The sequence below is a fragment of the Aquabacterium commune genome, from assembly GCF_004362855.1.
GTDB classification, from domain to species: Bacteria; Pseudomonadota; Gammaproteobacteria; order Burkholderiales; family Burkholderiaceae_C; genus Aquabacterium; species Aquabacterium commune.
On the sequence record NZ_SNXW01000001.1, the window covers coordinates 465,064 to 576,949 of the forward strand.

The window sequence follows — 111,886 nt, forward strand, 5'->3', positions numbered from 1 at the left end:
TCGGTGACATCGTCGGCGACGACGAAGACCGCGTGGCCCGCGCCACCAGCGAGGTCATCCGCCTGGCCAATGGCCGCAACGGCGAAGGCTTCGTGGCCGTCAGCTCGGACGCCCGCAAGAAATTCTGGGCCGACCGCAAGCGCACCGCCGCCATCGCCAAGCACACCAACGCCTTCAAGGTGAACGAAGACGTGGTGATCCCGCTGCCACGCATGGGCGAGTACACGCTGGGCATCGAGCGCATCAACATCGAGCTGAGCCTGCGCAACAAGCTGGCCCTGCTGGACGCCTTCGACGCCTTCTTCGCGTCCGAGCCGGCCCACATCGCCAACTTCATCGGCAAGACCGACGACCCGTCCGAGCTGCCCAGCCCCGAGCAGCTCACCGAGAAAATCGACGCCGCCAAGGCCTTGCTGGCCGAGGTGCGCGCGCGCTGGCGCTTCCTGCACGACCGCATCGACACACCGCTGAGCGAGGTCGATGCCGAACTGGTCGCACTGGGCTACCTGCAGCACCGCGACGGCACCTATGTACCCGACGAGATCACCAAGGGCCGCGACACCGTCTTCAACCTGCTGCAGACGTGGAGCATCCGCGCCGGCTGGAAGAAGGAAATCCGCGAGCCGCTGGCCAAGGTCTTCAATGGTGCGGCCATGGCGCCCGTGGTGGACGAGCTCAAGCGCATCCACAAGCAGGTGCTGCGTGGCCGCGTCTGGGTGGCCCTGCACATGCACGCCGGCGACGGCAATGTGCACACCAACATCCCCGTCAACTCCGACAACTACGAGATGCTGCAGACGGCGCACGAGGCCGTGGCGCGCATCATGAAGCTGGCGCGTGGCCTGGACGGCGTCATCTCGGGCGAGCACGGCATCGGCATCACCAAGCTGGAGTTCATGACCGACGACGAGATGGCCAAGTTCACGGCCTACAAGTCCAAGGTGGACCCCCAAGGCCGCTTCAACAAAGGCAAGCTGCTGCGCGGTGACGCCCTGAAGAACCTCGGCGACGACGTCCACGCCGCCGACCTGACCGAGGCCTACACGCCCTCGTTCGGGCTGATGGGCCACGAGTCACTGATCATGCAGCAGTCGGACATCGGCGACATCGCCACGTCCATGAAGGACTGCCTGCGCTGCGGCAAGTGCAAGCCGGTGTGCGCCACCCACGTGCCGCGCGCCAACCTGCTCTACAGCCCGCGCAACAAAATTTTGGCCACCTCGTTGCTGGTCGAGGCCTTCCTGTACGAAGAGCAGACGCGCCGCGGTGTGTCCATCAAGCACTGGGAAGAGTTCGAAGACGTGGCCGACCACTGCACGGTTTGCCACAAGTGCCTGACGCCCTGCCCCGTGAAAATCGACTTCGGCGACGTGTCGATGAACATGCGCAACTTGCTCAACAAGATGGGCAAGAAGAGCTTCCGCCCGGCGGGTGCGGCGGGCATGGCCATGCTCAACACCAACAACCCGCAGACCATCAAGCTGATCCGCTCGGCGCTGGTGGACGTGGCCATGCCGCTGCAACGCATGGCCAACGACGTGATGAAGGTGGTGGCGCGCAAGCAGACCGACGCTCCGCCCGCTTCGGTCGGCAAGGCGCCGTTGAAGCAGGAAATCGTCCACTTCATCAACAAGAAGATGCCGGGTGGCCTGCCGAAGAAAACGGCGCGCGCGCTGCTGGACATCGAAGACCGCGACTACGTCCCCATCATCCGCAACCCCAAGCAGTCGGCCGACACCGAAGCCGTCTTCTACTTCCCCGGTTGCGGCTCGGAGCGCCTGTTCAGCCAGGTCGGCCTGGCCACGCAAGCCATGCTGTGGCATGCCGGCGTGCAGACCGTGCTGCCGCCGGGCTACCTGTGCTGCGGCTACCCGCAACGCGGCGCCGGCCAGTTCGACAAGGCCGAGAAGATGATCACCGACAACCGGGTGCTGTTCCACCGCGTGGCCAACACGCTGAACTACCTGGACATCAAAACGGTGGTCGTGTCCTGCGGCACCTGCTACGACCAGCTGCAGGGCTACCAGTTCGACAAGATCTTCCCCGGCTGCCGCATCATCGACATCCACGAGTACCTGCTGGAAAAGGGCATCACCCTGCAGGGCAAGGGCGCCTTCCTGTACCACGACCCCTGCCACACGCCCATGAAGCTGCAGGACCCGATGAAGACCGTCAAGGCCCTGCTGGGCGACGGCGTCGTCAAGTCCGACCGTTGCTGCGGCGAGGCCGGCACCCTGGCCGTGAACCGCCCGGACATCTCCACGCAGATCCGCTTCCGCAAGGAAGAAGAGATCCGCAAGGGCGAGGCCGAGCTGCGCGGGCAAGGCCTGATCGGCCTGAAGGACAACGTCAAGGTGCTGACCTCTTGCCCGGCCTGCCTGCAGGGCCTGAGCCGCTATGGCGAAGACACCGCCAACGGCTTGCTGGAAGCCGACTACATCGTCATCGAGATGGCCCGCCAGATCCTGGGCGAGAACTGGATGCCGGAGTACGTGGCCCGCGCCAACAACGGCGGCATCGAGCGGGTGCTGGTGTGACGCACGGGCCTCGCGGTTCGTGTGAGCTGTGCGAACGCGACGGCGGCCTGCTGGTCTGGCGCAGTGACAAGCTGCGCGTGATCCGCGCGGTGGGCGATGCGCAAAGCACCGACCACCCCGGCTTCTACCGCGTGATCTGGAACGCCCATGTCGCCGAGTGGACCGACCTGGCCCCGGCCGACCGCAGCCACCTGATGCAGGCCGTGGCCAAGGTCGAAACGGTGCTGCGCGAAGCGTTGCAGCCCACCAAGGTCAACTTGGCCAGCCTGGGCAATGTGGTGCCGCACCTGCACTGGCACGTGATCGCGCGTTTCGACTGGGATGCCCGCTGGCCCGCGCCGGTGTGGGCGCCTGCCTTGCGCCACGTGCCCGATGCGGCCTCGCGCCTGGCCGTGCCCCTGGACGTCCTCGACGCCCAGGTGGCAAGCGCCCTGCAAGCGGGCTGAGGCTCAAGCGCCGTCTGTGGTGCCTGGGCTTGTCGCCATGGCCTGTGCCTTGCGCGCCAGCTGCTGCTCCATGCGCACATAGTGGCTCACCATGTGGGCCAGGCCATCGACCAGCTCGTCGTAGGTGATGGGCGGGTTGGGGTCCGACATGTGCCGGATCACCGTGAACATCCCTGCGTTGACGAAGATGTAGCTCATGGCCGCAAAGCGCTGCATGCGCGCGTGCTGCGGGTTGTGCAGCAGGTACTGCACGATGATGTCGCCCAGCAGGCGTGAGACTTCGGCCAGGTCCAGGCGCAGGTCGGCGTTGAACACCTCGCGCGCGTACTTCAGGTAGCGCTGCTCGTCGCGCAGCAGGAGCTCCTGCACCCCATAGAGGATGGTCGGGATGGCCTCGGTCAGGGGCATGCGCACGATGCGCGGCGTCAAGGGTTGCAGCACGCCCACCAGGTCGCGCACGAAGCGCGCCAGCATGGCTTCGTAGATGGCTTCCTTGTTCTTGAAGTACTCGTACAGCGAGCCCACGCTGACACCCGCGATGTCGGCAATGTGCGTGGTGGTCGTGCCCGCCAGGCCATGTCGGCCCAGGCTGATGTAGCCGGCGTCCAGGATGGCTTCGACGGTGGACTTGGCGCGCTGCTGTCGGGGAATGCGGGGCATGGGCAGGAGGCTGCGGAGATCCGAATTGAATCCGAATGAATATTCGGAACACACTGTCGTCAATTATCGCGCACGTCAACCTGACCCGCCGTACTTTGGAGACGCCAGCATGACCGACACCCTCGCCCGCCGGAACCTGACCGGAGCCCAAGTGGGCATCCCGCCCCGCCACATCGACTTCCGCTTCTCGCAAGCGCAGCAGCGCTATTTCTTCTTCGACCAGAACCCCCTGGCCAGCCTGGTGTTCGTGGTGTTCTCCGGCATCTTCCCGCCGGGCGAGCGCTTCTTCATGGAGTCGGTGCGCAACTTCCGCGACCGCATCACCGACCCGGTGCTCAAGGCGCAGGTGTCCGGCTTCATGGGCCAGGAAGCCTTGCATGGCCGCGAGCACGACCGCCTCAACGACTTCTTCCGCGAACGCGGCTTCGACGTGGACCTGCCTGCGCGTTACGTGCGTTTCGGATTGCGCCAGCTGGCGCGCTTCTCACCCCGGCTGCAGCTGGCCTGCACGACGCAGATGGAGCACTTCACCGCCCACCTGGCCGAGCAGTGGCTGACCGACAAGGCCCTGGCCGCATCGTCCGACCCCGAGATGCTCAAGCTCTGGTACTGGCACGCGCTGGAGGAGCTGGAGCACAAATCGGTGGCCTACGACGTGTTCGACCTCATCGGCGGTACGCAGCGCGAACGCAAGCAGGCCGGCTGGCTGGTCGGCTTCTTCATCGGCCTGCCGGTGGTGGCCAGCTGGGTGCACCTGCTCGTCAAGGAAGGTCAGCTGTTCCGGTTCAAAGAGAACCGCCGGGGCCTGAAAGCACTGTTCGGACGCGGGGCCCTCATCAGCGAGGTGCTGCGCCACATGCCCACCTTCTGGCGCCGCAAGTTCCACCCCAGCCAGCAAGAAACGCAGGCGCTGGAGGCTTCGTGGCGCGAGCGCCTGTTCGGTCAAAACGGCGATCTGGTCGATGTCCATCGCAACCCCAAGGCCGCGGCCTGAGCTGGCCAGACGCTTGACGCAGCGCCCAAGCCTCAGGCCCGCAGGCGGAAACGCCCCACCACGGTGGCCAAGGTTTCGGCCTGGTCCTTGAGGCTTTCGGCGGCCGCGGCGGACTGCTCCACCAGGGCGGCGTTTTGCTGCGTCATCTGGTCCAGGCGGGTGACGGCCTGGCTGACATGGCCGATGCCTTCGGACTCCTGATCGGCCGCCTGCGTGATCTCGCGGATGATCTGGGTGACGTGCTCCACCCCGGTCACGATGCCCTGCATGGAAGCCCCGGCCTCCTGCACCAGGCGCGAGCCTGCTTCGACGCGCTCGGTCGAGGTGCCGATCAGGGTCTTGATCTCCCGGGCGGCGTCCGCACTGCGTTTCGCCAGCGAGCGCACCTCGCCCGCCACCACCGCGAAGCCGCGGCCCTGCTCGCCGGCACGGGCCGCTTCCACGGCAGCGTTCAGCGCCAGGATGTTGGTCTGGAAGGCGATGCCGTCGATGACGCTGATGATCTCGTTGATCTTGCGCGAGGCGGTGTCGATCTCGGTCATGTTGCTGACCACCTGCTGCATCACCTCGCCGCCATGGCGGGCGGCCGCGGTGGCGTCGGTGGCCAGGCTGTTGGCCGAGCGCGCGGACTCGGCGGTCTGGCGCACGGTGCCGGTGAGCTGGTCCATGGAGGACGCGGTTTCCTGCAAGCTGGACGCCGTGGTCTCGGTGCGCTGGCTGAGGTCCTGGTTGCCGGCGGCGATTTCGCTGGAGGCCGTCTCGATGGACTGCGCGGCACGCTGCACGGTCTGGATCGACGACGACAGCTCGTGCGTCATGCGCGCCAGTGCGCCCAGCAGCTGCCCGATCTCGTCGTCACGCTGGCTGTGCAGGTCCACATCGAAGCGGCCATCGGCCACGTGGTTGGCCGCGTCCAGCGCCAGGTGCACATCCTGCAGGATGCGTTTTTGCATGGCCCAGGCAAAAGCGAAGGCACCCAGGCAGGCCAGCAGACCAATGGTGCCGATCACCACTTCCTGCAGCACCAGCCCATCGCGCAAGTCGGCCAGATCGGCCTCGGAGTCGGCCTCCACCTGCTTGAGCAAGGCGGTCAACGAAGCCATCATGGCCTTGTGGTCTGCATCGGCAGACTGCAGCGCAGCGATGCCCGTGTTGGGGTCGATGGCGGAGAGATCCACCGCGGTGTCTGCGCTCTTGAGGAAGCTGCCCAGGCTCTTGTCAAAGGCCTTGGCGACATCGGTGTTGGCATCGCTGCCCGACAGCACCTCGCTGACCGACGCGCGGCTGGCCTTGCCCAGCTCGCTCAGCTTGCCGCGGAAGGCGGTGATGTCCGCGTCGCTCATCGATCCGATCACCGTGATCGTGCGGTACAGCCCGGCGTGGGCTTCAGACAGCCGTTGCCGCGCGGTCGAGATGGTGTCCTGATGGGCCGCGCCCTGTGCGTGCGTGGCCGAAACGCGGGTCTCGTAACGGTTCATGGCCATCAGCACGGCCACCAGGCTGGCCAACAGCACCAGGCTGACCGCGGTGGGCGCGGCCATCAGTGTCGTGCGCAAATTCATGTTCTTGTCTCCTTGGACCCACGGGCCCTGAAGGCCCGTCGTCGTCACCTGCGGGTCATTTGTAGATGCCGCCGCACACCACCGTGTCATCGAGCTTTTCGCAGTACATGCTCTTGGGCTCGATCTTCTTGTTCTCGGGGTTGGTGAATTTGTAGTCCTGCCAGAAACTGGCTTGCGACTTGGCCATCTCGACGCGCTCCTTGACGAAGGGCTTGCCGTCGATGTCCTTGAGGTCGATGAGGTTCTTGCCCACCATCTTGGCGTTGGCACCATGGGCGTGCACGGTGCCGTCCAGGCCATAGACGACGATGTAGAGGTCGCTCTTGTGCCAAGCAGCGCTGGCCTTGTCGCTGAACTCGGCGTAGGCCTTGTCCTTGCCAGACGACTTCACGTAGGCCACGCCTTTCTTCACCATGGTGATGGCGTCGTCCTTGGTGGCGCCGCCTTCGGCAGCCCAGGCTGGGGCGAGGGTGGTGAGGCTGGCCGTCAGGGCCAGGGCGGCGATGCGGGAGATGTGCTTCATGTGGGTGTCCTCGTGCAGAAAGATGCCGTGCAAGAGTGACTCCGCTCACGGCCGCGGTCCGGCTGTCAGAGCAGCCAGTTGGCAGGTGTCAGTCGATCAAGCCCATGTCCTGGCTCATCAACATGCTCTCGATGTCGAGCAGGATGACCATGCGCTCGCCCACCTGGGCGAGGCCACGGATGTAGGTGGCGTCGATGGCCGAGCTCATTTCGGGGGCGGGGCGAACGGCCTCGACCGGGATCTCCATCACGTCGCTGACCGAGTCCACCACCGTGCCGATGGTGCGCTGGCCGATGTGCAACACGATGGTCACCGTGAAGGCGTTGTACTCCGAGGAGGTGCAACCGAAGCGCAGGCGCAGGTCCACGATGGGGACGATGGTGCCGCGCAGGTTGACCACGCCTTTGAGGAAGTGCGGCGCGTTGGCGATGCGGGTCGGGTTCTCGTAACCGCGGATCTCCTGCACCTTCAGGATGTCGATGCCGTATTCCTCGTCACCGAGCCGGAAGGTCAGGTACTCACGTGCCAATTCAGATTGCACGTCCAGTTTTTCCATCATGCCCATTTGGCTGCTCCTCTTGTTGCGTGGCGTGCTCAGTGGCGATGTCAGTGGCGCGAACGGCGCACCAGGCTGCCCACGTCCAGGATCAGTGCCACACGGCCGTCACCCATGATGGTGGCGCCCGACACGTCGTTGACCTTGCGGTAGTTGGTCTCCAGGTTCTTGACCACCACCTGTTGCTGACCCAGCAGTTCGTCCACCAGCAGGGCCACGCGGCCGCTCTCTGCTTCGACGACCACCATGATCCCGCTGTTGTGCTCCCAGTCGAAGCGGGGCACGTTGAAAACGCGCTCCAGTTCGATGACGGGCATGTATTCGTCGCGGACCTCGACCACGCGGCCCGAGCCGCCCACGGTCTTGATCATCTCGGTGCTGACCTGGAAGCTCTCGACCACCGAGGACAGCGGCAGGATGTAAACCTCTTCGCCCACACCCACGCTCATGCCGTCCATGATGGCCAGGGTCAGTGGCAGACGCACCGCCACGCGCATGCCATAGCCTTCGGCGGAGTCGATCTCGACCGTGCCGCCCAGCGAGGTGATGTTCTTCTTGACCACGTCCATGCCGACACCGCGGCCAGACACGTCGGTGACCTCGTCGGCCGTGGAGAAGCCCGGCGCGAAGATCAGGCTCCAGACCTCGGGGTCGGTCATGGAGTCCGGCGCGTCGATGCCCTTTTCGCGGGCCTTCTTGAGCAGCTTCTCGCGCGACAGGCCCTTGCCGTCGTCGCGCACCTCGATCACGATGGAGCCGCCCTGGTGAGACGCCGCCAGGGTGATGGTGCCAATCTCGGGCTTGCCAGCCGCCAGGCGGTCGGCCGGCATCTCGATGCCGTGGTCGCAGGAGTTGCGCACCAGGTGGGTCAGCGGGTCGGTGATCTTCTCGACCAGGCCCTTGTCCAATTCGGTGGCTTCGCCCTGGGTGACCAGCTCGACTTTCTTGCCCAGCTTGTTGGCCAGGTCGCGCAGCATGCGCGGGAAGCGGCTGAACACCGTGGACATCGGAATCATCCGGATCGACATCACCGCTTCTTGCAGGTCGCGGGTGTTGCGGTCCAGGTCGGTCAGGCCGGTGACCAGTTGCTGGTAAACGACCGGGTCCAGGCCGCGGCTGTTTTGCGCCAGCATGGCCTGGGTGATGACCAGTTCGCCCACCAGGTTGATGAGCTGGTCCACCTTTTCCACCGACACGCGGATGGTTGAGGCCTCCAGCGCGGCGGCAGGCTTGTCGGCTTTGGGTGCAGCGGGCTTGACCGCAGCGGCCACGGGCTTGAGGACAGCGGGTTCGGCGGCAGCGGCGGCCGGGGCCTTGTCGGGTGCACCGGGGGCGTTGTCGAAGAAGCCGTAGCCCTTCTCTTGCGGCTCGGCGGCCGCCGTGGCGGAGGCCTCAGCGGCGTCAGGCGCGTCGAAGAAGCCGTAGCCGGGGTCGGCAGGCGCGCTCGCGGCTGCAGGCGCATCGGCCAGGTTGACGAAGGCCACTTGCTCACGCGCCACGTGGAAGGTGAACAGGTCCAGCAGCTCGGACTCGGCGGCGGCGGTGCTCACCTGGAAGCGGCGGATGCCAGCCAGGGCGGCATCGTCCGGCAAGGGCGAGATGGTGCCCAGGTCGGTGATTTCCTTGAACAGGTCAACGAGGTTGTCTGCCTGGGCCGGGTCGCTCAGGGGGCCGACACGCAGCTCGACGGTGCGCTGACCCGAGGTCGCAGCAGCGGCGGACGTGGCGGACGTTGCGGCAGTCCCAGCCGGGGCCGCAGCGGAGGCAGCGACAGGCGCCGCCTTGGCCGGGGCCGCCACAGGCGCAACCTGGGCCACAGGGGCCTCGCCGGACGACATGGCGCGGATGTTGAACAGCAGCTCGGTGGTGTCCACCACGGCGCCACCGGAGCCCTGGTGGCGGCCCAGCATGGACTTGAGCGCATCGCCCGACTGCAGCAGCACGTCCACCATCGGCGCGGTGGGCGCCAGTTCGTGGCGGCGCAGCTTGTCGAGCAGCGTCTCCATCTGGTGGGTCAACTCGGCCACATCGGAGAAGCCAAAGGTCGCAGCGCCCCCCTTGATGGAGTGGGCGCAGCGGAAGATGGCGTTGAGTTCTTCGTCGTCGGCGGCCTCGATGTCCAGCTCCAGCAGGAGCTGTTCCATGTTTTCCAGGTTCTCGCCCGCCTCTTCGAAGAAGACTTGGTAGAACTGGCTGAGGTCAATCCCTGCCGAAGACGTGCTGTTGTCGGTGCTCGTGTCTGCCATGTCTGGCTCCCGATGTTCGTGGCGATGCTTGCGGGCACGTGCGCCGGCCCGTCAGCGGATCCCTGTGTTCAGCGGATCACCTTCTGGATGACTTCGATCAGCTTGTTCGGGTCGAAGGGCTTGACCAGCCAGCCAGTGGCGCCGGCGGCACGGCCGGCCTGCTTCATCTGATCGCTGGACTCGGTGGTGAGGATCAGGATCGGCGTGGCCTTGAACTGTGCGGTTTCACGCAGTTTCTTGGTCAGGCTGATGCCGTCCATGCGGGGCATGTTCTGGTCGGTGAGCACCAGATCGAAGCTGCGGCCGCCGGCCTTTTCCCAGGCATCCTGTCCGTCCACGGCCTCGATCACGTTGTAGCCAGCGCTTTTGAGTGTGAAAGAAACCATCTGACGCATGGATGCGGAATCGTCAACGGCAAGAATCGAGTGCATGGCGCTCTCCGGTACTTGATGAACTTTGCGTGTGGACAGGCAGGGTCAAATCAACTTGACTGACTTTGCAACTTTTTCGTATTTCGGCAGACGGGATGGAATCTTTAGCCACGGTTCAGAACAATTCCACTGAACCAGCGTCCATCTCGTCCTGCGTGACGGGGTTGGGCTTGAGCGGCCCTTCCTCGACCACGGCGGCGCCGTCCGGATCGTCGTCGCCAAGGGCGTCGCGGGCGATCTGGTCGGCGCAGTTGCGCAGGCGTTTGTTGGTGTGGGCGATCAACTGCGTGGCCATGTCCTGGAACTGCAGGGCCGTGACCGCCTTGAACAGCGTTTGACGCACTTCGGTCAAGTGCGGCGTGATTTCGTGGCCCTGGTCGATCACGGTGCCGAGCTGGCCGGCAGAATCGTGAAATCCTTCCATGAGGGCCAGGCAGGCGTCGTCCAGCAGGCGCTGCAAGCGCTCGAGGTCGTTGCTGGCCGTCATCAGGTGGTCCTGAAGGCCGGCGGCCAGCAGCAAAGACATCTCGGGGGGCTGGGACGCGACGTTGTCGTCGTGGCTCATCGTGGCTCCACTCAACCAAGGTTAATGTCGGGGGTCGTCAGAACGACCGGGTACATCGGGTTGTCGGCAGGTTTGCAGTGATCCTGAGGGCTTTGCATCAACGGATCACGCGCTTTGGCCGGTTGGTAGAATTTTTCACATTCCCCGTCCAGCGGTGTCCACAATGACGTGGCGAAACTGGGCGTAAATCGAAGGATCGAAGCTTGCCTGTGCCGGAGTTCTCATCCCCCCCACCCCTGGTGAGCCCCAACGGGCTGCAACCGGGCCAGCAACCCGTGCGCCTGCGGGTGCTGCACCTGGAGGACAACGAGGGTGACCACGCCCTGGTCGCGGCACACCTGATGCGCGGCGGCATCCAGGCCGACATCCACCGCGTGGAAACCGAGTCCACCCTGATCGAGGCCCTCGCGGACGACTGGGACCTCATCCTCTCCGACTACAACCTGCCGGGCTACTCGGGCCTGGCCGCGCTCGACAAGGTGCGCTCGCTGGGCAAGCTGGTGCCCTTCATCCTGGTGTCCGGCGAAATCGGCGAAGACATCGCCGTGCAGGCCATGCGCAACGGCGCCAACGACTACCTGCTCAAAAGCAACCTGACCCGCCTGGCGCCTGCGGCCCTGCTGGCCATCGAGGCCAACCGCACGCGCATCGCCAAGCAGCGCGCCGACCACGCCCTGACCCGCTCGCGCCAGCAGCTGCGCGAGCTCGCCCAGCACTTGCAGACCAGCATCGAGCAGGAGCGCGCGGCGATCGCCCGCGAGATCCACGACGACGTCGGGGGCGCGCTCACGGCCGTGAAGTTCGACCTGGCCTGGATGGCGCGGCATGCGCCCTCGCCCGAGATCGCCGAGCGGGTGGCGCAGGCGCTGGAGTCGGTCAACCACGCCCACGAGGCCAGCCAGCGCGTCATGCACAACCTGCGCCCGGCCATCCTGGAGCAGGGCCTGGTGGCCGCACTCCAATGGATGACCGACCGCTTCGGCAAGCGCACCGGCCTGGAAGCCACCTTCCGCACCAGCCATGAATCCATGCAACTGGCGCCCGGCGTGCCCCTGGTGGCCTACCGTTTCGCCCAGGAGGCGCTGACGAATGTCTCCAAACACGCACAGGCCACCAAGGTGAGCGTGGATGTGTCTCAGGCGGGCGGCGTTCTGTCCATCGAAGTGACAGACAATGGCAAAGGCCTGAGCGGGGAAGACTTGGCCAAGGCCCGGTCCTTCGGCATCCGTGGCTTGCACGAGCGCGCGGAGACGGTGGGTGGCTGGGTGGACATCAGCAGCAAGCCCGGCGGCACCACGCTGATCCTGTCGGTTCCTCTGTCCGGCCCCGAGAACGGCTTCATCGACCGCCTGCTGCCCGGGCTGGACGGTGACGTCGCCAGCATCGACCACGACGACCCTGACGACCCGACCGCCTGGGGCAAACTATGATCAAAGTCATCCTCTGCGACGACCACGCCCTCATCCGCCGGGGCATCCGCGACACGCTGGCCGATGCGGCCGACATCGACGTGGTGGGCGAAGCCGCAGACTATGGCGAGTTGCGCGCCCTGTTCCGTGACCAGACCTGCGACGTGCTGGTGCTGGACATCAACCTGCCTGGGCGCAGCGGCCTGGACGTGCTGCATGTGCTCAAGGAAGAAGGCAACCCGGTGAAGGTGCTGGTGGTCTCGATGTACCCCGAAGACCAGTACGCCATGCGCGCGCTCAAGGCCGGGGCCTCGGGCTACCTCAACAAGGGCAGCGATGCTGCGCAGATCGTCGCGGCGGTGCGCACCGTCTCGCAGGGCCGCAAGTACGTCACGCCCGAGATGGCGCAGATGCTGGTGGACAACCTGACCACCCCCGCCCAGGAAGACGCGCACCAGAAGCTCTCGGACCGCGAGTTGCAGACGCTGGTGATGATCGCCTCGGGCAAGCGCCTCTCAGACATCGCCGAACAATTGCTGCTCAGCCCCAAGACCGTGAGCGTTTACCGCGCCCGGGTGTTGGAAAAGCTGGGTCTGACCAACAACTCCGAGCTCACGGTGTACGCCATCCGCAACGGGCTGGTGTGACGTTGTGAAGTCCGCGCCCCAGTCGGCCCTGGGCGCCCTGGCCTGGATGACCGCATCCAGCCAGGTCGGCTTCCTGACTGGCTTTGCCAACAGCGTGTTCATCACACGCGGCCTGGGGCCGCACGACTATGGCCTGTACGCCTACCTGATCTGGATGGTGGGCATGGCCATCAACCTGAGCACCGGCGCCCTCAACATCACCACCATCCGCTTCGTGGCCGAAGCCGTCGGGGCCAAGGACGAGGCCCAGGCCCGCGCGGTGTTTGGTTTCCTGCGCAAGCTGCTGTGGCTGGGCCTGCTGGCCATGGCCGCCGTGCTGGGCGTGACTTGGTGGTTTGCCGGCGTGCACCCTGCAGCGCTCAATGACCGGTTGGCGCTGTACCTGAGCTTCACGGTGGCATGCGCCGCGCTCAAGGCCACCTACATGTTCGAGGCCTCGGTTGGCAAAGGGCACGCGCTGTTTCAGGCCGAGGCCCTGCCACCGGCCCTCATTGGCCTGGCCACCCTGCCGCTGAATGCCCTGCTCTGTCTGAGTGGCCAGGCACTGGACGCCTACCTGCTGTTGTTCGCCGGCGCCTCGCTGGCTCACCCGCTGCTGGCGCACCACATGCTGAAGCGGCAAGGTCTGCTGCACGACGACACCCCGCTCGCCCACGAGACCCGCACCCGGGTGTGGCGTGCGCTGGGCTGGCACACGAGCTTCACGCTGGTGGGACTGCTGTCCACCAAATCCATGGACACCTACCTGCTTGGTCTGCATGCGCTGCCAGCTTTCGTGGGCTACTACAACATCGCGTCATCGCTCGCACGCGCCGGGCTGGACCTGCTGTCCAGCGGCTTTTCATCGGTGCTGCTGCCCAGCATTGCCCGCGCTGGGGCCGAAGGCGGACGCGACAAGGTGCAAGCCATCTTCGAGGGGGCTGTGCGCCTGTACCAATGCATGGGCATCCTGGTGGCTGCGGGCGCCTGGCTGCTGGCCAAGCCTCTGGTGATGCTGCTGTACGGCACCGCCTACCTGGAGGCCGTGCCAGCACTGCGTGTCATGGCCTTGGTGGGCGGCATCCTGCTGCCCAATGCTGCGTACTCGGCGGTGTTCATTGCCAGCGACCACCACCGCGCCCGGCTGATGTTCATCGCACTGTCGTCGGCCATCTCCGTCATCACCTCGCTGACCTTCATCCCCTGGCTGGGATGGGAGGGTGCGCTGATGTCGGTGTTCGCCGGCAACGTGGTCACCTACATCCTCGTGGCCGTGCTGGCCCACACCGTGCTGAAAATCCGCTTCCCTCTGGGACATGTGCTGCGGCACTGGCTGTGCGGAGGCCTGGCCTTCTTGGCCGTGCTGTGGGCCTTGCCCGCAGACCCAGGCGCCGCGCTGGCGCTGCTGGGCTGCGGCGTGTTCGGGATGTTGTACCTGATGCTGTCCCTCCGCCTGGGGGCATGGCATGACAGCGACCTCGCCCTGGTGCGAGACAACAGCAGGCACCTGGACCGCCTGCTGTCCATCCTGACTTTGCGCAGACACCGGACATGACGCACCCCCTGCTCCAGGCAGCGCTGCGCGAGCTCGACGCAGTGCACCGCCCCGATGCCGCCATACCGCCATGCGTGCACATGACCGCGCGCAGCAAGCACCTCGATGAGGCTTTGGCCGACAACCTCGCACGCATCCGGCAACACAACCCGGGCTGGTCGCTGACGCTCTATGACGACCAGGACATCGAGGCCTTCCTGCAGGCCCACTACGGCCCTGCCGTGCTGGCGATCTACCAGCAACTCAACCCGCGCTACGGTGCAGCCCGTGCCGACCTGTTCCGCTACCTGTGCATCTACCGGCTTGGGGGCGTTTACCTTGACATCAAAAGCGGCACCACGATGCCGCTGGCGCAATGGCTCCGACCCGAGGACCGCTTCATCCTGTCCCAGTGGGACAACGGGCCGACCGGCCGCTACTCGGACTGGGGCCTGCACCGACCCATCCGCCACATCCCCGGTGGCGAGTACCAGCAGTGGTTCTTGGTGGCCTCGGCCGGACACCCTTACCTGCGGGCGGTGTGCGGGCGGGTGCTGCGCAACATCGTGAGCCACCGCGCGGTGCCGGCGAAGTACGGCCGGATGGGCGTGCTGGAAGTGACCGGCCCGATCGCCTTCAGCCTGGCCATCCACCCCATCCTTCGGCGCCATCCGCACCGCTTCGTGGACGTCGAACGCGAGGGCGGCCTCTGCTACAGCTGCCACCCTGGACAAGGTGACCACATCGCGCGCGACCCGGGGCATTACTCGCGGCTGCAGGAACCCGTGGTGCGTCTGGGCGCCGGCGCGCACCGCTTGTTCACGCTGGCGCGTGACTTCGACCAGCAGGTTCAGCGCTGGCGGCGGCGGCTGAGGCGCTGAAACAGCATCCACGGGGTCGAGAGCAACAGCTTGGCGCCCTCGCGGGCTTGCCGCAGGCCCAGGCCGTGGTGCAGACCGTGGCGCAGGCCGATGGCCCAGAAGCGCCAGGCATCGGCAACACGGTGCTGGCTGCGCGCGAAGTAGCCGAGGTCCAGACAGGCGCGGACCAGCGCCCGGCGAATCTGCACCCGGTCGCTGGCGCCTAGGCGAGGCCAATTCAGGTACTCGGCAAACAGCATGAGCCCTGTCCGTTCGATGCGTTCGTGGTTCTGGGTCAGATCGGCCGTCAGGCTCTGCGCGTGGCGGTGGTACACGCCGCTGGCTTGTGCACGCACAGCCCAGGTCGCACCCCCGAGGTGCACCGAGCGCAAGGCCCAGTCCACATCCTCGCTGCAGCGCAGCCGCTCATCGAACATCGTGCGCTCGAACACCGCACGGCGCACCACCGTGGCTTGCATGTGCACGAAGCAGCCGCTCATCAGGGCGCCGACAAAGCCACCCTCCACGCGGCGGGTGAGCGGGTCCAGCGCGGTCGTTCGCAAGCGGGCCAAGGCCTCGTGACGCAGGGCGAACCAGCTGCCATGGTGCTGTTGTGTGTGCAGGTCAACGATGTCGAAGTCCTGCAGCACCACGTCCACCTCAGGGTGAGCATCGAGCACGGACAGGGCCCGAGACAGGTGCTCAGGCAGCCAGACGTCGTCGGCATCGAGGAAGGCGACGACATCGCCATCGACCGCGCGGACGCCCGCATTGCGCGCCGCTGCCACGCCCTGGTTGTGCGGCAGCCGGAGCAGTCGCACACGCCCCGCCAGGATGTGCTGCGCCAGCGCCGCATGGATGTCATCGGGCGAGGCATCGTCCACAACGATCACTTCGGCAGGCGGGGGCTGCTGGGCCAGGACACTGTCCACCGCCCGGCCCACGAAAGCCGCTGCCCGGTAGGCCGGGATGACCACCGACACCCGCTGGCAGGCAAGCTCCGGCGGGAACGGGCTCACTCTTCCAGCAGCGAGCGCAGCATCCAGGCGGCCTTTTCGTGCACGTCCAGGCGCTGGGTGAGCAGGTCGGCCGAAGGCTCGTCAGAGGCTTCATCGACCAGGGGGAACAGGGCGCGCGCGGTGCGGGCCACGGCCTCGTGCCCAGTCACCAGGATGCGGATCATCTCCCTGGCCTTCGGGGGCTGCGCGGGTGCATCGGGCAGCGTGCTGGCCTGGGTGAAATCGGCAAACGAGCCGATGGCGGGGTAGCCCAGGGCGCGCACGCGCTCGGCGATCGGGTCCACCGCGTTCCACAGTTCGGTGTACTGCGCCATGAACATGGTGTGCAGGGTGTTGAACATCGGCCCCGTCACGTTCCAGTGGAAATTGTGCGTGGTCAGGTAGAGCGTGAAGGTGTCGGCCAGCAAGCCGTTGAGGCCCTTGGCGATGGCAGCACGGTCGCTCGCGGCGATGCCGATGTCGATGGCGGCGCCCTTGTTGGCAGGCTTGGCAGCTGATTTGCTGGCGGGCTTGGTGACGGGCTTGGTGACAGCCTTGGCGGCGGATTTGTCTGCAGCTTTGTCAGCGGGTTTCTTGTCGTTCTTGGCCATGGGGCGGATCTCCTGACGAGGTGGGCAATGTGGGGCTGGACGCCATGGGGAAGACTTTAGCGCGAGCCGGCGCTGGCGGACACCGGCCCACAGGCCATTCACTCGATGGGCGTCAGCTTGGCCACGCTCAGCATCAGCCACTTGGTGCCGTGGCGGCCAAAGTTGACCTGCACGCGGGCGTCCGGGCCGTTGCCCTCCAGCGTCAGCACCACGCCCTCACCGAACTTGTTGTGGAAGACGCTCTGGCCCACGCGGAAACCACCGGCCGTCTTGGACTCGGCCATGGCCTTGGGGATGGGCGCGGTGAGGTCCTTGAAGTTGTCCTCGCCACGCTTGCCGCCGCCCCAGGCCGGTGCCTGGCGGAAGGGCTGGGCGCCGGCGCCCACCATCGAGCCCATGCCCTTGCCGCTGGCCCAGGCGTCGCGGTAGGGCTTCTCGAAGCCGGAGCCGAAGCCCTGGTTGCGCGGCGTCAGCCACTTCAGCGCGTCTTCGGGCAGCTCGTCGAGGAAGCGGCTCTTGACGTTGTAGCGCGTCTGGCCGTGCAGCATGCGCGTCTGGCTGAAGCTGATGTAGAGGCGCTGGCGGGCCCGCGTGATGGCCACGTACATCAGGCGGCGCTCTTCTTCGAGGCCGTCGGTGTCGCTCATCGAGTTCTCGTGCGGGAACAGGCCCTCTTCCAGACCCGTGAGGAAGACGTGGTGGAACTCCAGGCCCTTGGCGGCATGGATGGTCATGAGCTGCACGGCATCCTGCCCAGCCTGGGCCTGGTTGTCGCCGGCCTCCAGCGAGGCGTGCGTCAGGAAGGCCAGCAGCGGCGAGATGATCTCGCCCGTCTCGGCGTCGGGCAGCAGCTCGACCGCGGCCACGGCGGCCGGCAGGCCCGCGGCGATGGTGCCGGCAGGTTCATCGACGGGCAGCGCGATGGCGTCCTTGCCAAAACCTTCCTGCGTGACGAAGGCCTCGGCGGCGTTGACCAGTTCGGCCAGGTTCTCCACGCGCTCCTGGCCGTCTTTCTCGGCGCGGTAGTGCTCGGCCAGGCCCGAGGCCTCGACCACGTGCTCGATGATGTCGCGCAGCGTCAGCCCACGGATGGCCTCGCGCAGGGTGTCGATCAGGGCCATGAAGGCCTGCAGATTGGCGCCGGCCTTGCCCGCCACGGCGGTCACGCTCTGCGCCAGACTGCGGCCACTGGCACGGGCGGCATCCTGCAATTGCTCGATGCTGCGCGCGCCAATGCCGCGGGCGGGGAAGTTCACCACGCGCAGGAAGCTGGTGTCGTCGCTGGGGTTCTCGATCAGGCGCAGGTAGGCCAGCGCGTGCTTGACTTCGGCGCGCTCGAAGAAGCGCAGGCCGCCATAGACCTTGTAGGGCACGCCTGCGTTGAACAGCGCCGATTCGATCACCCGCGACTGCGCGTTGCTGCGGTAGAGCACGGCCACTTCGTACAGCGGATGCCCCTCGCGCTTGACCTGGCGGATCTCGTCGAGCATCCACTGCGCTTCGGCGAAATCGCTGGCGGCCTCGTGCACGCGGATGGGCTCGCCCAGGCCGGCGTCGGTGCGCAGGTTCTTGCCCAGGCGCTTGCTGTTCTGCGCGATCAGGGTGTTGGCGGCATCGAGGATGTGGCCGTGGCTGCGGTAGTTCTGCTCCAGCTTGATGACGTGGGGCACGCGGAACTCGCGCTCGAAATCGGCCATGTTGCCGACCTGCGCGCCGCGGAAAGCGTAAATGCTCTGGTCGTCGTCGCCCACGGCGAACACGCTGGTGCCGGTGACGCCGGGGCTGCCGGCGAAGGCCTTGAGCCAGAGGTACTGCAGGCGGTTGGTGTCCTGGAACTCATCGACCAGGATGTGCTTGAAGCGGCGCTGGTAGTGCTCGCGGACCTCGGGGTGGTCGCGCATGATCTCGTAGGTGCGCAGCATCAGCTCAGCGAAGTCCACCACGCCTTCGCGCTGGCACTGGTCCTCGTAGGCTTGGTAAACGGCCAGCTGCATGCGGCCGAGCTCATCGCGCGGCTGGAGGTCTTTGGGGCGCTGGCCAGCGTCCTTGGCGTTGGCGATGAAGTAGCTGGTGGCCTTCGGGATGCACTTTTCCTCGTCGAACTTCAGCGCCTTGATGACGCGCTTGACGGCGGAGAGCTGGTCCGAGGTGTCCAGAATCTGGAACGCAGCAGGCAGGCCAGCCACCTTGGCATGCGCGCGCAAAAAGCGGTTGCACAGGCCATGGAAGGTGCCAATCCACATGGCGCGGGTGTTCACCGGCAACATGGCCGACAGGCGCGCCTGCATCTCCTTGGCGGCCTTGTTGGTGAAGGTCACGGCCATGATGCCCGCCGGCGAGACCTGCCCCGTCTGCATCAGCCAGGCGATGCGGGTGGTCAGCACGCGCGTCTTGCCTGAGCCCGCGCCCGCCAGGATCAACGCCGGCCCCGGGGGTGCGGTGACGGCGGCAAGCTGCTCCGGGTTGAGTCCGGCCAGCAGAGGCGACGAGAAAGCGGCGGACGGCACCGGTGGCACAGCGGAGGACGACACAGGTGGCGCGGAAGGGTCTGAGAAGGGCATGGCTGGATTGTAGGGACCGGCAGCCCGTTCACGGGGGACGCGCCGTGCGCCCTTCATTCGCCGCGGGGCTTGCTGCATGATGTCTCCCAAACGAACAGGAGGACCGCCATGAGCACCCGCGCCGCCATGCTGCACACCGTCACGAAACGGCTGATCCTGATGACCGCCACAGCCCTGACGGGCGTTGTCGCGGTGTTTGGCCTGACGCTGTTCTGGCACCAGCGCTTCATGATTTCCTGGGTGTGCTTCGGCTGCGGCCTGCTGGGTGGCTTCGTCAGCATCCAGCAGCGGCTCAAGACGCTGGGCGACGAGGAGTTGGCCTTGCTGTCGCGGTCGTGGTTCCAGATCCTGCTGGTGCCGATTTACGGCGGCATCTTTTCGCTGGTGCTGTACGTGGGGCTGCTCAGCGAAATCGTCAAAGGGCCGCTGTTCCCGCACTTCGCCATCCCGCCCTTCACCGAGCCGCTGCCCATGCGCGACGACGTCATCCGCTTCCTGAGCCAGACCTACCCGACCTCGGGCCAGGACGTGGCCAAGCTGCTGTTCTGGTCTTTCGTGGCCGGCTTCTCGGAGCGCTTCGTGCCACAACTCCTGGCGCGCAGCGAGCAAGGCGACAAGGCCGCTCAAAAAGACCCCGCCGACAAGCCCTGACGAGGCGGCCATGGCCACTGGCTTGCGCCACAATGGCACATGCTGTTTCAATACGCGCGCCGCCTCATCGGTCGGGACCGCACGCCGGACGCCAACCGGCACCTGGGCATCGCGCTGGCGTTCGTGGCCGGCGCCACCAATGCAGGAGCCTTCCTGGCGGTGCGGCAGTACACCTCGCACATGACGGGGCTGGTGTCCTCGATGGCCGATGACATCGTGCTGGGCAACACGCCCCTGGTGCTGAGCGCGCTCGGCGGGCTGGTGTCCTTCATCCTGGGCGCGGCCACCACGGCGGTGCTGGTCAACCTGGCGCGCCGCCACAGCCTGCACAGCCAGTACGCCCTGCCCTTGCTGCTCGAAGCGCTGTGGATGCTGATGTTCGGCCTGATGGGCTCGCAACTGGCCGAGATTGGCGAGGACTTCGTGCCCGCCACGGTGGTGGTGCTGTGCTTCATGATGGGCCTGCAGAATGCCGTCATCACCAAGATCTCGAATTCCGAAATCCGCACCACCCATGTCACCGGCATGGTCACGGACATCGGCATCGAGCTGGGCAAGCTGTTTTACTGGAACCGCATGCCCGAATCGGTGAGCCCGCCGGTGCGGGTGAACCTGCGCCGCCTGGGCACGCTCAGTGCGCTGGTCGGCGCCTTCTTCCTCGGCGGCCTGATCGGTGCGCTGGGCTTCAAGCACCTGGGCTACGCCATGACCCTGCCCCTGGCCTTGCTGCTCGCGTCGCTGGCCCTGGTGCCTGCGGCCGACGACGTTCGCGCGCTGCTGGGCAAATCCACACAAGGCCATCGCACATGACACCCATTCACACCTGTCGGTCCCTGAGTCTGGCACTGCTGCTGGGCGCGACCCTGATCGCCCTGCCCGCACAAGCGCGGCTGCGCGATCGCCCCGCGGGCCATGAGGCCACAGCCAGCACCATCCCTGACACCGCTCCCACCGTTGCGCGCATCACCGCGCCCGGCGACCACGAATTCACCCTGCAGCACGGCGGCCTGACGCGCCACTACCGCGTGCACGTGCCGCCCAGCCACAAGCCAGCGCAAGCCACGGCCGTGGTGCTGGCCTTCCACGGCGGCGGCGGCAACATGGACGTCCAGGCCAACGACCGCTACTACGGCCAGATCAGCAAGGCCGACCAGTTGGGCCACGTCGTGGCCTTCCCCAACGGTTACAGCCGGCTGCCCGGCGGCAAGCTGGCCACCTGGAACGCGGGCGCCTGCTGCGGCGCGGCGCGCGACAAGGGCATCGACGACGTCGGTTTCGTGCGGACCTTGCTCGCCCAACTCAAGCAACAGCTCAACGTGGACCCGGCCCGGGTGTTTGCCACCGGCATCTCCAACGGCGGGATGATGCCGTATCGGCTGGCCTGCGAGATGGCCGACAGCTTCACCGCCATCGCCGCCGTGGCTGGCACCGACAACACCCTGAACTGCACGCCCTCGCGGCCGGTGTCGGTGCTGCACATCCATGCGCGCGACGACGATCGCGTGCTCTTCAACGGCGGCGCGGGCAGCCAGGCCACACAGATGACGGACTTCGTCTCCGTGCCCCGCAACATGGCCAAGTGGGCATCGCTCAACGGCTGCCAGCCCGAGCCGAAGCGCGTGCTGGAGGTGCCTGGGGCCTACTGCGAGGCCTACAGCGGCTGCCGTGGCGGCGCGCAGGTCAAACTCTGCGTGACCGAGACCGGCGGCCACAGCTGGCCCGGCGGGCGCAAGCCGCTGGGCGGCGCGCAGGGCTCCAACGCCATCTCGGCCACCGAGCTCATCGGCGACTTCTTCATGAAGCGTTGAGGCCCCGGCAGCGCACCCGCAACGGAACACTCAGGCCAGTCGGAAGGTCTCGCGGTAATCGGGCACACGGGCTTTCCAGCCCAGTTGCTCGGTGATGCGCAGGCGCAGGGTGTCGGCGGCCTGGGGCTCGCCATGGTTGACGAAGACCTGCTGCGGCGCCTGGCCCAGCGCCTTCAACCAGGCCAGCAGCCCGGCCTGATCGGCGTGGGCCGAGAGCCCCTCGATCTGGCACACCTCGGCACGGATGCTCACGTACTCGCCGAACAGCTTGACCGACTTCGCGCCCTCGGCCAGCGACGCACCGCGCGTGCCGCCGGCCTGGAAGCCACTGAGCACGACCGAGTTGCGCGTGTGCGGCCCGTAGTTGGCCAGGTGGTGCAGCACCCGCCCGCCCGTGACCATGCCGCTGCCCGCGATGATGACCATCGGGTAGCGCTGGCGCATCAGCGCCTTGGACTCTTCGACGTCGCGCACGAAGCGCGTCATGTGCTGGATGCCCTCGCACTCCTCGTCGGTGAGGCGGTGCAGGTCGTTGTGGCGGTGGTAAAGCCCCGTGGCCGCGATGCCCATGGGGCTGTCGAGCACGATGGGCAGGTCGGGGATGGCGCGCGCCTGCTTGAGGCGGTAGAGCGCGTACAGCAGCCCTTGCGTGCGCCCCACGGCAAAGGCCGGGATGATGACCACGCCGCCGCGCGCGGCCGTGCGCCGGACGATGTCGCCCAGTTGCTCGGTGGGGTCCAGCTCGATGTGCTGGCGGTCGCCGTAGGTGGACTCGATCACCACCCAGTCGGCCACTTGCCCGGTGGCGGGCGGCAACATGACCTGGTCGTCTTCCCGCCCCAGATCGCCCGAGAACAGCACCGAGCGCCCCTCGTGCGCGATGCGCACGCTGCTGGCGCCCAGGATGTGCCCGGCCGGGGTGAACTGCACCTCCACGCCATCGCCCAGCTGCAGCAGGCCGTCATGGCCCACGGCGCGCATGTGCGCCAGGCTGTGCTTGGCGTCCTGCACGGTGTAGAGCGGCTCGGCCGGCGCGTGCTTGGTGGCGCCATGGCGGTTGCGGTAACGCGCCTCTTCTTCCTGCAGGTGGGCCGTGTCCTGCAGGAGGATGCTGCACAGCTCGGCCGAGGCGGCGGTCGTCCAGATGCGACCCTGGAAACCCTGTCGCATCAGCAAAGGCAGGGCCCCGCTGTGGTCGATGTGGGCATGGGTCAGCAACACCGCGTCCAGCGTCGCCGGGTCGAAGGGCAAAGGCGCCCAGTTGCGCTCGCGCAGCGTCTTGAAGCCCTGGAAGAGGCCGCAGTCCACCAGCAGGCGTTTGCCGCCCACCTCCACGAGGGTCTTGGAGCCGGTCACGGTGGCGGTGGCGCCGTAGAAGGTCACGTCCATGGGATAGCGTTTCCTCAGGGTTGAGATGGGGGCAGGCGCCGGAGTCGCTGCCAGGTCTGCCACAACCACACGCCCCTGCTGGCCAGCGACAGCAGGGCCGAGGGCCGCCGCATCAGCCAGGCCGCTCCCAGCGTCGCCGCGCCAGCCACCAGGGCGGGGTGGGCGCGCAGCCAGTGGGCACCTTGGCGGGCCCGGTCGGCCACGCGCTGCACCGGCGCCACGGTCTGTTGCCAGTCTGTGGCGAGTTGGTGGCGCAGCAAGGCGCTGTGCGCACGCAAAAGGCGCTTCTTGAGGACCAGGTCGGGGTAGCGTGTGCTCATGGCGCACCTTTGTGCAAGGCCTGGCGGTCGGCATCCAGCTCGGCCAGGGTGTCGCGCAGCATGCCTTGCGACTCGCACAGGCGCATCCGCACTTGCCAGAACGCCAGCCCACAGGCGACGCCAAACGCCAGCACCAGCCCGCCCAGCACCGCCAGGCGGTGGGTGTCCCAGAACAGCACGCTGACGAAAGCGGCCAGGAAGACCAGGCTGACGCTGGCCATCAACACCCCGAAAGCGCCCCAGGCCATCACGGACAGCAGCCGGCGCTTTTCCTCCTCCACCTCGGTGGCGAGCAGGTCGAGCCGCGTGTGCGCGATGCCCAGCAGCGTGCCGCCCAACTGGCGCAGGGAGGCGCCGAGCCCCCCAGCACCAGCGCCCACACCAGCCTCAGGCCCAGGCACAGGCGCACCCGCCATCAACGGCGCCCGATGATCGCGCCCACCAGCAGGCCCACGCCCGCGGCGATGCCGATCGACTTCCACGGGTTGTCGTGCACGTACTCGTCCGTGGCTTTGGCCGCGACCTTCGCCTTGTCCACCACGGCCGCTTGCGCCTCGATCAGGCCGGTCTTGGCCTGGGACAGCGTCGCCGTCACGCGGCTGCGCAGGCGCGTGACCTCCTCGCCCGTGTCATCGGCCGTGGCGACCAGCAGGGCTTCGGCATCGGCCAGCACCCGCTTGAGGTCGCTCATCAACTGGTCTTTCTGGTTTGCGCTCAGATCGCTCATGGTGTTCTCCGTTCAAGTCAAGGCAACAAGGGAAAGGCAGGAAGCCGCTCAGTGCACCACCAACAGCGGCACCTGGCTGTGCGCCAGCACGCTCTTGGTCAGGCTGCCGTGGATCAGCGCGTCCAGGCCGTGACGGCCGTGCGTGGCCATGACGATGAGGTCGCAGTTCTGCTTGCGCGCCAGGTCCACGATGGCCTGCTGGACGTCGTCGGTGATGACGAACTGGCCATCGAAATGCACGCCCGCTGCCTGTGCCTGGGCCGCGAAGGCCTGCAGCAACTCGCGGGCATGGGCCTCGCAGCGCTTGTCGTGGTCCTGGAAGGTGGCCACGTCGTAGGCCACGGCGGCCTGCTCCACCACCAGCACCGGCAGCGGGGGCTCGGCCGTGAAGCCGGTGATGGATGCGCCCAGCATCTTGGCCAGGCCAATGGCGTGCGTCATGGCCTTGTGGGAGAGCTCGCTGCCATCCACAGGCACCAGCAAATGTTCGTACATGGTTTCCCCTCCGTCCGAAATTCCTGGGCGGCCCGCCTCAGGCCACCCCTCGGGTTCATCCTAGGCCCATCCACACCACACGCCAAGCCCCTGCGCCATGGCACTGTTGGCGTATCCGGCACACCCTTGATCTGGCTCAGGTTTTGCCCATCCTGCGTCGGTGGCCCGCGTCCCGCCGCCACGGACCTAAAATCACGGTTTGCCCACGCGCGACTTCCTTGCGCTCCACCTTTGCGCTTTGCCATGCACGCCCCGGGCGCATGACGCCGCGGCCGCAGCTTCCACGCACACCATGACCGAACTCGCCAAATCTTTCGAACCCGGCCCCATCGAAGCCAAGCACGGCCCCCTGTGGGAGCAGCGCGGCCTCTACAAGCCCACGCTGGACGCGTCCAAGCCTTCGTTTTGCATCCAGCTGCCGCCGCCCAACGTCACGGGCACGCTGCACATGGGCCACGCCTTCAACCAGACCATCATGGACTCGTTGACGCGCTACCACCGCATGAAGGGCCACAACACGCTGTGGATCCCCGGCACCGACCACGCTGGCATCGCCACGCAGATCGTGGTGGAGCGCCAGCTGCAGGAAAAGGGCGTTGAAGGCGAAAAGAGCCGCCACGACCTGGGCCGCAAGAACTTCGTCGCCCGCGTCTGGGAGTGGAAGGAGCAATCGGGCTCCACCATCACCCAGCAGATGCGCCGCATGGGCGATTCGGTCTCGTGGGACCACGAATACTTCACCATGGACGACAAGCTCTCCAAGGTGGTGGTCGAGACCTTCGTGCGTCTGCACGAGGAAGGCCTGATCTACCGCGGCAAGCGCCTGGTGAGCTGGGACCCGATCCTCAAGTCCGCCGTGTCTGACCTCGAAGTCGAGAGCGAGGAAGAAGACGGCTTCATGTGGCACATCCGCTATGCCGTCGATGGCAGCAATGACAGCCTCGTCGTGGCCACCACCCGCCCTGAAACCCTGCTGGGCGACACGGCCGTGATGGTTCACCCCGAAGACGAGCGCTACACCGCCCTCATCGGCAAGCAGGTGCGCCTGCCCATCACCGGCCGCCTGGTGCCCGTGATCGCCGACGAGCACGTGGACAAGGACTTCGGCACCGGCGTCGTCAAGGTCACCCCGGCCCACGACACGAACGACTACCAGGTCGGCCTGCGCCACCACCTGCCCATGCTGACCATCTTCGACCTCGAGGCCAAAGTCAGCGCCCACGAAGCCACCGACATCCCCGCTGAATACGTGGGCCTGGACCGCTTCGTGGCCCGCAAGAAGATCGTCGCCCAGCTCGAAGCCGACGGCCAACTCGTCGAGGTCAAGAAGCACAAGCTGATGGTGCCGCGCTGCGCCCGCACCGGCCAGGTGATCGAGCCCATGCTGACGGACCAGTGGTTCGTGGCCATGACGAAGCCCGGCGCGTCCAAAGATGGCAAGCCAGGCGTCAGCATCGCCGACCAGGCCATCGAGGCCGTGGCCTCGGGCGACGTCAAGTTCGTGCCCGAGAACTGGGTCAACACCTACAACCAGTGGATGAACAACATCCAGGACTGGTGCATCAGCCGCCAGCTGTGGTGGGGCCACCAGATCCCGGCCTGGTACGGCAGCAACGGCGAAATCTACGTGGCCCGCTCGGAAGAAGAAGCCCGCGCCAAGGCCACGGCCGCCGGCTACACCGGCGAGCTGACCCGCGACGAAGACGTGCTCGACACCTGGTACTCGTCCGCGCTGGTGCCCTTCTCGACCCTCGGCTGGCCCGAGCAGACCAAGGAGATGGACCTGTTCCTGCCTTCGTCGGTGCTGGTCACCGGCTACGACATCATCTTCTTCTGGGTCGCCCGGATGATCATGATGACCAAGCACTTCACCGGCAAGGTGCCCTTCAAACACGTTTACATCCACGGCCTGGTGCGCGACGCCCAGGGCCAGAAGATGTCCAAGTCGGAAGGCAATGTGCTGGACCCCGTGGACCTGATCGACGGCATCGAGCTCGGTCCCTTGCTGGACAAGCGCACCACCGGCCTGCGCAAGCCCGAGACCGCGCCGAAGGTTCGCAAGAACACCGAAAAAGAGTTCCCCGAAGGCATCCCCGGCTACGGCGCCGATGCGCTGCGCTTCACCTTCGCCGCACTGGCCAGCCTGGGCCGCGCCATCAACTTCGACGCCAAACGCTGCGAGGGCTACCGCAACTTCTGCAACAAGCTCTGGAACGCCACCAAGTTCGTGCTGATGAACACCGAGGGCCAGGACTGCGGCCTGGACAAGCACGCACCCGGCGCCTGCGTCACGGGCGAGTACCTGAACTTCAGCCCCGCCGACAAATGGATCGTCTCGGAACTCCAGCGCGTGGAGGCCGCCGTCGAGCAAGGCTTCACCGACCTGCGCCTGGACAACGTCGCCAACGCCATCTACCAGTTCGTCTGGGACGAGTACTGCGACTGGTACATCGAGATCGCCAAGGCCCAGCTCAACGCCGCCAAGGCCGAGGGCAACGAAGCCAAGGCCCGCGCCACCCGCCGCACCCTGATCCGCGTGCTGGAAACCGTGCTGCGCCTGCTGCACCCCATCACGCCCTTCATCACCGAAGAGCTCTGGCAGGTCGTGGCACCGGTGGCCGGCCGCAAGGCAGCTGACAGCGACGACACCCTCGTGCTGGCGCCCTACCCGCTGCCCGACCTGGGCCGCGTCTGTGCCGAGTCAGACGCCTGGGTGGCCAAGCTCAAGGCCGTGGTCGGCACCGCCCGCAACCTGCGCAGCGAGATGAGCCTATCGCCTGCCGAGCGCGTTCCCCTGCTCACCACGGGCGATGCGGATTTCATCCGCCAGGCCGCGCCCATCCTCCAGGCCCTGGGCAAGCTCAGCGAGGTCCAGCTGCTGGACGAAGCCGCCTTCGCCGCCGCCACCAGCATGGCCCCGGTGGCCGTGCACGGCGAAGCGCGCCTGGCCCTGCACGTCGAGATCGACATCGAGGCCGAGAAGGTCCGCCTGGGCAAGGAAATCACCCGCCTGCAAGGCGAGATCGCCAAGGCCCAGGCCAAACTGGGCAACGAGAGCTTCGTGGCCCGCGCACCGGCCGCCGTGGTGGAGCAGGAGAAGGCCCGCGTGGCCGACTTCTCCGCCACGCTGGAACGCCTGCAAGGCCAGCTGCAACGCCTGGCCTGAGTTCACAAGGACCCCGATGTCGTTTGCCCCGAACACCCCCATCACCAAGGCCATCTTCCCGGTGGCCGGCCTGGGCACCCGCTTCCTGCCGGCCACCAAGGCGCAGCCCAAGGAAATGCTGCCCGTGGTGGACAAGCCCCTCATCCAGTACGCCGTGGAAGAGGCCTACGCCGCCGGCATCCGCGAGATGATCTTCGTGACGGGGCGCCACAAGCGCCCCATCGAAGACCACTTCGACATGGCCTTCGAGCTCGAACACGAACTTGAGCTGGCCGGCAAGCACGAGTTGCTGCAGCTGGTGCAGTCCATCAAGCCCGACGACATGGAGTGCGTCTTCGTGCGCCAGCCCAAGAGCCTGGGCCTGGGCCACGCCGTGCTGTGCGGCGAACGCCTGGTGCGCGGTGAGCCCTTCGCCGTGCTGCTGGCCGACGACCTGATGGTCGGCGAGCCGGCCGTGCTGGCGCAGATGGTCGAGCAGTTCAACACGCTGCAAGCCTCCATCCTGGCGGTGCAGGAAGTGCCTGCCGAACACACCAAGCGCTATGGCATCGTGGCCGGTGTGGCCGCGGGTGAACGGCTGGTCGAGGTGCAGCAAATCGTGGAAAAGCCAGCGCCCGAGAAAGCGCCCTCGCGACTGGGCGTGGCCGGCCGCTACATCCTCACCCCCACCGTGTTCGACCAGATCCGCCAGCAGCCGCGCGGCGTGGGCAATGAAATCCAGCTGACCGACGGCATCGCCGGGCTGCTGCGCTCAGAGAAGGTCTTCGCCTACCAGTACGCGGGCAAGCGCTACGACTGTGGCAGCAAGGAAGGCTTCCTGGAGGCCAACGTCGAGCTGGCCCTGCGCCACCCGCAAATCGGTGCGGGCTTCCGCGCTTACCTCAAGGCGCTGGATCTGGGCTGACGGCGGCGTCGTGCCCCAAGGCCGGCAGCAGCCCGGCCATGTCCATCTGCATCATGATCATGTTGACCAGGGTGGACACCGAAGGCCGCCCCGTGTCCACACGGTGGTGCGCCACTTCGTCATAAAGCGGGTGGCGCTGGTCGTACAGCTCACGCAGCTTGGCCAGCGGGTCGGCAACCTGCAGCAAGGGGCGCTGGGTGTCATGGCGCAAACGCCGGTAGAGCTCTTCGGGCGTGGACCGCAGGTAAATCACCGTGGTGCGCTCGTGCAGGCAAGCCCGGTTGGCCGGCCTCAGGACCGAGCCGCCCCCCGTGGCCAGCACCAGGGGCGCCCCACCCTCCCGGGTGAGTTCGTCGATCACCTGTTCTTCCAGGTCACGGAACGCCGCCTCACCGTGCTGCTCGAAATAGGCACGGATCGGCATGCCGATCCGTTCTTCCAGCACGATGTCAGCGTCGAGGAAACGCGCACCCAGGCGCCGGGCCAACTGCCGCCCGACGGTGGACTTGCCGCCACCCGGCAGGCCCACCAAAGCAACCACCGATTTCAAAAGCCACTTTCTGTCAGCGCAAGGCTGCCTTCTCCGACACCACCTTGGGCGTCAGGAAAATCAACAATTCAGAGCGTTTGGTGGAACGGCTGTTGTTCTTGAACAGGTTGCCCAGCACCGGGATGTCACCCAGCACCGGCACACGCTGTTCGGCATTGTTTTCGCTCTGCTGGAAGATGCCGCCGATCACCACCGTGCCGCCATTTTCCACCAGAACCTGGGTCTGAACGTGCTTGGTGTCGATCGCGAAGCCCGCGGTGGTCACCTGACCCACGCTGTCCTTGTTCACATCGACGTCCAGGATGATGCTGCCCTCGGGCGTGATCTGGGGCGTGACTTCCAGCTTCAGGTTGGCCTTGCGGAAGGTGATGGCCGTGGCGCCGCTGGACGTGGCCGTCTGGTAAGGCAGTTCCGTGCCTTGCTCGATCAGCGCCTTGACCTGGTCGGCCGTGATGACGCGCGGGCTGGACACGATCTTGCCGCGACCGTCGGCTTCCAGGGCGGAAATTTCCAGGTTCAGCGCATGGTTCACGCTGGAGGTGAACAGCGACACACCCATCGTGGCCGCGTTGAAGCCGTTGATGCCCTGGCTGGGCAGGTTCACAAAGTAGCTGTTGGCCACCGACGACACACCGCCCAAGCCCTGGTCGGGCGAAGCCACCGTGCCGGAGTAGTTGCCATTGATGCCCAGGTTCAGGTTGCCCGAAGACGCCACCGCCGTCTTGTTGCTGGTGCCCAGACGCACACCCAGGTTGCGGCTGAAGTTGTCGTCGGCCTCGACGATGCGGGCCTCGATCAGCACCTGGCGCACCGGGATGTCGATCTTGGCGATCATCGCCTGGATCTCTTCCAGCTTGGACGGGATGTCGTTGACGAAGAGCTGGTTGGTCCGCGTCTCGAAGATCACGCTGCCGCGCGGCGACAGGATGCGGGTGCTGTTGCCCGAACCACCACTGCCACCTGTGCGGCTGCCCGTCAGGCCCTTGGCGATTTCCTCGGCCTTGGTGTAGTTGAGCTGGAAGGACTGGTTGCGCAGCGGCTCCAGTGCGGCCACCTGGGCCTTGGCTTCGAGGTCGATCTTTTCCTTGGCGTTGATCTCGTCCTTGGGTGCGATCCACAGCACATTGCCGGACTTGCGCACGCCCAGGCCCTTGGCCTGCAGGATGATGTCCAGGGCCTGGTCCCAAGGCACGTCTTTCAGGCGCAAGGTCACGCTGCCGTTGACCGTGTCGGACGTCACCACGTTGAAGTTGGTGAAGTCGGCGATCACCTGCAGCAGGGCGCGCACTTCGATGTTCTGGAAGTTCAGCGAGAGCTTCTCACCCGAGTAGCCCGGGCCTTGCGTCAGTTTGTTGGGGTCCACCTTGCGCGAGCGCACTTCCAGCACGAACTGGTTGTCGCTCTGGTAGGCCGAGTGCTCCCAGTCGCCGCGCGGGTTCACCACCAGCTTGACGCGGTCGCCCGTCTGGGTGGCCGTGACAGCCTGCACCGGGGTGCCGAAGTCGGCCACGTCGAAGCGCTTGCGCAGGCGCTCGGGCAAGGAGGCACGCACGAACTCGACCACCAGGGACTGGCCCTGCTGGCGGATGTCCACGCCGACCTGGTTGTTGGGCAGCTCGACCACGACGCGGCCGGCGCCATCCTGGCCACGGCGGAAGTCGATGTCCTTGAGCGCCAGCGGTGCGACGTTCTTGTTCTCGGCAAAGTGCAGGGCGTCATCGGCCTTGTCGGCCTGGGGCTTGGCCAGCACCGCAGCGGGTGCGGCGGCCGGTGCCGACGCCACGGAGGGCTCCAGGTAGACCATCAGCGTCTTGCCTTGCAGCTCAGCGCGGTAGGTCGTGGCCTGGCGCAGGTTCAGCACGACACGCGAGCGGTCACCGGCATTGGCGACGCTCACGGTGCGCAGGTTGCCGTTGTTGATGTCCACCACATTGCGCGCCAGGCTGCTGGACACGCCAGGCAGGTCGAGGGCGATGCGCGGCGGGCTCTGCACCACGAAGCCAGCCGGCAAGGCGGCCAGGGGTTCGGACAGCTCGATGCGCACCACTTCGGCGCCAGCCTGCTGGGTGCTGGTGATGGCCTGGATCGCAGCGGCGGCCCAGCTCAGGGGCGATGCCAGCGCCAGGCCAAGCCCGACCATCGCAAGACGCCACGGTTTCATAGACAGGTTCTCCAGCTTCATCATCATTTGCCACCCTCTTGCAGTTGCAGGGTGGTGGGCCGCTCGATCCACTCGCCAGCGGCGTCCTGCACGATCTCGCGCAGCGAGACTTCGGTTTCGGTGATCTTCAAGATCTTCCCGTAGTTCTGGCCGATGTAGTCACCGGCCTTGACCTGGTAGAGCAAGCCATCCACCTTGAGCAAGGCGAAGGGCAAGCCCTTTTTCTGAACGCTGCCGACCATGGACATGCTGTCCAGCGGAAAGGCCTCCAGCGGCTCCTTGCGGCGGTTGAGCTCAGCCGCCACAGCAGAATTCGGCTGCCGTGACTCCTGCTTGAGGGCCCCTGCCAGCTTTTGTGCACTGAAAGGCTCCACGCCATCCATGCCGGCATAGGCTTGCGGGTTGAACTTCTGCGGCGGCGACAGCGGCTGCACATTGGGGCGCACCTGCTGGCGCTCCTGGTCCATCCAGGTCTGCAACTCGTTGTGGTCGCTGTCGCAGGCACTCAGGCCTGCCGACAAGGCCACGGCCAGCACCGACCAGGCGAACGAACGGGGAAGATTCGGGCGCGTCATGGCTTGGGGCCCTTCTGCTTGGCCTTCTCGGCGCGGATGGCGTCCAGCTCGGTCTGGTCCAGGTAGCGGTAGGTGCGAGCCGTGGCGTCCATGAACAGGTTGCCCTGGGCGTCCTTGGCGGCCACATTGCCGACAACCATGTTGTGCAGGGTCACGATGCGCGAGAGGTTGGCGATGTCGGCCGTGAAGGCGCCGATGTCATGGAAGCGACCGGTGACGCGGATGGCGATCGGCAGCTCGGCGTAGTAGTCCTTGACCACGACCTGCCCCGGGCGGAAAAGCTCGAAGTCCAGGCCACGGCCCAGGCCGGCCTGGTTGATGTCGGAGAGCAGCGCGTCCATGTCGGCCTTGCCGGGCAGCTGCTTTTCGAGCTGCTTGACGTATTCCTCGACCTGGATGCGCTGTTTGCGCAACTCGGCCAGGTTGACGGCCTGAGCGACCTTGGCCTGGTACTCGCTCTTGAGCTGAGGCTCCTTGTCACGCTCGGCCTGGAGTTCGTCGCTCTGGCCGGACAGCAAGGCCACCCAGCCCAGGATCACGACGACGACGATGGCCAGCAGGAAGCTCGCCAGCTTGGGCAGCAAGGGCCACTGGCCCGGCTCGTTGGGGTTGAGGCCGCTGAACTGACCCTGGGCCTGTTCGAACAGCGTGTTCAGATCGATGTTGAGGTTTTTGGCCATGGTGTGCTCCTCAGGACTGCGGGGCAGCCACAGGGGCGAGCGCGGGACGGCCAGGTGCCTTGCGGCCCTTGGCACCCGCGGGTGCGGCGGCGCCGCCAGCGGCTTCGTCCACGTCTTGCGGCTGCTTGAGCGTCAGGCGCATGGAGAACTCGAACAGGCGCTTGGGGTTGCGCGCATCCTTCTGCGCCACGGCAGACACCTTGATCTCCTGCAGCTCAGGGCGTTCCAGCCAGGTCGAACGGTTGCCGGTGTTGCGCAGGAACTCGGAGACGCGCTCGTTGGTCTGGGCCATGCCCGTGACCATCACCGTGCGGCCGTCCTGGCGGATCGAGCTCAGGTAGATGCCTTCGGGCGTCTGGGCCACCAACTCGTTGAGCAAATAGACCGGCATGTTGCGGTTGGTCTGCAGGTCTTCCACGGCACGCTGGCGCGCCTTGAGGGACTCGATCTCGGCCTTCAGCGCAGACACGTCCTTGATTTCCTCGTCCAGCTTGCGGTTGGCAGCGGCCAGGTAATCGTTGCGCGCCTGCTGGTTGGAGATCATCTGCTGCTGCACGGCATAGCCGCCAGAAACCAGCAGACCGCCCACGCCCACGGCCAGGCCCAATCCAGCGAAGAAAGCCTGCTTGCGCAGGCGGCGTTTTTCCTCGCGGTGAGGCAGGAGGTTGATCAGGATCATGCGAGGAACCTCCGCATGGCCAGACCACACGCCGTCAGGTAGGACGGCGCCTCGCGCCGCAACTTGCTTTCACGCACCGAGGCTCCCAGCTTCATGCCATCGAAGGGGTTGACGACCATGGAGGCAAAGCCGGTCAACTCGGTGACGCGGTCTTTGAGTCCAGGCAAGGTGGCCGTGCCGCCCGCCAGCATCACGTAGTGCACCTTGTGGTGCGGCGTGCTGGTGAAGAAATACTGCAGGGCCCGACCGATTTCCTGCGACAGGCTGTCCACGAAAGGGCTCAGGATGGTGTTCTGGAAGTCTTCGGGCAAGTCACCGGCCAGCTTCTTGGTTTCGGCTTCCTCGAAGGAAAAACCGTACTGACGCGAGATCAGCTGGGTGAGCTGGGCACCCCCGAATGCCTGGTCGCGGTCGTAGAGCAATTCGCTGTCGCGCAGCACCTTCAGGCTGGTGTTTTCCGCGCCGATTTCGAACAACGCAACCAGCGCGTCCTTGCCCTCGCCGGGCAGTGCGGCCACCAGGCGTTGCATGGCCAGGCGCGAAGCGTGCGATTCGATGTCGAGGATGGCGGGCTTCAAGCCCGCGGCTTCGGCCAGACCTTGGCGGTCCTGGACGCGGTCCTTGCGCGATGCGGCAATCAGCACCTCCACGTCACCGGCAGACGTGGTGCTGGGGCCGATGACGCAAAAATCGAGGCTGACCTCGTCCAGCGAAAACGGGATGTACTGGTTGGCTTCGGCCTCGACCTGCAGCTCCATTTCCTCTTCACGCAAGCCGGCCGGCAGCATGATTTTCTTGGTGATCACGGCCGACTGGGGCATGGCCATGGCCACGTGCTTGGTGCGGGTGCCACTCTTGGTCACGACTTTGCGCACGGCTTCGGCGACCTCGTCGAATTTCTCGATCTGCCCGTCGGCAATCCAGCCCTTCTCGAACGGCTCGGACGCAAACCGCTCCAGGACATATTCACCCGTGTTTGTCTGGCTCAACTCCACCAGCTTCACGCTGGACGAGCTGATGTCCAGCCCGATCATCTGCGCGTGCTTGCGGCCCAAGAGCGTGTCTAGAAAGCTCACACCGTCCCCCGTGCGCCGAAGTTAGCGCAGGAAAGTTAATAAACCACTTGAATCCTATCAGCAAAGGTTTTGATCGCGAATGCAGATAAAGCAGGAGAAATCCCCCACACGTTGCGGTATGCACACGCCTTACAGACCGTTTCAAAATCAACCATTTGCAAGCATTTCCCCCGCCTCACCCAGGCCGGGCGTCGGGGGCGTGCCAGGGTTTCTATAATCCCTCCACGTCTGCGAGCACCATCCATGAGCGATTCCGCCCCTTCCGGTTCTTCTTCACCCTCTGCCAGCCGCACCAGCGGCGGCGCCCGGCCCTGGTGGCGGCAATGGTTCATCCGCGCGCCCCTGATCCTGGCGGGGCTGGGCCTGGCGGGCCTGCTCAGCGGCGTCTTGCTGGTGGGCGTGGGGCTGGCGGTTGCCTACCCCAACCTGCCCGATGTCAAGGGACTGACCGACTACCGACCCAAAATGCCCATGCGGGTGTACTCGGCCGACCAGGTCCTGATCGGTGAGTTCGGCGAGGAAAAGCGCAATTTCCTGCCCATCCAGGACATCCCCCCGGTGATGCGCAACGCCGTGCTCGCCATCGAGGACGCCCGCTTCTACCGCCATGGCGGCGTGGACTTCCTGGGGGTGTTGCGCGCCGGCCTGGCCAACTTCGGTGAAGCAGGCAGCCAGGGCGCGTCCACCATCACCATGCAGGTGGCGCGCAATTTCTACTTGCCCACCGAGAAGACGCTGACGCGCAAGATCTACGAGATCCTGCTGGCGCTGAAAATCGAGAGCCTGTTGAGCAAGGACCAGATCCTGGAGCTCTACATGAACCAGATCTACCTCGGCCAACGCGCCTATGGCTTTGCAGCCGCCTGCGACACCTACTTCGGCAAGCCCATCAAGGACATCTCGGTGGCCGAGGCCGCCATGCTGGCCGGTCTGCCCAAGGCGCCCTCGGCCTACAACCCGGTGCGCAACCCGCCGCGCGCGCGCCTGCGCCAGCAGTACATCATCGACCGCATGTTCGAGAACGGCTTCATCACCGCCGAACAGCGCAGCACCGCCAAAGCCGAGGAGCTGCGCTACCGCACCAAGGCCCCCATCCCCGTGCACGCCGAGTACGCCGCCGAAGCCGCCCGCCTGCTGATGCAGGACCAGTACGGTGCGGAGGCCTACAGCCGCGGCCTGAACGTGCACACCTCGATCAACATGGCCGAGCAGGAAGCCGGCTACAAGGCCCTGCGCAAGGGCCTGCTGGACTTCGAGCGCCGCCAGGCCTGGCGCGGCCCCGAGGGCTACATCGACCTGCCGGCCGACCCCAAGCTGGTGGACGTGCGCATCGCCGAAGCGCTGGAAGAGCACCCGGACAGCGACGACATGCGCGCCGCCGTGGTCATGGGCGCAGCGCCCAAGCGCATCCAGGCCGTGCTGCAATCGGGCGAGCAGCTCGACATCGGCGCCGATGGCCTGCGCGCCGTGGGCAACGCCCTGAGCGACAAGGCCAACCCCAAGCAGCAGATCCGCCGCGGCGCCATCGTGCGCGTCGTCAAAGACGGCAAAGGCAACTGGAGCGTGGTGCAGATCCCCGAGGTGCAAGGCGCCTTCGTGTCGCTGGATCCGCGCACGGGCCTGATCCGCGCCATGGTCGGCGGCTTCGACTTCAACCGCAACAAGTTCAACCACGTGACGCAGGCCTGGCGCCAGCCGGGCTCGAGCTTCAAACCCTTCATCTACTCGTCGGCACTGGAAAAAGGCTTCACGCCCGCCACCACCGTGAACGACGCGCCGCTGTTCTTCGATGCCGGCACCACCGGCGGTCAGGCCTGGGAGCCCAAGAACTACGACGGCAAGTTCGAAGGCCCGATGACGCTGCGACGTGGCCTGGCCAAGTCCAAGAACATGGTTTCCATCCGCGTGTTGAAGTCGGTGGGCGCCAAATACGCCCAGGACTGGATCACACGCTTTGGCTTCGAGGCCGACAAGCACCCCGCCTACCTGACGATGGCGCTTGGCGCAGGCTCGGTCACACCGCTGCAGATGGCCAATGGCTACGGCGTGTTCGCCAACGGTGGCTACCGCGTCAACCCGACGCTGGTCACGAAGGTGAGCGACAACCGCGGCCATGTGCTGGCCCAGTACCGCCCGGCCACGCTGGACGAAAGCATGCGCGTCATCGACGCCCGCAACGCCTTCGTCATGAGCAGCCTGTTGCAGGAAGTCACCCGCTCAGGCACGGCCGCACGCGCCCAGGCCACGCTCAAGCGCCCCGACCTGTACGGCAAGACCGGCACCACCAACGATTCGATGGACGCCTGGTTCGCCGGCTACACCGCCCACAACGTGGCCGTGGTGTGGATCGGTCACGACCAGCCGCGCAAGCTGGGCGACCAGGAAACGGGCGGCGGCCTGGCCTTGCCGGTGTGGATCGACTTCATGGGCACCGCGCTCAAAGGCGTGTCCGTGGAAGAGCCCTCTGTGCCCGAGGGGCTGGTCAACATCGGTGGCGAATGGTTCTACGAGGAATACACCGCCAGCACCGGCGTCAAGGAGCTCAGCCCGGACGCCGAGGACCGCAGCACCCCGGCCCCCACCTCGCCCGAGGAGAAAAAGGGCATCCTCGACCTGTTCGGCAACAGCGCCAACAAGAGCGAGTGAGGCGGCGCGGCAGGACGCCGCGCTGTCGCTCAAAACTGCAGCGTCACGCGGGACTGCTCCGAGGCGCACTCGGACAGCAGCGCGAAGAACTCCTGCCCGGAGCGGGAGTCTCGCCAGGCGCCCGTGGCGTCCAGCTTGAAGTGGAAACCACCGCGGCGGGCCGCCAGCCACAGCTCCTGCAGCGGCGGCTGTGCGTTGACGATGAGCTGGCTGCGGTCCGGCAGGCTCAGTGTGAGCATGTTGCCGGTGCGCGCGCCATCAATGTCGATGACGTCGTCCTCCAGCCAACGGTCCACCGTGCGTTCGATGCGCGACAGCGCGGCCTGCACCGCCTCGTGGTACTGGACATCGCTCAAAGTTGCCACGGAGGGGGAGACAGCGCCAGTTTCGGCGGGCGTGGCGGGGATCGGCATGGCGGCTTCCTTAGAATGTGGGCATGATTCGCAATCCTCAAATTCTAGGCAGTCGCGCGCCTGTGCGGCGCGGCACCGTGTGGGTGACCCTGTGCCTCACGTTGTCCGTCGCGCCCTTGCTGGGTGCTTGCGGCCTCAAAGGCCCGCTGTACCTGCCGGGGCCGCCGACCACCGCCACGTCGGCTGACACGTCCGCACCAGCGCCTGCCACTGCGCCCTCCACCCCGAACACACCCGCACGATGACCCTCCCCGGCTCCCCCTTCCTGGCCTGGCAAGGCCCCGACCTGTGCCTTGACGGCGTCAACCTGCGCGAGCTGGTGCGCCAACACGGCAGCCCGCTGTACGCGTACTCGCGCCAGGCCATGCTGGCGGCGCTGGCGCCCTACCAACAGGCCTTGCAGGGCCGCGAACACCTGATCTGCTATGCGGTCAAGGCGAACTCCAACCTGGCCGTGCTGCAGACCTTCGCACAGGCCGGATGCGGCTTCGACATCGTCTCGTCGGGCGAACTGACACGCGTGCTGGCGGCCGGTGGCGACGCGGCCAAGGTGGTGTTCTCAGGCGTGGGCAAAACACGCGCCGAGATGGCCGAGGCGCTGAAGGTCGGCGTGAAGTGCTTCAACGTGGAAAGCACGGCCGAGCTGGAGGTGCTGTCGCAAGTGGCGCACGGCCTGGGCCTGACCGCCCGCGTGAGCCTGCGCGTCAACCCCGATGTCGATGCCGGTACGCACCCCTACATCTCCACAGGCCTGAAGGGCAACAAGTTCGGCGTGGCACATGACCACGCTCTGGCCACCTACGAGCGCGCGGCCAGCCTGCCTGGCATCGAGGTGGTGGGCATCGACTGCCACATCGGCTCGCAAATCACCGACGTGAGCCCCTACCTGGACGCGCTCGACCGTGTGCTCGACCTGGTGGACGCCATCGAAGCCAAGGGCATCCGCATCCACCACCTGGACCTGGGCGGCGGCCTGGGCATCACCTACACCGACGAAGTGCCCCCGAAGGCCGACGAGCTCATCGCCCAGCTGCTGGCGCGCATCGACGCCCGTGGCCACGGCCACCGTCAGGTGATGTTCGAACCCGGCCGCTCGCTGGTGGGCAATGCCGGCGTGCTGCTCACCGAGGTGCTGTTCCTGAAGGAAGGCGAGCAGAAGAACTTCTGCGTCGTCGATGCCGCCATGAACGACCTGATGCGTCCGGCGCTGTACGAGGCCTGGATGGGCATCGTCAACACGCAGCAGCGTGCGCCAGAGCAGGCGCAGGTGTGGGACGTGGTGGGCCCGGTGTGCGAATCGGGCGACTGGCTGGGCCGCGACCGCGCCCTGAGCGTCGAGCCCGGCGATGTGCTGGCCGTGCTGTCGGCCGGCGCCTACGGCATGACCATGGCCAGCAACTACAACACCCGTGGGCGTGCGGCGGAAATCATGGTCGATGGCGGCCAGACCTGGGTGATCCGGGAACGCGAAACGGTGGCGCAGTTGATCGCCAACGAGCGCTTGATCTGACCGGTTGAACCGAGGCTGGCCTGACGGGTCAGCAGACACGACGACGGGCCCACCTCCAGCAGGTGCGGCCCGTTTGTCATGGTGTGTGTGCCAGCACGATGCCGACATGAAAAAAGCCGCCCGAGGGCGGCTTTCAAGCTGATTCGAACTGTGGGCTCGGATCAGAAGTTGTGGCGAACGCCCAGACCGAACATGCTGACCTTGCCGTCCGGAGCGGGCGGCACGCTCAGACCCAGCGACGGCACTTCGCGGATACCGGTCAAGGCGAAAACCACGGCCGGGCCGGTGCCGCTGTCCTTGACTTGGGCATAGCGGGTGTACAGGGTGGTGCGCTTGGACAGCGAGTACTCGGCACCCAGGGTGATGCCCTGGTTCTTGCCGCGGCCTTCGTTGCGGAACTTGACTTCAGACCACTGGGCCAGGAAGCCCATGGCACCGATGTCGTAGCGGGTGCCCAGCACCAAGGAGCTCACAGCCAGGCTGCCGGTCTCAAGGCCCAGAACGTTGCGTGCGATGGCAGCGCCGCCAGCGGAGACGTTCGCCAGAGAAACGTCATACGTGCCGCGGCCGAAAGTACCGTTGAACGTCAGGCCCAGGTCCTTGAGGACGTACTTGGCACCCAGGTTCCACACCTTGTAGTCGCCCAACTGGAAGAGCGCAGTGGGAGTCGACGAAGCCGTCAGCAGGCCCACATTGACGTTCTTGAAGCTGGTGGCGCCGTAGCCCAGGCTGAGGGTCAGGTCTTGCAGGTTGTAAGCACCAAAGGCGCCATAGCTGCGGCCACGGCCCGAAGTCTTCTCGCTGGAGGAGCCGCTGTTGTTGCCACCCAGGATGGAGCCATTGGCATCGCCGCCGGCTGCCCCACGGTTGGCGTTGACGAAGTCAGCCACGCCAGCATTCGGCGAGAAGCCCAGCTGGCCACGGAAACCGTCCACTTGCGCAGAGTAGGTGATGGCATTGTCCCAGCGGATGTTCAAGGCGTTGGTCAGACCGCCTTCGACGAACTGGTCGGTGCCACCGAAGCGCTCGGTGGTGATCACTGCGCTGGAGAAGAAGATCGGAGCGTACTGACGGCCCAGGCGCAGTTCGCCAAACGGAGTGGTCAGGCCGACAAAGGCTTGGCGACCGAACAGCCGGCCGTCGCGCAGCAGGGCGCCGTTGTCGATGCCCATCTGGCCTTCCAGGACAAAGTTGCCCTTGTAGCCACCGCCCAGGTCTTCCACACCCTTGAAGCCCAACGACGATTGCGAGCTCATGTCAGGGCCGACACGGGTGATGCTTTGGCGACCGTTGATGGCGGCGTTGCCAGCCGAGCCGATCAAGGCGGTGTAGTCGGCGCTACCGGCGTCCTTCTTGATGCGGTCGAAGGAAACGTCGATGTTGCCGTAGATGGTGACGCTGGATTGAGCCAGAGCGGAGCCCGAGGCCAGGGCGGTCAGGGCCAGAGCGATGGCCGAGGACAGAACGCGCTTTTGCATGTGATTCTCCTGAAACCCCCCTTGAATCGGGGGCGTGAGAAATTGTTGCCGAGGCGTACGCGCCGCATCCTCAGGTTTGCCATAGGTTGTTGCGCCACGGCTACATAAAACACGACAGACTTTGGATGCAGCGCAAAGGAACGCGCAGGCCAGCCAGATGAGCAACGGGGCCGAAGCCCCGCATCGCCCGTGAACAGGCATGAAAAAAGGGGCCGAAGCCCCTTTTTGCGATCAGATCAGGCGAGAGCCAGATCAGAAGGCGTGACGGATACCGACGGCCAGACCGCGCGACGACTTGTCAGCAGTCTGGGTGGTCGCGTTGACCAAAGCCAGGTTAGCCTTGTCGCTGTTTTGCACTTGCGTGAACAAAGCGTAAGCAGCGGTGCGCTTGCTCAGGTCGTACTGGGCCTTCAGGGTGATGATGCCAGCGTTGTCGTTCTTGGCGTTCTTGCCAGTCACGCCGGTAAGCGCGTTGGCAGCGAAACCAGTGGTGGACACGGTGGTGCCGACGTTGCGAGCGTAGCCGTAGCCACCGCTCACGGTCAGGCCGGTGGCCACGGGCACAGCGGCGTTGATGCCGTACAGGCGACGGCCATCGAAGCGGCGGTTGCCGTCGTTGCTGTCGTCGTTGTAGTAGGCGGTCAGCTTGGCCACGCCCAGGTCGTAGGCACCGTAGATGAACAGGCCGACGTTCTCTTGCTCACCCGTGGTGGCAGCCTTGTTTGCGCTGTTCACTTGGATGTAGCTGGCACCAGCCGACAGGGGACCCTGCACGAAGTTGGCCGAGAAGCCAAAGCCACGGCCAATCACAGAGCCAGGAGTGACCGACTGAGTTTCTGCGTTGTTGGCAGTGTTGGAATCCATCGCAGTGCTGTACTGAGCCGACACGGTCAGACCAGGCACGAAGGTCGGGGCGATGTAGGTCAGGGCGTTGTCGATGCGACGGAAGGTGGAGCCACCCAGGGTCACGGCCACAACGGAAGCGTCGTAAGCATAAGCGCCGATCGCGTCAACGATCTGGGCACCGATCAGGGAGTCCTGACGACCGATGCGCAGTTCGCCGGCTTCAGCCGAAGCCAGACCAACCCATGCAGCGCGGTCGAAGAAACGACCACCGGAAGCAGAAGCGCCAGTGTCAGCAGACACAGCGGCTTCCAGTTGGAACTTGGCCTTCAGGCCACCACCCAGGTCTTCCACGCCCTTGAAACCCAGGCGCGAGGTGACCAGGTTGCCGGAGGAAACGCGGTTGAAGGTGGTGCCCTTGCCAGCGGTGTTGCCCTTGACGGACTCAACGGAAGCGTCGACCAGGCCGTACAGGGTCACCGACGATTGAGCGAAAGCGGCAGAGGAGGCGGCGATGGCGGCCAGGGCCAGCACAGTCTTTTTCATTGAAATCTCCAAAGTTGAACCAGAGGCTTCAGCAGATCGCGACCGAGGTGGTGCGGGTGAGGTGATCAGGGTTGTCACCTCTTTTCAGGCTGCTGAAACTGCACTGCATTGCACCAGATTTTTCAAAGGTGGGTGATGACAGGGTTGTCATAACGATAGTCCAAGCGGCTCAATGTTGCCTCACCGCAACAGATCAGGACGCCGGATAATGGCCGCATGAGCATCCAGACCGACGATTTCGGCCCTGCGGGCAAGCGCGCCACCCCGCGCCAGGCCCAGCGGGACACCCCACGCAGTCCGGGCGCAGCGCTGGACGGCGGCCTGCCGGCACGCATGGTGGAGGCAGGCGTGGTGTCGCCCCACGAGGATGCGCTGGAACGCGCCTTGCGACCCAAGGACCTCGACGAGTACGTCGGGCAGGTGAAGGCACGCGAGCAGCTGGAGATCTTCATCGGCGCGGCGCGCAAGCGGGGCGAGGCCCTGGACCACGTGCTGCTGTTCGGCCCGCCCGGCCTGGGCAAGACCACGCTGAGCCACATCATCGCCACCGAACTGGGGGTGAACCTGCGCCAAACCTCGGGGCCGGTGCTGGAAAAGCCCAAGGACCTGGCCGCCATCCTGACCAACCTGGAGCGGCACGATGTGCTGTTCATCGACGAGATCCACCGGCTGTCGCCCGTGGTGGAGGAGATCCTCTACCCCGCGCTGGAGGACTATCAGATCGACATCATGATCGGCGAAGGGCCGGCGGCGCGTTCCATCAAGCTCGACCTGCAGCCCTTCACGCTGGTGGGCGCGACCACGCGCGCCGGCATGCTGACCAACCCGCTGCGCGACCGCTTCGGCATCGTGGCGCGGCTGGAGTTCTACACGCCCGAGGAGTTGCAGCGCATCGTGACGCGCTCAGCGGGCCTGCTGGGGGCGCCCATCGACGCGGTGGGTGCGATGGAGGTGGCGCGGCGCTCGCGCGGCACGCCCCGCATTGCCAACCGCTTGCTGCGGCGGGTGCGCGACTATGCCGAGGTCAAGGGCGATGGCCGCATCGACAAGGCGATGGCCGACAAGGCGCTGGCCATGCTGGACGTGGACCCGATCGGCTTCGACGTGATGGACCGCAAACTGCTGGAGGCCATCATCCACCGCTTCGACGGCGGGCCGGTGGGGCTGGACAACGTGGCGGCGGCCATCGGCGAGGAGCGCGAGACCATCGAGGATGTGATCGAACCCTACCTGATCCAGCAGGGCTTCCTGCAGCGCACGCCGCGTGGGCGCATCGCCACGGCGGCAGCGTTCAGGCACCTGGGGCTGGCGGCGCCGCAAGACGGGGATGCGCCGGGGGACGCCTGATTGGCATCTGCCAGCGGGTGGGGTCAGCGCCGGCGCAAGAGGTGCACGTACTCGGGCTTGCCGTTGACTTCGCTGGCTTGCTGCTCCAGCAGGTCGTTGCCCGTCTGGCGGGCAAAGGCCTGGAAGTCGCGCACGGAGCCGGGGTCGGTGGCCAGCACTTTGAGCACTTCGCCGCTGTGCATGTCCGACAGGGCCTTCTTGGCCTTGAGGATGGGCAGCGGGCAGGTGAGGCCGCGGGCGTCGAGTTCCTTGTGGATGTCCATGGGTGCCATCATGCAGGAAAGACGCCGGTGGACAAATAGCGGTCGCCACGGTCGCAAACGATGAAGACGATGGTGGCGTTGCTCACGGTTTGCGCGAGTTGCAGCGCGACCCAGCAGGCGCCGGCGGCCGAGATGCCGCAGAACAAGCCTTCTTCGCGCGCCAGGCGGCGGGCCATGTCTTCGGCATCGGCCTGGCTGACGTGGATGATTTCGTCAACGCGGCTGGGCTCGTAGATCTTGGGCAGGTAGGCCTCGGGCCATTTGCGGATGCCGGGAATGCGCGAGCCTTCCTGCGGCTGGGCGCCCACGATGCGCACCTCGGCGCGCTGCTCTTTCAAGAACTTCGAGACGCCGGTGATGGTGCCGGTCGTGCCCATGGCGCTCACGAAATGCGTGACGCGGCCTTGCGTGTCGGCCCAGATTTCGGGGCCAGTGGTGTCGTAATGCACCGCCGGGTTGTCGGGGTTGGCGAACTGGTCGAGCACCACGCCCTTGCCTTCGCGGACCATCTGGTCGGCGAGGTCGCGGGCGTATTCCATGCCGCCGCTCTTGGGCGTGAGGATGAGTTCGGCGCCGAAAGCCTTCATGGTCTGGGCGCGCTCGATCGAGAGGTCCTCCGGCATGATCAGGACCATGCGGTAGCCGCGGATGGCGGCGGCCATGGCCAGCGCGATGCCGGTGTTGCCCGAGGTGGCTTCGATGAGGGTGTCGCCGGGCTTGATGTCACCACGCTCTTCGGCGCGGCGGATCATGTTGATGGCGGGGCGGTCTTTCACCGAGCCGGCCGGGTTGTTGCCTTCGAGCTTGGCGAGGATGACGTTGCCGCGGGCGTCGCAGGCGTCACGGTCGGCTCCCGGCACGCGTTGCAGGCGGACCAACGGGGTTTTGCCGATGGCGTCTTCAAGGGTGGGGTAGCTCATCGCGCACAGTGGTGCCCCGGGACGGACTCGAACCGTCACTCCTTGCGGAACCGGATTTTGAATCCGGCGCGTCTACCGATTTCGCCACCAGGGCACTGGTGAAAGGCGCGAGGATAGCACAAGGCGAGACAGCGAGAGACCGTGATGGATGTCCGCATCGCCTGGCAGGCCATGCGCCCTGCGTCAGCCCCGCGCAACGGGTGGGCGTCGGTCGGGCCTATCATGCAAGGTCATTCCACCTCCCCCGTTGAGCCCATGCCGCCGCTGCCCCCCGTCACCCAGGCACTCATCCTCGTCAACGTGGCCCTGTTTTTCCTGGACGAACTGCTGGGGCGCGCACTGACATTCAACATGGCGCTGTGGCCGCTGCAAAGCGGTGGTTTCATGCCCTGGCAGGTGCTGACCTACGCCTTCCTGCATGGCTCGCTGGGGCACCTGTTCTTCAACATGCTGGGCCTGTGGATGTTCGGCAGCGAGCTGGAACGCATCTGGGGCCAGCGCCGCTACATGGAATTCCTGGGCGCCAGCGTGCTGACGGCCGCGGCCACGCAGTTGCTGATTTCGGCGCTCGTGGGTTGGGGCAACCCGACGGTGGGCGCCTCGGGCGGGCTGTTCGGGCTGCTGCTGGCCTTCGGGATGATGTTCCCGGAGCGGACAATCATGCCGCTGTTCCCGCCCATCCCGATGAAGGCCAAGGTCTTCGTGGCGGTGTACGGCGGTCTGGAGCTGTTCATGGGCGTGACCGGCACCGCGTCGGGCGTGGCGCACTTTGCGCACCTGGGCGGCATGCTGGGTGGCTGGCTGATGCTGCGCTTCTGGCGTGGGCAGCCGCCGTTCAAGTCGCGCCGCGGTTCTGGCCGCGGTCGCTTCTGAGCCGGACCCAACCCGAAGACACGGCGATGCCTGCCGTGATCAAAAGCAGCGCGCAAGGGTGGTACCAGCGGGGCCATTGGCCCAGGAACAGCGCGGACCACAGCGCCGCGAACACCGGCGTCAGGTTGATGAAGAAAGCCGCCAGGTTGGGCCCGACCGCCTGCACACCCAAACCCCAGCAGCGGTAGGCCAGGATGGACGGGCCGATGGCGATGAAGAGCAGCCCGGCCCAGGTGCGCCACCCCTGAGGCCACCAGGACACCGCGGGTGCGCCCGGCAGGGTGTGTGCGCCGAGCCAGCTGGCTTCCACCGCGCTGCAACCCAGGGCCCACAGGCCGCCGAAGAGCACCTGGACCCAGAGGAACTCGGCCCAATCCCAGTCAGGTCGCGCATCGCCGCGCATGTGGGCAGGCGGTTGGGCCAGCCACCAGCTGTAGAGCGCCCAGGCCAGGCTGGCCAGCAGCATCAGCAGGTCGCCCGGCACAAGCTGCACCTGGCGCAGCACCGACCACTGGCCCTGCGCCAGCACCAGCAACACACCCAAAATGGACAGGGCCGCGCCCACCAATTGACGCGCCTGCAGCGTCTGCCCGAAACCCACGCGCCCCACCAGCATCATCCACACGGGGATGCTCGCGCCGATCAGCGTGACGTTGATCGGGGTGGAGGTCTGCAGGGCCAGGTATTGCAGCGCGTTGTAAGTGCCCACGCCCAGCATGCCGACGAGGGCGAGGTAAGGCCAGCGCAACAGGATGCGCCGGGGCGCCAGGCAGACGCGCCAGGCCAGCGGCGCGAGCAGCACGGCCACGAGGCCCCAGCGCAGGGCGTTCATGGCCACGGGCGGCATGGTGCCGACCAGCATGCGCCCCACGACGGCATTGCCGGCCCACATCATCGGTGGGATGACCAGCAGGGCCAGGGTGCGCAGGGAAAGGTTCACAGCGAGGAAGGCAAAAAAGCGGCCTGTCTGATGCGGATGAACGCATTAGAGCAGGTCGCTCAAACTTCCTTTTCGGCAGGGGCACCCGCAGGTGCCCTCATCGCAACGCTCAGACCATGCGGCGGCGCAGGCCAAGGCCGATCAGGCCCAGGGCGGCCAGCGACAGGGCCATGCCGGTGGGCTCGGGCACGGGCGCGGCGGTGGTGACGGTCAGGCCGATGACGGCAGAACCCAGGCTGACGCCGGCCTGGCCGAACAGGCCCAGGTAGGTCAGGGAAGGTTGCTGGCCGCTCAGGTTGACCGAGAACAGCCAGTTGTCGCCGGTGAATTCGTCGGTCAACGAGGCATAGGCGATGCCGGAGGCCGACACGTCGAAGGACGACACGCTGGTGGTGTTGACGCCCACGAGCGCGCCCAGACCCATGGCCATGTCCAGCATCTTGAGGTCGGCCACGTAGCTCAATTGGCCGCCGTTGGCGTTGACTTGCTGGTAGAGCGCATCGCCGCGGGCGTCGATGGCGTACAGGCTGGTGCCGGTACTGGCATCGCGGTCGTTGTTCGTGTAGGCCGAGGCCACCACGCTGGGCGACGTGCCATTGGGGTTGGCGACCACGACGTTGATGGGGGTGTCCACCCGCACCAGGCCGGCATTGGCGCCATTGACGTTGATGCGCAGGTTCTGGCCGGTGTTGCTGACCACGCGCAGGGAGGGCAGGCTCTGGCCCAGGTCGGGCACGGGGTTGAAGTCGAAGCCGAAGGACTGGCCGCTCAGGCCAGTGAAGGCCGTGTTCGAGGCGCCCAGGGTGGCGTCGGCGCGCAGGCTGCCGGCGAAAGTGGCGGCGCCGGTGGTGGCGCTCAAGGTGAACAGGCGGCCAGCGCTGCTGAGGGTGTAGAGGTCACCGGTAACGGGGCGCTGGTCCAGGCCCAGCAGGCGCTCGCCAACCGCCAGGTTCAGCCCTGTGATGTCGATGACGGTGCCAGCAGCGGTGTTGCCGCTGTCGAACTGGACCAACTGGTTCTTGTTGGTCAGGGCGAGCATGCCCTCGGCTTGGGCGCCGAAGGCAGCAACGGACAAGGCCGCGGCGATGAAAGAGGGTTTGAACATCTGTGAACTCCATGAGGGCTGGGGCAGGAACATCGGCTTGGTTGGCGTTGGCCAGACCATCACCGGCTTGCAGTTGAGCTTAGCCAGCGACCATGGCAGGCCTGGGTCACACATCCATAGCAATTAACCCGTTCGGGCTATTCACGAAGAAAAATCACCGAAGTATCTCTGCTGAATTGGCGTCAAATTGACGGCAATGCGCATCGTTATCTGTACAACTTTATGGCTATCAATGAAAAAACCTGCCAAACGTTGCAGAACGCATTGGCAGGTCGCTGGCAGCCCCGGCGCAGGGGCTGGAAGAGGATGTCGCGTCAGGCCTGGCGGCGACGCATGACCAGGCCCATCAGACCCAGGCCGGCCAGCATCAGGGCGACTGAGGTCGGCTCGGGCACGGCAGCGGTGAGGCCGACGATGGGCGCAATGGCGGTGTTGCCGTTGATGCCGAAGTCGCCGATGAAGGTGGTTTGGCCGTCCGCGGCCAGGCCCAGCGCGTACAGGCCGCTGTAGCCGTCGGCCGAGGTGAAGCCTGCGAAGGCAGCGCCAGAACGCGAGATGTCGAAGCCGAACACGTTCAGGCTGCTGGCGCCCAGGTCACGCACGCGGCTGTAAACACCACCACCGGGACCCCCGGTGAAGTACAGGCCATTGGAGGCCGTGTCGATGGCGTAGAGCTTGACGGCCGTGGTGGCCAGGTCGGCATCGTTGTCTGCGTAGGCGGCACCGGTCAGGGCGAGCTTGGCGGTCGAACCAGCGGCGGTCACCGCGGTTTGCGTGGTCACGGTGCCGTTGTTGGCGTTGACGGCGTAGTTGCTGCCACCGGTGGTGAGCACGCGCAGGGACACCGCGCCGTTCACGTCGGCCACCGGGTTGAAGTCAAAGCCAACGCTGCCCGTGATCGGGGTGCTCAAGGTCGCCACGAAGGACGCCTGTCCGTCGGTGCCCAGGGTGTACAGCTTGCCGGCGCTGCTGATGCTGTAGAGCAGGCCGTTGCTGGGGCGCAGGTCCAGGCCCAGCAGGCGCTCGCTGGCGCCCAGGCCCGTGATCGACACGGCCGAACCCATGGTGGGCGCCGCGCTGTCGAGGGTGATGAGCTGGTTGTCGGTGGTCAGCGCGTACAGGGTTTCGGCCTGCGCGCCCACGGATGCCAGGGCGAGGGCCGAGGCGATGAGGGAAAGCTTGATCATCTGGAACTCCTGGTGGGTCGGTCGTGGGTGCAATGCGCACCCCTTCAATGCCGGCACGCTTGTGTTCGCACCGCCTGCCCACCACTACGCCCGCCGAGGGCGTGGAGTTTCACTCGGTGATCACACCCCCCTCATTTGGGTGGCCACGGCGCGCGTTCATCGCGGCACCGCAGCACGGTAGGCGTGCCACGACGCGTGCCCCAGCAGCGGGCCAACCAGCAACAGGCCCAGGAAGCCGGGCACGAGGGCCAGCAACGTGAGCCCGGCGATCAGGGCCGCCCACCACAGCATCACCCCGGTCTGCGTGAGCACCAGGCGCATGCTCAAGAGGCCGGCGGAAACGGCATCGACCTGGCGGTCCAGCAGCAAGGGCATGCTGACCACGCTGATGGCGTAGATGAGGCCGGCGAACACGGCGCCGACCAGGGTGTAGATCAGGGCGAAGGTGATGTATTCCTCTGTGAGGAAGCTGGCCAGGGGTTGGTTGAAGTCGGGCACACCGTCCAGGCTGATGGCGAAGACGATCATGGCCGCGCGGCCCCAGAGCATCTCCAGGACCAGCAGCACGGCCGCGAAGATGGCCAGTTGCGCGCCGCTTTGCCGCCACGCCGTCAAGGCCGACCCAAAGCTCGGGCGGTGCCCTTCTTCCAGCTCGCGGCTGGCGTGGTACAGGCCCAAGCACAGGAAGGGGCCCATCAGCAGGAAGCCTGCGGACAGCGCCAGGGTGTATTCGGGCGCACGGCGGAAGGTGCCCACCAGGGCCCAGCCCATCAGCACGAAGCACACGCCGAAGAACAAGCCGATGTGGGGCGCGCGGCGGAAGTCTTGCCAGCCTGCGGCCAGCCAGCGCAAGGGGTCACCGAAGCCGAGCGTCGTCAGGGGGAAGTCCAGGGCGCTGGGCACGTGCGGGGCGTCAAAGCCCAGGGGCGCCAGGCCATCGGCGTTGGGCTCGGGCAGTGGCGTGGGCAGCGCCACATCTGGCGCCGCGCCGATGGCATCGTTCCAGGCGAGCTTGCGCCGCACGACAGGCTTGCGCCGCGTCACGCGGCGGCGGGACACCAGGTGGTGCTGAGACAAACGGCTGGCCACGCCCATGGATCCTCCTTCGCAGGGGTCGATGGACAGACCTTACGCCGCCGCCGCAGCCCGGGCATCCGGAGGAACACCCGGTCGGCATCGCAGGCGCAACGTCACGCCTTGACGCGGACGGGCCGCTGCGTCAGGCCGGCATCACGGCTTGGACGCCGTCACGGCCTCCAGCGCCTGCGCCAGCTGCTGCACGGTGCGGTCCACGTGGTGCCATTTTTCCAGGCCGAACAGGCCGATGCGGAAGGTGCGGAAATCGGCCGGCTCGTCACACTGCAGCGGCACGCCGGCGGCGGTCTGCAGGCCCTGGGCGAGGAACTTCTTGCTGTTCTGGACGTCGGGGTCGGTGGTGTAACTCACGACCACGCCGGGCGCCTGGAAGCCCTCGGCGGCGACGCTGGGATGGCCGTGGCGCACCACCAGTTCGCGCACCTGGCGGCCCAGGGCGATTTGCTCCTGGCGCACCCTCTCATAGCCGTAAGCCTCGGTTTCGGCCATGGCATCGCGCAGGCGCAGCAGGGCGTCGGTGGGCAGGGTGGAGTGGTAGGCGTGGCCGCCGCCTTCGTAGGTCTCCATGATCTGCAGCCACTTCTTGAGGTCCATGGCGAAGGTGGTGCTCTGCGTGGCGTCGATGGCCCGGCGAGCCCGCTCGCTGAGCATGACCATGGCGCAGCACGGCGAGCTGCTCCAGCCCTTTTGCGGCGCGGAAATCAGCACGTCCACGCCGGTGGCGGCCATGTCCACCCACATGGCGCCCGAGGCGATGCAGTCCAGCACGAACAGGCCACCCACGGCGTGCACGGCATCGGCCACGGCCTTCAGGTAGTCGTCAGGCAGGATCATGCCGGCCGCGGTTTCGACGTGCGGCGCGAACACCAGGGCGGGCTTCTCGCGGGCGATGGTGGCCACGACCTCGCCGATGGGCGCGGGGGCCCAGGCGGCTTGCGGGCCGTCGGCGATGCGGCGGGCCTTGAGCACGGTGTGGCTGGCGGGGATCGAGCCCATCTCGAAGATCTGCGTCCAGCGGTAGCTGAACCAGCCGTTGCGGATGACGAGCACGTGCTTGCCCTGGGCGAACTGGCGCGCCACGGACTCCATGCCGAAGGTGCCGCTGCCCGGCACCAGCACGGCCGAGGGGGCGCCATAGACACGTTTGAGCATGGCCGAGATGTCGGTCATCACGCCCTGGAAGCGCTTGGACATGTGGTTGAGCGCGCGGTCGGTATAGACCACCGAGAACTCGAGCAAACCGTCGGGATCGATGTCGGGAAGGAGGCCGGGCATGGGAGTGGCGTGTGCAGTCAAGTCGTTGAAATCAGCGTAGCACACGCCCCTGACGGTGGTGCGTCAGGCTATCCCTTGTGCGGCGGGGGCTGGCTTGCGGTGGAACAGGCGGTCCAGCGCCAGGTAAACCACCGGCGTCGTGTACAGCGTCAGCACCTGGCTGAGCAGCAGGCCGCCCACCACGGCATAGCCCAGCGGCTGGCGCAACTCGGCGCCGGTACCGTGGCCCAGCATCAAGGGGACAGCGGCCAGCAGCGCGGCCAGCGTCGTCATCATGATGGGTCGGAAGCGCACCACGCAGGCCTCCTGGATGGCCTCGCGCGGGCTGATGCCGCGTTCGCGCTGGGCCTGCAGGGCGAAGTCCACCAGCATGATCCCGTTCTTCTTGACGATGCCGATCAGCAGCACCACGCCGATGAGCGCCATGATGGAGAAGTCCTGCCCGCTGAGCCACAGCAACGCCACCGCGCCAATGCCCGCCGATGGCAAGGTGGACAGGATGGTCAGCGGGTGCACGAAGCTCTCGTAGAGCACGCCCAGGATGATGTAGACCGCCAGCAGCGCCGCCAGGATCAGGAAGGGCTGGGTGGCCAGCGAGTCCTGGAAGGCCTGGGCGGCGCCCTGGAACTTGCCGGCCACGCTGTCGGGCACCTGCAGCTCCTGGCGCACCTGTTCCAGCAGCTTGACGGCATCGCCCAGGGCCACACCGGGCGCCAGGTTGAAGGACAGGTTCACCGCCGGCGCCATGCCCAAGTGGTTGATGCTGACCGCGCCAGTCTCAGGCGGCTCCAGGCGGGCCACTTCGGCCAGCGGCACCATTTGGCCGGTCTTGGTCGAGCGCAGGTGCAGCCAGTTGAGGCTGTCGGTCTGGCCGCGCAGGGCGGGGTCGATCTCCAGGATGACCTGGTACTGGTTCTGCTCGGTCTGGGTTTCGCCGATCTGGCGCTGGCCGTAGGCGCTGTACAGCACCTGGTTGATGTCGTCCACGCTCAGGCCATGGCGGGCCGCGGCGGCGCGGTCGATGGTCAGGCGGGTGATGCCGGCGCCCAGTTGCAGGTCGTTGGAGACGTCGCGGAATTGCGGCAGGCGCGAGAGGCGCTCGGTCAGACGGTCGGCCCACAGGCCCAGGGTGGCGCTGTCGTCGCCCAGCAGCGCGTACTGGTACTGGGTGCGCGGCGAGCCGGTGCCCAGGTTGATGTCTTGCGCGGAACGCATGAACATCGTGATGCCCGGCACCTGGGCCATCTTGGGCCGCAGGCGGTCGATGAAACCTTGCGCGGAAACATCGCGGTCAGCGCGGTCTTTGAGCACGATGAAGAAGCGCCCGCTCGACAAATTGCCGCTGCCACCGCCGCCCGAGGCACCCACCACCTGGTTGTAGCCCAGCACGGCCGGGTCCTGGTCGAGGATCTTGGCCAGCGCGGTGTGCTTCTCGACCATGGTCTCGAAAGACGCGTCTTGCGCAGCCTGGGTGGTGCCGAACACGAAGGCCGTGTCCTGCAGCGGGAAGAAGCCTTTCGGGATGAGCACATAGCTCACCACCGCCATGGCCATGGTGGCGAAGAACACGAGCAGCATCAGCCACGAGTGGTTCAGCGCCCAAGCCAGGCTGCGGCCATAGCCGTCGATCAAACGCTGCACCCAGCCGCCTTCGTGGTGGGCCGGTGCACGCGACATCCAACGCGACGCCAGCATGGGCGCCAGCGTGAGCGAGGTCAGCACCGACACGCCGATGGCCGCGGTGACGGTGACCGCGAACTCGCTGAACAAGCGCCCCACCACGCCGCCCATGAAGAGCAGCGGGATGAAGGCCGCCACCAGCGACACGCTGATCGACACCACGGTGAAGCCCACCTCGCCCGCGCCTTTGAGCGCGGCCTCTCGCATGGGCTCGCCCAGCTCCAGGTGGCGGTGGATGTTCTCGACCACCACGATGGCGTCGTCCACCACGAAGCCCATGGCGATGATGAGCGCCACCAGCGTGAGGTTGTTGAGGCTGAAGCCCAGGCGCTCCATGGCCGCGATGGTGGCGATCATGGACACGCCCAGCACCGCCGTGACGATGACCGTGGCCGAGACCTGGCGCAGGAACGCGCCCATCACCACGACCACCAGCACGAAGGTCAGGATCAGGGTGACCTCGACCTCGTGCAGCGAGGCGCGGATGGTGCGGGTGCGGTCGTTGAGCACCTCGACGCTGACGCTGGCGGGCATGCGGCTGGTCAGCTCGGGCAGGGCCGCCTGCACACGATCGGCCGTCTCCACGATGTTGGCATCGGGCTGGCGGCGCACGATGATGCCCAGGCCTTGCTTGCCGTCTTGCCAGGCACGCACATAGTCGGTCTCGGCCCCGGCCAGGACCTGGGCCACATCGCCCACCCGCACGGGCACGCCGTTGCGGTCGATCAGGGTGAGGGCCTCGTAGTCGGCGGGGTTGAAGAGCTGGTCGTTGGTGGCCAAGGTGCTGCTGCGGCCCTCGCCGACCAGGGCCCCCTTGGGCTGGTTGACGCTGGCCTTTTGCACCGCGGCGCGGATGTCGGCCAGGCTCAGGCCGTGGGCGGCGAGCCGAGCAGGCGACGCCTGGATGCGGATGGCCGGCTTTTGCTGCCCCGAGATCGCCACCTCGGAGACCCCGTCGATCTGGCTCAGTCGCCGCGCCAGCACGGTTTCGGCCAGGTCGCTGAGCTCGGTCATGCCCAGCGACTCGGACTGCATCTTGAGGATGAGGACGGGGCCGTCGGCCGGATTGACCTTGCGCCAAGTGGGTGGCGAGGGCATGCCCAAGGGCAAACGCCCCGCCGTGGCGTTGAGGGCCGCCTGCACCTCCTGGGCCGCCTCGTTGATGTTCTTCTTCAGCGTGAACTGCAAGGTGATGGAGACGTTGCCCAGCGAGCTGGTGGACGACATCTCGGTGATGCCCGGCACACCGCTGAGGGCCACTTCCAGCGGCGTGGCCACGGCCGAGGCCATGGTCTCGGGGCTGGCGCCCGGCAGGCGGGCACTGACCTGGAGGGTCGGGAAGTCGGCCTGCGGCAAAGGCGCGACGGGCAGGCGCGGGAAGGCGAACAGCCCCAGCAGCACCAGCGCGAGGGTCAGCAAGACGGTGGCCACCGGGTGGGCGATGCACCAGGCCGAGAGCCCATTGACCCGGCTGACGGTGGGCGTGACGGGCGCGATGAGAGGCGTTGGGGGCGGGGGCGGGGGCGGCGCTGCGGTTTGGGAAGCAAGGCTCACGTTGGGTCTCCGTCGCTCACGGCTGGCTGGCCGAGCGGGCAACATCGCTTGCCGCAATCAGCACCCTGACCGCCGCTTTGGGCTTGAGGCGGGACTGGCCATCGACCACCACCTGGTCGCCCGGCTTCAGGCCATCGGCGCGGGCCGCCACCACCACCCAGGTGTCGGACTGCCAGCGCGGCTGCACGGGCACCATCTGCGCCTGGGCAGCGCCCTCGGCTTTCGCCACACGCCACACGAACGGCCCCTTGAGGCCGCGCTGGACGGCGGCGGCCGGCACGCTCAGGGCCCCGGCGATGGCGCCCGTGTCGAGCCGAACGGTCACGAACTGGCCCGGCCAGAGGCGGTCTCCCTGCTGCTGCGGCGGCGCCAACTCGGCCTTGAGCTTCAAAGAACCAGTGCCCGCGTCCACGGCGTTGTCGGCCGAACGCAAGCGCCCCTTGGCCAGGGTCGGACCGCCCTCGCGCTCCGCCACGCTCACCACGGCACCCTGGGGCTGGGCGATGGCCTGGCGCACGTCGCTCAACCGGGTTTGAGGCACGCTGAAGACCACCATCAAGGGCTCGGTCTGCGCCAGGGTGACGATGCCCTGCACGTCCAGTGGCCGCACGATGTTGCCCACATCGACCAGGCGCAAGCCCACACGCCCGCTGAAGGGCGCGGTGATCACGGTGTAGGACAGTTGCGTCTGGATCTGGCTCAAGCTTGCCTGCTGCGACTGCACCTGCGCGACCAGCTGCGCCACCTGGGCCTGCTGCTGGTCGCGCTGCTGCGTGGACACGGCCGACTGCGCGGCCAGATCCTGGTAGCGCTGGAGGTCCAGCTGCGCCAAGGCCAGCTGGGCTTGCAGGCGGCGCAACTCGGCTTCTGCCTGGGCCACCTGGGCACGCAGGCTGCGGTCATCGAGGCGGGCCAGCACCTGGCCCTGGCGCACTTGCTGGCCCTCTGTGAAGCTCACCTCGGTCAGCAGCCCGTCGATGCGGGACTTCACCACCGCCTGGCGCGCGGCTTGGACCTGCCCCACCGCGCTGAGCGACAAGGCCTGGTCCTGCACCTGCACCGTGGCCACCTTGACGGGCACTGGCGGTGGCGCCTTGCCGCCTGCCGCTTTTTGCGCCATTGACGTTGACCATGGCCACAGCAACGCCGCGCTCAGGCCAAGGCAAGCGACGGCGGCGATGGCACCAGCGGTGCGCCAGCGGTGAGGGGTCAGGGCGGGCATGGACGGTCGGACAAACAAGGTGCCCGATCGTAAATGCAGGGCGGTGACCGGCAGACCGATCCCTTGGGCGAAGAACGCGCAAAGGTATGCGGAATGTGAGTCAGCCCCGCCGCACGCGTCGCAGCTCGTCCAGGATGAGCAAGGCCGCACCGATGCTGATGCCGCAGTCGGCGATGTTGAAGGCCGGGAAGTGCCCGCCCGGGAACATCGGGGACAGGAAGGCCCAGTGGAAGTCGAGGAAGTCCACCACGTAGCCGTGCACCAGGCGGTCGATGACGTTGCCGATGGCACCCCCCAGGATCAGCGACAGCGCCCAGGCGAACAGGCGCTGGCCGCCGTGCTGGCGCAGCATCCACACGATGAAGCCCGTGGCCACCGCGCCCAGGCCCACGAAGAACCAGCGCTGCCAGCCCCCCGCGTGCGCCAGAAAGGAAAACGCCGCGCCCGTGTTGTGCACCCGCACGATGTTGAAGAAGGACGTGACCGCGTGGCTGTGCCCCAGCTCATAGGCGCCCACGATGAGCACCTTGGTGAACTGGTCGGCCAGGATGAGCAGGAAGGCGATGCCCAGCCAGGGCATCAGCGAGGCGTTGGACGATTTGCCGGCCATGGTCAGGCGTGCGCGCGGTGTTCACCGTCGCCGTGCAGGTTGCTGTCGCAGCGGCCACAGATCGTCGGGTGCTCGGGGTTAACGCCCACGTCGTCGCGGTAGTGCCAGCAGCGCTCGCACTTGGCCGCCTTCGAGGGGTTGACCTCGATCTGCGTGGCGTGGCCTTCGGCCAGTTCGACGCCCGAAACGATGAGCACGAACTTCAGGTCATCGCCCAGGCTGCGCAGGTCGGCCAGCAGGCGCGCGCCCTGCTCGTCCTGCCTGCCGATGGTGATGAAGAGATTGGCCTGCAGCGAGGCACCGACGTCGCCACGGGTGCGCACGTCCTCGATGCGGCGGTTGGCCTCTTCGCGCAGCGCACGGATGCGCGCCCACTTGGCCAGCAGCTCGGCGTCGGCCACGCTGTCATGGCCTTCACCACGCTCACCAAAGTCCCAGTAGGTTTCGGTGAAGATGGTGCCGCTGGTGCTGCGGCCGCCATCGAACACCTGCCAGGCTTCTTCGGCCGTGAAGCTCAGGAAGGGCGCCATCCAGCGCAGCATGGCGTGCGTGATCTGCCACAGCGCGGTCTGGGCCGAGCGGCGGGCGTGGCTGCCGGCGGCGCTGGTGTAGAGGCGGTCCTTGAGGATGTCGAGGTAGAAGGCGCCGAGGTCTTCGGAGCAATACACCTGCAGCCTGGCCACGACGGGGTGGAACTCGTAGCGCTCGTAGTGCGAGAGGATGTCGGCCTGCAGCTGCGCGGCGCGGGCCAGGGCGTAGCGGTCGATTTCCAGCAGCTCGGACACCGGCACGGCATCAGACGCGGGGTTGAAGTCAGACGTGTTGGCCAGCAGGAAGCGCAGGGTGTTGCGGATGCGGCGGTAGCCGTCCACCACGCGGGCGAGGATCTTGTCGTCGATGCCCAGGTCACCCGAGTAGTCGGTCGAGGCGGCCCACAGGCGGATGATTTCCGCGCCCATCTTGTTGCTGATTTCCTGCGGCGCGACCGTGTTGCCCAGCGACTTGGACATCTTGCGGCCCTGGCCGTCCACGGTGAAACCGTGGGTCAGCAGACCCTTGTACGGCGCGCGGCCGTAAATGGCGCAAGCGGCCAGCAGCGAGCTGTGGAACCAGCCGCGGTGCTGGTCGTGGCCTTCGAGGTAGAGGTCGGCCTCGGGGCCTTGCAGGTGGCCGGCGTGGGCGTGGCTGCCGCGCTCGCCATTGAGCACGTGGAAGAAGGTGGTGCCGGAGTCGAACCACACATCGAGGATGTCGGTGGACTTGCTGTACTCGGCCGCTTGCTCGCCCAGCCACTCAGCCGGATCCAGCTTGGCCCAGGCCTCGACACCGCCCTGCTCCACCAGGGCAGCGGCGCGGTCCATGAAGGCCAGCGTGTCGGGGTGCAGCTCGCCCGTGACCTTGTGCAGGAAGAAGGGCAGCGGCACGCCCCAGTTGCGCTGGCGGCTGATGCACCAGTCCGGGCGGTTGGCGATCATGTCGCGCAGGCGGGCGCGGCCATTCTCGGGGTAGAAGGTGGTCTGGTCGATGGCGTCGAGCGCGGTCTGGCGCAGGGTCTTGGCGGGCTTCTCGACGGTGAAGACGCCCTTGTTGCCGCCCTCCTCTTCGTCCATGCGCACGAACCACTGGGCCGCGGCACGGAAGATGACCGGCGTCTTGTGGCGCCAGCAATGCGGGTAGCTGTGGACGATGTCAGTGGATGCCAGCAGGCGGCCGTGCTCGCGCAGCGTCTCCAAGACCACAGGGGCGGCCTTCCAGATGTGCTGGCCGCCGAACAGCGGCAGCTCGGCTTCATAGACGCCGTTGCCTTGCACAGGGTTGAGGATGTCGTCGAACTTCAGGCCGTTGGCGATGCAAGAGTTGAAGTCGTCCACGCCATAGGCCGGCGCTGCGTGCACGATGCCGGTGCCGTCTTCGGCGCTGACGTAGTCGGCCAGGTACACAGGCGCCACGCGGTCATAGCCTGCGTGAACCTGGGTCAGCGGGTGCTTGAACGTCAGGTGCTCCAGCTTGGCGCCGGTGGTGGTGGCCAGCACCTTGACCTCGTCGGCCGCGAAGCCGTAGCGGGTCGTGGCCTTCTCGACCAGGCTTTCGGCCAGCACCAGCAGGCCCTTGGGGGTGTCCACCAGGGCGTACGTCAGCTCAGGGTGGACGTTGAGCGCCTGGTTGGCGGGGATGGTCCAGGCCGTCGTCGTCCAGATGACGGCGAAGGCGTCCTTGGCCAGCGAAGGCAGGCCGAAGGCGGCGGCGAGCTTGGCAGGCTCGGCGCTCAGGAAAGCCACGTCCAGCGTCTGGGACTTCTTGTCGGCGTACTCGATCTCGAACTCGGCCAGCGAGGAGCCGCAATCGAAGCACCAGTACACGGGCTTGAGGCCGCGGTACACATGGCCGCGCTCGATGATTTTCTTCAGCGCGCGGATCTCATTGGCCTCGTTGCCGAAGTCCATGGTGCGGTAGGGCCGCGCCCAATCGCCCAGCACGCCCAGGCGCTTGAAGTCGTTGCGCTGGCCGTCGATCTGCTCGGCAGCATAGACGCGGGCCTTGGCCTGCACGTCTTCGCGGCTGAGGTTGCGCCCGAAGGTCTTTTCGATCTGGTTCTCGATCGGCAGGCCATGGCAGTCCCAGCCGGGCACGTAACTGGCGTCGAAGCCGGCCAGCTGGCGGGCCTTGACGATCATGTCTTTGAGGATCTTGTTGGCCGCGTGCCCGATGTGGATGACGCCGTTGGCATAGGGCGGGCCGTCGTGCAGCACGAACTTCGGCGCACCCTGGCGGGCGGCGCGCAGCTTGCCGTAAATGCCCTTGGCCTCCCACTCGGCCACCCAGCCCGCTTCGCGCTTGGGCAGGTCGCCGCGCATCGGGAAGGGGGTGTCGGGCATGTTCAGCGTGGCGCGGTACTTGGATTCCGGCGCATCCGCCCCGCCCTTCGCGGGTTTGGCAGGCTTGGCAGATGGGGCAGATGGGGCAGAAGGGTCTTGGCTCATGGCGATCTCGGTCAAAGCAGACCCGTCGCGGGCGCTGCAAAGGGCAGGCGCGTCCGGCGCGGGTCTGAAAGCATGGGGGGCGGCACCTTCCGACGTGGCGCAGCGGGAGCGACGGGTGCGGGCTGTCCACCGGCCAGGGCCGGCGGGTCGTCAGCCCGCGTCAAATTCGGTCGCGCGAGGTCTGGCGATGCTGGGCCTGGAAAAAGGCCTTGGCGTCGGCGATGTCCTTGTGGATGGCCGCCTGCAAAGCGTCCAGCCCGTCGTAGCGGGCTTCGTCTCGGAGTTTGTGCAGCAGTTCCACCCGCACGATTTTACCGTAGCCCCCTTCGCTGCCGAGTTCGCTGGGCCAATCGAAACAATGGACCTCCAGCAGCACGCGCCCCGCATCTTCCACCGTGGGGCGCACGCCCAGGCTGGCCACGCCTTCCAGCGCCCGCCCGCCCAGGCCGTGGGTGCGGACCACGAAGATGCCACTGGTGGCCGGTTTGTCGTGGCCGAAACGCACGTTCAGCGTGCGGCAATCCAGGCTGCGGCCCAGCTTGGCGCCATGCACCACGTGGCCGCTGACGGTGTAGGGGCGCCCCAGCAGCGTGGCCACACGGGCCATGTCGCCGGCCGTGAGCGCCTCTCGCACCACCGAGGACGACACCCGCTCGCCGTGCACCTCGTAACTCATCATCCGGGCCACGTCGAAACCGCGGGCCTGGCCGACGGCGTCCAGCATGGCGTAGTCGCCCACGCGCTTGGCGCCGAAGCGGAAGTCGTCGCCGACCAGCACGTAGCGCGCGCGCAGGCCCTCTTCGATGACCTGCTGGATGAAAGCATCGGGGCTGAGCGAGGCCAAAGCCTGGTCAAAGGGCAGGATGACGACCTGGTCCACGCCACAGCGCTCCAGCTCGGAGAGCTTGTCGCGCAGGGTGGCGATGCGGCTGGGTGCCAGCTCGGGCTTGCCCGACAGCGCGGCGAAGTAGTCGCGCGGGTGCGGCTCGAAGGTCAGCACGGTGGCGGGCAGGCCGCGGTGCTGGGCCTCGTTGCGCAGCAAGGCGAGCATGGCCTGGTGCCCCCGGTGGACGCCATCGAAATTGCCGATCGTCAGGGCACAGGCCGGGGCCAGTGCCGCATGGTGGAACCCGCGGAAGACTTGCATGGGGTCAGATTATCAGGGCTGCACTCAAGGCAACACCACGGCGACATCTTCCACCCAGCACCATTGCCCCACGGGCAAGTCCTCGGGCAGGGCCAGGCGGCCGACGCTGCTGCGGTGCAGGCCCTCGACGCGGTTGCCCACGGCCGCGACCATGCGCTTGACCTGGTGGTACTTGCCTTGCAGCAGGGTCAGGCGCAGGTGCAGGGTTTCGGTGTCCACATCGGGCGGGGGGCCATCGACAGACGGCGGCCAGATGCGCTCGGCCGCGTGGGCGGCCACGGGCTCCGGGTCGTCGTCCAGCACCACGCCCTTGAGCAGCTTGTCGCACATGGCCTGCGTGACAGGGTGCTTGCAGGTCACTTCATAGACCTTGGGCACGTTCTTCTTCGGCGAGGTCAGCTTGTGCAGCAGCGGGCCGTCGTCGGTCAGCAGCAGCAGGCCAGTGGTGTCCTGGTCGAGCCGCCCCACGGGTTGCAGGCCGCGGCGGCGCAGCGGCACGGGCAGCAGGTTGTGCACGCCTGGCCAGGCGCCGGGTTTCAGCGAACACTCGTAGCCCGCCGGCTTGTGCAGCATCACCAGGGCCTTCACGTGGGTCACCCAGGGCAGGCCATCGACGTCGAGCACCAGGCGGTCTTCGGGGAAAACGGCGTCGGGGTCGTCCACCACCTCGCCATTCACTTTCACCAGCCCTTTGAGGACGAGGCCGTCGCAAACGCGGCGCTCGCCGAAGCCCTGGGCAAACAGGATCTGGGAGAGGAGTTCGTGGCCGGCAGGCAGGCGGGTGCGGGGAGGCATGGCAGGCAAAGACAGACGCTGGTCAAACCCCGATTGTGCTGCCATGATGCACATCACCTCGGCTTTCTGCGTTGACGGCATGCGCGTGCACCACCTGAATTGCGGCTCCATGTGCCCGCTGGGGCGTCGTTTGATCAATGGCGACGGCGGCTGGCTGGCCTCGGGCCACATGTGCTGCCACTGCCTGCTCATCGAGGGGCGCAACGGCCTGATCCTGGTGGACACGGGCCTGGGCACGGGTGACGTGGCCCACCCGGGTCGCCTGGGCACCCTGTTCAATGCGGTGACACGACCGCGCCTGCTGATGCAGGAAACCGCGCTGCACCAGATCCGCGAGCTGGGCCTGGACCCGCGCGACGTGCAGCACATCGTGCCCACCCACCTCGACCTCGACCACGCCGGCGGCCTGAGCGACTTCCCCCAGGCCCAGGTGCACGTATTCACCCGCGAGTTGCAAGCCGCCACAGCGCGCGCCAGCCTGCAGGAAAAAGGCCGCTACGTGCCGGCACAGTGGGCGCACGGGCCGAAGTGGGCTGAACACGGTGTGAGCGGTGAGCGCTGGCTGGGTTTCGACGCCATCCGCGCCCTGCCCGACACCGATGAGGAAGTGCTGCTCGTGCCGCTGACCGGCCACACCCAAGGGCACTGCGGCGTGGCCGTGCGCACAGCAGATGGCTGGTTGCTGCACTGCGGCGATGCCTACTTCTACCGAGGCGAGATGGACGCCGACCCGCACTGCACCTTCGGCCTGAAGGTGTTCCAGAACCTGGTGCAGATGGATGGCGTGCAGCGCCGCGCCAACCAGCAGCGCCTGCACGCGCTCAAGCAAGCGCATGGCGACGAGGTCACGCTGTTTTGCGCGCACGACCCCGTCGAGCTGGCCCAGCTGCAGCGCAAAAGTCACGGCCAGCACGGCCGCGTGAACGGTGCCCAAGGCGTCCGTGGCAACGGCACCCAGCGCGCCGCCTGACGCCGCACCGTCCTCAGCACACCCCTCAGTACCGCCGCGTCAGCGTCATCACGTCGTTGTCGCGCTTCATCTGAAAGCGCGTCAGGAAGCTGTTGCCCAGCAGCACGTGCGGCATGCCCTGCGGCACCACGACCGCGTCCACTTCATTCACCTCCACGTCCTGGATGCGCACCGAGCGCAGCTTGACGCGGTACATCCAGACCGTGCCATTGGCCGTGCTACCGGCCAGACGCGGGGCTTTTTCGAAGTCGATGCCCATGTGGCGGGCCTCGTCGGCCCCCATGGCCACGCTGGTGGCGCCGGTGTCCACCATGAACTGCGTGCTGCGCCCGTTGATGCTGCCCAGCGTCAGGAAGTGGCCGCCCGAGCTGGCCGTCAGCACGATCTGGCTGCCGCCGCCCCCACCTCCACCGCCGCCGCCCACGCTGACCGGCGCGCCGCCCAGCGTCACGGTCTGGCGCTTGCCGCCGACCTCCACCGTGGCCTGCTCGGCCCCGACGCTCAGCACCTTCACGCCCTGGTGGGTGTCGCCTGCGGCCAGGGCCTTGGGCGCGCCACCGTTGACCACCAGCAAGGCCTTGCTGCCCATGCTGCCGGTCATGGCCACGCTTTGCGACCAGGCTGGTGCGCTCACCAAGGCCAGCACCCACACCAGAGGCAGGCCCAGCAGCCTGGCGGAGCACGCCCTTCTCACCTCATTCACCTTCACAGCCATCCCCTTGTTGTGTTCGTGGGCTGCAGGGTGCAGCGTTCTTGCCGGCCATGAGTGGCCATGAACGGCCAGCCCTGGCTCAATCGCGGTAGTTGCCGAAGTCCAGTGGCACGTCGTCGATCTCTTTGCGGATCAGGGCCTGGGCCGCCTGCAGGTCGTCGCGCTTGGTGCCCTGGATGCGCACTTCCTCGCCCTGGATGCTGGCATTCACCTTGATCTTGCTGTCCTTGATGAGCTTGGTGATGCGCTTGGCCAGCTCGGCCTCGATGCCGGCTTTGACCTTCAGCACCTGCTTGACCTTGTCGCCACCGATTTTCTCGACCTTGCCGACGTCCATGAAGCGGATGTCCACCTTCTGCTTGGTCAGCTTGTTGTAGAGCACGTCGCGGACCTGGTCGATCTGGAAATCGCTGTCGCCCAGGACGATGATTTCCTTTTCCTTCTTCTTGAATTCGACGGCGGCGCTGGTGCCCTTGAAGTCGAAGCGGGTGCCGATCTCCTTGGACGTGGTGTCCACGGCGTTGCCGACGGCGTCCAGGTTGGGGTCGAGCTTGGTGTCAAAACTGGGCATGTGTGTTCTCCGAGAAGGTCTGCTGCGTCCGTTGTCTGCGAAAATTCTCGCATGCACAGCGCCCTGGCCGTCGAACACGGCGTCAATCTCAAGCCTTACAACACCTTCGCCCTGCCCTGCATGGCGCACACGCTGGTGCGCATCCACAGCGAGGCGGACGTGCGGCGCGTGGTCGATGACCCCGAACTGGGCCGTGCGCCGAAGTTCATCCTGGGCGGCGGCAGCAACCTGATCCTCACACAGGACATCAAGCCCGTCGTGCTCAAGGTCGAGGTGCCGGGCCTGCGATTGCTGGCAACGCGCGACGACGCCTGGATCGTCGAAGCCGGCGCCGGCGAGCGCTGGCACGACCTGGTGAGCTGGTGCATGGACGAGGGCCTGCCCGGCCTGGAGAACATGGCGCTGATCCCCGGCACGGTGGGCGCGGCGCCCGTGCAGAACATCGGCGCCTACGGCATCGAGCTGAAAGACCGCTTCGAGTCCCTGGACGCCGTGGACCTCATGACCGGCCGCACCATCACGCTGGACGGCGCGCAATGCCGTTTCGACTACCGCGACAGCCTCTTCAAGCAGGCCCTGGCCGGCAAGACCGTCATCACGCGGGTGCGCCTGCGCCTGCCGCGTCCGTGGCAGCCCATGCTGGGCTACGCCGAGCTGGAGCGCAAGGTCGCCGAGACGGGCATCACCGCGCCCAGCGCCCGCCAGATCTTCGATTGGGTCGTGGCCGTGCGCCGCGCCAAGCTGCCAGACCCGGCCGCCATCGGCAATGCCGGCAGCTTCTTCAAGAACCCGGTGGTGACACCAGAGCAGTGCCGCGACATCATCCAGCGCGACCCGGAGATCGTCCACTACCCCATGCCGGACGGCAACTTCAAGCTGGCCGCTGGCTGGATGATCGACGCCTGCGGCTGGAAGGGCAAGACGGTGGGCCAGGCTGGCGTCTATGAAAAGCAGGCCCTGGTGCTGGTCAACCGCGGTGACGCCCGCGGCGCCGAGGTGGTGACGCTGGCCCGCGCCATCCAGGAAAGTGTGTACGGCCGGTTTGGCATCCGCCTGGAGCCCGAGCCGGTGGTGATCTAGGGGGAGTGGCGGGACCAGGCCGCAACAGTGCTTGGACGTGACATTGTCAAACGCTACACTGCGGCGAAAAGCTGCTTTGTGTGGCCTTTGTCACCGTTTCAGGAGAACCCATGTCCAGCGTCCGCCATCGTTCCTCCCTGGGGCTGTCTGCCCTGACCCTGGTCACCGCCGCCGCCATGGCGCTCATGTCCGGTTGCGCCACCGACCCCTCCTTGGGCGGCAACAAAGGCACGGTCAGCGGTGCGGCCGGCGGCGGCACGGCAGAGAACAGCAACAGCACCCTGGAGCGCTGCCCCGAATCCCTGGGCACGCTGGCCATCGAAGAAGACACCGCGGCACCCTGGTACATCACCTTGCAGCAGTACCGACTGGGTTCGACCACCCCGGTGCTGCGCCTGATGATCCAGCAATCGAACTGTTTCGTCATCGTCGAGCGCGGCAAATCGCTCAACAACATGATGCGCGAGCGCGATTTCGCCCGTGGTGAAGAAAGCCGCGCCGGCAGCAACTTCCAGAAGGGCCAGATGGTCGCGGCCGACTACACCATGAGCCCGTCCATCCAGTTCTCCGGCAAGACCGGTGGCGGCGGCGGTGGTCTGGGTGGCTTTGGCGGCGGCCTGGGCATGGTCGGCCTGCTGGCGGGCAGCGTCAGCAAGAACGAGGCGTCCACCACCCTGCTGCTGATCGACAACCGCTCCGGCGTGCAGATCGCAGCAGCCGAAGGCACGGCGGGCAACTTTGACTTCGGCATCTTTGGCGCAGCCTTCGGTGGCGGCGGCTTCGGCGGCGGTGGCGGCTTCGCCAAGACCCCGGAAGGCAAGGTCATCACGGCCGCGTTCGCGGACTCGTTCAACCAGATGGTCAAGGCGCTGCGCAATTACAAGGCACAAACCGTCAAGGGCGGCCTGGGCACGGGCGGCCGACTCGGTGTGTCGGGTGGCGAAACGGCCGCTTCGAAGGAGGTCGATGCCGCCAACAACCCGAAGCCGGCCAGCAAACCCGCGGCCAAACCTGCGGCCAAGTCCACAGGCACCACCACCAAGAAGTGACCTGACGCGGGAGCCCCCAGATGCACACACCCTTCACCTTGCGTGGCTTGGCCACGGCCCTGCTCGTCTGGGGGGCTTGCGTCGGCGCGGCATCGGCCGCCGAATACAACCTCTACCTGAAGTGCGAAGGTCAACTGACAGCGGCCGGCAAATCCAGGGCGTCGCAGCTGGAACTGGCCCTGCGCGACAGCAACAACATGGCGCTGATCCAGCGCTCCAACGTGCTGCCCGTGGGTGAGCGCCTGCACTACACGCCCACGCCCGTGGCCTACACGATGCTGTACAAGCTGCGTCAGCCGGGCACGCACGTCTACCAGGACTGGCTGCGCGGCCAATGGGTCATCTGGCAACCCAACCTCAAGCGCCTGGCCACGATCCGCCTGTCCATCGACCGCCAGGATGGCAGCCTCGAAGGCCAGTTGCTGGACTTCAACGATGAGCTCCTCGGCACCGTGCGCATGGACTGCGACGTGGTGGACCCTGACGAGCTGCCGCCGCCGAAATTCTGAGCGCACCAGGCCAGCGCACCAGGCCGGGGCAGAAAGCCAGCGAAGAAAGCCAGAGCACAAGGCCCATCACTCAGCCTGGCACACGGGCACAAAAAAGCCGCTGTGTTCGCAGCGGCTTTTTTTCATGGCGCCGACCGCAGCCGGCGGGCCATGCACCTCCAGGGCGCATCAGCCGAAGTGGCAGATGTAGTGGTAAGGCTCCCCCTCGACCTTGATCTCGAAGGACGAGTTGCCCGGCACGTTGAAGCTTTCGCCGGGGCCGTAGGTCTGCCACTCGCTGGCACCGGCCAACTTGATGGTGGCCTTGCCCGCGACGGTTTCCATGATTTCGGGAGCGCCAGTGTTGAAGGTCAGCGTCGCCGGCAGGATGACGCCAACCGACTTGCGCACGCCGTCGGCGAGCGTCACGGTGTGCGAGACGCACTTGCCATCGAAGTACACATTGGCTTGGGTGGCAACGGTGCCGGCCAGGGTGGTGGTGGTCATGGGGGTGATCTCCAGGGGGTTACTTGGCGGCTTTGGCGGCAGGCTTGGCAGCGGGCTTGGCTGCAGCCTTCTTGGCCGCCACCGGCTTGGCCTTGGCCGAGGCAGCGCGCGCAGCCTTCACGTTGGCGCCGATGCGCAAGCGCAGGGCGTTGAGCTTGATGAAGCCAGCTGCGTCAGCCTGGTTGTAGGCGCCGCCGTCGTCGTCGAAGGTCGAGATCTTGGCGTCGAACAGGCTGTCGGTCTTGGACTCGCGGCCCACGACCAGGATGGTGCCCTTGTACAGCTTGAGCTTGACGGTGCCGTTGACGGTTTCCTGGCTCTTGTCGATCAGGCCTTGCAGCAGTTCGCGCTCGGGGCTGAACCAGTAGCCGTTGTAGATCATGCGGGCATAACGCGGCATCAGGTCGTCCTTCAGCGCCAGGACTTCGCGGTCCAGGGTGATGGATTCGATGGCGCGGTGGCCGCTCAGCAAGATGGTGCCGCCGGGGGTTTCGTAGCAGCCGCGGCTCTTCATGCCGACGTAGCGGTTCTCGACCTTGTCGAGGCGGCCAATGCCGTGCTTGCCGCCGATTTCGTTCAGCTTGGTCAGCACGGTGGCGGGCGACATCTTCACGCCGTCGATGGCGACCACGTCACCCTTGGCGTAGGTCAGCTCGATCACCTGGGCCTTGCCAGGCGCCTTTTCGGGCGAATTGGTCAGGCGCCACATGCTGGCTTCGGGCTCGAAGTTCGGGTCTTCCAGCACGCCGCCTTCGTAGCTGATGTGCAGCAGGTTGGCGTCCATCGAGTACGGGGCGCCGCCCTTGCGCTTCTTGAAGTCAACCGGGATGCCGTGCTTGTCGGCGTAGGCCAGCAGCTTTTCGCGGGACAGCAGGTCCCACTCGCGCCACGGTGCGATCACCTTCACGCCGGGCAGCAGCGCGTAGGCGCCCAGCTCGAAGCGGACCTGGTCGTTGCCCTTGCCGGTGGCGCCGTGCGAGATGGCATCGCCCTTGGTCTTCTTGGCGATCTCGATCAGGCGCTTGGCGATCAGCGGGCGGGCGATGGACGTGCCCAGCAGGTACTCGCCCTCGTACAGCGCGTTGGCGCGGAACATCGGGAAGACGAAGTCGCGCACGAACTCTTCGCGCAGGTCTTCGATGAAGATGTTCTCGGGCTTGATGCCCATCTTCAGCGCCTTGGCGCGTGCGGGCTCGATCTCTTCGCCCTGGCCGATGTCGGCGGTGAAGGTCACGACCTCGCAGCCGTACTCGTCTTGCAGCCACTTCAGGATGATGGACGTGTCCAGGCCACCCGAGTAGGCCAGCACGACCTTCTTGACGCCCTGACCAGCCTTCTTGGCGACCACAGGGGCGCTGGTGGCGACAGGCGTGGCGGCTTTCACGGGCTTGGTGACCGGAGTTTGTGTGGCCGGCGCTTGGGAGGCTTTTGCGGTTTTGGACATGGTCGTGCAAAAAGAGGAACGGAACCCGTGATTCTAGTCGTGCACAGGCTGGGGCCCGCGTGCTTGAATCTTGGCGAACACCGACAAAAGCCTGGGAAGCCGCATGGACCACGCCGACTTCGTCCACCACGTCCGCGTCAACGAGTACCTGAGTGCCCAAGACCCGAGGGGCTACCGCCGCCGCGTGGCCCTGTTCGCGGCCCTGGGTTACGCCTGGATCGCGGGCAGCCTGGCCGCGGCCGCCATGGTGGGCCTGTGGGCCTTGCGCCACCTCGGCTCGGGCCACGCCCGCATGGCGTGGGGCTTCGTGCTGCTGGGCGCCATCGGCCTGGGCTGGACCAGCCTGCGCGCGCTGTGGGTGCGTCTGGACGCCCAACCCGACGGCCACCGCCTGACGCCCGAGCAGGCCCCCGCCTTGTTCAAGCTGCTGGCGCAGGTCCGTCGCAAGGTGAAGGGCCCCCGGCTCGACGAGGTCTGGCTGGACGACCGCTTCAACGCCAGCATCTCGCAGGTGCCGCGCTTTGGCCTGGTGGGCGCGCCGGTGAACCGCCTGCGCATTGGCCTGCCGATGATGATGGCGCTGGACGTGCCCCGCCTGAGCGCCGTGCTGGCCCACGAATACGGCCACCTGCGCGGCAACCATGGCCGCTTCGCTGCCTGGATCTACCGCACCCGCCTGAGCTGGATGCGCATGAACGAGCACCTCGCCGAGGACGACGGCGCGGCCGCCTGGCTCAACCGCCGCTTCATGGCCTGGTACGTGCCGCGCTTCCTGGCACGCAGCTTCGCCCTGGCCCGCCAGGACGAGTACGAGGCCGACCGCATCTCCGCGCGCCTGGTGGGCGCCGAGACGGCCGGGGCGGCGCTGGTGGAAATCGAGGTCAAGTCCAGCTGGATGGCCGAGCACTTCTGGCGCCAGCACTGGCAAAGCGCCACGGACCAGCCCTTGCCCCAAGGCCCGCTCAAAGCCTTGCGCCACTTGCTGGCCACGCCCCCGGACGACGCCTTCGCACACGAAGCCTTGCGCAAAGCCCTGCGCCAGCTGAGCCATGTGGACGACACCCACCCCGTGCTGAAGGAACGCTTGGCCGCCCTGTCGGCCCCGGCGCGCTTGCCCACGTGGTCGCGCAAAAGCGCCCTGGGCCTGCTGGGCCCGCAAGCCGAGGCCTGGGTGCAGCGCTTCGATCAGGCCTGGTGCCGCGACCGCGCCAGCACCTGGAAGGCCCACCACCAGCGCCAGCAAAGCCTCAAAGCCCGTGTGCAGGGCTGGCGTGAGCGCGCCGACAGCCTGGGCAGCGACGAGCTGACGATGTGGGCGACCTGTGAGCGCCGCCTGCACAGCGCCGTGGACACCGGCGCCCTGTACGCGCAGGTGCTGTCGCGCAACCCGGCCCACGCGGGCGCGCTGCGGGGCCTGCTGTCGGTGCGCGAAGACGCCCCGCTGGCCGAGCGCCTGGGCTGGCTGGAGCGCCTCTGGCAGGCCGGCGACGACCACCGCAGTTGGGCCGCGCGCCGTGCCGTTGCCTGGCTGGAACGCCCAGCGCCCGGGATCGCGATGGACGATGTCGGCCTCAAGCTCTGGCGCCAGCGCCTCAAGGACGCCCAAGCCCAGGACGATGCCGTGTGGGACGCCTTGTGCGCGCCACCCTGGTTCCAGCACCTCTCCCGCCACGACCTCAACGAGCTGGAGGTGGACGATGTGCGCACCGCGCTCGGCTGGCACAGCCCCATCGAGCGCGCCTGGCTGGTGACGCGGCGCCTGCCCGAGCACAGCCAGCGCCGCGCCTACCTGCTCTTCATCGACTGCCCGCAGCTGCCCGAAGCGCAGCGCCCCGGCCTGTGCCGCCAGCTCATCCAGCAGCTGGACCTGCCCGGCCCCGTGTTGCCACTGTGCGCCGACGACGAGCTCAAGCTGGCCGACATCGAGCGCCACAGCTTCGGACCGTTCTTCGGACCACTGCCCCCGGGGCCGTCAGAACAGGCTGCCTTGCGGCGCTGAGTCGCTGGGCGCCATCGGCTTCAGCAGCGTCGGGTCGAAGGCGCTGACATCGAGCTGCGGACCGCCGTGGCCCAGGCCATGGCGCGCTGCGGCACCCCGCACGCGCTGGCGGATGAGCTCGGCCCACACGCCCTGCCCTTTCATGCGGGTGCGGAAATCGGCGTCGTGGTCGCGCCCACCACGCATCTCGCGGATGCGCGCCATGATGCGCGCGGCCCGCTCGGGCACGTGGTGGTCCAGCCACTCCTGGAACAGCGGGTTGACCTCCCAGGGCAGGCGCACGATGGTGTGGTGGATGGCATGGGCACCCGCCTGCGCGGCGGCCTCGACGATGCGCTCGATCTCGGGCTCGTTGAGGAAGGGGATGATGGGCGCGACGTTCACGCCCACAGGCACGCCCGCCGCGGCCAACTGGCGCACGGCGTCCAGGCGGGCCCAGGGCGCGGCGGCGCGCGGCTCCAGGCTGCGGCTCAGGCGTCCGTCCAGCGTGGTGATGCTGACCATGACGTAGCCAAGCTGGCGCTCGGCGGCACGGGCCAACAGGTCCAGATCGCGCAGCACCCCGGCCGATTTCGTGACCAGGGTGAAAGGGTGGTGGCAGGCGCCCAGCACCTCCAGCACGGCACGGGTCAGGCGCCACTCGCGCTCGATGGGCTGATAGACGTCGGTGGCCGAGCCCAGGTTGATGGGGCTGCACACGTAAGCCGGCTTTTGCAAGGCGGCGCTCAGCCGCTCGGCGGCGTTGACCTTGGCCACCAGGCGGGTTTCGAAGTCCAGGCCTGGCGAGAGGTTGAGGTAGCTGTGCGTGGGCCGCGCGTAGCAGTAGATGCAGCCGTGCTCGCAGCCGCGGTAGGGGTTGAGGGCCTGGCTGAAGGGGATGTCGGGCGAGTCGTTGTGCGTGAGGATGCTGCGCGCCTGCTCGGGCGTGACCTCGGTGCGTGGGGGCGGCAGCTCGGCATCGCCGTCTTCCATGAAGACGGGCGCCTCGCCATCGCTGACCCGGTCGCGGGTGTCGAAACGGTGGGCCAGGCGCGTGGCCGTGCCCCGGCCCTTGAGCGGGTCGGCGCGTCGGCGCGGGTCGGGCAGCGGGGTGAAGTCGTCGTCAGGCACACTGTATTTTCATACAGCATCCGTGCCTTCACAAGCCCCGGTTCACAAGCCCCGGTTCAAGACCACGTCACGCTCGCGGAGAACACATAGCCCGCGCCATAGACCGTCTTGATGGTGCGCGGCTCCATGGGGTCGGGCTCGATCTTGCGGCGCAGGCGCGAGATGCGCACGTCGATGCTGCGGTCGGTGGGCGACAGGCCGCGGTGGCCGACCAGCTGTTCGCGGCTGAGGATCTGGTGCGGGCGCTCCAGGAAGGCACGCAGCACCTGCACCTCGGCCACGCCCAGCAGGTGCTCGGTGCCATCGTCGGCGCGCAGCAGGTTGGCGGCGCAGTCCAGCGTCCAGCCCGAGAAGCTGGCATAGCGGCGCGGTGTGCCGGTGACCAGGCCGGTGCGCGGCGCCCGCCGACGCAGGATGCTGCGCACGCGGGCCACGAGCTCGCGCGGCTCGAAGGGCTTGGTGACGTAGTCGTCGCCGCCCAGCTCCAGGCCCATGACGCGGTCCACGGTGTGGCCGCGCCCCGTGAGGATCAGCACCCCGGCGTGCGACTGCTGCGAGATCTGGCGGATGAGCTCCAAGCCGTCCATGTCGGGCAGGCCCAGGTCCACGATGCACAGGTCGGGCTTGAGGGTCTGCAATCGCCGCAGCGCCGCTGCACCGGTGCTGAAGCCCTCGGCACTGAAGCCGAAATCGGCCAACACCGAGAGCACCAGGCGCGCGATGGCCAGGTCGTCCTCGACCACGAAGACCAGCGCGGGCGTCTGCGTGTCGCCGGTGCCGCCGGTGCTGCGGCCGTCACGGCCGTCACGGCCGTCATCAGGCGGCAAAGGCGGCAAAGGCGCATGGGGCAAGGCACTCATGCGCCAGCCTCCATCGCGCCCAGTGCCGTCAGCGCCCGGGCCAGCTCGGCCGTGGTGAAGGGCTTGGCCAGCACGGGCAGGTCGGCCAAGGCGTCCATGCCGGGGGCACAGCCGCTCATCAGCAGCACATGCCGCGCCAGGCCTTCGCTGCGGGCTGCGCGGCCCAGGGCGCGGCCGTCCAGGCTGCCGGGCATCATGATGTCGCTGAGCAGCAAGGTGATGCCGTCCATGCGCTGCAGGATCTCCAAGGCCTCCGGCCCATGGCCGGCTTCGATGACGGCATAGCCCAAGTCCAGCAGGCTGCGGCGGACGACCTTGCGCACATCGGCATCGTCCTCCACCAGCAAGGCCACGCCACGGCGGGTGGCACCGGGCACGGGCCCGGGCTCGTCCAGCGGGGCCAGCTCGACCGGGCAGCACTCGGCCGCGGGCAGCCACAGGCTCACCACCGTGCCCTCGCCGGGTCGGCTGCGCACGTCCACCACCCCGCCCGACTGCCGCACGAAGCCATAGACCATGGCCATGCCCAAGCCCGTGCCAGAGCCCGGCCGCTTGGTCGTGAAGAAGGGCTCGAACACGCGCGCCAGCGTGGCCGCGTCCATGCCCACGCCCTGGTCTTGCACCTCGATGCAAACGTGCGGCCCGCGCTGCAGCTGCAAGGCCGCGGCCTGGGCGGCATCGACCTGGCGCGTGCGCACACGCACGTCGATGTGGCCGGTGGCGGGCGTGGCGTCGCGCGCATTGAGGATGAGGTTGACCAGCGCGTTTTCCAGCTGCATGGCATCGGCCCAGACCCAGGCGGCATCGTCACCGGTGTGGGCCTGCAGGCTCAGGCAGGCCGGCAAGGCGGGACGCACCAGGCGCACCACCGAGGCCACGAGGGCACCGACATCGACAGCGCCCGCTTGCAGGGGCTGCTGGCGCGCGAAGGTCATGAGGCCGCGGATGAGCTCGGCACCGCGACGCGCCGCCGTGATCGCCGGCTCGGTGAACTCGGCCACCTGGGCATCGTCGGGCCGGGCATCGCCCAGCGCCGTGAGGTTGCCGAGGATGACCGTGAGGATGTTGTTGAAGTCGTGCGCCAGGCCGCCGGCCAACTGGCCCATGGCTTCCATTTTCTGGGCGCGCAGGATGAGCGCCTGCGAACGCTTCTGCTCGGTGACATCGAAGGTCAGCTCGAAGCAGCCCACCACGCGGCCATCGGTGCCGCGGTCGGGCACCAGGGTGGTCCGCACGCACAGGGCCTCACCGGCTTGGGTGCGCAGCGTGTAGTCGAAGGTCACGGCTTCGCCGGACAGGGCGCGCCGGACATAAGGCCGGATCCCCTCATAGACCTCGTGGCCGAGGAAGGCCCGCGCGCTGACGCGGTCGAGGCGTTGCGGGTCCAGCCCGAACCAATCCTGGTAGCCGCGGTTGATGTACTCGTAGCCGTGGTCCACGCTGAAGTAGGCCACCAACGCGGGGATGGAGTCGGTGACCAGGCGCATTTGCTGCTCGCTGCGCCGCAAGGAGGCGGTGCGGGCCTGCACGCGCGACTCCAGCTCCAGGTTGGCTTGGCGCAGGGCCTGCTCGGTGCGGCGCTGCTCGGTCACGTCGGAGTACAGCGTGACGAAGCCGTGGCCCGGCAAAGGCTGGCCGGTGATGTGCAGGATGCGGCCATCGGGCCGTTCGCGCTCGATGTCGTGCGGCAGGAACTGCAGGGCCAGGTCCACGCGCTGGCGCACGGCATCCTCGACCGGCTCGTCGCCGTACTCGCCACGCTGGGCGTTGTAGCGGATGAAGTCCTCGAAGGGCGCGCCGATGCGCGTCATCTCGGGCGGGAAGGCCAGCAACTCCAGGAATGCACGGTTCCAGGCCACCAGGTGCAGCGAGGAGTCGAAGACGGTCAAACCCTGGTCGAGCAGGTCCAGGCCCGCTTGCAGGGTCTGCTGGCGCCAGCTGCCGCCGTCGGGGGGGACGTCGGTGCTGACGTCGGCGGCGACATCGGTGGGAATGTGCTCCATCGGCATGCGGCCCATTCTAGGCAGCACGCCGAGGCTGCGCAGAGGCGCGGGGCCGGACCCACAGGGCGACGCAAAGATTCGTCACATTTGCTGGGAGGCCATGACAAGGTCGTCTCCCATCATCGCGGCCGTCATTGCCCCACAAAGTCCGTGGGCGGTGCTCGACAAGGAAAGCCACATGATCAGTGTAAACCCTTACGACCTTGGTTTGGAGAAAAACGCTGCCAACCACGTCAGCCTTTCGCCTCTGAGCTTCCTGCGCCGCGCAGCAGCCGTTTACCCGCGCCGCACGGCCATCGTCTATGGCGAACACCGCCAGACCTGGGCAGAGACCGAAGCGCGTTGCTGCCGCCTCGCCAGCGCCCTGCGCGCCCGAGGCATCGGCCGGGGCGACACGGTGGCCGTCATGCTGCCCAATGTGCCGGCCATGTTGGAGGCCCATTTCGGCGTGCCGATGACGGGCGCCGTGCTCAACACGCTGAACACCCGCCTGGACGCCGAAGCCATCGCTTTCATGCTGGACCACGGCAACGCCCGCGTCTTGCTGACCGACCGCGAATTCTCCAAGGTGGTCGGCAAGGCGCTGACCCTGGTGAAGCACCACATCCTCGTCATCGATGTCGAAGACGACACCGCCCCCGCTGGCGAGCACCTGGGCACGCTGAGCTACGAGGCCCTGCTCGCCGAGGGCCAACCGCAGCCGACCGGCTTCCTGCCCGAAAACGAGTGGGACGCCATCGCGCTGAACTACACCTCGGGCACCACCGGCAACCCCAAGGGCGTGGTCACCCACCACCGCGGCGCCTACCTGAACGCGGCCAGCAATGTCATCTCCTGGAGCCTGCCGCAGCACGCCACTTACCTGTGGACGCTGCCCATGTTCCATTGCAATGGCTGGTGCTTCCCCTGGACGATGGCCCTGGTCGCCGGCACCAGCGTGTGCCTGCGCCGCATCGACCCATCGGTCATCTACTGGCTGCTCAAGACGCACCACATCACCCACATGTGCGGCGCGCCCATCGTTTACAACCTGATGATCAGCGCGCCCCCGAAGCTGCGCGAAGGCCTGAACCACACGGTCAATGGCCTGATCGCTGGCGCGGCGCCGCCGGTGGCGGTGATCGAGGGCTGCGAGGCCGCGGGCATCAACCTCACCCACGTCTATGGCCTGACCGAGGTCTATGGCCCGGCCGCCGTCTGCGCCAAACAGGAAGAGTGGAACGCGCTGCCGCTGGAAGAGCGCGCCCGCCTCAACGGCCGCCAGGGCGTGCCGTATGCGCTGCAAGAGGAAGTCACCGTGCTCAACCCGGAGACGCTGCAACCCGTGCCCTGGGACGACCACACCATCGGCGAAATCTGCTTCCGCGGCAACGTCGTGATGAAGGGCTACCTCAAGAACGAGGCGGCCACGCGCGAGGCCTTCGCAGGCGGCTGGTTCCACACCGGTGACCTGGCCGTGCGCGACGCCAGCGGCTACATCAAGATCAAGGACCGCAGCAAGGACGTGATCATCTCCGGCGGCGAGAACATCTCGTCGGTCGAGGTGGAAGACGCCCTGCACCACCACCCCGCCGTGATGCTGGCCGCCGTGGTGGCCGAGCCCGATGCCAAGTGGGGCGAGGTGCCCTGCGCCTTCGTCGAACTCAAGCCCGGCCAGGACGTCGGCGAGGGCGAGTTGCTCGCCTTCTGCCGCGAGCACATCGCCCGCTACAAGGTGCCCAAGCGCGTCGTCTTCGGCGAGCTGCCCAAAACGGCCACCGGCAAGGTCCAGAAGTTCATCCTGCGCCAGCAGGTGAAGTCGGCCAGCGCCATCGAATGAGCGCCATGCCTGCCGACGCGGACGCCTCCGTCCAGATTCTCAACAAGGAAACACAGATGAGCCAAGACGTTTACCGGCGGGTCGAGTCCGACCCCGCCTTCCAGCAACTCGTCCAGCGGCGCGGTCGCCTGGCCGTGCGCTTGTCCCTGGTGGTGCTGGGCACCTACTACGCCTTCATGGCCGTGGTGGCCTTCGCGCCGGGCGTGTTCGGCCAGGCCCTGTTCGAGGGCAGCACCCTGACCGTGGGCGTGCCCGTGGGCGCAGCCCTGATCGCGGGTTCGTGGTTGTTGACCGGCCTGTACGTGCGCCGCGCCAACACCGAGTTCGACCAACTCACCCGTGACATCGTGGAGCGCAACACATGAAGCCGACCCTCAAAGCACTGATCGCCTCGACCGCGCTGCTGGCCGCCACCTGCGTGCTGGCCGGCCCCGCCGACGTCACGCAAACACAGAAGCAGCCCATCAACCTGACGGCCATCGCCATGTTCCTGGTCTTCGTGCTGGGCACGCTGGGCATCACCTACTGGGCGGCCAAGCGCACCACCTCGGCCTCGGATTTTTACACCGCCGGCGGCGGCATCACGGGCTTCCAGAACGGCCTGGCCATCGCGGGTGACTACATGTCCGCGGCCACGCTGCTGGGCCTGAGCTCGCTGGTTTTCCTGCGCGGCTACGACGGCTTCATCTACACGATCAGCTTCTTCATCGGCTGGCCGGTGATCCTGTTCATGCTGGCCGAGCGCATGCGCAACCTGGGCCGCTTCACCTTCGCCGACATCGCTTCGTACCGCCTGCAGCAAAGCTCGATCCGCACCTTCGCGGCGTTCTCTTCGCTGACGGTGGTGTGCTTCTACCTGATCGTGCAGATGGTCGGTGCAGGCCAGCTCATCAAGCTGCTGTTCGGCCTGGACTACCCCGTGGCCGTGGCCGTGGTGGGCGTGCTGATGGTGGTTTATGTGACCTTCGGCGGCATGATCGCCACCACCTGGGTGCAGATCATCAAGGCGGTGCTGCTGCTGTCGGGCGGCCTGCTGCTGCTGGCCCTCGCGATGAGCCAGTTCGGCTTCAACATCGAAACGCTGGCCTCGTCGGCCGTGGCCGCGCACAAGGACGGCGCTGCCATCATGCGTCCGGGCAGCATGCTGGCCGACCCGATCACGGCGACCTCGCTGTCGCTGGGCCTGGTCTTCGGCACGGCCGGTCTGCCGCACATCATGATGCGCTTTTTCACCGTGCCCAATGCCAAGGAAGCGCGCAAGTCGGTGTTCGTGGCCAGCGGCTTCATCGGCCTGTTCTTCCTGGTGGTGTGCCTGCTGGGCCTGGCGGCCATCGTGATCGTCGGCCAGGACCCGCAGTTCTTCGAAAAGGGCGAGATCGGCGGCAAGCTCATCGGCGGCAACAACATGCCGGTGATGCACCTGGCCAAGGCCGTGGGCGGCAACCTCTTCCTGGGCTTCCTGTCGGCCGTGGCCTTTGCCACCATCCTGGCGGTGGTCTCGGGCCTGGCGCTGGCCGGTGCCTCGTCGATCGCCCATGACATCTATGCCCGCGTGCTGCGCAAGGGCCAGGCCACGGAGGCCGAAGAGATGCGCGTCTCCAAGTTCGCCTCCATCGGTCTGGGCATCGTCGCCGTCATCCTGGGCATCCTGTTCGAGAAGCAGAACGTGGCCTTCCTGGTGGGCCTGACCTTTGGCATCGCGGCCTCGGCCAACTTCCCGGTGCTGATCCTGTCGCTGTACTGGAAGGGCCTGACGACGCGCGGCGCGCTGATCGGCGGCGTGGCCGGCCTGGTCTCGGCCGTGCTCTTCGTCGTGCTGTCCAAGGCCGTGTGGGTGGTGGTGCTGGGCAACGCCAAGCCGATCTTCCCCTACGAGCACCCGGCCCTGTTCTCGATGCCGCTGGCCTTCTTCGTGACCTGGCTGTTCTCGGTGACCGACCGCAGCGCCCGCGCCGCGCAGGACATCGCCGGCTACCGCGACCAGGACATCCGCGCCCAGACCGGCATTGGCGCCGCGGCGGCCAGCGCGCACTGACATCCTTCTGCACCTGATCTGAAACCGACCTCGGTGGCCTTCGCGGGCCCCCGGGGTCATCCCATTGAAAGCACCCCATGTCTGCTTACCAAGCGCCCCTGCGCGACATGCTCTTCACCCTCCAGCACATCGCCGGCCTCGATGCCATCTGCGCCCAGCCTGGCTTTGAAGACACCTCCCCCGACCTGGTCGAAGCCATCCTGGAAGAAGCGAGCCGCTTCGCCACCGGCGTGCTCGACCCCATCAATTGGTCGGGCGACCAGCAAGGCGCCCGCTGGGACCAAGGCGTCGTGCACAGCGCCGATGGCTTCAAGGAGGCCTACGCGCAGTTCTGCGAGACCGGCTGGAACGGCATGCCCGCGTCGCCCGAGTTCGGCGGCCAGGGCCTGCCCACGGCGGTGTCCACGGCCGTGCTGGAGATGTGGAAGTCTTCGAACATGGCGTTCTCGCTGTGCCAGATGCTGACGCTGGGCGCCGTCGAGGCCCTGGCCCGCCACGCCAGCCCCGAGCTGCAACAGCGCTTCCTGCCCAAGATGGTGTCCGGCCAGTGGACCGGCACCATGAACCTGACCGAGCCTCAGGCCGGCTCCGACCTCTCGGCCATCCGCAGCAAGGCCGTGCCCGAAGGCGACCACCACCGCATCAGCGGCCACAAGATCTTCATCACATGGGGTGAGCACGACATGGCCGAGAACATCGTCCACCTCGTGCTGGCCCGCCTGCCGGATGCGCCCGAAGGCGTCAAAGGCATCTCGCTGTTCGCCTGCCCGAAGTTCCTGGTCAACGCAGATGGCTCGCTGGGCGCGCGCAACGACCTGATGTGCACGGCCATCGAGCACAAGCTGGGCATCCACGCCAGCCCCACGGCGGTGATGTCCTTCGGTGACCAGGGCGGCGCCATCGGCTACCTGGTGGGCGAAGCGCACAAGGGCCTGGGCCACATGTTCACGATGATGAACCACGCCCGCCTCAACGTCGGCCTCGAAGGCGTGGCGATTGCCGAGCGCGCCTACCAGCGGGCGCGCGCCTACGCGCTGGACCGCGTGCAGGGCCGCACCCTGGTGGCCGGCTCGCCCGCCATCATCGGCCACCCCGATGTGCGCCGCATGCTGATGACGATGAAGGCCCGCGTGGAGGCCATGCGCGCCCTGGCCTACTTCGCCGCCGGCGAAATGGACCGCGCCCATGGCCACCCCGACGAGGCCGTGCGCACGCAGAAGCAGGCCCTGGTTGACCTGCTCATCCCCATCGTCAAGGGCTGGTGCACGGAGACGGCGCAGCTCGTCGTGGCCGACGGCGTGCAGGTGCACGGCGGCATGGGCTTCATCGAGGAAACCGGCGCGGCGCAACACCTGCGCGATGCCCGCATCACCACCATCTACGAAGGCACCACGGGCATCCAGGCCAACGACCTCATCGGCCGCAAGCTGATGCGCGAAGGCGGCGTGACGATGAAGGCGCTGCAGCGCGCCATGTCGGCCGACGCCCACCGCCTGGCGGAGGCCGAGGACGCCGCCCTTCGCCCCCTGGGCCTGGGCCTGCAGCGCGGCCTGGATGCCCTGTCGCAAGCCACCGAGTGGCTGCTCACCTGCGGACCGCAACGCCCGGCCGCCGCGGCCGCAGGTGCCGTGCCCTACCTGCACCTGGCGGGCACCGTGATGGGTGGCTGGCTGATGGCCCGTTCGGCCGAAGCCGCGCAAGCACGCTTGCTGCGCCAGGACGGCGATGCGGCCGCGCTGGGCGCCAAGGTCGCCACGGCCCACCACCACCTGCACCATGTGCTGGTGGACGCCCCGGCCTGGCGCGACCGCGTGGTCAATGGCGCGAGCAGCACCCTCTCGCTGCAGGACGCCCAGTTCTGAGCCCGAAGCGCGGCACGGCCCCTGCGCGCGGCAGGGCACCCACGATGGCGCCGGCCGCAGGGTTTGTCGTTTTTTCACCCCATCGCACACCCCATTCGGGATAGTCCGTCCCCCAATCAGGTGCTGGTGGCCCGGCCAGGGCGCTGTCACATCGGTTAGATTTTGTTGACCGGGTGCGACAGCCGTTCCATCGCTCCCTTTTTTCAATTCGGGCCAGTGCGGCCCTGCTCGGAGCACCACCATGAACCTGATCTCTCACATCAAGACCTTCCTGCAAGACGAAGAAGGCGCCAGCGCCATCGAATACGCCCTGGTTGCTGCCCTGATCGGCCTGGCCGCTGCCACCGCCATGACCGACGTCGGCACCCAGCTGGGCACCTTCTTCACCAAGATCAAGACCAAGCTGCAGTGATGCGGTTCGGGCCCTGGGGCCGTCCGGCTCCCGAGGCCCGACCCAACTGGAAGGTGCAGGTGCCATGCTGACCCCGTCGGCCGCCGCGGGCGTGCTGACCGTCTGGGCCTGCGCCGTGGCGTGGATGGACCTGCGCCACCGGCGCATCCCCAACGTGCTGTCGCTGGGTGGCTGGGTGATCGGCGTGCTGCACCTGCTCATCGTCGGGCACAGCCCGCTGGGCGCTTCGGCGTCGTCTTCCTGGCTGGCCGCTGGCCTGGCGCTGCTCGTGACCCTGCCGGGATACATGCTGCGTCAGCTGGGGGCCGGTGATGTCAAATTCCTCGTGGCCCTCGGCCTCCTCACATCATGGCCGCTCACCCTGAACAGCTTCGCGATCGGCGCCCTCCTGGGTGCGGCGGTGGGCTTGGCGGGGCGCAACCGGCTGATGCTGCTGTCCTCGCTGCCGGCGGCCTGGCAAACGCCGGGCTCCAGGCTGGCGCGCTGGGCTGCCTCGGCGCCGCAGAAGAAGCGCCACCTGCCCTTCGGCGCCTGCCTCACCGCTGGCTTGCTGCTGGGCCTCTGGCTGACCGGCCTGCCTGCGCCTTGATGCCGACCCGGCCCACGCCCGCAACGCCAACGCACTCGGGGTCGGTGCGCTCTGCCTCGGTGCGGCCCGGCCGACGCCCGCAATCCGGCGCCGTGGCCCTGGAGATGGCGCCCGCCTTCTTGCTCTTCTTCGCCATCTTCTACGCCATCGTGAGCTACTCCATGGCGATGATGATGAAGCAGGCCTTGACCCAAGCGGCCGCTGAAGGCGCCCGCGCCGCGGTGAAGGTGGACCCCCTGAACTACACGTCCGCCCTCAGCTACGAGACGGCCACCCGCGCGGTGGCACGGGCCCGCGCGACCGAATCCCTGAACTGGTTGCCGGCCGATGCCCTGGCCACGGTGCTCAGCGGCGTGGCCGTGAGCCTGACCGCCTCGGGCGCCGTGCAAGTCACCATCACCTACAACGGCTACAACGTCGCGCCGCCCCTGCCCATCCTGGACCTGCCCATCATCGGCAAGGTGCCGGACCTGCCGGACAAGCTCGTCGGCCAGGCCGTGGCGCAACCGGGTTGATGCCAGCATGCGCCCGCTGATGCTGCCTCACCCACATCCAGACCCTCGGCCGCACCGCGCCCGCGCCACTGCGCCTTCAGCAACTGCGCCTTCACTTTGGCCTTCGCCGTTCCCCGCCCCATGAACAACAACGTCCTGAAAATCATCGCTGGCTTGCTGGCCCTGGGTGCGGTCGTGGTGGCCCTCATCGGCGTGCGCCTGAGCGGCAAGCCCAGCGCGCCGACCACGGCGTCTGCGCCCGCGCCGGTGCCCACCGTGAACGTGATCGTGGCCGCCAAGGACGTGCCCCTGGGCCACGTGCTCACCGCCGACGACCTCGCCGTGCAGGCCCTGCCCACGGCGCCGGCTGGCGCCTACAACCAGATCCAGCAGGTGCAGGGCCACGTCACGGCCAAGGCCATCGCCAAGGGCTCGCCCATCCTGCAAGCCACGATCGCACCGGAGTCGCTCGCTGCGCTGCTGCAACCTGGCGAGCGCGCGGTGGCCGTGCTGGTGGACGAAGTCGTCGGCCTGGGCGGCCACGGCAAGCCCGGCGACCACGTCGATGTGCTGCAGTTCGCCAGCGCCAGCAAGGAGTCGCAAGACACCACTTTCGCGCAGATCCTGATCCGCGATGCGCGCATCCTGACCTTCGGCGATGCCACCCAGCTGGACACCCCGCCCAGCACCTCGGGCGACAAGGCCCAGGCCGAGGCCATGAGCCAGAGCGGCGCCAAGACCGCCGTCGAGTCGCGCGAGCGCCGACTGAACCTGCGCTCGGCCGTGCTGGCCATCCCCGAGGCCGACACCCCCGCGCTGATGCTGGCCGCCAACACCGGTCAGCTGCGCCTGGCCCTGCGCCCGCAAGCGTCCGAGCCTGCAGCATCGGCTGGGCGCCTGCCCGCCCGCGTGGCCGACCTCTCGCCCGTCAAGGCCAAGCCGCCCGCCTCGGCGGATGGCCCGCCCCCCGTCATCATCCAGGAAGGCAGCAAAGAGCGCCGCCTGGCCCAGACCTCCAACGCGTCGCAACCATGACCGCGCCTGATTCACTGCTCGACGCCCTGACCCGCCATGCCCTCGCGTTCACCGCGGTGGCCGCGGTGACCGTGGCCTGTACCGCGACGGCCCACGCCGCCCCCGCCACCCTGAACCTGGACGTCGGCCAGCAGAAAACCTGGACCCAGCCCCGGCCCATCGTGCGCGCCGCCACGGCCAACGACGACATCGTCGGCATCAACGTGGCACCGCCCAGTGGCGTCATCGTCACGGCCAAGAAGCCCGGCTCGGCCACCATCTCGGTGTGGGACAGCGGCAGCGCCAGCACGCCTGCTGCGCAGTTCAACGTGGTCGTGTCACCGGGTGGTGGCGTATCGAAAATCGACAGCGGCGCCCAGCTCGACAGCAGCGGCACCAAGCTGCGCCTGAGCGGTCAGCTGTCCTCGCTGGAGCGCCACGCCGCCATCGAGCGGTCCGTGAGCGAAGACCCCACCAAGCCCGCGCCGAACGTGGTGGACGCCAGCACCAGCAAGTTCGATGTGCAGGTGCAGATCGACGTGAAAATCGTCGAGGTCAGCCGCAAGAAGCTGATGTCCTCGGGCTTTTTCCTCGAGAATTTTCACAACGGCAAGTCGCAAGGCATCTCGGGCCCCAGCAACCTCTCCGGCTTGGTCACGGACGCCGCATCGGGCAACCGCACGCTGCAGTCGGCCACCGGCTTCATCCCCCGCCCCGACGCCTTCAACATCTTCAACTGGGGCACCAACACCCTGGCCGTGTTCAGCGCGCTCGAATCCAACGGCTTCGCCTACACCCTGGCCGAACCCAGCCTGACGGCGCTCAGCGGCCAGACGGCCACCTTCCTGGCCGGCGGCGAGATCCCCATCCCCATGCGCACCGGCAGTGGCGGCGACAGCACGGTCACGGTGTTCTTCAAGGAATTCGGCATCCGCCTGGGCCTGTCGCCCACGGTGCTCGACGAGCAGCGCATGACGCTGAAGGTCTCGCCCGAGGTCAGCGAGCTGGACAGCACCCTGTCCGTCACCGCCGGCGGCTTCAACATCCCCGGCCTGCGCGTGCGCCGCACCGACACCACGGTGGCCTTGGGCGACGGCGAAACCTTCGTGCTCAGCGGCCTGGTCAGCCGCTTCAACACGGCCGACATCGCCAAATTCCCCTTCCTGGGCGACATCCCCGTCCTCGGCGCCTTCTTCCGCTCCGACCGCATCGACCGCGAAGACAAGGAGCTGCTGATGATCGTCACGCCGCGCCTGGTGCGGCCCTTCGCGCGCAACGCCCGCCTGCCCAACCTGCCTGGCGAAGAGCTGCGCAGGTACGACCCCGGTTACCTGCACATGCTCTTGCTCGAAACGGGCAAGTTCGACAGCAACGAATTCGGCTTCACCCGCTGAGGCAGGACTGGCATGAGCGCCCTCAACCACTTCCTCGTGATCACCAGCAGCAAGGACATCACCCACTGGGTGCAGACCACGCTGCATGACGAAGGCGAGGTCCTCCAGGTGGACAGCGACAACCTGGAGCGCGTGCTGCAACTCGTCGATGCCGTGCAGGCCCGCGCCGTGCTGTGCGAGCTCGGCAGCAGCCGCCTGTCGCAAGACGCCGGCTTCATGGAAGGCCTGACCGCCGCCAAGCCCCTGCTGCCGGTCATCGCCCTGGCCGAAACGCCCGATCGGCAATCGGTGCTGACCGCGCTGCGCGCCGGTGCGCGCGATTTCATCTCGCCGGACATGCGCCCGGGCGAGGTCGTCAGCCTGGTGCGCCGCGCCGTCAGCCGCGAAGGCAGCGAGCAACAACGCGCCGGTGCCGGCAACGAGGGCCAGATGACGGCCATCGCCAGCGCCCGCCCAGGTGGCGACGCCACGATGTTCGCCTTGCACCTGGCGCTGGCCCTGCGCGAGGCCCAGCCCAAGCACGACATCCTGCTGCTGGATTTGGGCGTGCCCGCCGGTGACAGCCTGCAGTACCTGGGCATCGAGCCCAGCTACACCTTCGTGGACGCCATCCGCAGCCTGCGCCGCCTGGACGACACGCTCATCAACACCGCCTTCCCCAAGCACGACAGCGGCCTGCGCATCCTGGCCATGCCCGAGGACGCGCTGGACGCCGGCCGCATCACCTCGGCCGATCTGTACGTGCTGGTCAACGTGCTCAAACGCCATTTCCACCAGATCGTGGTGAACCTGGGCGGCGTGCCGGCCTCGGAGTTCCTCTACGTGCTGCTGGGCCGTGCCGACCGCACCCTGATGTTCGTCGAGCAAAGCGTGCCGAGCTGCAAGCAGAACCGCAACCTGCTGCAAAAGCTGCGCGACAACAAGGTTGACAAGGTCGGCGCCGGCCAGGTCAGCCTGATCGTGGACCGCTACCTGTCCAGCGTGCCGCCCGATGCCGAGACCATCGCCAAAGGTTTCGGCATCCCGCTTTTGAGCACCCTGCCTTCCTCCGGCATGGCCCGCCTGACCATGATGAACTCCGGCGAAAGCCTGTTCACCTCGGCCCCGCGCGACCCCTACACCGTGGCCGTGCGCAAGATCGCCCAGGAGCTGCAACGCGAGCCCGGCACACCGGTGCGCGCGGTGCCGCAGACCACCGGCTGGCTGGCCAGTCTGAGCAACCGCCTCAAGGCTGGCTGACCCGGAGACCGCCATGGACTTCCGACCCCTGGGCGTGGACTACAGCCTGAAAAGCAGCGACAGCTACCAGGACGTCAAGCTCCGCTTGCACCACTACCTGATCGACCGCATCGACATCGAGCGCGTTTCGGTGGGCGACATGGGCCGCAACGAGCTCTCGGACTTCGTCCTGGGCAAGGTCTCGCAGTACGTGGCCGAGCACCGCCTGCCCGTCTCGCGCCACGAGATGGAGAACCTCAGCCGCGAGATGGTCGATGAGCTGACCGGCTACGGCCCGCTCGAGGAGCTGATCCGCGACGACCGCATCAACGACATCCTGGTCAACGGCACGCGCCACATCTACGTGGAACGCGCCGGCATCCTGAGCAAGACCGACCTGCGCTTCATCGACGACGAGCACGTGCTGCGCGTCATCCGGCGCATCCTGGCGCCGCTGGGCCGCCGCATCGACGAGTCCAGCCCCATGGTGGACGCGCGCCTGCCCGATGGCAGCCGGGTCAACGCCATCATCCCGCCGCTGGCGCTCGACGGCCCCTGCCTGTCCATCCGCAAATTCCGCAAGGACCCGCTGCAAGCCGGCGACCTGCTGGCCGCGGGCACCTACAGCGAGGACATGCTCACCTTCCTGGAGCACGCCGTGAGCAAGCGCTGCAACGTGCTCATCAGCGGAGGCACCGGCGCCGGCAAAACAACGATGCTCAATGTGCTGAGCCGCTTCATCTCGCCCTACGAGCGCCTGGTCACCATCGAAGATGCGGCCGAGCTGCAACTGGGCCACGAGCACGTGGTGCGCCTGGAAACCCGCCCGCCCAACGTCGATGGCCGCGGCGAGGTCTCGGCGCGCGAGCTGATGCGCAATGCGCTGCGGATGCGCCCCGACCGCGTGCTGCTGGGCGAGGTGCGCAGCGTCGAAGTCATGGACATGCTGCAGGCCATGAACACCGGCCACGACGGCTGCATGAGCACGGTGCACGCCAACAGCCCGCGCGACGCGCTGCTGCGCCTGGAGATGCTGGCCGGCTTCTCCGGCTTCCAGGGCCAGGACGTCACGCTCAAGAACATGATCGCCACCGCCCTGGACCTCGTCATCCAGGTCGGGCGGCTGACCGACGGCCGACGCCGCATCCTGGCCATCAGCGAGGTGCTGGGCGTGCAGGACGGGCGCATCGTCACCAATGAGCTCTTCGTGTACCAGCCCGAGCGCAAGGTCTTCGAGGCCACCGGCCTGAGCCCTGCGAACCCCAAACTGCGCCTGCGTGACGACGACCAGGCCGTGAAGTTCCACCGCTCATGGTGAGCGCCATGCTCTTCCTGGTGGCCTTGCTGATGATGCTGGCGGCCGTGTTGTCGGTGCTGCGGGCGCGCCGGCTGGACCAGGTCGCGCGCGTCAATCAGCGCCTGGCCGAGGTGGCTTTCCTGACGCCAGACACGCCGCTGCATCGGCCCACGGTCAACCCGCTGCTCGAAGAGCTGGACCGCTGGCTCAAGCGCGTGGGCCTGAACGTCACGCCGGCCATCGCGCTGCTGGTGCTGGCCGCCGCCGTGGCCTTCGGTGTGCTGCTCTGGCAGCAGCTCAACCCGCTGGTGGCCCTGGCCTGGTGGGCGTTGTCCATCGTGCTCACGGTGCTGGTGCCGCAGGTCCGCTACCGCCAGCGCGTCAACAAGATCATCTCCCAGATCCCGCTGTTCATCGACCAGGTGGTGCGTGGCCTGGTGACCGGCCGCAACCTCGAAGGCGCCATCAAGCTGGCCGCCGAGGACCTGCAGATGCCGCTGCGCGAGCTCATCATGAAGGCGCAGAAAAACGTCGAGCTGGGCGCCGACCTGGGCGATGCGCTCAAGGACGTCGCGCACTTCCACGACATCAAGGAGCTGCACCTGCTGGCGCTGACCATCCACAGCTCGCGCGTCTATGGCGGCAGCCCGCGCGACATGCTGGAGAGCATCGTCAACCTCATCCGCCAGCGCGAACAGGCGCAGGAAGAGCTGCGCGCCATGACGGGTGAAACGCGCGTCACGGCCTGGGTGCTGGGCGCCACGCCCGGCCTGCTGGTCGCCTACATCCTGTGGCAAAGCCCGGACTACATGATGAGCATGTGGCACGACAGCACAGGCCAGACCATCCTCGTGGCCGGTGCCGTGATGCAGGCGCTCGGCGTGCTGGTCATGTGGCGCATGATCAAGAGCTTGTGAGGACACCATGACGACGCTCTGGCTGCTGCTCGCCCTCATGCTCTTCGGCCTGGCCGCGGTGCTGCTGATGCTGACCCGCGAAGACAGCATCGCGCCCGAAGCCGAAAAGCGCTTCAACGAGGTGCTGGAAACCCCCGACGACGTGAGCTGGATGACCCAGCGCCGCTGGCGTCGCACCAACTCGCTGTCGGACCGCTTCCGCCGCGTGCTGGAGCGCATCCCCGGCACCGACATGCAGGAGATCGAACTGCTGATGCGCCAGGCCGGCCTGGTCGATGACCGAACCCGCGCCCGCGTTTATGCCTCGCTGTGGATGGCGCCGCTGGGCCTGGCGGCGATGGGCCTGCTGGCCGCGTCTTTCAAAGGCTGGCCGATGTTCCAGAGCGGCTTCGCGGGGCTGACCATCGGCTTCATTGGCTCGCGCAAGGTGCTGCGCTGGCTGGCCGAACGGCGGCGCCAGGCCGTCCGCGAGGAGATGCCCATCGTGCTCAACCTGATGCGCCTGCTGTTCGACGCCGGCCTGTCGCTGGAGCACACGCTCAAGGCCATCGGCGAGCAAGGCAAGCACATCACGCCCCACCTGGCCAGCGAGTTCAGCTGGGTGCTGCAGCGCATCCAGCACGGCCAGGAGCGCGGCGATGCGCTCGAAGACATGGCCCGCCGGCTGGACGTGGACGAGCTCACGTCCACCGTGTCCATTCTCAAGCAGGCCGCGCGCTACGGCGGCAACCTGCGCGATTCGCTGATGCGCTACATCAAGCTGATGGAGGACCGCCGCATGACCGAACTGCGCGACAAGGTGGGCAAGATGTCCGCCAAGATGAGCGTGGTGATGATGCTGTTCATGTTCCCCGCGCTCATCCTCTTCCTGGCCGGCCCGGGCTTCATGGCCGTGGTCCGCACCCTCAAGTCGATCTGACGCCATGACCCACCGCCTGCCCCCACCCTTGCGCGCACGCTGTCTCCTGGCCGGCTGGCCCACCTTGGCGCTGACATGGGTGTTGCCATGGACCATGGTGGCCTGCGCGCCCATCGGCCCCCGACAGCACGATGCCCCGGTGGACCCGGCCGTGTGCAGCGCGGGCCTGGGCCCGGCGGAAAACACCCGCCTGGCCGCCATCGAGCAGGTCCTGCGCGATGGCAAGCCCTATGCCGCCCTGGCCCAGCTCGACGCCATGCGCAGCGAGGCACCGGGCGTGCAATTGGTGCGCGCCGATGCGCTGCGCCGCATCGACCGGCCCCACGAAGCGGCTGCGCTCTACCAACAGCTGCTGTCGGGCTGCCAAAGCGCCCAGGCCCACCATGGCCTGGGGCTGCTGCTGGCCAACCAAGGCAAGCTGAGCGAGGGCCTCACCCACCTGCAGGCCGCCCGCACCGCCGCCCCCACCGACGTGCGCGTGCGCAACGACCTGGGCTACGCCCTGCTGCTGGCCAACCGCCCAGACGAGGCCCGCTTCGAACTCCTGACCGTGCTGGACCTCAGCCCCCGCGAACCCCGCGCCTCGCGCAACCTCGTGCTGCTGACGATGCGCGAAGGCCGCCCTGAAAAGGCCCGCGAGCTGGCCGCCAGCCTGGGCCTGGACGCCGCCACGCTGGAGCGCCTGGGCCAGCAGGCCAGCCAGTCCCAGGCGGCGCCGCCCCTGCCCGAGCCGGCGCCCACGCTGGTCGCCCCCCCCCTGCCCGCCAACGCCGCCAACATCGTCAAAGAACCCGCACGACCATGACCACGACGCCCATCCCCCACCGCCTGCGCACGGCGCTTGGTGTGCTCGCCCTGCTGCCGCTGGCCTGGGCCCAGGGCACGGCCCACGCAGACACCCAAGCCGACACCCCAACCGCTGACGGCAGCGCCCAGCACGGGTCGGCACAAACTGCGCCCGCCGCCCCCGCACCCGCAACGGGCGTCATCACCCGCCAGTGGGTCAACGCCCAGGGCCAGCGCGAGCAAGCCTCGGCCACCCGCCAGACGCTGTCCGGCCCGGTGATGCGCCGCGTCCACGACCGCTACCTCAAGAGCTTCGAAACCGAGGTCCCCACGCGTTTGAGGGACACCGAATCCTTCGGCAAGCGCTAACCTGTCCACACCATGAACCGCCGCATCCGCTTCACGCCCAGCACCCGAACCCACCAGGGTGGCGGGATCAGCGTGCTCGCGGCGCTGACCCTGATCCTCGCCCTGATGTTCACCGGCCTGGCCCTGGACACCGGCCGGCTGTGGATGGCCAAGCGCGAACTGCAGCGCTCCGCCGACATGGCCGCACTCGCCGCCGCCCGCTACACCGGTTGTGGCACCACGGCGCTCCAGGCCTCGCAAGCGGCCCAAAATGCCCTGAGCAAGAACAAGCTTGCCGGTTACACCCTGACGGTGCAGCGTGGCGTGGCCGGGGTGGAAGCCACCACCCGCTACAACGCTTTCACGCCGCAAGACAACGAACTGAGCAACGCCGCGCAGGTCACGGTCAAGCAATCGGTGCCGTCCAGCATCATGGCCGGTGGCCTGCTCGACGACAGCGTCACGCTGATGCAAGCCACGGCCACGGCCAAGGGCGGCCCGCCGGCGGCCACCTTCTCGATTGGCAGCTTCGCCAGCATCACGCAGAACCAGGCGAACTTCATCAATGCGCTGTTCCGCGGCATCCTGGGCAACAGCAGCCTCAACCTGGGCGTGGCCGCCCTGACCGACCTGGCTGGCACATCGGTCAACCTGGCCGCACTGCAGGCCGCGGCGGGTGCGGCCACCATCGAAGAACTGCTCAACCGCCAGGTGCCCCTGAGCCAGTTGCTGCAGTGGCTGGCCACGTCCTCGCCCTCTGCCACGGCGGCCAGTTCGCTGAGCCAGCTGGGCTCGGTGTCGCTGAACTCGGGGCTCACGGTGCGCCTGCGCGATGTGCTGAACGTGCAGGTCCCGGCCAGCACCGCGACCGCCTCGGTGGACATCAATGTGCTCGACCTCGTGCAGACCAGCCTGCTGGTGGGCAAGGGCAAGGGGCTCATCAACATCGGGCTGAACATCGCGGGCGTGGGCGGCATCAGCCTGAACCTGCTGAACCCGCCCAAGATCGCGGTGGGGCCGGCGGGCAAGTCGCTGAGCGGGGCTTGGTGCACGGCCACGCAATCGGCGCAGTTTTCGCTCAAGGTCGGGCTAAATCCACTGAAGCTGGGCTTGGTGGACATGGCCTTGTTCCTGGACCTGCTGTCCACCTCGGGGCACCTGGCCTCCTTGAACATCGCCCCTGGCAACAACACGGGCCAGTTGGAAGTCGGCAGCACGCTGATCGGCCTGCGCCTGCGCAACAACGCCGACACCAACCTGGCCTCCGTCGGATTTGGCCTGGTGCAAGTGGGCCTCAACCTGCCCGTCGGTCAGGCCACTGGCGCCACGGCGCCGTTCACCGTGATCTCGGATGCGAGCTTGCCCATGACGGTTCAAACCAGCGGCGTGGGCAGCGGCACCATCTCGGGCCTGATCGGCCAAGACACCAGCCTGATCGTCAAGGTGCTTGGGTTGGGTGGCGATCTTTTTGCGCCGTTGGTCAACCTGGTGGTGTCGCCCCTGCTTGGCCTGGTCGGCGAGGGCCTCATCGAACCCCTGCTGCAGCTCTTTGGCTTCGACATCGGCCTGGTCAAAGTCCGCCTGATCGACATCGACGCGGCCAAGCCAGTGCTCATCCTCTGAGCTCAGGTTCAGCCCTCCCCATACACCACCTGCGCGCTCGCCTGCGGCATCAGTTCCTTGCAGCGCAGCAGCGCCTGCTCGCTCGGGAAGACGCGGGCGGTGTCGCCCAACTCCAGCTCGGCGCGGGCTGACAGTTCGGGCGTGCGGCGCTCCACCACCACGCGGATGGGCAGGCCCTGCACGCTCTCGGGCAGGTCGGGCTGAGGCGCCGGCACGCGCCGCGCCGGGAACTCGCGCAGCAGCTCGGCCACCGGCAGCTGCGTGCCATGGGCCTGCAAGCGCACGAAGCGCGCGAACTTGCAGCGCGCCGTGGCCAGGCTCATCACCTGCTGGACGTTCAGGCGCAGGCCACCCGAAAAGCGGTCGTTCTGCACCTTGCCCGTGATCACCACCAGCTCGTCGTCCTTGAGCAGGTCCTTGTTGGCGTCCAGCGTGTCCTGGTTGGCCACGGCCTCGATCACATCGCTCTTGTCGTCGAGTTTGAAGATGGCCACGCGGCCACGCGCACCGTTGATGACGCGCAGCTCGCTGACGATGCCGGCCACCACCTGCGGGTCGCGGCTGTCCTTCAAATCACCGATGCGCTGGCGGGCAAAGCGCCGCACCTCGGACTCGGCCTCGTCGAACAGGTGGCCCGAGAGGTAGAAACCGATGGCCGTTTTTTCCAGCGACAGGCGCTCTTTCAGCGTCCAGGGTTCGGCCGTCACCAGCTCGGGCTCGTTGGTGGAGGCGGCATGGCTGTCGCCGAAGTCGAACAGGCCGCCCTGGTCGGCATTGGCCACGAGGGTGTCGCCGTACTCGAAGGCCAGGCCCACGCTGGCCAGCAGGCTGGCGCGGTGGGGCTCCAGCGCGTCGAAGGCACCCGCCTTGATGAGCGCCTCGGCCACCCGCTTGTTGACCTGCTTGCGGTCCACCCGCGCGCAGAAATCGAAGAAGCTTTTGAACGGGCCATTCTCTTTGCGCTCGCGCACCAAGGCCTCGATCGCGCCCTGGCCCGTGCCTTTGACCGCGCCCAGCGCATAGCAGATGGTCTTCTTGCCCGTGGGCACGAAGCGCCACTCGCCCTGGTTCACATCGGGCGGCGTGAAGGTGATGCCGAAGTTCTGCGTGGCATCGTCGTGGAAGATCTTGAGCTTGTCCGTGTCGTCACTCGACACGCTCATGTTCCCGGAGAAGAACTCGGCCGTGTAGTGCGCCTTCAGCCAGGCCGTGTGGTACGCCAGCAAGGCGTAAGCGGCGGCGTGCGACTTGTTGAAGCCGTAGCCCGCGAACTTCTCCATCAGGTCGAAGATCTCGTTGGCCAGCGGCGCTTCGATGCCGTTCTTGGCCGCACCGGCCGCGAAGATCGAGCGGTGCTCGGCCATCTCCTCGACCTTCTTCTTGCCCATGGCCCGGCGCAGCATGTCGGCGCCGCCCAGTGAGTAGCCCCCCACCTTCTGGGCCACCTGCATCACCTGCTCCTGATAGACCATGATGCCGTAGGTCTCTTCGAGCACCGAGGCCATCAGGGGGTGCGGGTACTCCACGGCTTCGCGGCCGTGCTTGCGCGCGCAGAAGGACGGGATCAGGTCCATCGGGCCCGGTCGGTAGAGCGCCACCAGCGCGATGATGTCCTCGAAGACGCTGGGCTTGGCGTCGCGCAGCATCCCTTGCATGCCGCGGGATTCCAGCTGGAACACGGCCACGGTCTTGCCCTCGGACAGCAGCCGGTAGGCGGCCGCGTCGTCGAGCGGGATCTTGGCGAAATCGAAGTCTTTCTGATCGGGGTGGCGCGCGACGATGTAGTCCTTGGCCAGCTCCAGGATGGTCAGCGTGGCCAGGCCCAGGAAGTCGAACTTCACCAGGCCGATGGCTTCGACGTCGTCCTTGTCGTACTGGCTCACGGCCGAGTCGCTGCCCGGCTGCTGGTAGAGCGGGCAGAAGTCGGTGATCTTGCCCGGCGCGATCAGCACGCCCCCCGCGTGCATGCCGATGTTGCGCACCATGCCTTCGACGCGCGTGGCCAGCTCCAACAGCGAGGCCACCTCTTCTTCGGCGGCTTCGCGCTGCTCCAGTTCGGGCGCTTCCTTGCGAGCGTAGATGATGCCGGGGTCGGGCTCGGCGGGCACCTTGGCCAAGGTCACGGTCTTGCCCGGTGGCGCGGGGATCAGCTTGGCGATGCTGTCCACGTGGCCATAGCCCATGCCCAGCACGCGGCCCACGTCGCGCAGCGCGGCCTTGGCGGCCATGGTGCCGAAGGTGGCGATCTGCGAGACAGCGTCGCGGCCATAGCGGTCCTTCACGTAGTCGATGACGCGGTCGCGGTTGCCCTGGCAGAAGTCGATGTCGAAGTCGGGCATCGAGACGCGTTCCGGGTTCAGGAAGCGCTCGAACAGCAGGTTGTATTTCAGCGGGTCGAGGTCGGTGATCTTCAGCGCGTAAGCCACCAGCGAGCCTGCGCCCGAGCCCCGGCCCGGCCCCACCGGGCAGCCGTTGTTCTTGGCCCAGTTGATGAAGTCCTGCACGATGAGGAAGTAGCCGGGGAAGCCCATCTTCAGGATCGTGTTGACCTCGAAGTCCAGGCGCTCGACATAGTGGGCGCGCTGCGCGTTGCGCTCGTCTTCGTTCGGGTAGAGCTGCAGCAGGCGCTCTTCCAGACCGATGTGGGACAGCTCGCGGAAGTAGTCCTCCATGGGCTGGGGCTGGCCATCCGCCATGATCGGCGTCGGGAAATTCGGCAGTTGAGGCTTGCCCAGCACCAGCGTCAGCGCACAGCGCCGCGCAATGGCCACGGTGTTGGCAATCGCCGAGGGGATGTCGGCGAACAGGGCCTGCATCTCGGCCGTGGTCTTGAAGTGCTGCTCGCGCGTGAAGCGCTTGATGCGCTTGGGGTTGCCCAGGGTTTCGCCTTCGGCGATGCAGGTGCGCGCTTCGTGGGCCTCGAAGTCGTCGGGCGTCTGGAACTGGATGGGGTGGGTGGCCACCACCGGCAGCTGCAGGCGCGCGGCCACCGGCACGGCGGCGCGGATGTGCGCCTCGTTGGTGTTGTGCCCGCCGCGCTGCAGCTCGATGTAGAAGCGGCCCGGGAAGGTGTCTGCCAGCTTGCGCGCCCAGGCCTCGGCCTTGGCCACATCGCCCATCAGCAGCGCTTGGCCGACGATGCCCATTTCGGCACCGGCCAGGCAGATCAGGCCCTCGTTGCGCTCGGCCAGCGAGGCCCAATTCACCCAGGCGTGCGTGCGCTGGCCCGGCGCCGTCCAGGCCTCGCCCAGCAACTCGCACAGGCGCAGGTAGCCCGCGCGGTTCTGGATCAGCAACAGCAGGCGGGTGGGCGCCTTGCCGGCCTCTTCGGGCTCCAGCCAGACATCCGCACCGATGATGGGTTGAACGCCTTTTTTGCGCGCCGATGAATACAGCTTGACCGCACCGAACAGGTTGGAGAGGTCGGTCACCGCCACTGCGGGCTGGCCATCCTTCTGGGCGGCCTTGACCAGGTCGTCGATGCGGACGGTGCCGTCAACGACGGAAAATTCGGTGTGGGAGCGCAGGTGAACGAATGCCATCCGGGGATTGTAGGGAGCTTGGCCGCGGCGGCATGCTGGGAGACGGTCTGGCCGTGTTTCCTACAATGCGCGGATGTCTGCGGTGCTCAACATCTCCTCCTACCTTTTCGTCACCCTGCGTGACACGGCCGAGCTGCGCGAGCGCCTGCACGCCGAGGCCCTGGCGCGCGGCCTCAAAGGCACGGTGCTGATCGCCGAGGAGGGCATCAACCTCTTCCTGGCCGGCCCGCCCGAGGCGGTGCGCGGCTGGGTCGCGGTGCTGCGGGCCGACCCGCGTTTCGCCCAGCTGGCGCCCAAGGAGAGCTGGTCGGACACCGTGCCCTTCAAGAAACTGCTGGTCAAGGTCAAGGGCGAGATCATCCGCATGAACCACCCCACCATCCGCCCGGATGCCGTGGGCGATGCTGGCCGCGCCCCGGCCGTCGAGCCGGCCGTGTTGCGCCAATGGCTGGCCCAGGGCCACGACGACGCGGGCCGCCCCGTGGTCACGCTGGACACGCGCAACGACTTCGAGGTGGACTACGGCACCTTCGAGGGCGCCATCGACTGGCGCATCGCCAAGTTCAGCGAGTTCCCCGAGGCCGTGCAGGCGCACAAGGCCGCGTTCGAGGGCAAGACCGTGGTGAGCTTCTGCACGGGCGGCATCCGCTGCGAGAAAGCCGCGCTGTACATGCAGGAGGCGGGCATCGAGCACGTCTATCAGCTCGAAGGCGGCATCCTCAAGTACTTCGAGCTGACCGACGGCGCCCACTGGCAAGGCGACTGCTTCGTTTTCGATGGGCGCGAGGCCCTGGCCGCCGATTTGCAGGTGGGCCAGGCGGCCAGCCGCCGCGCCACCAAGGCCACCAAGGCCGGCAGCGGTCAGGGCTGACGTGCTGAAGGGCTGAAGCTCGGCCCAGCTCAGGCGGGCTTGCCGGCCAAGGACATCAGGCCCTGGTAAGGCAACAGGTTGGTCTGCACGACCTTGTCGATGGGTTCGGCAAAGCCATCGTGCATCCAGCGCGCAGCCAGCAAGACGTTCAGGCCGATCATGCCGTCGGCCAGCAGGTCGAGGTTGACGTCGCCCACCTGAGGCTCGGGCACCAGCAGGTGCAGATAGTGGCGCAGCATGGTCGAGTAGTCGCGCGCGGTGGCACCGCTCAGCGCGGCGACCTCGTCGTTCACGCCCAGCGAATCCACCAGCATGATGCGGCCCCGGCGCGGGTCGTCGCGGATGAACTCCAGGAAGACGCGGATGGCCGGCTCCAGCATGCCCAGCGGCGTCGGCTCGGCTTTTTTGAGCGCGGCCAGCGTCAGCGCCATGAGCTGCTCGCGCAGGTCGGCGTAGGTGGCCAGGAAGAGCTGGGGCAGCGTCTTGAAAGATTCGTAAAAATAGCGCTCGGTCAGGTGGGCGGCCACGCAAACCTCGCGCACGGTGGCCGCGTGGAAGCCCTTGGTGCCGAACACCTCGATGGCGCCCTCGATGAGCTTGGCGCGACGCAGGCGCTGGCGCTCTTCGGGCAGCACGCCACCGTAACGGCGCTTCGGGGAAGGTGGGGTGTCAGGCAAGGCGGATTTCATGGTGATCCCTATATTGACATGGATCATTGTCAAAGTTATTCTGACAAGAATCTTTGTCAAAAGTCAAGGCAAGCTTCCCTGACACACCGGGCCACCGCCACCATGAAACCGCACGATTTCCAAGCAGCACACGGCACCGGCCAGGGCCCGGCGTCACCGGCCCCCGGCGTGGAGCGCCACCGCATCACCGTGGTGGGCACGGGCTTTTCGGGCCTGTGCATGGGCGTGAAGCTGCGCGCGCAAGGCGAGGAAGATTTCGTGCTGCTGGAGCGCGCGGGCGATGTCGGCGGCACCTGGCGCGACAACACCTACCCGGGCTGCGCCTGCGACGTCGAATCGCACCTGTATTCCTTCTCCTTCGAGCCCAACCCGCACTGGTCGCGCCTGTACGCGCCCCAGCCGGAAATCTTCGCCTACCTGAAACACGTCGCCACCAAGTACGACCTGCTGCGCCACGTGCGTTTCCACGCCAAGCTGGTGGGCGCCCGTTACGACGAGGCCCGCCAGCTGTGGGTGGTGACGGCCGAAGATGGCCGCGTCTTCGAGTCCGAGGTGCTGGTGTCGGGCATGGGTGGCCTGAGCAACCCGGCCATCCCTCAGATCAAGGGCCTGGAGACCTTCGCGGGCAAAGCCTTCCACTCGGCCACCTGGGACCACGGGCACACGCTGGACGACCAGCGCGTGGCGGTGATCGGCAGCGGTGCCAGCGCCATCCAGTTCGTGCCGGCGATCGCGCCCAAGGTGGGCAAGCTGACTTACTTCCAGCGCACACCACCTTGGGTCGTGCCCAAGATGGACCGCCCCATCCGCCCCGACGAGACCGCCGACTTCGCCGCCAACCCCTGGCGCCAGCGCATGGCCCGCACCCGGCTGTACTGGACGCTGGAGGCGCGTTTCCTGGCCTTCAAGTTCAAGCCCGAGTGGATGAACCTGGTGGCCAAAGTCGGCAAGCACCGCATCCGCAAGCACATCAAAGACCCGGTCCTGCAGGCCAAGCTCACGCCCGACTACACCCCCGGCTGCAAGCGCCTGCTGATCTCGAACGAGTACTACCCGGCCCTGGCGCGCACCAACGTCGAGGTCGTCACCGAAGGCATCCGCGAGGTGGTGCCGCAAGGCGTCGTCACACAGGACGGCCGCCTGCACGAGGTGGACACCATCATCTTCGGCACGGGCTTCAAGGTGCAGGATCCGATCCCGCCAGGCACGGTGTTCGGACGCGGTGGCCGCGACCTGGCCGAGGTCTGGAAAAACGGCCCGGAGGCCCACATGGGCATCGCCGTGGCGGGCTTCCCCAACTTCTTCATGCTGATGGGCCCCAACACCGGCCTGGGCCACAACTCGATGGTGTTCATGATCGAGTCCCAGGCGCACTACATCGTCGAGGCGCTCAAGGCGATGAAGGAACATGGCGTGAAAGCCATCGACGTCAAGCCACAGGTGCAACAGCGCTTCGTGGACGGTGTGCAGGAGGAGCTCCAACGCACCGTCTGGCAATCGGGCTGCAAGAGCTGGTACCTCAACGAACAAGGCCGCAACACGGCCGCCTGGCCCGGCTTCACCTTCGCCTACCGGCTCAAGACCCGCCGCTTCAAACTTTCGCAGTACTTCACGGAACGCGCATGAGCATCCAATCCTTCATCACCAACCTCGTCCTGCGTCACCAGTTCAAGCGCCAGGGCCGCGGCCCCTTGAACGTCGAGAAGGCGCGCCACATGGTCAGCAAGATGGCCAAGCGCTATCCGCCGCCGCCCAAGAGCATCACCCACACGCCGGTGCCTGCACAAGCGCAGCACAAGCTGTGTTCGGCCGAGTGGCTGAGCGTCGCCCACCCCAAGCACACGGTGCTGTACTTCCACGGTGGCGGCTACTTCTTCTGCGGCCTGGACACCCACCGCCCCACCTGCGCCTACCTCGCCCGCACGGCGCAGGCGCGCGTGCTGTCGGTGGACTACCGCATGGCGCCGGAACACGTTTTCCCCGCCGCGGTGGACGACGCCGTGGCCTGGTGGCAAGAGCTGCTGCGCCAGGGCACCGATCCGCGCACCGTGGTCTTCGCCGGTGACTCCGCCGGTGGCGGCCTGGCCGTGGCCTGCATGGTGGCCGCGCGCGACCAGGGCCTGCCCCTGCCCGCAGGCGCCATCCTGTTCTCGCCCTGGACCGACCTCACCTGCTCCGGCGAAACCATGAAAACGCTGGCCGACGCCGACGTGATGTTCAACCCCGAATCGCTGCCGGAAGCCGCCGCGCTCTACCTGGCCGGCAAGCCGACCACCACGCCGCTGGCCTCGCCGCTGTTCGCCAACCTCAAGGGGCTGCCTTCGCTGATGATCCACGCCAGCCGCCACGAGATCCTGCTGGCCGACTCGACCCGCCTGCACGAGCGCGCCATGGCCCAGGGCGTGACCAGCGAGATCCACCTGCGCGCCAAGATGCCCCACGTCTGGCCGACGATGCTGATGCTGCCCGAGGCCCGCCAGACGCTGAAGGAATGCGGCGAGTTCGTCGCCCGCGTGGCCCGCAGCGCGCGCTGACGATCACGACAACACCCGCCGCACCCCATCGAAGCCGAACAAAGCCCCCCCACAAGGAGACCCCATGAAATCCTTCCAGAACAAAGTTGCCGCCATCACCGGCGCCGCCTCCGGCATGGGCCGCACCCTGGCCGTCGAACTGGCCCGCCGCGGCTGCCACCTGGCCCTGAGCGACGTCAACGAGGCCGAGCTGGTCAAGACGGCCGAGCTGGCGTCCGCGCACGGCGTCAAGGTGACGGTGAAGAAGGTCAACGTCGCCGAGCGCGATGCCGTGTTCGCTTGGGCCAACGAAGCCGCGCGCGACCACGGCCGGGTCAACCTGGTCTTCAACAATGCCGGCGTGGCGCTGACCGCCAACGTCGAGGACGTCAAGATCACCGACTTCGAGTGGATCATGGGCATCAACTTCTGGGGCGTGGTCCACGGCACCCAGGCCTTCCTGCCCCACCTGAAGGCCTCGGGCGACGGCCACATCGTCAACACCTCCAGCCTGTTCGGCCTGATGGCCGTGCCCACGCAAGGCACGTACAACGCCAGCAAGTTCGCCGTGCGCGGCTACACCGAGGCCTTGCGCATGGAGTTGGAGATGGAGGGCGCGTGTGTGAGCGCCACCTGCGTGCACCCGGGCGGCATCGCCACCAACATCGCCATGGCCGGCAAGATCGACGCGTCGGTCACGGCCAAGACCGGCGTGAGCGAAGCGGACCACAAGCGCGCGGCCAACAAGCTCATCAACGTGACCACGGCAGAGTCCGCGGCCCTGCAGATCCTCAAGGCGGTGGAGCACAACGAACGGCGCGTGCTGGTTGGCCCCGATGCGCGCTTCCTCGACAAGATGGTGCGCCTGCTGGGATCGGCCTACCAGGTCCTGGTGATGCGGCAGGTGCGCAAGATGAACAGCGCCCGCAGCCACCGGGCCGCCGCTGCCACTCGGTGACATCCCTGAGCCCGCGAAGCCGGATGCGATGCGGCAGTGCGGCATGATGCGCAGATGAAATGGCTCAAGCGTTTGTGGTGGATCGGGCTGCTCGTCGGCATGGCGGTGTCCGTGTTCGTCTGGGCGGCCTGGGAACCTGACCGCCAGCTCGGCCAGTTGCTGGCGCGCTGGGCGCCCGAGCCATCGACCTTCCTGGAGCTCGATGGCATGCAGGTGCACATGCGCGACACCGGCCCGCGCAACGACCCCACGCCCATCGTGCTCCTGCATGGCATGGCCTCCAGCCTGCACAGCTTCGAGGGCTGGCAAACCTCGCTGCAGGACCGGCGCCGCGTCATCAGCGTGGACCTGCCCGGCTTCGGCCTGACCGGCCCCAGCCCGCAAGGCGACTACCGCATCGACGCCTACACGCGCTTCGTGCTGCGCCTGCTCGACACCTTGGGCGTCAAGCACGTGGTGCTGGTGGGCAATGCGCTGGGCGGTGAAATCGCCTGGCAAACGGCCGTGCTCGCGCCCGAGCGGGTGCGCAAGCTGGTGCTGATCGACGCCGACGGCTACCCGCCTGCGGTGCTGTCCATGCCCGCGGCCTTCCAGGTGGCCAGCATGCGCGGCATGCGTTGGGTGTCCGAGCGCATCCTGCCGCGCGCCATGGTGGCGACCAGCCTGCGCAGCGCCTTCGGCAGCGACGAAAAGGTCACGCCCGACAAGATCGACCGCTACTTCGAGCTCAACCTGCGCGTGGGCAACCGCCGCGCGTTGTTCCAGCGCATGGACCAGGCCCAGTTCGGCGCCTCGTCGGCCTTGATCCGCCGGGTGCAGCAGCCCACGCTGGTGATCTGGGGCGAGCGCGACGAGATGATCTCGCCCGAGCACGGCAGCCTGTTCTGCCAGGACATCCCCCACTGCCAGCTGGTGTCGTTCTCGGGATTGGGCCACCTGCCCCAGGAGGAAGACGCAGAACGCACCTTGCGGCCGCTGCGCGACTTCCTCGCCAAGTGAGGCGGCAGGCGTTTCAAGCCAGGCGCCAGCGCGCCTGCTTGACGACAGAGGCCACCAGGCGGTCCAGCACCGCGTCCAGCTCGGGCTTGGCCAGGCGCTCGCGGTCCGCGCGCTCGGCGCTGAGCTGCTGGTCGGCCAGCGGCAGGGCGAGCTGCTCGGGCACCACCACCATCGCGAAATTGGTGCTCAGGTAAGTGCGCACGATGGGCAAGGCACGGATGCCGCCCAGTGCCCCCGGCGAGGCCGCCAGCAAACCCACCGGCTTGCCCGCCGTGGCACCCGTGCCCGAAGGCGCCTCGCCCTCGGCCTGCACCACCGACAACCAGTCGAAGGCGTTGATGAACAGCGGCGTGGGCAGGGCGTTGTACTCGGGGCTGGCCAGCAGCACACCGTCGTGCTGGGCCATCCAGTCGCGCAACTGCAGGGCGCCTTGTGGCATGCCCTGGGCCTGCAACAGGTCGGCATCGAACACCGGCAGGCCCAAGGCCCGCAGGTCCACCGTGCTGGTTTCGGCGCCCAGAGCGCGGGCCTTGTGGGCCGCGAGTTCGGCCAGTTCGCTGTTGAGCGAACCGGTGCGGGCGCTGCCGGAGATCACCAGCAGGCGGGGTGAGCGGGTTGCAGAAGTGGCGGTCATGGATGGCTTTCAGCGTGACAGGTGACGGAGCGGGATCAAGCCGAGAATTTTGCCGTGACAGCGGCCACGCGGGCACCGAACAGGCGGGCCGTTTCCAGATCACCAGGGAGCATTTCGTCAGGGCTGGCGTCCGACGGGGTCTGCGCCATGGCACCGCTGAACGAAGCGACGTAGTTCACGTCGTTGCGCGTGGCGGCCTTGCTGTTGCTCGGCATGAGGCCCGTGCCCACCCAGATCATGCTGTGCTGCTGCGACAGGGTGAACAGGTAGTGCAGGGTGGAGAGCTTGTCGCCGTTCATCGAGGCCGAGTTGGTGAAACCGGCGGCGATCTTGTCCTTCCATTGCTGGCTGTACCAGGGCTTGGAGCTGGCATCGATGAACTTCTTGTACTGCCAGGGCACGCTGCCCATGTAGGTGGGCGCGCCGAAGACGATGGCGTCGGCCGCGGCGAGGGTTTCCCAGCCGCCTTCGGGCAGGTTGCCGTCCTTGTCCACGGCCAGCAGGGTGCCGCTGGCGCCTTGCGCCACGGCCTCGGCCATGCGCTGGGTGTGGCCGTAGCCGCTGAAATAGACGATGACGATGTTCTTGCTCATGGTGTGACCTTTCAAAGGGAGAAAAATGGATTGGGGCAGTGTGGGCCCGTCAAAAAAGACACACGGAACGTGGGCCAAAGGGCTGCAAACCCGCTAACCTTCGCCCATGTTCAGTTACCGACACGGCTTCCACGCGGGCAACCACGCCGATGTGCTCAAGCACATGGTGCTGGTGCAGATGCTTGAGCACCTGCTGCAAAAAGACAAACCTTTCTGGGTGATCGACACCCACGCCGGCGGCGGCATCTACGACCTCACCAGTGGCTACGCCACCAAGAGCGCCGAAGCGGACTCGGGCGTCAACACGCTCTGGTCCTTGCGCAACAAGAAGGCCACGCCCGAGGCGGTCAAGAGCTACCTGAAGCAAGTCGCGGCGCTCAACAGCGGCGACACCCTGCAGTGGTACCCCGGCTCGCCTCAGCTCGCCGCGCAGATGCTGCGCCAGGGCGACCACCTGCGCCTGTACGAGCTGCACCCCACCGAAATCAAGCTGCTGCGCGGTCACTTCGAGTCGGTGCGGCGCGGCGTGAGCATCGAAGAGGCCGACGGCTTCAACGGCCTGCGTGGCATCCTGCCGCCGCCGCCCAAGCGGGGCCTGGTCCACATCGACCCGCCCTACGAGGCCAAGGAAGACTACAAGCGCGTGCTGCAGACGCTGAAAGAGGCCATCCCGCGCTTCGCCACGGGCACCTACGCCGTCTGGTACCCCGAGGTGGCGCGCATGGAATCGCAGCAATTCAGCGGGCAACTCAAACGCCTGGGCGGCTCGCTGGAGAAGGTGGACTGGCTGCACGCCACGCTGCGCGTCAAGGGCGCCGAGAAGGGCGGCCTGGGCCTCTACGGCAGCGGCATGTTCATCGTCAACCCGCCGTGGACGCTCTACGACCGCCTGGCCGAGGCCCTGCCCTGGCTGGTCGAGACCCTGGGTGTGGACGACTACGCCGCCTACACCCTGGAAGCACAGCAGAGCTGACACCTCACTCGCCTCAGGCGGCCAGGTCGAAGACCAGCACTTCGGCCTGCTCACCGCCTTGCAGCGTGAGCGAGGCCTCGCCTTCCAGCTTGAGCGCATCGCCCGCCTTCAGCGCCTGGCCATTGGCCACGATGGCACCGCGGGCCACGTGCACATAGGCCTTGCGGGCGGGGTCCAGCGCCAACTCGGCGCGCTCCTCGCCGTCGAACAGGCCCACGCGCAAGCTCGCATCCGCATGGATGGTCACCGAGCCCTCGCTGCCGTCGGGCGAAGCCACCAGGCGCAGGCGACCGCGCTTGTCGGCATCGCTGAAATTCTTCTGCTCGTAGCTGGGCGCGCCGCCCTTGTCCTTGGGCTCGATCCAGATCTGCAGCAGGTGCACGGGGTCGCGCAGGCCCTGGTTGAACTCGCTGTGCATGATGCCTTTGCCGGCACTCATGCGCTGCACATCGCCGGGCAGGATGTCGGCGCCATTGCCCAGGCTGTCCTTGTGGCTGAGCTTGCCTTGCAGCACGTAGGTGACGATTTCCATGTCGCGGTGGCCGTGCATGCCGAAGCCGCGGCCGGCCGCCACCACGTCGTCGTTGATGACGCGCAGCGGGCCGAAACCCATGTGGGCCGGGTCGAAGTAATCGGCGAAGGAAAAGCTGTGGAAGGACTGCAGCCAGCCATGGTCGGCGAAGCCGCGTTGCTCGGAAGTGCGCAGGGTCAGCATGGGGTCTCCTTCTTCAAGTGGCCGGGACGGGGCGCCTGGTGCGCCGTGTCCATGGATCCCACTGTAGGCTCGCAAGCTGTCGCGACGTGTGCACGCGACTGATGGCATCATTCAAACCGTTTGAATGAACAAGGCCCTTCGGCCCACGCCATGTCCGACCGCCACCCCCACCAGCACCACGCGCTGTCGCCCGACGCCCTGCAGATGGTCGTCACCATCGCGCGCACGGGCAGCTTTGCCGCCGCCGCCCGCGAGCTGGGCAAGGTGCCCTCGGCCCTGACCTACAGCGTGCGCCAGCTGGAAGACGCGCTCGATGTGCTGCTGTTCGACCGGCGCAGCCGCCAGGCCCGCCTGACCGCGGCCGGCGAGGAGCTGCTGCGCGAAGGCACCCTGCTGCTGCAGCAGATGGACGCCGTGGCCAACCGCGTGCGGCGCGTGGCCTCCGGCTGGGAGACCGAGCTGACCATCGCGGTGGACAAGGCGATCGCGCCCCATGCCGTCTTCGACCTGATGGAGGCCTTCCTGAGCCTCAAGCCCCCCACGCGCTTGCGCATGCGCAGCGAGGTCATGACAGGCACCTGGGAGGCCCTGGCCTCGGGCGAAGCCGACCTGGCCATCGGGGTGTCCAGCGAACGCGCCTCGGGCCCGGACATCCGCTGCGAGCCCATCGGCGAGCACCACTTCATCCTGACCGTGGCCCCCCACCACCCCTTGGCGACGGCTGCGGAGCCGCTGAGCCCCGCCACCGTGGCAGCGCACCGCATCATCGCCGTGGCCGACACCGCCAAGCGGATGGAGCCCATGACCGTCGGCATCCTGCCTGGCCAGGACGTGCTGACCCTGCCGTCGATGTCGGCCAAGCTGGAGGCGCAGCTGCGTGGCATGGGCATCGGCTACCTGCCCGAGCCGATGGTGCGCCCCCACCTGGCCAGCGGCCGCCTGGTGCACAAGGTGGTGGCAGGGCCGCGCCGCGTCATCACGGCGCACTACGCCTGGCGCCAAAGCGTGGCCCAGCCGGGCTTGGCCTTGACCTGGTGGCTGCACCAGCTGGCCAGCACCAAGACGCGCCAGGCCTTGCTGGACCTGCACGAGGGGCTGCTGTTGTGAGCCACCTGCCCGCCCGCTGCGTGGGCCGGTTCGCGCCCTCGCCCACCGGGCCGCTGCACGCCGGCTCGCTGGTGGCGGCGCTGGCCTCCTGGCTGGACGTGCGTGCCCACGGTGGCGTGAACCCTGGGCAAAGCGGTCAGCAGGGCGGCCAGTGGCTGGTGCGCATTGAGGATGTGGACACACCCCGCTGCGTGCCCGGCGCCGACGCCCTCATCCTGTCGCAACTGGCCGCCTGCGGCCTGCTGCCCGATGCGCCACCCGTGTGGCAAAGCCAGCGCGGTGCGCTCTACCAGGCCGCACTCGACCAGCTCATCGCGCAAGGCCTGGCCTATGGCTGCGCCTGCACCCGCGCCGACATCGCCCGCGCGCACGAAGTCGCCGGGCGGCACAAGCCACGGCATGGCGAGCTGGTCTATCCCGGCACCTGCCGGCCCGACGCGCACGGCCTGCAGGCGGGCCTCCAGGGGCGCACGCCACGCGCCTGGCGCCTGCGTGTGCCCGATGGCGAGGGCGAGGGCAGTGGCAATGGCGCGCACCTGGCCTGGACCGACCGCCGCCTGGGCCCGCAATCACAACCGCTCGACACCGCGGTGGGCGACTTCGTGGTCAAGCGCGCCGACGGCCTGTGGGCCTACCAGCTGGCCGTCGTGGTGGACGATGCCGCGCAAGGCATCACCCACATCGTGCGCGGCGAGGACCTGGCCGACAACACGCCCCGCCAAATCTGGCTGCAGCGTTGCCTGAACCTGCCCACGCCCAGCTACCTGCACACACCCCTGGTGCGCGGCGAAAACGGCGAGAAACTGTCCAAGCAAAACGGCGCAGAACCGCTGGACCTGCGCGACCCGTGTGCGGCGCTGACACAAGCCGCGCGCGTGCTGGGCCTGGCGCTGCCGGCAACCACCGCATCCACCACCGTGGGCGATGTGCTGGCGCAAGCGGTGAGCGCCTGGCAACAGCGCTGACAACGCCTCCCCGCTCACTTCACCAGGAAGTGCTCGCGGTAGTAGGCCAGCTCGTCGATGGATTCGTGGATGTCGGCCAGCGCGGTGTGCTTTTGCGCCTTCTTGAAACCCTCCGACAGGCCCGGCTTCCAGCGCTTGGCCAGCTCCTTGAGCGTGCTGACGTCCAGGTTGCGGTAGTGGAAGAAGGCTTCCAGGTCCGGCATGTAGTTGGCCAGGAAGCGGCGGTCCTGGCAGATGGAGTTGCCGCACATGGGCGACTTGTTCGCCGGCACGTACTGCTTGAGGAAGGCGATGACGTCCTTGGCGGCCTGCGCCTCGGTCACGGTCGAGGCCTTGACGCGGTCGATCAGGCCGCTGCGGCCGTGCGTGCCCTTGTTCCAGGCGTCCATGGCGTTGAGCGCGGCGTCCGACTGGTGCACGGCGAACACCGGACCCTCGATGCGCACGGTCAATTGCGCGTCGGTCACGACCACGGCGATCTCGATGATGCGGTCGCTCTCGGGCTTCAGACCGGTCATCTCCAGGTCGATCCAGATCAGGTTCTGGTCGCTCTTGGCGAGGGTGGCGGCAGGGGCCGCGGTGGCCAGGTCGGTGCTGGAGGTCTGTTCGCTCATCAAGGTCTTTCGGGAGGGTCGCGTCGCCTGGACATTCTCAAGGATTTGACATGGCTGTCAGACCGCCGATTGTGCGGCAAACGTACACTCATGGGCATGCACCCCAGCCTTGTGACCTCGCTTTTCGTGACCTTCGTCCTGGCCTCGATGCTGACCCGCCTCTGGCTGGACAGCCGCCAGGCCCGGCATGTGGCGCGCCACCGCGGCGCCGTGCCAGAGGCCTTTGCCCACGAGGTGCCGCTGCACAGCCACCAGCGCGCCGCCGACTACACGCTCGACAAGCTGCGCTTTGGCGCCGTGAGCCACCTGGTGGGCGCCGCCATGCTGCTGGGCTGGACCCTGCTGGGCGGCCTCGACGTCCTCAATGACACGCTGCGCGAGGCCCTGCTGCCCCGCGTCGGCCCGCTGGGCTACCAGTTGGGTTTGCTGGGTGCGTTTTCGGTCATCGGCGCCCTGGTGGAGTGGCCCCTGGCCGCCTACAGCACCTTCCGCATCGAGCAACGCCACGGCTTCAACCGCATGGGCTGGCGCCTGTGGGTGCTCGACCAGCTCAAGCAATCGCTGCTGGGGGTGCTCATCGGAGCGCCCATCGCCGCGCTGATCCTCTGGCTCATGGGCGCAGCCGGTCCGGTCTGGTGGCTGTGGGCCTGGGGCGTCTGGGTGGCCTTCAGCCTGCTGCTGATGGTGATCTTCCCCATCTTCATCGCGCCCTTGTTCAACAAGTTCGAACCCCTCACCGACACGAGCCTGGCCGAGCGCGTGCAAGCGCTCATGGCCCGTTGCGGCTTCCAGGCCCAAGGCCTGTTCGTGATGGACGGCAGCCGCCGCTCGGCCCATGCCAACGCCTACTTCACCGGCCTGGGCGCGGCCAAGCGCGTGGTGTTTTTCGACACCCTGCTCAAGCGCCTCACGCACGGCGAGGTCGAGGCTGTGCTCGCCCACGAGCTGGGCCACTTCAAGCACAAGCACGTGCTCAAGCGCATGTTGATGGTCTTCGCCATGAGCCTGGGCGGTTTCGCGCTGCTCGGCTGGCTCACGCACCAGACAGGCTTCTACCTGGGCCTGGGTGTGCGCCCCAACCTGAGCGCGCCGAACGACGCCCTCGCGCTGCTGCTGATGCTGCTGGCCCTGCCCCCGGTGATGTTCTTCGTCGCTCCGGTGATGTCGGCCTTCTCCCGCAAAGACGAGTACGAGGCCGATGCCTACGCCTGCGCACAGGCCAGCGGCACCGACCTGGCGCGCGCCCTGATCAAGCTCTACAAGGACAACTCCTCGACCCTCACGCCCGACCCGCTGTACGTGCGCTTCCACTACTCGCACCCACCGGCCACCGAGCGCCTGGCGGCCATGCTGGCCCTGCCCTCCCGCTGACCCGCATCCGACACCCAAGCCATGCACACCCCGCCGAGCCACCCCACGCCCCTGCTGCAACAACGCTGCAGCCACCAGACGGGCCCCGCGCTCGACGACAGCCAAGCCGCCAGCCTGCTGACCCAGCTCACCGCCTGGGACATCCAGCGCGCGGCCCAAGGTGACAGCGCGGCCGTGGTGCTCACGCGCACCTTCACCTTCTCTGACTTCCACCGCACCATGGCCTTCGTCAACGCCGTCGCCTGGATCGTCCACGAGCAGGACCACCACCCCGACCTCACCGTGGGCTACAGCCGCTGCACGGTGAACTGGTCCACCCACTCGGTGGGCGGGCTGTCGGTCAACGATTTCATTTGTGCGGCGCGCATCGACGCCCTCGTCGCATGAAGCGCGGACACGGCAGCGCGGCCCCCACGCGCCCGGGGCGCACCAAGGCCAAAGGCGGCACCGCCTCGACCGACCCCGGTGGCCTGGTGGTCGCCACCCACGGCCGCCATGTGATGGTGGAAGACGATGCCGGCCACCGCCTCATCTGCCATCCACGCGGCAAGAAAAGCGAAGCGGTGGTGGGCGACCGGGTGCGCTGGCAACACACGCTGGAAGGCGGCGACGAAGGCGTCATCACCTCGGTGGACGAGCGCCGCAACCTGCTGTGGCGCCAGGACGAATGGCGCAGCAAGTCCTTCGCGGCCAACCTCGACCAGCTGCTGATGTGGATCGCCGTGGAGCCCGTCTTCAGCGAGATGCAACTCACGCGGGCCCTCATCGCCGCGCGCTCGGCCGACATCCCCGTGACCGTCGTGCTCAACAAGATCGACCTGCCCGGTGCCGACACCGCCCGCGCGCGCCTGGCGCCCTACCGCGCCATGGGCTACGACGTGGTCGAGCTCTCGCTCAAATCGGAAGAAGACGCCGCACGCGCCCAGGTCATGCCCCTGCTGCAAGGCAAGGCCACCCTGGTGCTGGGCCCCTCGGGCGCCGGCAAAAGCACGCTGATTAACACCCTGCTGCCCGAGGCCCGTGCGCAAGTGGGCGAAATTTCGCAGGCGCTGAACTCTGGCCGCCACACGACCACCTCCAGCCTCTGGTACTGGCTGGACGGCGCACCGGGCGACGCCGAGCGCAGCGCCATCATCGACTCGCCGGGCTTCCAGGAGTTCGGCCTGCACCACATCGCCGCCACCGAACTCACGCGCTGGATGCCCGACCTGGGCGCCCACGTCGCCAACTGCCGCTTCCACAACTGCACCCACCGCCAGGAACCCGGCTGCGCCGTGCGTGCCGCGGTGGAGCGTGGTGAGGTCAGCCCCATCCGCCTGAGCCTCTACACCGACCTGTTCGACGAGCTCAGCCAGCCGCGCTGGTGAGCGCATGACGCCAGCCCGATGCGCAAGCCCAGACACCGCCCCAAGCCCCTTTAGCGCCATGACAGACCGACTCTCCGCCCTGCCCCTCACGCTCGAAGCCTTTGCCTGTGGCGACCTCTCGGTCACCGACCTGGCGCGCGTCTGGCGCGATGCTGCCGAGACGCACCAACCCGCCTTGCCGCAACGCTATGTGGACGTGCTGGAGCGCCTGCTCAGCCAGATCGAGAGCGCTGCGCTGTTCAGCGAGGAAAGCTGCTCCTTCAGCCGCACCGACATCCTTGCCGCCCTGGCCGACTGGCTGGGCAAGGCGCGGGCGCTCAAAGCCTGAGCAGGCGCAGGGCCCCGGTCTGCGGGCTTGTGATCAACCGATCAGGTTGGCCAGCGACAGCAGCGCCAGCAGCAGCATCCACAGCACCACCGAACGCCAGATCAGGCCGACCACGCTGCGCAGGTGGGCCATCGACGGCGGTGTGCCCTGGGTGCTGCCCTCGGCCTCGATGAGGCTGGGCGAGTCGCCCTGGTTGAGGGTGCGGCTGACATCGCGTGCGCCATCGGCCGCGACCGGCGCGGCTTGGCCACCCAGCCGAACGCCCAGGGCGCCCGAGGCCGCCGAGAGGATGGTGCCCTCGTTCGGACGCAGCCACAACACGGCGTGCCGGCGCCAGGCATCGACCGCATCCTCGAAATTGCCAACCACGGCAAAGCCGAAGGCGGTCATGCGGGCGGGCACGTGGTCCAGCCAGCCGAACAGCGTTTGCGACAGGTCCATGAGCCGGTCGTGCGTGGGCGTGCCCGTCACGCGGCTGCGGTAAGCCCAGTAACGCCCGGCGAACTCGGCCAGGCGGTAGAGCACCGCGCCGGCCGGGCCCAGGCCCAGGCTGGACAGGGCCACGAACCAGAAAAACACGCCAAACACATGGCGGTGGGCGGCCAGCAACGAGTACTCCAGCACATGGCGCAGGATCTCGGTGCGCGGCAACTCGCTGGCGTCCAGGTTCTGCCAGTGCGCCAGCAGCTCGCGGGCGCGGTTTTCCTGGCCGGCTTCCAGCGCATCGCGGATGGCCGTGAAGTGGTGGCTGAACTGGCGAAAGCCCAGCGTGAGGTACAGCACCACCACATCGAACGCCAGGGCCAGCACCGTGCTGTAGCGGTTGATGAAGTAATAGCTGACCGCCACCAATGCCGAGGGCGCCAGCACGGTGATGGCCCAGACCACGCGGGCATGCACATCGGCACCCGCGTCGAAATTGCGCCCGGCCCAACGCACCCAGGCCGCCAGCGCGTGGTGGATGGGGTTGAGGTTGGACAGCGGTTTGAGCTGCTCCGCCAGCAAGGCGAAGAGCACGGCAAAAAAGCTCATGCCTTGATGATAGCGGTCGGGCCGCCTGCCCATGCGCCCGTTTGCAGCGGAAGGCTCATGCGGAGAGGAAGCGGTATAAATTTCGCAACATCGCGGCGGTCGCACCCCAGATGAAATACTCCTTGCCGGCCTCGGACGACCACGGCATCGAGAAGAACTCCAGCGAGGTGCCCGACAGGTCGAAAGCGCGGCGCTGGTGGTGGCGCGGGTCCATCAGGAAGTCCAGCGGCACCTCGAACACTTCCTCCACCTCGCCCGGATCGGGCTGCAGGCTGAGCCAGGGGTGGTCGTGGTCGTGCGGCACGATCAAGCCCACCACCGGCGTGACGATGAAGCCGGTGCCGGTCGTGTAGGTGGGCAGGCTGCCCAAGACCTCCACGCGCTGCGGGTCCAGGCCCACTTCCTCCTGGGCTTCGCGCAGGGCGGCGGCCACCGCATCGGCGTCGGTGGGCTCCATGCGCCCGCCGGGGAAACTGATCTGGCCCGCGTGCTTCCTGAGGTGGGCCGTGCGCTGGGTCAGCAGCACCGAAGCCCGGTCGCGCATGACCAGCGGCACCAGCACGGCGGCGTGGACCGGGTCGGGGGCACAGTACCACTTCTCGACATCGACATCGGGCTGCCACTGCGGCGGCTGGGCGAAGCGGCTCAGCAGCGCATCGCGCGAGAAATGCAGGGGCGAGACGGGTGGCAGGTGCTGGTCGTGCCCCAGCAATTCGGCGGCACGGGGGTCGATGGAAATGGCCATGGCCTCAATGATCGCAGCAATGTCCGACACTCGGGGGCCGCCATGAGAAAAGCCGCCGACGCGCGGGGCGTGGGCGGCTTGGCTTCGCAGGGCAATGAGGCTGTGAGGCCCGCTTTTGCCTGCGGCGAAAGCTCAGGAGAGCTTTTCCTTGATGCGTGCGGACTTGCCGGAGCGCTGGCGCAGGTAGTACAGCTTGGCGCGGCGGACGTCACCGCGGCGCTTGACTTCGATCGAAGCGATCAGCGGGCTGTACAGCTGGAACGTGCGTTCCACGCCTTCGCCGCTGGAGATCTTGCGCACGATGAAGCTGGAGTTCAGGCCACGGTTGCGACGGGCGATCACGACGCCTTCGTAAGCCTGGACGCGCTTGCGCGTGCCTTCGACCACGTTGACGCTGACGATCACGGTGTCGCCAGGGGCGAACGAGGGGATGGTCTTGTTCAGACGAGCAATTTCCTCTTGCTCGAGCTGCTGGATGATGTTGGACATCAAAGGCTCCTAGTGATCGTGCCCGCGCTGAAATTTGCTCTGGCTGGATGCCATTTGCTTCGATTTGCCGGGCAGAGGATCTGCAAAACCGCAGATTATAGCGTCAATTCACGAAGGAAGTCTTCGTCTTTTTTCGACAGCTCGCCACGGGCCCGCGCAGCCTCGATCAGCTCGGGACGGCGGCGCGCCGTCAGCGCCAGTTGCTGCTCGCGGCGCCATCGCGCGATCTGCGCATGGTGGCCTGACATCAGCACCGGCGGCACGGGCCAATCCACCCCACCGGCATCATCTGGCACGCCCGCCACCTCGGCCGACAGCAGCTCCGGGCGGCTGTAGTGCGGGCAGTCGAGCAGGCCATTTGAGAAGCTGTCCTGTTCGTGCGAGGCCGCGTCGTGCAGCACGCCCGGCTGCAGGCGCGCCACGGCGTCGATCAGCGTCAGCGCGGGCAACTCCCCGCCCGACAGCACGTAGTCGCCCAGGCTGAGCTCTTCGTCCACATGGGCGTCGATGAAGCGCTGGTCCACGCCCTCGTAACGGCCGCACACCAGCACGGCACCGGGGCCGGCGGCCAGCTGCTGCACGCGCTGCTGGGTCAGGCGCTGGCCTGCGGGGCTGAACCAGATCACCGGCAGGCGCGGGGATGGGGCCTGGCCACCGGCGGCCTCGGCAGCATGGGCAGACTGGCTCGCGCGGATGGCCGACAAACAGCGCACCAGCGGCTCGACCAGCATCACCATGCCCGGCCCGCCACCGAAGGGACGGTCGTCAACGCGGCGGTAGGCGCCCTCGGCATGGTCGCGCAAGGGCCACAGGCGCACATCGACGGCCCGCGTCTCGAACGCACGGCGCGTCACGCCCACCTGCTGGAAGGGCGCGAACAGTTCAGGAAACAGGGTGATGACGTCGAAGCGAACGGCCATGGGCCCCCCATCGGCTGGCGCCATGACGGCGCCGAGGGTCAGTAGTCCAGACCCCAGTCGGCCACGATGCGCTTGTCGGCCAGGCTGACGCTGAGGATGTAGGCGGACACGAAGGGGATCAGGCGCTCGACGGGCTTGCCATCCTCGCCGGCTTCGCCCTCGAGGCGCAGCACGCTGTTGGGGCCGGTGTCGATCAGGTCCACGACGCGGC

Annotated in this window: 105 protein-coding genes and 1 tRNA gene (2 of these 106 running past the window's edge); 50 read left to right on the forward strand and 56 right to left on the reverse strand. The window is 67.3% G+C overall.

The window, feature by feature from the left end; all coding sequences use genetic code 11:
• Positions 1-2,537, forward strand: partial view of a DUF3683 domain-containing protein gene (locus EV672_RS02055; protein WP_133605902.1) — the 3' portion only. It extends 1,510 nt beyond the left edge of the window; 2,537 of the gene's 4,047 nt are visible here — the last part of the coding sequence; its start codon lies beyond the left edge, outside the window; the stop codon is at positions 2,535-2,537.
• Positions 2,534-2,983 (forward strand): HIT family protein, encoded by a 450-nt coding sequence (locus EV672_RS02060; RefSeq protein ID WP_133605903.1) that lies wholly within the window; start codon positions 2,534-2,536, stop codon positions 2,981-2,983. The genes EV672_RS02055 and EV672_RS02060 overlap by 4 nt, the downstream gene beginning before the upstream one ends.
• 3 nt (positions 2,984-2,986) lie before the next feature.
• On the opposite strand, the gene EV672_RS02065 is transcribed toward EV672_RS02060, so the two are convergent.
• Complete coding sequence (locus tag EV672_RS02065; protein ID WP_133605904.1) at positions 2,987-3,643, reverse strand: TetR/AcrR family transcriptional regulator; 657 nt, start codon at positions 3,641-3,643, stop codon at positions 2,987-2,989.
• A 109-nt stretch (positions 3,644-3,752) separates the two neighbouring features.
• On the opposite strand from EV672_RS02065, the gene EV672_RS02070 reads away from it, so the two are divergent.
• Entirely contained in the window at positions 3,753-4,637 is an 885-nt protein-coding gene (locus tag EV672_RS02070; protein WP_133605905.1) for a metal-dependent hydrolase, read from the forward strand.
• Between the two features lie 32 nt (positions 4,638-4,669).
• Here the strand turns inward: EV672_RS02070 and EV672_RS02075 are convergent, their stop codons facing one another.
• The 6 genes from EV672_RS02075 to EV672_RS02100 all read right to left on the reverse strand — a co-directional run bounded on the left by EV672_RS02075 (position 4,670) and on the right by EV672_RS02100 (position 10,520).
• The gene (locus EV672_RS02075) at positions 4,670-6,199 is read right to left on the reverse strand and encodes a methyl-accepting chemotaxis protein (RefSeq protein WP_133605906.1); all 1,530 of its coding nucleotides are present in this window, start codon (positions 6,197-6,199) and stop codon (positions 4,670-4,672) included.
• 55 nt (positions 6,200-6,254) lie between these two features.
• Entirely contained in the window at positions 6,255-6,722 is a 468-nt protein-coding gene (locus EV672_RS02080; RefSeq protein WP_133605907.1) for a cache domain-containing protein, read from the reverse strand.
• Positions 6,723-6,810: 88 nt separating this feature from the next.
• Positions 6,811-7,287, reverse strand: a complete 477-nt coding sequence (locus tag EV672_RS02085; protein WP_133605908.1) for a chemotaxis protein CheW — start codon at positions 7,285-7,287, stop codon at positions 6,811-6,813.
• Between the two features lie 41 nt (positions 7,288-7,328).
• On the reverse strand, positions 7,329-9,524 hold the full coding sequence (locus EV672_RS02090; protein ID WP_133605909.1) for a chemotaxis protein CheA: 2,196 nt from the start codon (positions 9,522-9,524) through the stop codon (positions 7,329-7,331).
• 68 nt (positions 9,525-9,592) lie between these two features.
• A complete protein-coding gene (locus EV672_RS02095) occupies positions 9,593-9,955 on the reverse strand; it encodes a response regulator (RefSeq protein WP_133605910.1) in 363 nt (120 codons plus the stop codon).
• 115 nt (positions 9,956-10,070) lie between these two features.
• Positions 10,071-10,520, reverse strand: coding sequence for a hypothetical protein (locus tag EV672_RS02100; protein ID WP_133605911.1), 450 nt, complete (start codon positions 10,518-10,520; stop codon positions 10,071-10,073).
• 203 nt (positions 10,521-10,723) lie between these two features.
• Here EV672_RS02100 and EV672_RS02105 point away from each other — a divergent pair, with 203 nt between their 5' ends.
• Genes EV672_RS02105 through EV672_RS02120 form a run of 4 tightly spaced genes read left to right on the forward strand, consistent with a single transcriptional unit; the run spans position 10,724 to position 14,970 of the window.
• A complete protein-coding gene (locus EV672_RS02105; RefSeq protein ID WP_243738468.1) occupies positions 10,724-11,950 on the forward strand; it encodes a hybrid sensor histidine kinase/response regulator in 1,227 nt (408 codons plus the stop codon).
• Positions 11,947-12,576: a response regulator gene (locus EV672_RS02110; protein ID WP_133605912.1), complete on the forward strand. Its 630-nt coding sequence runs from the start codon at positions 11,947-11,949 to the stop codon at positions 12,574-12,576. The genes EV672_RS02105 and EV672_RS02110 overlap by 4 nt, the downstream gene beginning before the upstream one ends.
• 4 nt (positions 12,577-12,580) lie before the next feature.
• Positions 12,581-14,110: a lipopolysaccharide biosynthesis protein gene (locus EV672_RS02115; protein ID WP_133605913.1), complete on the forward strand. Its 1,530-nt coding sequence runs from the start codon at positions 12,581-12,583 to the stop codon at positions 14,108-14,110.
• A complete protein-coding gene (locus EV672_RS02120; protein ID WP_133605914.1) occupies positions 14,107-14,970 on the forward strand; it encodes a glycosyltransferase family 32 protein in 864 nt (287 codons plus the stop codon). The genes EV672_RS02115 and EV672_RS02120 overlap by 4 nt, the downstream gene beginning before the upstream one ends.
• Here the strand turns inward: EV672_RS02120 and EV672_RS02125 are convergent.
• The 3 genes from EV672_RS02125 to EV672_RS02135 form a co-directional block, all read right to left on the reverse strand.
• The gene (locus EV672_RS02125) at positions 14,940-15,968 is read right to left on the reverse strand and encodes a glycosyltransferase family 2 protein (RefSeq protein WP_166643413.1); all 1,029 of its coding nucleotides are present in this window, start codon (positions 15,966-15,968) and stop codon (positions 14,940-14,942) included. The two genes, EV672_RS02120 and EV672_RS02125, sit on opposite strands and share 31 nt — an antisense overlap.
• Complete coding sequence (locus EV672_RS02130) at positions 15,965-16,558, reverse strand: Dps family protein (protein WP_133605916.1); 594 nt, start codon at positions 16,556-16,558, stop codon at positions 15,965-15,967. The genes EV672_RS02125 and EV672_RS02130 overlap by 4 nt, the downstream gene beginning before the upstream one ends.
• Positions 16,559-16,656: 98 nt before the next feature.
• Positions 16,657-19,119, reverse strand: coding sequence for a UvrD-helicase domain-containing protein (locus tag EV672_RS02135; RefSeq protein WP_133605917.1), 2,463 nt, complete (start codon positions 19,117-19,119; stop codon positions 16,657-16,659).
• Between the two features lie 108 nt (positions 19,120-19,227).
• Here EV672_RS02135 and EV672_RS02140 point away from each other — a divergent pair, with 108 nt between their 5' ends.
• From EV672_RS02140 to EV672_RS02150, 3 genes are read left to right on the forward strand one after another with little or no spacing between them, the layout of a single operon-like run.
• Positions 19,228-19,770, forward strand: a complete 543-nt coding sequence (locus EV672_RS02140) for a hypothetical protein (RefSeq protein WP_133605918.1) — start codon at positions 19,228-19,230, stop codon at positions 19,768-19,770.
• Between the two features lie 39 nt (positions 19,771-19,809).
• Positions 19,810-20,580: a YoaK family protein gene (locus EV672_RS02145; protein WP_133605919.1), complete on the forward strand. Its 771-nt coding sequence runs from the start codon at positions 19,810-19,812 to the stop codon at positions 20,578-20,580.
• Positions 20,577-21,578 carry a CE1 family esterase gene (locus tag EV672_RS02150; protein WP_133605920.1) on the forward strand — a complete coding sequence of 334 codons (1,002 nt, stop codon included), beginning with the start codon at positions 20,577-20,579 and terminating at the stop codon, positions 21,576-21,578. The genes EV672_RS02145 and EV672_RS02150 overlap by 4 nt, the downstream gene beginning before the upstream one ends.
• A 30-nt stretch (positions 21,579-21,608) precedes the next feature.
• Here the strand turns inward: EV672_RS02150 and EV672_RS02155 are convergent, their stop codons facing one another.
• From EV672_RS02155 to EV672_RS02175, 5 genes are read right to left on the reverse strand one after another with little or no spacing between them, the layout of a single operon-like run.
• Positions 21,609-22,967 (reverse strand): MBL fold metallo-hydrolase, encoded by a 1,359-nt coding sequence (locus EV672_RS02155; RefSeq protein ID WP_133605921.1) that lies wholly within the window; start codon positions 22,965-22,967, stop codon positions 21,609-21,611.
• A 14-nt stretch (positions 22,968-22,981) separates the two neighbouring features.
• Positions 22,982-23,287: a YqjK family protein gene (locus EV672_RS02160; protein WP_133605922.1), complete on the reverse strand. Its 306-nt coding sequence runs from the start codon at positions 23,285-23,287 to the stop codon at positions 22,982-22,984.
• Complete coding sequence (locus tag EV672_RS02165; protein ID WP_166643414.1) at positions 23,284-23,667, reverse strand: phage holin family protein; 384 nt, start codon at positions 23,665-23,667, stop codon at positions 23,284-23,286. The genes EV672_RS02160 and EV672_RS02165 overlap by 4 nt, the downstream gene beginning before the upstream one ends.
• A gap of 35 nt (positions 23,668-23,702) precedes the next feature.
• Positions 23,703-24,005: an ElaB/YgaM/YqjD family protein gene (locus tag EV672_RS02170; protein WP_208110701.1), complete on the reverse strand. Its 303-nt coding sequence runs from the start codon at positions 24,003-24,005 to the stop codon at positions 23,703-23,705.
• Between the two features lie 57 nt (positions 24,006-24,062).
• The gene (locus EV672_RS02175) at positions 24,063-24,509 is read right to left on the reverse strand and encodes a universal stress protein (protein WP_133605925.1); all 447 of its coding nucleotides are present in this window, start codon (positions 24,507-24,509) and stop codon (positions 24,063-24,065) included.
• 292 nt (positions 24,510-24,801) lie between these two features.
• Here EV672_RS02175 and EV672_RS02180 point away from each other — a divergent pair, with 292 nt between their 5' ends.
• Both EV672_RS02180 and galU read left to right on the forward strand, forming a co-directional pair.
• Positions 24,802-27,675, forward strand: a complete 2,874-nt coding sequence (locus EV672_RS02180; protein WP_133605926.1) for a valine--tRNA ligase — start codon at positions 24,802-24,804, stop codon at positions 27,673-27,675.
• Positions 27,676-27,691: 16 nt separating this feature from the next.
• A complete protein-coding gene (gene galU / locus EV672_RS02185) occupies positions 27,692-28,579 on the forward strand; it encodes a UTP--glucose-1-phosphate uridylyltransferase GalU (protein WP_133605927.1) in 888 nt (295 codons plus the stop codon).
• On the opposite strand, the gene EV672_RS02190 is transcribed toward galU, so the two are convergent.
• Genes EV672_RS02190 through EV672_RS02215 form a run of 6 tightly spaced genes read right to left on the reverse strand, consistent with a single transcriptional unit; the run spans position 28,557 to position 34,258 of the window.
• Entirely contained in the window at positions 28,557-29,129 is a 573-nt protein-coding gene (locus EV672_RS02190) for a shikimate kinase (RefSeq protein WP_243738469.1), read from the reverse strand. The two genes, galU and EV672_RS02190, sit on opposite strands and share 23 nt — an antisense overlap.
• A 13-nt stretch (positions 29,130-29,142) precedes the next feature.
• Entirely contained in the window at positions 29,143-31,290 is a 2,148-nt protein-coding gene (locus EV672_RS02195; protein ID WP_243738470.1) for a type IV pilus secretin PilQ, read from the reverse strand.
• Positions 31,291-31,313: 23 nt separating this feature from the next.
• Complete coding sequence (locus EV672_RS02200; RefSeq protein WP_133605928.1) at positions 31,314-31,865, reverse strand: pilus assembly protein PilP; 552 nt, start codon at positions 31,863-31,865, stop codon at positions 31,314-31,316.
• Positions 31,862-32,545, reverse strand: a complete 684-nt coding sequence (locus EV672_RS02205) for a type IV pilus inner membrane component PilO (protein WP_133605929.1) — start codon at positions 32,543-32,545, stop codon at positions 31,862-31,864. The genes EV672_RS02200 and EV672_RS02205 overlap by 4 nt, the downstream gene beginning before the upstream one ends.
• Positions 32,546-32,555: 10 nt before the next feature.
• Positions 32,556-33,224 carry a PilN domain-containing protein gene (locus EV672_RS02210; RefSeq protein ID WP_133605930.1) on the reverse strand — a complete coding sequence of 223 codons (669 nt, stop codon included), beginning with the start codon at positions 33,222-33,224 and terminating at the stop codon, positions 32,556-32,558.
• Entirely contained in the window at positions 33,221-34,258 is a 1,038-nt protein-coding gene (locus tag EV672_RS02215; RefSeq protein ID WP_133606467.1) for a pilus assembly protein PilM, read from the reverse strand. The genes EV672_RS02210 and EV672_RS02215 overlap by 4 nt, the downstream gene beginning before the upstream one ends.
• A 285-nt stretch (positions 34,259-34,543) precedes the next feature.
• Here EV672_RS02215 and EV672_RS02220 point away from each other — a divergent pair, with 285 nt between their 5' ends.
• Positions 34,544-36,946, forward strand: coding sequence for a penicillin-binding protein 1A (locus EV672_RS02220; protein WP_133605931.1), 2,403 nt, complete (start codon positions 34,544-34,546; stop codon positions 36,944-36,946).
• A 29-nt stretch (positions 36,947-36,975) separates the two neighbouring features.
• Here the strand turns inward: EV672_RS02220 and cyaY are convergent, their stop codons facing one another.
• Complete coding sequence (gene cyaY, locus EV672_RS02225; protein WP_133605932.1) at positions 36,976-37,359, reverse strand: iron donor protein CyaY; 384 nt, start codon at positions 37,357-37,359, stop codon at positions 36,976-36,978.
• Positions 37,360-37,382: 23 nt separating this feature from the next.
• On the opposite strand from cyaY, the gene lptM reads away from it, so the two are divergent.
• A complete protein-coding gene (lptM, locus tag EV672_RS18930; RefSeq protein ID WP_133605933.1) occupies positions 37,383-37,604 on the forward strand; it encodes an LPS translocon maturation chaperone LptM in 222 nt (73 codons plus the stop codon).
• On the forward strand, positions 37,601-38,869 hold the full coding sequence (gene lysA / locus EV672_RS02235) for a diaminopimelate decarboxylase (RefSeq protein ID WP_133605934.1): 1,269 nt from the start codon (positions 37,601-37,603) through the stop codon (positions 38,867-38,869). Before lptM ends, lysA begins: the two co-directional genes overlap by 4 nt.
• Positions 38,870-39,030: 161 nt before the next feature.
• Here the strand turns inward: lysA and EV672_RS02240 are convergent, their stop codons facing one another.
• The gene (locus EV672_RS02240; RefSeq protein WP_166643415.1) at positions 39,031-40,347 is read right to left on the reverse strand and encodes a porin; all 1,317 of its coding nucleotides are present in this window, start codon (positions 40,345-40,347) and stop codon (positions 39,031-39,033) included.
• 252 nt (positions 40,348-40,599) lie between these two features.
• Positions 40,600-41,736, reverse strand: a complete 1,137-nt coding sequence (locus EV672_RS02245) for a porin (RefSeq protein WP_133605936.1) — start codon at positions 41,734-41,736, stop codon at positions 40,600-40,602.
• Between the two features lie 216 nt (positions 41,737-41,952).
• Between EV672_RS02245 and ruvB the strand changes: the two genes are divergently transcribed.
• Complete coding sequence (ruvB, locus tag EV672_RS02250) at positions 41,953-43,083, forward strand: Holliday junction branch migration DNA helicase RuvB (protein WP_424923097.1); 1,131 nt, start codon at positions 41,953-41,955, stop codon at positions 43,081-43,083.
• Between the two features lie 23 nt (positions 43,084-43,106).
• Here the strand turns inward: ruvB and EV672_RS02255 are convergent, their stop codons facing one another.
• The 3 genes from EV672_RS02255 to EV672_RS02265 all read right to left on the reverse strand — a co-directional run bounded on the left by EV672_RS02255 (position 43,107) and on the right by EV672_RS02265 (position 44,360).
• The gene (locus EV672_RS02255) at positions 43,107-43,346 is read right to left on the reverse strand and encodes a sulfurtransferase TusA family protein (protein WP_133605937.1); all 240 of its coding nucleotides are present in this window, start codon (positions 43,344-43,346) and stop codon (positions 43,107-43,109) included.
• Between the two features lie 8 nt (positions 43,347-43,354).
• Positions 43,355-44,266: a cysteine synthase CysM gene (cysM, locus tag EV672_RS02260; RefSeq protein WP_133605938.1), complete on the reverse strand. Its 912-nt coding sequence runs from the start codon at positions 44,264-44,266 to the stop codon at positions 43,355-43,357.
• Positions 44,267-44,275: 9 nt separating this feature from the next.
• Positions 44,276-44,360: transfer RNA gene (locus EV672_RS02265), tRNA-Leu, on the reverse strand.
• A 161-nt stretch (positions 44,361-44,521) separates the two neighbouring features.
• Between EV672_RS02265 and EV672_RS02270 the strand changes: the two genes are divergently transcribed.
• Positions 44,522-45,139 carry a rhomboid family intramembrane serine protease gene (locus EV672_RS02270; RefSeq protein WP_133605939.1) on the forward strand — a complete coding sequence of 206 codons (618 nt, stop codon included), beginning with the start codon at positions 44,522-44,524 and terminating at the stop codon, positions 45,137-45,139.
• Here EV672_RS02270 and EV672_RS02275 read toward each other — a convergent pair.
• The 11 genes from EV672_RS02275 to EV672_RS02325 all read right to left on the reverse strand — a co-directional run bounded on the left by EV672_RS02275 (position 45,102) and on the right by EV672_RS02325 (position 60,730).
• Positions 45,102-46,079 (reverse strand): DMT family transporter, encoded by a 978-nt coding sequence (locus tag EV672_RS02275; RefSeq protein ID WP_133605940.1) that lies wholly within the window; start codon positions 46,077-46,079, stop codon positions 45,102-45,104. The two genes, EV672_RS02270 and EV672_RS02275, sit on opposite strands and share 38 nt — an antisense overlap.
• A 109-nt stretch (positions 46,080-46,188) precedes the next feature.
• On the reverse strand, positions 46,189-47,184 hold the full coding sequence (locus EV672_RS02280; RefSeq protein WP_166643416.1) for a DUF4394 domain-containing protein: 996 nt from the start codon (positions 47,182-47,184) through the stop codon (positions 46,189-46,191).
• A 314-nt stretch (positions 47,185-47,498) separates the two neighbouring features.
• A complete protein-coding gene (locus EV672_RS18935) occupies positions 47,499-48,371 on the reverse strand; it encodes a DUF4394 domain-containing protein (protein WP_133606471.1) in 873 nt (290 codons plus the stop codon).
• 156 nt (positions 48,372-48,527) lie between these two features.
• Complete coding sequence (locus EV672_RS02290) at positions 48,528-49,466, reverse strand: DUF2189 domain-containing protein (protein WP_133605942.1); 939 nt, start codon at positions 49,464-49,466, stop codon at positions 48,528-48,530.
• Between the two features lie 135 nt (positions 49,467-49,601).
• Complete coding sequence (locus EV672_RS02295) at positions 49,602-50,741, reverse strand: aminotransferase class V-fold PLP-dependent enzyme (protein WP_133605943.1); 1,140 nt, start codon at positions 50,739-50,741, stop codon at positions 49,602-49,604.
• Positions 50,742-50,804: 63 nt separating this feature from the next.
• Entirely contained in the window at positions 50,805-53,975 is a 3,171-nt protein-coding gene (locus tag EV672_RS02300) for an efflux RND transporter permease subunit (RefSeq protein ID WP_279536166.1), read from the reverse strand.
• A gap of 16 nt (positions 53,976-53,991) precedes the next feature.
• On the reverse strand, positions 53,992-55,197 hold the full coding sequence (locus EV672_RS02305) for an efflux RND transporter periplasmic adaptor subunit (protein ID WP_133605945.1): 1,206 nt from the start codon (positions 55,195-55,197) through the stop codon (positions 53,992-53,994).
• Between the two features lie 100 nt (positions 55,198-55,297).
• A complete protein-coding gene (lspA, locus tag EV672_RS02310) occupies positions 55,298-55,807 on the reverse strand; it encodes a signal peptidase II (RefSeq protein ID WP_133605946.1) in 510 nt (169 codons plus the stop codon).
• A gap of 2 nt (positions 55,808-55,809) precedes the next feature.
• Positions 55,810-58,683 (reverse strand): isoleucine--tRNA ligase, encoded by a 2,874-nt coding sequence (gene ileS, locus EV672_RS02315; protein ID WP_243738502.1) that lies wholly within the window; start codon positions 58,681-58,683, stop codon positions 55,810-55,812.
• A 265-nt stretch (positions 58,684-58,948) separates the two neighbouring features.
• Positions 58,949-59,935 carry a bifunctional riboflavin kinase/FAD synthetase gene (locus EV672_RS02320; protein WP_133605948.1) on the reverse strand — a complete coding sequence of 329 codons (987 nt, stop codon included), beginning with the start codon at positions 59,933-59,935 and terminating at the stop codon, positions 58,949-58,951.
• Positions 59,936-59,959: 24 nt separating this feature from the next.
• Positions 59,960-60,730 carry a pseudouridine synthase gene (locus EV672_RS02325; protein WP_133605949.1) on the reverse strand — a complete coding sequence of 257 codons (771 nt, stop codon included), beginning with the start codon at positions 60,728-60,730 and terminating at the stop codon, positions 59,960-59,962.
• A gap of 43 nt (positions 60,731-60,773) precedes the next feature.
• On the opposite strand from EV672_RS02325, the gene EV672_RS02330 reads away from it, so the two are divergent.
• Entirely contained in the window at positions 60,774-61,700 is a 927-nt protein-coding gene (locus EV672_RS02330; protein ID WP_243738471.1) for an MBL fold metallo-hydrolase, read from the forward strand.
• A 25-nt stretch (positions 61,701-61,725) separates the two neighbouring features.
• Here the strand turns inward: EV672_RS02330 and EV672_RS02335 are convergent, their stop codons facing one another.
• Both EV672_RS02335 and EV672_RS02340 read right to left on the reverse strand, forming a co-directional pair.
• Positions 61,726-62,394, reverse strand: coding sequence for a retropepsin-like aspartic protease family protein (locus tag EV672_RS02335; protein WP_243738472.1), 669 nt, complete (start codon positions 62,392-62,394; stop codon positions 61,726-61,728).
• A gap of 97 nt (positions 62,395-62,491) precedes the next feature.
• On the reverse strand, positions 62,492-62,983 hold the full coding sequence (locus tag EV672_RS02340; RefSeq protein ID WP_133605951.1) for a YajQ family cyclic di-GMP-binding protein: 492 nt from the start codon (positions 62,981-62,983) through the stop codon (positions 62,492-62,494).
• A gap of 51 nt (positions 62,984-63,034) precedes the next feature.
• On the opposite strand from EV672_RS02340, the gene murB reads away from it, so the two are divergent.
• From murB to EV672_RS02355, 3 genes are all read left to right on the forward strand, one after another.
• Positions 63,035-64,063, forward strand: coding sequence for a UDP-N-acetylmuramate dehydrogenase (gene murB / locus EV672_RS02345; protein ID WP_243738473.1), 1,029 nt, complete (start codon positions 63,035-63,037; stop codon positions 64,061-64,063).
• A gap of 110 nt (positions 64,064-64,173) precedes the next feature.
• On the forward strand, positions 64,174-65,112 hold the full coding sequence (locus EV672_RS02350; protein WP_133605952.1) for a CsgG/HfaB family protein: 939 nt from the start codon (positions 64,174-64,176) through the stop codon (positions 65,110-65,112).
• A gap of 20 nt (positions 65,113-65,132) precedes the next feature.
• Entirely contained in the window at positions 65,133-65,621 is a 489-nt protein-coding gene (locus EV672_RS02355) for a hypothetical protein (RefSeq protein WP_133605953.1), read from the forward strand.
• A gap of 168 nt (positions 65,622-65,789) precedes the next feature.
• Here the strand turns inward: EV672_RS02355 and ppnP are convergent, their stop codons facing one another.
• Together ppnP and EV672_RS02365 are read right to left on the reverse strand one after the other, a co-directional pair.
• A complete protein-coding gene (ppnP, locus tag EV672_RS02360) occupies positions 65,790-66,107 on the reverse strand; it encodes a pyrimidine/purine nucleoside phosphorylase (RefSeq protein ID WP_133605954.1) in 318 nt (105 codons plus the stop codon).
• A 19-nt stretch (positions 66,108-66,126) separates the two neighbouring features.
• Positions 66,127-67,551 carry an argininosuccinate synthase gene (locus EV672_RS02365; protein ID WP_133605955.1) on the reverse strand — a complete coding sequence of 475 codons (1,425 nt, stop codon included), beginning with the start codon at positions 67,549-67,551 and terminating at the stop codon, positions 66,127-66,129.
• Between the two features lie 103 nt (positions 67,552-67,654).
• Between EV672_RS02365 and EV672_RS02370 the strand changes: the two genes are divergently transcribed.
• The gene (locus tag EV672_RS02370; RefSeq protein ID WP_133605956.1) at positions 67,655-69,550 is read left to right on the forward strand and encodes a M48 family metallopeptidase; all 1,896 of its coding nucleotides are present in this window, start codon (positions 67,655-67,657) and stop codon (positions 69,548-69,550) included.
• On the opposite strand, the gene EV672_RS02375 is transcribed toward EV672_RS02370, so the two are convergent.
• The 3 genes from EV672_RS02375 to EV672_RS02385 are packed head-to-tail and all read right to left on the reverse strand — an operon-like array spanning position 69,524 to position 73,529.
• On the reverse strand, positions 69,524-70,660 hold the full coding sequence (locus EV672_RS02375; protein WP_243738474.1) for a PA0069 family radical SAM protein: 1,137 nt from the start codon (positions 70,658-70,660) through the stop codon (positions 69,524-69,526). The genes EV672_RS02370 and EV672_RS02375 overlap by 27 nt on opposite strands.
• A gap of 56 nt (positions 70,661-70,716) precedes the next feature.
• Entirely contained in the window at positions 70,717-71,520 is an 804-nt protein-coding gene (locus EV672_RS02380; protein ID WP_133605957.1) for a response regulator transcription factor, read from the reverse strand.
• Positions 71,517-73,529 carry a PAS-domain containing protein gene (locus tag EV672_RS02385; protein ID WP_243738475.1) on the reverse strand — a complete coding sequence of 671 codons (2,013 nt, stop codon included), beginning with the start codon at positions 73,527-73,529 and terminating at the stop codon, positions 71,517-71,519. The genes EV672_RS02380 and EV672_RS02385 overlap by 4 nt, the downstream gene beginning before the upstream one ends.
• Positions 73,530-73,701: 172 nt before the next feature.
• Here EV672_RS02385 and EV672_RS02390 point away from each other — a divergent pair, with 172 nt between their 5' ends.
• From EV672_RS02390 to EV672_RS02465, 16 genes are all read left to right on the forward strand, one after another.
• Positions 73,702-75,342: an acyl-CoA synthetase gene (locus EV672_RS02390; RefSeq protein ID WP_133605958.1), complete on the forward strand. Its 1,641-nt coding sequence runs from the start codon at positions 73,702-73,704 to the stop codon at positions 75,340-75,342.
• Positions 75,343-75,398: 56 nt separating this feature from the next.
• Positions 75,399-75,707 (forward strand): DUF485 domain-containing protein, encoded by a 309-nt coding sequence (locus tag EV672_RS02395; RefSeq protein ID WP_133605959.1) that lies wholly within the window; start codon positions 75,399-75,401, stop codon positions 75,705-75,707.
• Positions 75,704-77,377 carry a cation acetate symporter gene (locus tag EV672_RS02400; RefSeq protein WP_133605960.1) on the forward strand — a complete coding sequence of 558 codons (1,674 nt, stop codon included), beginning with the start codon at positions 75,704-75,706 and terminating at the stop codon, positions 77,375-77,377. The genes EV672_RS02395 and EV672_RS02400 overlap by 4 nt, the downstream gene beginning before the upstream one ends.
• A 77-nt stretch (positions 77,378-77,454) precedes the next feature.
• Complete coding sequence (locus EV672_RS02405; protein ID WP_133605961.1) at positions 77,455-79,239, forward strand: acyl-CoA dehydrogenase; 1,785 nt, start codon at positions 77,455-77,457, stop codon at positions 79,237-79,239.
• Positions 79,240-79,480: 241 nt separating this feature from the next.
• On the forward strand, positions 79,481-79,651 hold the full coding sequence (locus EV672_RS02410) for a Flp family type IVb pilin (RefSeq protein WP_133605962.1): 171 nt from the start codon (positions 79,481-79,483) through the stop codon (positions 79,649-79,651).
• 64 nt (positions 79,652-79,715) lie between these two features.
• Positions 79,716-80,240, forward strand: a complete 525-nt coding sequence (locus EV672_RS02415) for an A24 family peptidase (protein ID WP_133605963.1) — start codon at positions 79,716-79,718, stop codon at positions 80,238-80,240.
• Positions 80,240-80,755 carry a TadE/TadG family type IV pilus assembly protein gene (locus tag EV672_RS02420; RefSeq protein WP_133605964.1) on the forward strand — a complete coding sequence of 172 codons (516 nt, stop codon included), beginning with the start codon at positions 80,240-80,242 and terminating at the stop codon, positions 80,753-80,755. Before EV672_RS02415 ends, EV672_RS02420 begins: the two co-directional genes overlap by 1 nt.
• Positions 80,756-80,875: 120 nt before the next feature.
• On the forward strand, positions 80,876-81,769 hold the full coding sequence (gene cpaB, locus EV672_RS02425; protein ID WP_133605965.1) for a Flp pilus assembly protein CpaB: 894 nt from the start codon (positions 80,876-80,878) through the stop codon (positions 81,767-81,769).
• Complete coding sequence (locus EV672_RS02430) at positions 81,766-83,142, forward strand: type II and III secretion system protein family protein (protein ID WP_133605966.1); 1,377 nt, start codon at positions 81,766-81,768, stop codon at positions 83,140-83,142. The genes cpaB and EV672_RS02430 overlap by 4 nt, the downstream gene beginning before the upstream one ends.
• A gap of 12 nt (positions 83,143-83,154) precedes the next feature.
• Positions 83,155-84,381 carry a CpaE/TadZ family protein gene (locus tag EV672_RS02435; protein WP_133605967.1) on the forward strand — a complete coding sequence of 409 codons (1,227 nt, stop codon included), beginning with the start codon at positions 83,155-83,157 and terminating at the stop codon, positions 84,379-84,381.
• 13 nt (positions 84,382-84,394) lie between these two features.
• Positions 84,395-85,678 (forward strand): TadA family conjugal transfer-associated ATPase, encoded by a 1,284-nt coding sequence (locus EV672_RS02440; protein ID WP_133605968.1) that lies wholly within the window; start codon positions 84,395-84,397, stop codon positions 85,676-85,678.
• 5 nt (positions 85,679-85,683) lie between these two features.
• Positions 85,684-86,574, forward strand: coding sequence for a type II secretion system F family protein (locus tag EV672_RS02445; RefSeq protein WP_133605969.1), 891 nt, complete (start codon positions 85,684-85,686; stop codon positions 86,572-86,574).
• A 7-nt stretch (positions 86,575-86,581) separates the two neighbouring features.
• A complete protein-coding gene (locus EV672_RS02450; RefSeq protein ID WP_133605970.1) occupies positions 86,582-87,493 on the forward strand; it encodes a type II secretion system F family protein in 912 nt (303 codons plus the stop codon).
• Positions 87,494-87,497: 4 nt separating this feature from the next.
• Positions 87,498-88,298, forward strand: a complete 801-nt coding sequence (locus EV672_RS02455) for a tetratricopeptide repeat protein (protein ID WP_133605971.1) — start codon at positions 87,498-87,500, stop codon at positions 88,296-88,298.
• On the forward strand, positions 88,295-88,648 hold the full coding sequence (locus tag EV672_RS02460; protein WP_133605972.1) for a DUF3613 domain-containing protein: 354 nt from the start codon (positions 88,295-88,297) through the stop codon (positions 88,646-88,648). Before EV672_RS02455 ends, EV672_RS02460 begins: the two co-directional genes overlap by 4 nt.
• A gap of 12 nt (positions 88,649-88,660) precedes the next feature.
• A complete protein-coding gene (locus tag EV672_RS02465; protein ID WP_133605973.1) occupies positions 88,661-90,250 on the forward strand; it encodes a pilus assembly protein TadG-related protein in 1,590 nt (529 codons plus the stop codon).
• 8 nt (positions 90,251-90,258) lie between these two features.
• Here the strand turns inward: EV672_RS02465 and dnaE are convergent, their stop codons facing one another.
• Positions 90,259-93,792, reverse strand: a complete 3,534-nt coding sequence (dnaE, locus tag EV672_RS02470) for a DNA polymerase III subunit alpha (protein ID WP_133605974.1) — start codon at positions 93,790-93,792, stop codon at positions 90,259-90,261.
• Between the two features lie 73 nt (positions 93,793-93,865).
• Here dnaE and EV672_RS02475 point away from each other — a divergent pair, with 73 nt between their 5' ends.
• A complete protein-coding gene (locus EV672_RS02475; RefSeq protein ID WP_133605975.1) occupies positions 93,866-94,663 on the forward strand; it encodes a sulfurtransferase in 798 nt (265 codons plus the stop codon).
• Positions 94,664-94,692: 29 nt separating this feature from the next.
• Here EV672_RS02475 and EV672_RS02480 read toward each other — a convergent pair whose 3' ends face one another.
• Positions 94,693-95,352 carry a TetR/AcrR family transcriptional regulator gene (locus EV672_RS02480; protein ID WP_166643417.1) on the reverse strand — a complete coding sequence of 220 codons (660 nt, stop codon included), beginning with the start codon at positions 95,350-95,352 and terminating at the stop codon, positions 94,693-94,695.
• 102 nt (positions 95,353-95,454) lie between these two features.
• Here EV672_RS02480 and EV672_RS02485 point away from each other — a divergent pair, with 102 nt between their 5' ends.
• The 4 genes from EV672_RS02485 to EV672_RS02500 all read left to right on the forward strand — a co-directional run bounded on the left by EV672_RS02485 (position 95,455) and on the right by EV672_RS02500 (position 99,822).
• Positions 95,455-96,978 carry a flavin-containing monooxygenase gene (locus EV672_RS02485; protein ID WP_133605977.1) on the forward strand — a complete coding sequence of 508 codons (1,524 nt, stop codon included), beginning with the start codon at positions 95,455-95,457 and terminating at the stop codon, positions 96,976-96,978.
• Entirely contained in the window at positions 96,975-97,886 is a 912-nt protein-coding gene (locus EV672_RS02490) for an alpha/beta hydrolase (RefSeq protein WP_133605978.1), read from the forward strand. The genes EV672_RS02485 and EV672_RS02490 overlap by 4 nt, the downstream gene beginning before the upstream one ends.
• A 64-nt stretch (positions 97,887-97,950) precedes the next feature.
• Positions 97,951-98,823 (forward strand): SDR family NAD(P)-dependent oxidoreductase, encoded by an 873-nt coding sequence (locus EV672_RS02495; RefSeq protein WP_133605979.1) that lies wholly within the window; start codon positions 97,951-97,953, stop codon positions 98,821-98,823.
• Positions 98,824-98,877: 54 nt separating this feature from the next.
• The gene (locus tag EV672_RS02500; RefSeq protein WP_133605980.1) at positions 98,878-99,822 is read left to right on the forward strand and encodes an alpha/beta fold hydrolase; all 945 of its coding nucleotides are present in this window, start codon (positions 98,878-98,880) and stop codon (positions 99,820-99,822) included.
• A 13-nt stretch (positions 99,823-99,835) separates the two neighbouring features.
• Here EV672_RS02500 and EV672_RS02505 read toward each other — a convergent pair whose 3' ends face one another.
• Positions 99,836-100,456 (reverse strand): NADPH-dependent FMN reductase, encoded by a 621-nt coding sequence (locus EV672_RS02505; protein ID WP_133605981.1) that lies wholly within the window; start codon positions 100,454-100,456, stop codon positions 99,836-99,838.
• A 35-nt stretch (positions 100,457-100,491) separates the two neighbouring features.
• The gene (locus EV672_RS02510; protein WP_133605982.1) at positions 100,492-101,049 is read right to left on the reverse strand and encodes a flavodoxin family protein; all 558 of its coding nucleotides are present in this window, start codon (positions 101,047-101,049) and stop codon (positions 100,492-100,494) included.
• A gap of 106 nt (positions 101,050-101,155) precedes the next feature.
• Here EV672_RS02510 and EV672_RS02515 point away from each other — a divergent pair, with 106 nt between their 5' ends.
• A complete protein-coding gene (locus EV672_RS02515; protein WP_133605983.1) occupies positions 101,156-102,022 on the forward strand; it encodes a 23S rRNA (adenine(2030)-N(6))-methyltransferase RlmJ in 867 nt (288 codons plus the stop codon).
• A 13-nt stretch (positions 102,023-102,035) separates the two neighbouring features.
• Here the strand turns inward: EV672_RS02515 and EV672_RS02520 are convergent, their stop codons facing one another.
• Entirely contained in the window at positions 102,036-102,737 is a 702-nt protein-coding gene (locus EV672_RS02520) for a pirin family protein (RefSeq protein WP_133605984.1), read from the reverse strand.
• Between the two features lie 150 nt (positions 102,738-102,887).
• Between EV672_RS02520 and EV672_RS02525 the strand changes: the two genes are divergently transcribed.
• Positions 102,888-103,844, forward strand: a complete 957-nt coding sequence (locus tag EV672_RS02525; protein ID WP_133605985.1) for a LysR family transcriptional regulator — start codon at positions 102,888-102,890, stop codon at positions 103,842-103,844.
• A gap of 5 nt (positions 103,845-103,849) precedes the next feature.
• Positions 103,850-104,809, forward strand: a complete 960-nt coding sequence (gene gluQRS / locus EV672_RS02530) for a tRNA glutamyl-Q(34) synthetase GluQRS (RefSeq protein ID WP_133606480.1) — start codon at positions 103,850-103,852, stop codon at positions 104,807-104,809.
• Between the two features lie 14 nt (positions 104,810-104,823).
• Here gluQRS and orn read toward each other — a convergent pair whose 3' ends face one another.
• Positions 104,824-105,423 carry an oligoribonuclease gene (orn, locus tag EV672_RS02535; protein ID WP_133605986.1) on the reverse strand — a complete coding sequence of 200 codons (600 nt, stop codon included), beginning with the start codon at positions 105,421-105,423 and terminating at the stop codon, positions 104,824-104,826.
• A gap of 96 nt (positions 105,424-105,519) precedes the next feature.
• On the opposite strand from orn, the gene EV672_RS02540 reads away from it, so the two are divergent.
• The 4 genes from EV672_RS02540 to EV672_RS02555 are packed head-to-tail and all read left to right on the forward strand — an operon-like array spanning position 105,520 to position 108,489.
• Positions 105,520-106,794 (forward strand): M48 family metallopeptidase, encoded by a 1,275-nt coding sequence (locus EV672_RS02540; RefSeq protein ID WP_133605987.1) that lies wholly within the window; start codon positions 105,520-105,522, stop codon positions 106,792-106,794.
• 21 nt (positions 106,795-106,815) lie between these two features.
• A complete protein-coding gene (locus EV672_RS02545; RefSeq protein WP_133605988.1) occupies positions 106,816-107,181 on the forward strand; it encodes a 4a-hydroxytetrahydrobiopterin dehydratase in 366 nt (121 codons plus the stop codon).
• The gene (gene rsgA, locus EV672_RS02550; RefSeq protein ID WP_133605989.1) at positions 107,178-108,161 is read left to right on the forward strand and encodes a ribosome small subunit-dependent GTPase A; all 984 of its coding nucleotides are present in this window, start codon (positions 107,178-107,180) and stop codon (positions 108,159-108,161) included. The genes EV672_RS02545 and rsgA overlap by 4 nt, the downstream gene beginning before the upstream one ends.
• Positions 108,162-108,219: 58 nt before the next feature.
• On the forward strand, positions 108,220-108,489 hold the full coding sequence (locus EV672_RS02555; RefSeq protein WP_133605990.1) for a hypothetical protein: 270 nt from the start codon (positions 108,220-108,222) through the stop codon (positions 108,487-108,489).
• Positions 108,490-108,522: 33 nt separating this feature from the next.
• On the opposite strand, the gene EV672_RS02560 is transcribed toward EV672_RS02555, so the two are convergent.
• The 5 genes from EV672_RS02560 to rimM all read right to left on the reverse strand — a co-directional run.
• The gene (locus tag EV672_RS02560) at positions 108,523-109,521 is read right to left on the reverse strand and encodes a CobD/CbiB family protein (protein ID WP_133605991.1); all 999 of its coding nucleotides are present in this window, start codon (positions 109,519-109,521) and stop codon (positions 108,523-108,525) included.
• Positions 109,522-109,576: 55 nt separating this feature from the next.
• Complete coding sequence (locus EV672_RS02565; RefSeq protein ID WP_133605992.1) at positions 109,577-110,266, reverse strand: CoA pyrophosphatase; 690 nt, start codon at positions 110,264-110,266, stop codon at positions 109,577-109,579.
• A 132-nt stretch (positions 110,267-110,398) separates the two neighbouring features.
• Complete coding sequence (rplS, locus tag EV672_RS02570) at positions 110,399-110,755, reverse strand: 50S ribosomal protein L19 (protein WP_133605993.1); 357 nt, start codon at positions 110,753-110,755, stop codon at positions 110,399-110,401.
• Positions 110,756-110,850: 95 nt separating this feature from the next.
• The gene (gene trmD, locus EV672_RS02575) at positions 110,851-111,675 is read right to left on the reverse strand and encodes a tRNA (guanosine(37)-N1)-methyltransferase TrmD (RefSeq protein ID WP_133605994.1); all 825 of its coding nucleotides are present in this window, start codon (positions 111,673-111,675) and stop codon (positions 110,851-110,853) included.
• Positions 111,676-111,713: 38 nt separating this feature from the next.
• A protein-coding gene (gene rimM / locus EV672_RS02580) for a ribosome maturation factor RimM (protein ID WP_133605995.1) crosses the window boundary here: on the reverse strand, positions 111,714-111,886 show its end. The gene runs 505 nt beyond the window's last position; 173 of the gene's 678 nt are visible here — the last part of the coding sequence; its start codon lies beyond the right edge, outside the window — the gene reads right to left on this strand; it ends in the stop codon at positions 111,714-111,716.

What these genes read in the sequence shown, in the direction of transcription:
- EV672_RS02365 (WP_133605955.1), bottom strand. Translation starts at nt 67,551, where the DNA reads ATGTCCAAAACCGCAAAAGCCTCCCAAGCGCCGGCCACACAAACTCCG.
- EV672_RS02430 (WP_133605966.1), top strand. Translation starts at nt 81,766, where the DNA reads ATGACCGCGCCTGATTCACTGCTCGACGCCCTGACCCGCCATGCCCTC.
- EV672_RS02180 (WP_133605926.1), top strand. Translation starts at nt 24,802, where the DNA reads ATGACCGAACTCGCCAAATCTTTCGAACCCGGCCCCATCGAAGCCAAG.
- EV672_RS02465 (WP_133605973.1), top strand. Translation starts at nt 88,661, where the DNA reads ATGAACCGCCGCATCCGCTTCACGCCCAGCACCCGAACCCACCAGGGT.
- EV672_RS02160 (WP_133605922.1), bottom strand. Translation starts at nt 23,287, where the DNA reads ATGAGCACACGCTACCCCGACCTGGTCCTCAAGAAGCGCCTTTTGCGT.
- EV672_RS02070 (WP_133605905.1), top strand. Translation starts at nt 3,753, where the DNA reads ATGACCGACACCCTCGCCCGCCGGAACCTGACCGGAGCCCAAGTGGGC.
- EV672_RS02475 (WP_133605975.1), top strand. Translation starts at nt 93,866, where the DNA reads ATGTCTGCGGTGCTCAACATCTCCTCCTACCTTTTCGTCACCCTGCGT.
- EV672_RS02290 (WP_133605942.1), bottom strand. Translation starts at nt 49,466, where the DNA reads ATGGGCGTGGCCAGCCGTTTGTCTCAGCACCACCTGGTGTCCCGCCGC.
- EV672_RS02175 (WP_133605925.1), bottom strand. Translation starts at nt 24,509, where the DNA reads ATGTACGAACATTTGCTGGTGCCTGTGGATGGCAGCGAGCTCTCCCAC.
- EV672_RS02135 (WP_133605917.1), bottom strand. Translation starts at nt 19,119, where the DNA reads ATGCCCTTCTCAGACCCTTCCGCGCCACCTGTGTCGTCCTCCGCTGTG.
- rsgA (WP_133605989.1), top strand. Translation starts at nt 107,178, where the DNA reads ATGAAGCGCGGACACGGCAGCGCGGCCCCCACGCGCCCGGGGCGCACC.
- EV672_RS02325 (WP_133605949.1), bottom strand. Translation starts at nt 60,730, where the DNA reads ATGCCTCCCCGCACCCGCCTGCCTGCCGGCCACGAACTCCTCTCCCAG.
- cysM (WP_133605938.1), bottom strand. Translation starts at nt 44,266, where the DNA reads ATGAGCTACCCCACCCTTGAAGACGCCATCGGCAAAACCCCGTTGGTC.
- EV672_RS02085 (WP_133605908.1), bottom strand. Translation starts at nt 7,287, where the DNA reads ATGGGCATGATGGAAAAACTGGACGTGCAATCTGAATTGGCACGTGAG.
- EV672_RS02405 (WP_133605961.1), top strand. Translation starts at nt 77,455, where the DNA reads ATGTCTGCTTACCAAGCGCCCCTGCGCGACATGCTCTTCACCCTCCAG.
- EV672_RS02380 (WP_133605957.1), bottom strand. Translation starts at nt 71,520, where the DNA reads ATGAGTGCCTTGCCCCATGCGCCTTTGCCGCCTTTGCCGCCTGATGAC.
- EV672_RS02295 (WP_133605943.1), bottom strand. Translation starts at nt 50,741, where the DNA reads ATGCCCGGCCTCCTTCCCGACATCGATCCCGACGGTTTGCTCGAGTTC.
- EV672_RS02545 (WP_133605988.1), top strand. Translation starts at nt 106,816, where the DNA reads ATGCACACCCCGCCGAGCCACCCCACGCCCCTGCTGCAACAACGCTGC.
- EV672_RS02355 (WP_133605953.1), top strand. Translation starts at nt 65,133, where the DNA reads ATGCACACACCCTTCACCTTGCGTGGCTTGGCCACGGCCCTGCTCGTC.
- EV672_RS02510 (WP_133605982.1), bottom strand. Translation starts at nt 101,049, where the DNA reads ATGAGCAAGAACATCGTCATCGTCTATTTCAGCGGCTACGGCCACACC.
- EV672_RS02395 (WP_133605959.1), top strand. Translation starts at nt 75,399, where the DNA reads ATGAGCCAAGACGTTTACCGGCGGGTCGAGTCCGACCCCGCCTTCCAG.
- EV672_RS02410 (WP_133605962.1), top strand. Translation starts at nt 79,481, where the DNA reads ATGAACCTGATCTCTCACATCAAGACCTTCCTGCAAGACGAAGAAGGC.
- EV672_RS02150 (WP_133605920.1), top strand. Translation starts at nt 20,577, where the DNA reads ATGACACCCATTCACACCTGTCGGTCCCTGAGTCTGGCACTGCTGCTG.
- EV672_RS02075 (WP_133605906.1), bottom strand. Translation starts at nt 6,199, where the DNA reads ATGAATTTGCGCACGACACTGATGGCCGCGCCCACCGCGGTCAGCCTG.
- EV672_RS02080 (WP_133605907.1), bottom strand. Translation starts at nt 6,722, where the DNA reads ATGAAGCACATCTCCCGCATCGCCGCCCTGGCCCTGACGGCCAGCCTC.
- EV672_RS02330 (WP_243738471.1), top strand. Translation starts at nt 60,774, where the DNA reads ATGATGCACATCACCTCGGCTTTCTGCGTTGACGGCATGCGCGTGCAC.
- EV672_RS02515 (WP_133605983.1), top strand. Translation starts at nt 101,156, where the DNA reads ATGTTCAGTTACCGACACGGCTTCCACGCGGGCAACCACGCCGATGTG.
- ppnP (WP_133605954.1), bottom strand. Translation starts at nt 66,107, where the DNA reads ATGACCACCACCACCCTGGCCGGCACCGTTGCCACCCAAGCCAATGTG.
- ileS (WP_243738502.1), bottom strand. Translation starts at nt 58,683, where the DNA reads ATGCCCGACACCCCCTTCCCGATGCGCGGCGACCTGCCCAAGCGCGAA.
- EV672_RS02460 (WP_133605972.1), top strand. Translation starts at nt 88,295, where the DNA reads ATGACCACGACGCCCATCCCCCACCGCCTGCGCACGGCGCTTGGTGTG.
- EV672_RS02480 (WP_166643417.1), bottom strand. Translation starts at nt 95,352, where the DNA reads ATGAAATCCGCCTTGCCTGACACCCCACCTTCCCCGAAGCGCCGTTAC.
- EV672_RS02390 (WP_133605958.1), top strand. Translation starts at nt 73,702, where the DNA reads ATGATCAGTGTAAACCCTTACGACCTTGGTTTGGAGAAAAACGCTGCC.
- EV672_RS02490 (WP_133605978.1), top strand. Translation starts at nt 96,975, where the DNA reads ATGAGCATCCAATCCTTCATCACCAACCTCGTCCTGCGTCACCAGTTC.
- EV672_RS02255 (WP_133605937.1), bottom strand. Translation starts at nt 43,346, where the DNA reads ATGGACATCCACAAGGAACTCGACGCCCGCGGCCTCACCTGCCCGCTG.
- EV672_RS02120 (WP_133605914.1), top strand. Translation starts at nt 14,107, where the DNA reads ATGACGCACCCCCTGCTCCAGGCAGCGCTGCGCGAGCTCGACGCAGTG.
- EV672_RS02340 (WP_133605951.1), bottom strand. Translation starts at nt 62,983, where the DNA reads ATGCCCAGTTTTGACACCAAGCTCGACCCCAACCTGGACGCCGTCGGC.
- EV672_RS02455 (WP_133605971.1), top strand. Translation starts at nt 87,498, where the DNA reads ATGACCCACCGCCTGCCCCCACCCTTGCGCGCACGCTGTCTCCTGGCC.
- ruvB (WP_424923097.1), top strand. Translation starts at nt 41,953, where the DNA reads ATGAGCATCCAGACCGACGATTTCGGCCCTGCGGGCAAGCGCGCCACC.
- EV672_RS02520 (WP_133605984.1), bottom strand. Translation starts at nt 102,737, where the DNA reads ATGCTGACCCTGCGCACTTCCGAGCAACGCGGCTTCGCCGACCATGGC.
- EV672_RS02500 (WP_133605980.1), top strand. Translation starts at nt 98,878, where the DNA reads ATGAAATGGCTCAAGCGTTTGTGGTGGATCGGGCTGCTCGTCGGCATG.
- cyaY (WP_133605932.1), bottom strand. Translation starts at nt 37,359, where the DNA reads ATGCCGATCCCCGCCACGCCCGCCGAAACTGGCGCTGTCTCCCCCTCC.
- EV672_RS02565 (WP_133605992.1), bottom strand. Translation starts at nt 110,266, where the DNA reads ATGGCCATTTCCATCGACCCCCGTGCCGCCGAATTGCTGGGGCACGAC.
- EV672_RS02215 (WP_133606467.1), bottom strand. Translation starts at nt 34,258, where the DNA reads ATGATCGGGCTGGACATCAGCTCGTCCAGCGTGAAGCTGGTGGAGTTG.
- EV672_RS02220 (WP_133605931.1), top strand. Translation starts at nt 34,544, where the DNA reads ATGAGCGATTCCGCCCCTTCCGGTTCTTCTTCACCCTCTGCCAGCCGC.
- murB (WP_243738473.1), top strand. Translation starts at nt 63,035, where the DNA reads ATGCACAGCGCCCTGGCCGTCGAACACGGCGTCAATCTCAAGCCTTAC.
- galU (WP_133605927.1), top strand. Translation starts at nt 27,692, where the DNA reads ATGTCGTTTGCCCCGAACACCCCCATCACCAAGGCCATCTTCCCGGTG.
- EV672_RS02245 (WP_133605936.1), bottom strand. Translation starts at nt 41,736, where the DNA reads ATGAAAAAGACTGTGCTGGCCCTGGCCGCCATCGCCGCCTCCTCTGCC.
- EV672_RS02385 (WP_243738475.1), bottom strand. Translation starts at nt 73,529, where the DNA reads ATGCCGATGGAGCACATTCCCACCGATGTCGCCGCCGACGTCAGCACC.
- lysA (WP_133605934.1), top strand. Translation starts at nt 37,601, where the DNA reads ATGACCCTCCCCGGCTCCCCCTTCCTGGCCTGGCAAGGCCCCGACCTG.
- EV672_RS02445 (WP_133605969.1), top strand. Translation starts at nt 85,684, where the DNA reads ATGCTCTTCCTGGTGGCCTTGCTGATGATGCTGGCGGCCGTGTTGTCG.
- EV672_RS02200 (WP_133605928.1), bottom strand. Translation starts at nt 31,865, where the DNA reads ATGACGCGCCCGAATCTTCCCCGTTCGTTCGCCTGGTCGGTGCTGGCC.
- lptM (WP_133605933.1), top strand. Translation starts at nt 37,383, where the DNA reads ATGATTCGCAATCCTCAAATTCTAGGCAGTCGCGCGCCTGTGCGGCGC.
- EV672_RS02210 (WP_133605930.1), bottom strand. Translation starts at nt 33,224, where the DNA reads ATGATCCTGATCAACCTCCTGCCTCACCGCGAGGAAAAACGCCGCCTG.
- EV672_RS02540 (WP_133605987.1), top strand. Translation starts at nt 105,520, where the DNA reads ATGCACCCCAGCCTTGTGACCTCGCTTTTCGTGACCTTCGTCCTGGCC.
- EV672_RS02095 (WP_133605910.1), bottom strand. Translation starts at nt 9,955, where the DNA reads ATGCACTCGATTCTTGCCGTTGACGATTCCGCATCCATGCGTCAGATG.
- orn (WP_133605986.1), bottom strand. Translation starts at nt 105,423, where the DNA reads ATGAGCGAACAGACCTCCAGCACCGACCTGGCCACCGCGGCCCCTGCC.
- EV672_RS02100 (WP_133605911.1), bottom strand. Translation starts at nt 10,520, where the DNA reads ATGAGCCACGACGACAACGTCGCGTCCCAGCCCCCCGAGATGTCTTTG.
- EV672_RS02415 (WP_133605963.1), top strand. Translation starts at nt 79,716, where the DNA reads ATGCTGACCCCGTCGGCCGCCGCGGGCGTGCTGACCGTCTGGGCCTGC.
- rplS (WP_133605993.1), bottom strand. Translation starts at nt 110,755, where the DNA reads ATGTCCAACATCATCCAGCAGCTCGAGCAAGAGGAAATTGCTCGTCTG.
- EV672_RS02420 (WP_133605964.1), top strand. Translation starts at nt 80,240, where the DNA reads ATGCCGACCCGGCCCACGCCCGCAACGCCAACGCACTCGGGGTCGGTG.
- EV672_RS02280 (WP_166643416.1), bottom strand. Translation starts at nt 47,184, where the DNA reads ATGTTCAAACCCTCTTTCATCGCCGCGGCCTTGTCCGTTGCTGCCTTC.
- EV672_RS18935 (WP_133606471.1), bottom strand. Translation starts at nt 48,371, where the DNA reads ATGATCAAGCTTTCCCTCATCGCCTCGGCCCTCGCCCTGGCATCCGTG.
- EV672_RS02370 (WP_133605956.1), top strand. Translation starts at nt 67,655, where the DNA reads ATGGACCACGCCGACTTCGTCCACCACGTCCGCGTCAACGAGTACCTG.
- EV672_RS02440 (WP_133605968.1), top strand. Translation starts at nt 84,395, where the DNA reads ATGGACTTCCGACCCCTGGGCGTGGACTACAGCCTGAAAAGCAGCGAC.
- EV672_RS02145 (WP_133605919.1), top strand. Translation starts at nt 19,810, where the DNA reads ATGCTGTTTCAATACGCGCGCCGCCTCATCGGTCGGGACCGCACGCCG.
- EV672_RS02240 (WP_166643415.1), bottom strand. Translation starts at nt 40,347, where the DNA reads ATGCAAAAGCGCGTTCTGTCCTCGGCCATCGCTCTGGCCCTGACCGCC.
- EV672_RS02195 (WP_243738470.1), bottom strand. Translation starts at nt 31,290, where the DNA reads ATGAAACCGTGGCGTCTTGCGATGGTCGGGCTTGGCCTGGCGCTGGCA.
- EV672_RS02140 (WP_133605918.1), top strand. Translation starts at nt 19,228, where the DNA reads ATGAGCACCCGCGCCGCCATGCTGCACACCGTCACGAAACGGCTGATC.
- EV672_RS02505 (WP_133605981.1), bottom strand. Translation starts at nt 100,456, where the DNA reads ATGACCGCCACTTCTGCAACCCGCTCACCCCGCCTGCTGGTGATCTCC.
- EV672_RS02320 (WP_133605948.1), bottom strand. Translation starts at nt 59,935, where the DNA reads ATGCAAGTCTTCCGCGGGTTCCACCATGCGGCACTGGCCCCGGCCTGT.
- EV672_RS02495 (WP_133605979.1), top strand. Translation starts at nt 97,951, where the DNA reads ATGAAATCCTTCCAGAACAAAGTTGCCGCCATCACCGGCGCCGCCTCC.
- EV672_RS02350 (WP_133605952.1), top strand. Translation starts at nt 64,174, where the DNA reads ATGTCCAGCGTCCGCCATCGTTCCTCCCTGGGGCTGTCTGCCCTGACC.
- lspA (WP_133605946.1), bottom strand. Translation starts at nt 55,807, where the DNA reads ATGGCCGGCAAATCGTCCAACGCCTCGCTGATGCCCTGGCTGGGCATC.
- EV672_RS02485 (WP_133605977.1), top strand. Translation starts at nt 95,455, where the DNA reads ATGAAACCGCACGATTTCCAAGCAGCACACGGCACCGGCCAGGGCCCG.
- EV672_RS02525 (WP_133605985.1), top strand. Translation starts at nt 102,888, where the DNA reads ATGTCCGACCGCCACCCCCACCAGCACCACGCGCTGTCGCCCGACGCC.
- EV672_RS02130 (WP_133605916.1), bottom strand. Translation starts at nt 16,558, where the DNA reads ATGGCCAAGAACGACAAGAAACCCGCTGACAAAGCTGCAGACAAATCC.
- EV672_RS02090 (WP_133605909.1), bottom strand. Translation starts at nt 9,524, where the DNA reads ATGGCAGACACGAGCACCGACAACAGCACGTCTTCGGCAGGGATTGAC.
- EV672_RS02560 (WP_133605991.1), bottom strand. Translation starts at nt 109,521, where the DNA reads ATGAGCTTTTTTGCCGTGCTCTTCGCCTTGCTGGCGGAGCAGCTCAAA.
- EV672_RS02400 (WP_133605960.1), top strand. Translation starts at nt 75,704, where the DNA reads ATGAAGCCGACCCTCAAAGCACTGATCGCCTCGACCGCGCTGCTGGCC.
- cpaB (WP_133605965.1), top strand. Translation starts at nt 80,876, where the DNA reads ATGAACAACAACGTCCTGAAAATCATCGCTGGCTTGCTGGCCCTGGGT.
- EV672_RS02305 (WP_133605945.1), bottom strand. Translation starts at nt 55,197, where the DNA reads ATGCCCGCCCTGACCCCTCACCGCTGGCGCACCGCTGGTGCCATCGCC.
- EV672_RS02205 (WP_133605929.1), bottom strand. Translation starts at nt 32,545, where the DNA reads ATGGCCAAAAACCTCAACATCGATCTGAACACGCTGTTCGAACAGGCC.
- dnaE (WP_133605974.1), bottom strand. Translation starts at nt 93,792, where the DNA reads ATGGCATTCGTTCACCTGCGCTCCCACACCGAATTTTCCGTCGTTGAC.
- EV672_RS02065 (WP_133605904.1), bottom strand. Translation starts at nt 3,643, where the DNA reads ATGCCCCGCATTCCCCGACAGCAGCGCGCCAAGTCCACCGTCGAAGCC.
- EV672_RS02450 (WP_133605970.1), top strand. Translation starts at nt 86,582, where the DNA reads ATGACGACGCTCTGGCTGCTGCTCGCCCTCATGCTCTTCGGCCTGGCC.
- trmD (WP_133605994.1), bottom strand. Translation starts at nt 111,675, where the DNA reads ATGGCCGTTCGCTTCGACGTCATCACCCTGTTTCCTGAACTGTTCGCG.
- EV672_RS02155 (WP_133605921.1), bottom strand. Translation starts at nt 22,967, where the DNA reads ATGGACGTGACCTTCTACGGCGCCACCGCCACCGTGACCGGCTCCAAG.
- EV672_RS02435 (WP_133605967.1), top strand. Translation starts at nt 83,155, where the DNA reads ATGAGCGCCCTCAACCACTTCCTCGTGATCACCAGCAGCAAGGACATC.
- EV672_RS02270 (WP_133605939.1), top strand. Translation starts at nt 44,522, where the DNA reads ATGCCGCCGCTGCCCCCCGTCACCCAGGCACTCATCCTCGTCAACGTG.
- EV672_RS02110 (WP_133605912.1), top strand. Translation starts at nt 11,947, where the DNA reads ATGATCAAAGTCATCCTCTGCGACGACCACGCCCTCATCCGCCGGGGC.
- EV672_RS02555 (WP_133605990.1), top strand. Translation starts at nt 108,220, where the DNA reads ATGACAGACCGACTCTCCGCCCTGCCCCTCACGCTCGAAGCCTTTGCC.